69 protein-coding genes and 1 pseudogene (1 of these 70 running past the window's edge) are annotated in these 115,343 nt (G+C 31.5%); 48 read left to right on the top strand and 22 right to left on the bottom strand.

Annotated features, from left to right (window positions below):
* From H526_RS32615 to H526_RS0108795, 20 genes and pseudogenes are all read left to right on the top strand, one after another.
* Positions 1-620: pseudogene (locus tag H526_RS32615) on the top strand (amino acid adenylation domain-containing protein) (its annotated part extends 724 nt beyond the left edge of the window); the annotation flags it as partial.
* Entirely contained in the window at positions 600-4,076 is a 3,477-nt protein-coding gene (locus tag H526_RS32610; protein ID WP_425387469.1) for an amino acid adenylation domain-containing protein, read from the top strand. The pseudogene H526_RS32615 and the gene H526_RS32610, both read left to right, overlap by 21 nt.
* A 182-nt stretch (positions 4,077-4,258) precedes the next feature.
* Complete coding sequence (locus H526_RS0108885) at positions 4,259-8,902, top strand: non-ribosomal peptide synthetase (protein WP_027392683.1); 4,644 nt, start codon at positions 4,259-4,261, stop codon at positions 8,900-8,902.
* 180 nt (positions 8,903-9,082) lie between these two features.
* On the top strand, positions 9,083-13,555 hold the full coding sequence (locus H526_RS0108880; protein WP_027392682.1) for a non-ribosomal peptide synthetase: 4,473 nt from the start codon (positions 9,083-9,085) through the stop codon (positions 13,553-13,555).
* Positions 13,556-13,558: 3 nt separating this feature from the next.
* On the top strand, positions 13,559-14,305 hold the full coding sequence (locus H526_RS0108875; protein WP_027392681.1) for an aspartate/glutamate racemase family protein: 747 nt from the start codon (positions 13,559-13,561) through the stop codon (positions 14,303-14,305).
* Positions 14,298-19,376 (top strand): non-ribosomal peptide synthetase, encoded by a 5,079-nt coding sequence (locus tag H526_RS0108870; RefSeq protein WP_027392680.1) that lies wholly within the window; start codon positions 14,298-14,300, stop codon positions 19,374-19,376. Before H526_RS0108875 ends, H526_RS0108870 begins: the two co-directional genes overlap by 8 nt.
* A complete protein-coding gene (locus tag H526_RS0108865; protein WP_027392679.1) occupies positions 19,373-24,100 on the top strand; it encodes a non-ribosomal peptide synthetase in 4,728 nt (1,575 codons plus the stop codon). The genes H526_RS0108870 and H526_RS0108865 overlap by 4 nt, the downstream gene beginning before the upstream one ends.
* A 23-nt stretch (positions 24,101-24,123) precedes the next feature.
* On the top strand, positions 24,124-25,116 hold the full coding sequence (locus H526_RS0108860; RefSeq protein WP_027392678.1) for a TauD/TfdA family dioxygenase: 993 nt from the start codon (positions 24,124-24,126) through the stop codon (positions 25,114-25,116).
* A 378-nt stretch (positions 25,117-25,494) separates the two neighbouring features.
* On the top strand, positions 25,495-31,737 hold the full coding sequence (locus tag H526_RS28715) for a non-ribosomal peptide synthetase (protein WP_027392677.1): 6,243 nt from the start codon (positions 25,495-25,497) through the stop codon (positions 31,735-31,737).
* Positions 31,738-31,770: 33 nt separating this feature from the next.
* Complete coding sequence (locus H526_RS0108850; protein WP_027392676.1) at positions 31,771-33,375, top strand: MBL fold metallo-hydrolase; 1,605 nt, start codon at positions 31,771-31,773, stop codon at positions 33,373-33,375.
* A gap of 34 nt (positions 33,376-33,409) precedes the next feature.
* On the top strand, positions 33,410-42,586 hold the full coding sequence (locus H526_RS0108845; RefSeq protein WP_027392675.1) for a non-ribosomal peptide synthetase: 9,177 nt from the start codon (positions 33,410-33,412) through the stop codon (positions 42,584-42,586).
* Positions 42,587-42,812: 226 nt separating this feature from the next.
* Entirely contained in the window at positions 42,813-45,197 is a 2,385-nt protein-coding gene (locus H526_RS0108840) for a TonB-dependent receptor (protein ID WP_027392674.1), read from the top strand.
* 100 nt (positions 45,198-45,297) lie between these two features.
* On the top strand, positions 45,298-46,014 hold the full coding sequence (locus H526_RS0108835) for a thioesterase II family protein (protein WP_027392673.1): 717 nt from the start codon (positions 45,298-45,300) through the stop codon (positions 46,012-46,014).
* Between the two features lie 186 nt (positions 46,015-46,200).
* Positions 46,201-47,865, top strand: coding sequence for a cyclic peptide export ABC transporter (locus tag H526_RS0108830; RefSeq protein ID WP_027392672.1), 1,665 nt, complete (start codon positions 46,201-46,203; stop codon positions 47,863-47,865).
* A 174-nt stretch (positions 47,866-48,039) separates the two neighbouring features.
* Positions 48,040-50,397 carry a penicillin acylase family protein gene (locus H526_RS0108825; protein WP_035084957.1) on the top strand — a complete coding sequence of 786 codons (2,358 nt, stop codon included), beginning with the start codon at positions 48,040-48,042 and terminating at the stop codon, positions 50,395-50,397.
* Positions 50,397-50,762: a hypothetical protein gene (locus H526_RS32075; RefSeq protein ID WP_027392670.1), complete on the top strand. Its 366-nt coding sequence runs from the start codon at positions 50,397-50,399 to the stop codon at positions 50,760-50,762. Before H526_RS0108825 ends, H526_RS32075 begins: the two co-directional genes overlap by 1 nt.
* Before the next feature lie 587 nt (positions 50,763-51,349).
* The gene (locus tag H526_RS0108810) at positions 51,350-51,781 is read left to right on the top strand and encodes a hypothetical protein (protein WP_027392669.1); all 432 of its coding nucleotides are present in this window, start codon (positions 51,350-51,352) and stop codon (positions 51,779-51,781) included.
* A gap of 210 nt (positions 51,782-51,991) precedes the next feature.
* Positions 51,992-52,708, top strand: a complete 717-nt coding sequence (locus tag H526_RS0108805; RefSeq protein ID WP_027392668.1) for a 4'-phosphopantetheinyl transferase family protein — start codon at positions 51,992-51,994, stop codon at positions 52,706-52,708.
* A 378-nt stretch (positions 52,709-53,086) separates the two neighbouring features.
* Positions 53,087-53,920 carry a mechanosensitive ion channel family protein gene (locus H526_RS0108800; protein ID WP_027392667.1) on the top strand — a complete coding sequence of 278 codons (834 nt, stop codon included), beginning with the start codon at positions 53,087-53,089 and terminating at the stop codon, positions 53,918-53,920.
* A 138-nt stretch (positions 53,921-54,058) separates the two neighbouring features.
* On the top strand, positions 54,059-55,135 hold the full coding sequence (locus H526_RS0108795; RefSeq protein ID WP_027392666.1) for a DUF2652 domain-containing protein: 1,077 nt from the start codon (positions 54,059-54,061) through the stop codon (positions 55,133-55,135).
* A gap of 15 nt (positions 55,136-55,150) precedes the next feature.
* Here H526_RS0108795 and H526_RS0108790 read toward each other — a convergent pair whose 3' ends face one another.
* Positions 55,151-56,431, bottom strand: coding sequence for a UDP-N-acetylmuramoyl-tripeptide--D-alanyl-D-alanine ligase (locus tag H526_RS0108790; RefSeq protein WP_027392665.1), 1,281 nt, complete (start codon positions 56,429-56,431; stop codon positions 55,151-55,153).
* A 74-nt stretch (positions 56,432-56,505) separates the two neighbouring features.
* Entirely contained in the window at positions 56,506-58,179 is a 1,674-nt protein-coding gene (gldJ, locus tag H526_RS0108785; RefSeq protein WP_027392664.1) for a gliding motility lipoprotein GldJ, read from the bottom strand.
* A gap of 213 nt (positions 58,180-58,392) precedes the next feature.
* On the opposite strand from gldJ, the gene porU reads away from it, so the two are divergent.
* The 9 genes from porU (at position 58,393) to H526_RS0108740 (ending at position 71,748) form a co-directional block, all read left to right on the top strand.
* Positions 58,393-62,229 carry a type IX secretion system sortase PorU gene (gene porU / locus H526_RS0108780; RefSeq protein WP_245591196.1) on the top strand — a complete coding sequence of 1,279 codons (3,837 nt, stop codon included), beginning with the start codon at positions 58,393-58,395 and terminating at the stop codon, positions 62,227-62,229.
* A 39-nt stretch (positions 62,230-62,268) separates the two neighbouring features.
* On the top strand, positions 62,269-63,429 hold the full coding sequence (gene porV / locus H526_RS0108775) for a type IX secretion system outer membrane channel protein PorV (RefSeq protein ID WP_027392662.1): 1,161 nt from the start codon (positions 62,269-62,271) through the stop codon (positions 63,427-63,429).
* Between the two features lie 128 nt (positions 63,430-63,557).
* Complete coding sequence (locus tag H526_RS0108770) at positions 63,558-64,040, top strand: cytidine deaminase (RefSeq protein ID WP_027392661.1); 483 nt, start codon at positions 63,558-63,560, stop codon at positions 64,038-64,040.
* A gap of 158 nt (positions 64,041-64,198) precedes the next feature.
* Positions 64,199-65,200 carry a pyruvate dehydrogenase (acetyl-transferring) E1 component subunit alpha gene (gene pdhA, locus H526_RS0108765; RefSeq protein ID WP_027392660.1) on the top strand — a complete coding sequence of 334 codons (1,002 nt, stop codon included), beginning with the start codon at positions 64,199-64,201 and terminating at the stop codon, positions 65,198-65,200.
* Positions 65,201-65,203: 3 nt separating this feature from the next.
* Positions 65,204-66,808, top strand: a complete 1,605-nt coding sequence (locus H526_RS0108760; protein WP_027392659.1) for a pyruvate dehydrogenase complex dihydrolipoamide acetyltransferase — start codon at positions 65,204-65,206, stop codon at positions 66,806-66,808.
* A gap of 71 nt (positions 66,809-66,879) precedes the next feature.
* Positions 66,880-67,467 carry an NUDIX domain-containing protein gene (locus H526_RS0108755; protein ID WP_027392658.1) on the top strand — a complete coding sequence of 196 codons (588 nt, stop codon included), beginning with the start codon at positions 66,880-66,882 and terminating at the stop codon, positions 67,465-67,467.
* Positions 67,468-67,540: 73 nt separating this feature from the next.
* Positions 67,541-68,485: a M28 family metallopeptidase gene (locus tag H526_RS0108750; RefSeq protein WP_027392657.1), complete on the top strand. Its 945-nt coding sequence runs from the start codon at positions 67,541-67,543 to the stop codon at positions 68,483-68,485.
* A gap of 54 nt (positions 68,486-68,539) precedes the next feature.
* Positions 68,540-69,220, top strand: a complete 681-nt coding sequence (locus H526_RS0108745) for an SDR family NAD(P)-dependent oxidoreductase (RefSeq protein ID WP_027392656.1) — start codon at positions 68,540-68,542, stop codon at positions 69,218-69,220.
* Positions 69,221-69,246: 26 nt separating this feature from the next.
* Entirely contained in the window at positions 69,247-71,748 is a 2,502-nt protein-coding gene (locus tag H526_RS0108740; RefSeq protein WP_027392655.1) for a beta-mannosidase, read from the top strand.
* On the opposite strand, the gene H526_RS0108735 is transcribed toward H526_RS0108740, so the two are convergent.
* Genes H526_RS0108735 through H526_RS0108725 form a run of 3 tightly spaced genes read right to left on the bottom strand, consistent with a single transcriptional unit; the run spans position 71,745 to position 76,995 of the window.
* Entirely contained in the window at positions 71,745-73,052 is a 1,308-nt protein-coding gene (locus tag H526_RS0108735) for a sugar MFS transporter (RefSeq protein ID WP_027392654.1), read from the bottom strand. The two genes, H526_RS0108740 and H526_RS0108735, sit on opposite strands and share 4 nt — an antisense overlap.
* 11 nt (positions 73,053-73,063) lie before the next feature.
* On the bottom strand, positions 73,064-74,071 hold the full coding sequence (locus H526_RS0108730) for an isoaspartyl peptidase/L-asparaginase family protein (RefSeq protein WP_027392653.1): 1,008 nt from the start codon (positions 74,069-74,071) through the stop codon (positions 73,064-73,066).
* Positions 74,072-74,073: 2 nt separating this feature from the next.
* Positions 74,074-76,995 (bottom strand): GH92 family glycosyl hydrolase, encoded by a 2,922-nt coding sequence (locus tag H526_RS0108725; protein WP_027392652.1) that lies wholly within the window; start codon positions 76,993-76,995, stop codon positions 74,074-74,076.
* A gap of 42 nt (positions 76,996-77,037) precedes the next feature.
* Here H526_RS0108725 and H526_RS0108720 point away from each other — a divergent pair, with 42 nt between their 5' ends.
* Together H526_RS0108720 and H526_RS0108715 are read left to right on the top strand one after the other, a co-directional pair.
* Positions 77,038-79,362 (top strand): glycoside hydrolase family 20 protein, encoded by a 2,325-nt coding sequence (locus tag H526_RS0108720; RefSeq protein ID WP_051336066.1) that lies wholly within the window; start codon positions 77,038-77,040, stop codon positions 79,360-79,362.
* Positions 79,359-80,078, top strand: coding sequence for a copper homeostasis protein CutC (locus H526_RS0108715; protein WP_027392650.1), 720 nt, complete (start codon positions 79,359-79,361; stop codon positions 80,076-80,078). The genes H526_RS0108720 and H526_RS0108715 overlap by 4 nt, the downstream gene beginning before the upstream one ends.
* 16 nt (positions 80,079-80,094) lie before the next feature.
* Here H526_RS0108715 and H526_RS0108710 read toward each other — a convergent pair whose 3' ends face one another.
* The 3 genes from H526_RS0108710 to H526_RS0108700 all read right to left on the bottom strand — a co-directional run bounded on the left by H526_RS0108710 (position 80,095) and on the right by H526_RS0108700 (position 81,946).
* On the bottom strand, positions 80,095-80,496 hold the full coding sequence (locus H526_RS0108710; RefSeq protein WP_027392649.1) for a hypothetical protein: 402 nt from the start codon (positions 80,494-80,496) through the stop codon (positions 80,095-80,097).
* A gap of 200 nt (positions 80,497-80,696) precedes the next feature.
* Positions 80,697-81,164, bottom strand: a complete 468-nt coding sequence (locus H526_RS0108705) for a hypothetical protein (RefSeq protein ID WP_035084952.1) — start codon at positions 81,162-81,164, stop codon at positions 80,697-80,699.
* A complete protein-coding gene (locus tag H526_RS0108700; protein WP_027392647.1) occupies positions 81,161-81,946 on the bottom strand; it encodes a hypothetical protein in 786 nt (261 codons plus the stop codon). Before H526_RS0108700 ends, H526_RS0108705 begins: the two co-directional genes overlap by 4 nt.
* Before the next feature lie 254 nt (positions 81,947-82,200).
* On the opposite strand from H526_RS0108700, the gene H526_RS0108695 reads away from it, so the two are divergent.
* From H526_RS0108695 to H526_RS0108670, 6 genes are all read left to right on the top strand, one after another.
* Positions 82,201-83,061 (top strand): DUF4349 domain-containing protein, encoded by an 861-nt coding sequence (locus tag H526_RS0108695; RefSeq protein ID WP_027392646.1) that lies wholly within the window; start codon positions 82,201-82,203, stop codon positions 83,059-83,061.
* Positions 83,062-83,208: 147 nt separating this feature from the next.
* Positions 83,209-84,921, top strand: a complete 1,713-nt coding sequence (locus H526_RS28710; protein ID WP_245591195.1) for a vWA domain-containing protein — start codon at positions 83,209-83,211, stop codon at positions 84,919-84,921.
* Between the two features lie 67 nt (positions 84,922-84,988).
* A complete protein-coding gene (locus tag H526_RS0108685; protein WP_027392645.1) occupies positions 84,989-85,585 on the top strand; it encodes a SprT-like domain-containing protein in 597 nt (198 codons plus the stop codon).
* A 2-nt stretch (positions 85,586-85,587) separates the two neighbouring features.
* Entirely contained in the window at positions 85,588-86,664 is a 1,077-nt protein-coding gene (locus tag H526_RS0108680) for a mannose-1-phosphate guanylyltransferase (RefSeq protein ID WP_027392644.1), read from the top strand.
* 5 nt (positions 86,665-86,669) lie between these two features.
* Positions 86,670-88,130: a DUF389 domain-containing protein gene (locus tag H526_RS0108675; RefSeq protein ID WP_027392643.1), complete on the top strand. Its 1,461-nt coding sequence runs from the start codon at positions 86,670-86,672 to the stop codon at positions 88,128-88,130.
* 61 nt (positions 88,131-88,191) lie between these two features.
* Entirely contained in the window at positions 88,192-88,908 is a 717-nt protein-coding gene (locus H526_RS0108670) for a Tim44 domain-containing protein (RefSeq protein ID WP_027392642.1), read from the top strand.
* Between the two features lie 40 nt (positions 88,909-88,948).
* On the opposite strand, the gene H526_RS0108665 is transcribed toward H526_RS0108670, so the two are convergent.
* A complete protein-coding gene (locus H526_RS0108665) occupies positions 88,949-89,713 on the bottom strand; it encodes an ABC transporter ATP-binding protein (protein WP_027392641.1) in 765 nt (254 codons plus the stop codon).
* Positions 89,713-90,450 carry an MlaE family ABC transporter permease gene (locus H526_RS0108660; RefSeq protein ID WP_027392640.1) on the bottom strand — a complete coding sequence of 246 codons (738 nt, stop codon included), beginning with the start codon at positions 90,448-90,450 and terminating at the stop codon, positions 89,713-89,715. The genes H526_RS0108665 and H526_RS0108660 overlap by 1 nt, the downstream gene beginning before the upstream one ends.
* Before the next feature lie 116 nt (positions 90,451-90,566).
* Between H526_RS0108660 and pafA the strand changes: the two genes are divergently transcribed.
* Positions 90,567-92,231: an alkaline phosphatase PafA gene (gene pafA / locus H526_RS0108655; RefSeq protein ID WP_035084950.1), complete on the top strand. Its 1,665-nt coding sequence runs from the start codon at positions 90,567-90,569 to the stop codon at positions 92,229-92,231.
* On the opposite strand, the gene H526_RS0108650 is transcribed toward pafA, so the two are convergent.
* The 10 genes from H526_RS0108650 to H526_RS28700 all read right to left on the bottom strand — a co-directional run bounded on the left by H526_RS0108650 (position 92,232) and on the right by H526_RS28700 (position 101,117).
* Complete coding sequence (locus H526_RS0108650; RefSeq protein WP_027392638.1) at positions 92,232-93,287, bottom strand: flavin monoamine oxidase family protein; 1,056 nt, start codon at positions 93,285-93,287, stop codon at positions 92,232-92,234.
* A gap of 67 nt (positions 93,288-93,354) precedes the next feature.
* Positions 93,355-93,651, bottom strand: a complete 297-nt coding sequence (locus H526_RS0108645; protein WP_245591194.1) for a carboxymuconolactone decarboxylase family protein — start codon at positions 93,649-93,651, stop codon at positions 93,355-93,357.
* Between the two features lie 25 nt (positions 93,652-93,676).
* Positions 93,677-94,423, bottom strand: a complete 747-nt coding sequence (locus tag H526_RS0108640; protein WP_027392636.1) for an SDR family NAD(P)-dependent oxidoreductase — start codon at positions 94,421-94,423, stop codon at positions 93,677-93,679.
* A 63-nt stretch (positions 94,424-94,486) separates the two neighbouring features.
* Positions 94,487-95,050, bottom strand: a complete 564-nt coding sequence (locus H526_RS0108635; RefSeq protein WP_027392635.1) for a TetR/AcrR family transcriptional regulator — start codon at positions 95,048-95,050, stop codon at positions 94,487-94,489.
* 76 nt (positions 95,051-95,126) lie between these two features.
* Complete coding sequence (locus H526_RS28705) at positions 95,127-97,430, bottom strand: chondroitinase-B domain-containing protein (protein WP_051336065.1); 2,304 nt, start codon at positions 97,428-97,430, stop codon at positions 95,127-95,129.
* Between the two features lie 315 nt (positions 97,431-97,745).
* A complete protein-coding gene (locus H526_RS0108625; protein WP_035084947.1) occupies positions 97,746-98,600 on the bottom strand; it encodes a glycosyltransferase family 2 protein in 855 nt (284 codons plus the stop codon).
* A gap of 21 nt (positions 98,601-98,621) precedes the next feature.
* A complete protein-coding gene (locus tag H526_RS0108620) occupies positions 98,622-99,143 on the bottom strand; it encodes a class I SAM-dependent methyltransferase (protein WP_027392633.1) in 522 nt (173 codons plus the stop codon).
* Positions 99,144-99,235: 92 nt separating this feature from the next.
* Positions 99,236-100,294, bottom strand: coding sequence for a 3-oxoacyl-ACP synthase III family protein (locus tag H526_RS0108615; RefSeq protein ID WP_027392632.1), 1,059 nt, complete (start codon positions 100,292-100,294; stop codon positions 99,236-99,238).
* Positions 100,295-100,398: 104 nt separating this feature from the next.
* Positions 100,399-100,779: a group III truncated hemoglobin gene (locus H526_RS0108610; RefSeq protein WP_035084944.1), complete on the bottom strand. Its 381-nt coding sequence runs from the start codon at positions 100,777-100,779 to the stop codon at positions 100,399-100,401.
* A 71-nt stretch (positions 100,780-100,850) separates the two neighbouring features.
* Positions 100,851-101,117, bottom strand: a complete 267-nt coding sequence (locus H526_RS28700) for a hypothetical protein (protein WP_027392630.1) — start codon at positions 101,115-101,117, stop codon at positions 100,851-100,853.
* 111 nt (positions 101,118-101,228) lie between these two features.
* On the opposite strand from H526_RS28700, the gene H526_RS30740 reads away from it, so the two are divergent.
* Positions 101,229-101,579, top strand: coding sequence for a hypothetical protein (locus H526_RS30740; RefSeq protein ID WP_051336064.1), 351 nt, complete (start codon positions 101,229-101,231; stop codon positions 101,577-101,579).
* A gap of 42 nt (positions 101,580-101,621) precedes the next feature.
* Here the strand turns inward: H526_RS30740 and H526_RS0108595 are convergent, their stop codons facing one another.
* Positions 101,622-101,975, bottom strand: coding sequence for a hypothetical protein (locus H526_RS0108595; protein ID WP_035084939.1), 354 nt, complete (start codon positions 101,973-101,975; stop codon positions 101,622-101,624).
* A gap of 149 nt (positions 101,976-102,124) precedes the next feature.
* Between H526_RS0108595 and H526_RS0108590 the strand changes: the two genes are divergently transcribed.
* The 8 genes from H526_RS0108590 (at position 102,125) to H526_RS0108555 (ending at position 111,264) form a co-directional block, all read left to right on the top strand.
* A complete protein-coding gene (locus tag H526_RS0108590; protein ID WP_027392628.1) occupies positions 102,125-102,811 on the top strand; it encodes a TetR/AcrR family transcriptional regulator in 687 nt (228 codons plus the stop codon).
* Positions 102,804-104,471: a peptidase domain-containing ABC transporter gene (locus H526_RS0108585; RefSeq protein ID WP_027392627.1), complete on the top strand. Its 1,668-nt coding sequence runs from the start codon at positions 102,804-102,806 to the stop codon at positions 104,469-104,471. The genes H526_RS0108590 and H526_RS0108585 overlap by 8 nt, the downstream gene beginning before the upstream one ends.
* A gap of 6 nt (positions 104,472-104,477) precedes the next feature.
* Positions 104,478-105,830, top strand: a complete 1,353-nt coding sequence (locus H526_RS0108580; protein ID WP_027392626.1) for an HlyD family secretion protein — start codon at positions 104,478-104,480, stop codon at positions 105,828-105,830.
* A 3-nt stretch (positions 105,831-105,833) separates the two neighbouring features.
* Entirely contained in the window at positions 105,834-107,237 is a 1,404-nt protein-coding gene (locus tag H526_RS0108575) for a TolC family protein (RefSeq protein WP_027392625.1), read from the top strand.
* Between the two features lie 321 nt (positions 107,238-107,558).
* On the top strand, positions 107,559-107,960 hold the full coding sequence (locus H526_RS0108570) for a hypothetical protein (RefSeq protein WP_035084936.1): 402 nt from the start codon (positions 107,559-107,561) through the stop codon (positions 107,958-107,960).
* Between the two features lie 144 nt (positions 107,961-108,104).
* Positions 108,105-109,373: an alpha/beta hydrolase-fold protein gene (locus H526_RS0108565; protein WP_081415578.1), complete on the top strand. Its 1,269-nt coding sequence runs from the start codon at positions 108,105-108,107 to the stop codon at positions 109,371-109,373.
* An 82-nt stretch (positions 109,374-109,455) separates the two neighbouring features.
* The gene (locus H526_RS0108560) at positions 109,456-110,211 is read left to right on the top strand and encodes an isocitrate lyase/PEP mutase family protein (RefSeq protein WP_027392622.1); all 756 of its coding nucleotides are present in this window, start codon (positions 109,456-109,458) and stop codon (positions 110,209-110,211) included.
* A 3-nt stretch (positions 110,212-110,214) separates the two neighbouring features.
* Complete coding sequence (locus H526_RS0108555) at positions 110,215-111,264, top strand: bifunctional transcriptional activator/DNA repair enzyme AdaA (RefSeq protein WP_027392621.1); 1,050 nt, start codon at positions 110,215-110,217, stop codon at positions 111,262-111,264.
* A gap of 88 nt (positions 111,265-111,352) precedes the next feature.
* Here the strand turns inward: H526_RS0108555 and H526_RS30735 are convergent, their stop codons facing one another.
* Positions 111,353-114,583 (bottom strand): chondroitinase-B domain-containing protein, encoded by a 3,231-nt coding sequence (locus H526_RS30735; RefSeq protein ID WP_051336063.1) that lies wholly within the window; start codon positions 114,581-114,583, stop codon positions 111,353-111,355.
* A gap of 334 nt (positions 114,584-114,917) precedes the next feature.
* Here H526_RS30735 and H526_RS30730 point away from each other — a divergent pair, with 334 nt between their 5' ends.
* Positions 114,918-115,328, top strand: coding sequence for a DUF3010 family protein (locus H526_RS30730; RefSeq protein ID WP_051336062.1), 411 nt, complete (start codon positions 114,918-114,920; stop codon positions 115,326-115,328).
* Positions 115,329-115,343: the final 15 nt, after the last annotated feature.

Raw genomic sequence — 115,343 nt, 5'->3', positions numbered from 1 at the left:
GAGAGGCTCTTAAGCTACCGGAAAATAGTAATAGTCTTAGGATTTACAATAACTATGGTCCTTCTGAAAACACGGTGGTTACTACTAGTTTTGACCTTAATGATCGAATAGGAGAAAATATACCTATTGGCCGTCCAATAGCTAATACTCAGGTGTATATTCTATCAGAAAATCTAGAGTTACAACCTATTTCGGTTGTTGGAGAAATTTGTATCTCAGGGGATGGGTTATCTCGAGGGTATTTAAACCGTCCAGAACTAACAGAAGAGATGTTTGTAACACATCCTTTTGATAAAGAAAGGCGCTTATATAGAACAGGGGATTTGGGTAGATGGTTGCCAGACGGTACGGTTGAGTTTTTAGGAAGAAAAGATGATCAGATAAAAATAAGAGGATATCGTATTGAATTAGGTGAAATAGAAAATGTTATTTTATCGCAAACTAAAATGAAACAAGTGGTTGTCTTAGCCAAAGAAATTGCAGGAGATACCATATTGGCCGCTTATTATGTTAATGAAGAAGAAGTTGATAAACAAGAATTAAGAACTGCAATAGGTAAAGAATTACCGGAATATATGATACCTAGTTATTTTGTTTCATTGAAGGAACTTCCATTAACTTCTAATGGTAAAATTGATAAAAAAGCATTACCAGAAGTAGCTGAAGAGTATATTGTTAGAAATGAATTTGTAGCGGCTAAAACAGAAGATGAAAAACAACTAGTTTCTATATGGCAAGAAGTCTTAGATATAGAAAAGATTGGAGTTACTGATAATTTCTTTGAACTAGGAGGGCATAGTCTAAAAGCAACTATTCTTATAAACAAGATAAAAAAAGGCTTGGGGTTAGAGGTGTCAATCAAGGACCTATTTCTTCATCCAACCATTGTAGGGATGTTATCCAATGCAATTGAAAACAAGTATGATGCTATCCCATTAGTTGAAAATAAAGACGATTATGCATTAACTTCTTCTCAACGGCGTTTATGGGTTTTGAGTCAGTTTAAGGAAGGAAATATTGCCTATAATATTTCTGGGGTTACAGAGATAAAGGGAATATTAGATGTAGATCAACTTACCAAAGCTTTTCTACATCTTATTTCCAGACATGAAAGTTTACGTACCGTTTTTAAGAGGAATGATAATGAAGAGGTTCGTCAAAATATTATGGATATTAATACGATTGATTTTAGTATTGATACGTTTGATCTTTGTACCTATAAAAACCAGGATTTGTCAATAAAAACTATTATTGATAAAAATCACCAACATCAGTTTGATTTAGAAAAAGGACTTTTGGTAAAACTAGAAGTAATTAAGATTTCTTTAGATAGACATTTATTATTATTCAATATGCATCATATTATAAGTGATGGTTGGTCTATGGAAATCTTACAAAAAGAATTGATGCTAACCTATAATAGTTTAGTTCATAATACGGATATTCAATTATCAGAATTATCTATTCAATATAAGGATTATGCGGCTTGGTTATCATCAGCAGAGCAACAAAATAAATTAAATACCTCTAAAGAATATTGGTTAGAGCAGTTTAAAGGAGAATTACCGGTAATGGAATTACCAACCAACAAAAAGAGGCCAAAAATAAAAACCTATAACGGAGATAGTATCATACACAATCTTTCTAAAGATATTAGTGAACAATTACAGTTGTTTTCAGAACAAAATGAAGTAAGTTTATTCATGGTGTTGATGGCAGGTATTAATGGATTGCTATCCCGATATACAAATAGTAATGATATCATTTTAGGAACACCAGTTGCCGGAAGAGATCATTTAGAGCTAGAAAATCAAATAGGGTTATATCTTAATACCCTACCAATCCGAACACAATTTGATAACACAATTTGTTTTAATGATTTGGTAAACCTTCAGAAAGGGGTTTTATTAGATGCTTATTCTCATCAGCAGTATCCGTTAGATGTTTTAGTAGATGATTTGGATGTACAACGGGATACAAGTCGTTCTGCATTATTCGATATCTTAGTAATATTGCAGAATCAGCAAGATTTATTTTCTTCGGAATCCTTAAAAGTTGATGGACTAGAAATAAGACCTTATTTAGAGCATCGTAGAAATGTGAGTCAGTTTGATATGAGTTTTATTTTTTCAGAAAAAGAAGGGCAATTGTCGTTACAACTGGAATATAACACAGATGTTTATGACGCTAATTTTGTAGAAAATTTGATTTTTCATTTAGATAATTTTATAACGAACTGTATTTATAATTCCAATAAACCAATTTCCAAAATCAATTATGTAAGTGATGCAGAACAGCAAAAGTTATTATATGATTTTAATGCAACTACAGTAGAGACCGTAAAGGATAGGACTATTGTTGATTTATTTACGGAACAGGCGCTAAAGACTCCGGACGATATTGCTATAGTTAGTGAAGATCAAGAGCTCACTTATGAGGATGTGGATGAATTGTCAAATCAACTAGCTAATTTCTTAATATCCAAATATGATATTAAAGAGGAGGATTTGATAGGTGTGAAACTACATAGAGACGAGTGGTTAGTAGTATCATTACTTGCTGTCTTAAAAACTGGCGGAGCATATGTTCCTATAGATCCGGAATATCCGCAACAAAGAATAGACTATATAGAGAACGATAGTAAATGTAGAGTAACTGTTGATAAGGAATTGATTGCATTATTTGGAGAAGAAGATATTATTTCCAAAAAACTTCCTAAGATAAATATAAAACCTGCAAATTTAGCGTATGTAATCTATACGTCTGGTTCTACAGGTGCTCCAAAAGGAGTTATGCTCACTCATAATAATGCGGTGACGATGTTGAATTGGTCAAAGAGAGAATTTGAAACTACTGGATTTGATATGATGTATGCAGTAACCTCTCATTGTTTTGATTTATCTGTTTATGAAATATTTTATCCGTTAAGTATTGGTAAAAAGATTCGAATTTTATCTAACGGTTTAGAAATTGAGAAACATTTAGATAAAGATAAAAATGTGTTGATTAATACCGTGCCTTCAGTTTTGCAAACTTTGTTGGATACCGAAGCTTCCTTCTCTAATGTTGTAGGTATTAATTTGGCAGGAGAACCATTCCCTGTATCATTTACCAATAAATTTTTATCCTCAGATATAGAAGTTCGCAATTTATACGGGCCATCAGAAGATACTACCTATAGTAGTTGTCAAAAAATTGAAAGGTACTATGAACGATCTACGCCGATTGGAGCTCCCATAGATAACACGCAGTTTTATATTTTATCTGATGATCTTACATTGCAACCGATAGGAGTAATTGGTGAATTGTGTATTTCTGGAGATGGATTGTCGAAAGGATATCTAAATAAACCTGAATTAACAAAAGAGAAGTTTATTGATCATCCTTTCATAAACGGGAAAAAATTATACAAAACAGGAGATTTAGGTAGATGGTTGTCGGATGGCACTATAGAATTTATAGGTCGTAAAGATGATCAAGTGAAAATTAGAGGATATCGAATTGAATTAGGTGAAATCGAAAATGTATTAGTACAACAAGAAGACATTCAGCAAGCACTAGTTGTCGTAAAAGAAATTCAGGGAGATAATGTTTTGGTATCTTATATAATTGGATCAACAGAGATAAATAAACAAGAACTAAAATCTAATTTGAGGACGTATTTGCCAGATTATATGATTCCTGATTATTTTCAAGTATTAGATGTGTTTCCATTAACCCCCAATGGTAAAATTGATAAGAAAGCCCTTCCAGAAGTACTAGGGAAAGATATATTTAGAAATGAATATGTTGCTCCTAGTACTGCAATAGAAAAGAAATTAGTAGTAATTTGGGAAGAGGTTTTAAAAGTGAATGGAGTTGGTGTTACCGATAACTTTTTTGAATTAGGAGGAAACAGTTTAAAAGCAACAGTTCTAATTAATAAGATTAATAAAAATTTCAACACATTATTTTCTATTCAGGACTTGTATGAGACTCAGGATATAGTTGGAGTGTCAACTAAATTAAAATTCATTGTTTTTCAGAATCAATTAGAATTAACTAATGCTGATAACCTTGAAGAGGTAACTATATAAATTTCCTTTTTTCTATAAAAATAGATAGAACCCTAGATTAGAATTTCAATCAAAGGATTTACCCTTATTCTATATTCATTCATAAAAATGCATAAAATCTATAGGTAATTGATCATCAAACGATGATGATACCTTGTTGGAATTTGTAATTACATTCCAGATTAACTTGAAAACCAAATATTGTGATAGATAATTTAATAAATACATTAGAGTCATTAAATGTTGGCCTTAAAGTAGACAACGGAAATATTAAAATTAATGCGCCCAAAGGTACATTGTCTGCGGAAATTATTGAGGATATTAAAGCTCATAAAGATCAGTTAATCAAACTGCTTTCTTCATCTGAAGCTATACCTGTATCAGAAAAGAAAGAGTTTTATGAATTAACTTCTTCTCAGAGACGTCTATGGGCTTTGAGTCAACTGGAAGATGGTAATATCGCCTATAATATTTTTGATGCTTTTAAATTTTCAGGAATAGTAGATATTGATAAATTATCTGTTGCATTTTTAAAGCTAATAGAACGTCATGAAAGCTTGCGAACGATTTTTAAAGAAGACGTGAATGGAGAATTAGGACAATATATAATTCCTGTAGAACAATATTTAGGTCGGTTAAAATTTTTAGATGTAAGCAATACTGGTTCCGAAGAGCTTCTAAAAAAACACTCAAAAACAGTTAAAGAACACGTTTTTAATCTAGAGAAAGGACCATTGTTTATCGGAGAGGTGGTTAAGATATCTGATCAAGAACATATCTTAATGCTCAATATGCATCACATTATTGGTGATGGATGGTCAATGGTAGTGTTAAGTAGAGAGTTTATATCGATTTATAACAGCTTAGTTTCAGGGAAAACAATAACGTTACAACCACTGTCTATTCAATATAAGGATTATGCAGAATGGGAAAATAGCACTTCTAAACAGTTAGAATTGGAAAGATCTAAATCTTTTTGGTTAGATAAGTTTAAAGGAGATTTACCCATTTTAGAACTTCCAACTAGCAAAATAAGACCTAAGATAAAAACCTATAATGGTTCTGATATTACCTATTCATTTTCTAAGGAAACCACATCTCGGTTAAACCAATATGCACAGCAAAATGAAGTAACCTTATTTATGGTGTTAATGGCTGGAGTTAATGGATTGTTTTCCAGATATACCAACACTGGAGATATCATTTTAGGGACACCAGTCGCAGGAAGGGAACATGCTGATTTGGAAAATCAGGTAGGGTTGTATTTAAATACGTTGGCAATTCGGACAGAGTTTGAACGTACATCTAGTTTTAAAGATTTAGTATCCATACAGAAAAATACTTTATTAGATGCGTATTCACATCAAGAGTATCCTTTTGATAATTTGCTTGACGATTTGACAATTACAAGGGATATTAGTCGTTCGGCTCTGTTTGATGTTATGGTGGTATTACAAAACCAACAAGAATTATTTGCATCAGATAATTTACATTTAAACGGTATTGAGATATCGCGTTATCGAAATACGCAGGCCTCATTTAGCAAATTTGATATCAGTTTTATTTTTTCGGAAAAAAAAGGTAGATTATCTGTAAACATAGAATATAACACAGATGTGTATGAGGTAGATTTTATACAGAGATTATGTGTTCATTTAGATAATTTCCTAACTGAGGGGATAAATAATCCGAATCAAGAAGTAGCCACACTCAATTACTTAGAAGCCTCAGAAGAAGCCCTATTGTTTTATGACTTTAATGATACCTCTTTTAATATTCCAGATACTTCTATTGTTGATTTATTTGTAACGCAGGCAGCAAAAACTCCAGAGTCTATTGCTGTTGTACATGAGAGTAAAGAATTTACGTATAGGGAGTTGGATGAGGTTTCTAATGAGTTGGCTCATTATTTACTAGATCAATATGATCTGAAAATCGAAGAGTTAGTGGGAGTTAAGTTGGATCGTAGTGAATGGTTAATAGTTTCATTATTAGCAGTATTAAAGGCAGGTGCAGCTTATGTGCCTATCGACCCTTCTTATCCTACACAGCGTATATCTTATATAGAAGAAGATAGTAAGTGTAAAGTTACTATTGATGAAAATTTATTAGAAGAGTTTAATAAGCAAGAAGAGATATTAAAAACGCTTCCGAATATAAGAATAAAACCATCAAATTTGGCCTATGTTATCTATACATCTGGGTCAACAGGTAAACCAAAAGGGGTGATGATTGAACATAGAAGTTTATCCAATTTGTGTTCTTGGCATATTTCCGAATATAATTTAGATGCATCAAGTAGAGGTAGTTTATACGCGGGTATCGGGTTTGATGCTTCTGTATGGGAGATTTACCCATATTTAGTGTCTGGCGGATCGTTATTTCCTATTTCTAATCAGGAGGTGCGATATGATATAAATTTATTAATAGAGTTTTTAAGAGATCATAAAATAACACATACATATTTACCAACTAAAATTTGTGAAGAGATTGTAATTCAGGGGTTTGTATTAGGGGATGTCAAAATTTTAACTGGAGGAGAAGCTCTTAAATTACCAGAAAATAGTTATGATCTCAAGATTTATAATAATTATGGACCTTCAGAAAACACAGTAGTCACTACTAGTTTTGATCTTACAGATCGAAGCGGAGAAAGTATCCCTATTGGCCGTCCTATAGCGAACACTAAGATTTACATTCTATCAGAAAATTTAGAATTACAACCTATTGGTGTTGCAGGGGAAATTTGTATTTCTGGAAAAGGATTATCTAGAGGGTATTTAAATCGACCAGAATTAACCGAAGAAAAATTTATTGATAACCCTTTTATTAAAGAGACTCGATTATATAAAACAGGTGATTTAGGAAGTTGGTCGCCAGATGGTACAATAGAATTTATTGGTAGAATAGATAACCAAGTAAAGATAAGAGGTTACAGAATTGAACTTGGAGAAATTGAACAGGTATTGTTAGGGATAAGATCAGTACATCAAGCAGTAATTGTTGATTGTGAAGTCGAAAAAGAAAAGGTTTTAGTAGCTTATGTTGTTGGAAACGAAGATATAGATAAGCAGGCATTGCGTGTAGGATTAAGTAATGAATTGCCAGAATATATGGTGCCAAACTATTATGTTGAAATAGACGAACTTCCATTAACTTCTAATGGAAAGGTTGATAAAAAAGCACTGCCAGAAATAACAAATCAAGATCTTGTTAAAGAGGAATATGTAGCACCTGTCTCAGAAGAAGAAAAGGAATTAGTCCGTATTTGGCAAGAAGTATTAGGTATAGAAAATATAGGGGTTACAGATAATTTTTTTGGATTAGGAGGGCACAGTCTTAAAATGATGATATTGATTAATAAAATTAATCAAAAATTCAATATAGAAATTACCGCAGGAGAATTATATAGTAATATGACAATACTTCGATTAAGTAAACTACTTAAATCGAAAAAACCGATTGATTTTAATGAAATAACTCCTATTCAATCCCAAAAGGATGGATATATGATGTCCAATGAACAATTAAGAATGTGGTTAGCATCACGAACAGGTTCAGGGTCTAAGGCATATAATATTGAAACTGTTTACAAAATTGAAGGAAAGTTTGATGTAGAGATATTCAAAAAATCGGTTCAATATCTGTTGGATAGACACGAAGCACTTAGAACTTCTTTTGCAACAAATAAAAAAGGAGATGTGGTACAATATATCAGTGATTATATGGATGTTAATTCTGTTATAACTTATATTTCTCAAGATCAATTAATAACAGGAAGTGATATAGATGAATTCCTAAAATCATTTAGTCATTTTGTATTTGATTTAGATAAGTCACCACTTTTTAGAGTACTGCTAATTCAGAAAAACAAAGAAGAATATATATTGTCGTATATGATGCATCATATAATTGGTGATTTTAGTTCGGATGCAATTTTAAATAAAGAGTTAGCATATGTGTACGATCAGATTCATAATGGAAAAGATATTGAACTTCCTAAACTCCAAGTTCAATACAAAGACTATGTGAAATGGATCAAAAACCGAATAAATAATAATGAATTTAAAGCCCAAAGTGAGTTTTGGAAAGCACATCTTCAGAACGTTAAACAAGAAAAAAAATGGCATAAAGAAGTAGCTATTGATGATTTTCGAGGAGCCCACTTCACAGAGACCTTTGATAAAAAAATAATAGATAATATTGAAGAGTATTGTAAAAGTAATGATAGAGGTTTAATGAGTTTGATAGCTTCTGCATTGGGAGTTCTAATTCATAAGACTAGTGGACAGAAGGATATATTAATTAGTGTCCCGATAAGTTTAAGAAATCACCCTGATTTAATGAACCAAGTTGGATTATATCTTAATTTGATGCCCTATAATGTACATATTAATCCTTTTGATAAAATTGAAGAGTTATTACAAAAATCATCTGATAATCAAATAAATATGATTGATTCATCATTTTATCCTTTTGATGCTATTTTAGATGATTTTCAATCACTTAATGGATTCAATTTGGTGGATAGAATAGATGTTTGCTTGAATGTTATTAATCAAAATCAAGAATCAAGTAACGGAGGAGGTTTTGAAAAATTTAAATTTAAAGTTCAATCTCAAGAACTGAAAAAAAGCAAATTTCCAATCTGTTTTTATATATATCAAGAAGAGAATAAGATATCATACACTATAGAATATCAAACTGCTGTATTTGACCATAAAGAAGTGTCAATATTAGCTAAACGTTTTTGCAAATGCGTTGAGTTTTTATTGAAAAATTCAGAAAAAGAGATCAATACAATAAATCTTATAGATAAGAAAACAATTCCTGTTTTCGGAATTTAGTATAGATTTTTTCCTAATAACATTCCATATTCAAAAAACAAGAACCAGTTTTTAATAAAGTAGGTCTTGATAAATGTTTTTATAATTTTTGATGTAAAAAGTCAAAAATAAATATGAGGATGTTGTTTTATAAATTTTTTACATATCAAGTTCACAAAAATAGCATTTAATCTAAAAAGAATGAAAAATCTAAGTTCATATCATCAACAAAGGTTGTGGTTTATTGACCACTTTGAGAAAAATGACCTATACGTAGGAGGACCAATTTATCATAATATTCCTTTGTTTTTCAAGGTGAGTAAAAAAATTGAAAAGAAGTCAATAGAGGCGGCAATTCTTCAATTGACTAAAAACCATACTATACTAAGAACAGGGTTTTTAAAAGAGGGAGATCATATTTTTCAAAAAGTTTCTGAAATTGAAGATTTCCATAGTGGAACGATCTGTATTGAAGAGCAAGAAATAAAAAATAGAGAGGAAGAACTACGTCAAAAACCGTTTGATTTTGATTCAGAATATTTATTTAAGGTCTATTTTGATAGTAAAGAGGATAGTACAGATTTTTTGTTCATATTTCATCACGCAATTATAGATCGTAAAAGTTTAAAACTTGTAAAGAAAGAATTTTTAACAGCTATTGATGATACAGCTATTGGTCTTGATAAAAGTTTGCAATATTTAGATTTTTCTAATTGGCAAAATGGGTTAACTAATGACGATTTAGAATCACTTACTTTTTACTGGAAATCAAAATTAAAAGATTTACAGGTATTATACTTTCCTACAGATAAAGAACGAGAACAAGTTCATGTATATAGAGCTAACAAGAAAAAATTTACATTACGACGGGATCAAATAGATTCATTTTGTAGAAAATCAAATATTAGTCCACGTAGCTTATTTCTGGCAGCTTATAAAATGGCTCTTGTTAGATTAACGGGATTGTCAGATATTGTTATAGGAACATTGATGGATTTGCGTTCCGAAAGCACCAAAAATATAATAGGTCCTATAGAAAATTTGGTAGTGTTGCGAACTTTCTTACAGACTGATAAAGAGCTTAGAGAACTATGCAAGACTGTTGATCAGACGTTTATAGAATCAGAAGAATACAAGACTATGCCGTTTGATAGGTTGGTTCGTGAGATCAACCCTAAAAAGGATATGAGTCGTACGGCATTATTTGATATTTTATATGTCTATGATGATAATGATCTAAATAATAACGCTAACTCATATGATGTAAATGATACTAATCAAGGATGGGGTAAATATGATTTTAATTTATTAGTAAGTAAAAATAGAAAAGATTATGATTTCGTTTTGACATACAATGAGTTGTATTTTAATTCAGGTACCGTCGAGTCACTTTTGAATTTAATACAAAGGCTATTGTTTTCTTTAGTCAAAGAAGATGAAGTGAAACTAAAAGATATTCCATTACTATCTAAAGATGAAGAATTAAATCTTATACATAAAACCATCTCAGGTTTTGAAAAAGAAGATAGTACAATTGTAAATGGTTTTTCGCAAAAGGTTGAAAGGTGTAAAGATAAAACAGCATTGAGTTGGTCAGGAGGAAGCATGAGTTATTTGGATTTACATGTTCGTTCTAATCAAATGGCTAATATGCTTATAGATCACTTTGATGTGAAGGTACAAGATGCTATAGCCGTTGTTTTACCAAAATCAGAAGAACTTATAGTTGTATTACTTGCCGTTCTTAAATGTGGAGCTACATATGTTCCTATAAACCCAGATTATCCAGAAGAAAGAAAATCATTTATTCTTTCAGATACTTCTAGTAAATTAGTAATAGATGGAGATTTTTTAAACAAATTTTCTTCGACTATTAGGGATACAGATACCAATGCTCCTGAAGTAGATGTTACGCCTAGTGATTTAGCATATATTATATATACTTCAGGTACGACGGGACAGCCTAAAGGAGTTATGATAGAACATCGTAATGCAATGAGTTTATTTAAATCTTGTAATGAGAAATTTAATTTTTCTGCTGATGATTCTTGGACATTTTTCCATTCCTATTGTTTTGATTTTTCTGTTTGGGAGATCTTTGGATGTCTTCTAAGTGGAGGTAATCTTGTTGTAATTAATGATCAAGAAGCAAGAGACCCAGAATCTCTTGTTAGATTAATGAATGATAATAAGGTTACAATATTTAGTCAGACACCATCCGCATTTTATAATTTTATGGAGCATAAACTAGAGATTCCTTCTTTACGATATGTCATATTTGGAGGAGAATCATTGAATCCTTTAAAATTAAAAGAATGGAGTGAAAAGCATCCCGAAGTTAACTTAATAAACATGTATGGGATTACTGAAACTACTGTGCATGTTACCTTTAAGGAATTAACACAAGAATCATTGATGTTGCCAGTCAGTACTATTGGAAAACCTTTATCGTTTGCACAATGTTATATTTTAGATAAAGAACAGTATTTACTTCCATACGGTAGACCAGGAGAGTTATACGTTGCAGGAGAAGGAGTAGCACGTGGATACTTAAATAGAGAAGAATTAGATGCAGAAAAATTTATAAGAAATCCATTTGAAAAAAATGGAAAAATGTATCGTACTGGTGATTTAGTCCGTTTTCTTGATAATGGCGAAATGGAGTATTTAGGAAGGATAGATGATCAGGTAAAAATTAGAGGATATCGTATAGAATTAGATGAAATAAAAAAACAGCTTGATACACTAACGGAGATTACTCAAAGTGTTATAAAGTTAATTGAAATGCCCGATGGTGATAAAAGTATAGTGGCATATGTTTCAGTTTCCAGTAATCTATTGGTAAGCGATATAAAATCACATATTGCGAGTAAAGTACCTGAATATATGGTGCCAACTTTTATCGTAATTATGGAACAAATTCCTATGAATTCTAATGGTAAAATTGATAAATCAGGCTTACCATCTCCATTAGAGAATTTGTCAGAAAATCTCATAGAAAATATTGCACCTTCAAATCAAATAGAAAGTACATTGTTTGATATTTGGGTAGAATTACTGAACACTGATAATTTTGGAGTCCACCACAACTTTTTTGAACTTGGAGGACACAGTTTAAAAGCTACACGACTTATAGGAAACATTCATAAAACCTTTCAGGTAAAACTAGAACTAAAGCAATTATTTTCAAATCCAACTCTTAGGGAGCAAGCTAGACTTATAGAATCGTGTGATAAAAAAACTTTTTCTAGTATCAAAAAAGCAGCAATAGCAGATAGTTATCCTTTGTCCGATGCGCAAAGAAGATTGTTGATTTTGAGCCAAGTGGAGGAGAACTCTGTAGCTTATAATATGCCATCTTATATGGTTTTGAACGATGATCATGATATTGAAAACTTTAAAAAAGCTATAAAGGCAGTAATAAGTAGACATGAAATTCTCAGAACTGTCTTTAAAGAGGATGATTTAGGGGATTTTAGACAATATATTTTGTCTAAAGAAGAGTTAGATTTTCAAATAGATATTGTTGATTTTAGCCAAGAAATAAATAAAGATGAATGTGTAAGAATGTATACAAGAGAAGATTCATATAAACCATTTGATTTAGTGAATGGACCTCTTATCCGAGTAAGTGTACTAAAACTCTCGAATGATCAATATGTCTTTTATTATAACATGCATCATATTATTAGTGATGGTTGGTCAATAGAAGTCCTAGCAAAGGATGTCCTTGCATATTATGAATATTATAGAAACGGTAAAAAGCTTGAGTTACCAAAACTAAATATTCAATATAAAGATTATGCTATTTGGCAACAAAATCAGGTTAAAGGAGATAGTTTTCAGAATCATAGAAAATATTGGTTAAAGCAATTTAGTGGAGAGATTCCAAAATTAAATTTGAACATTGCTAAGAAACGTCCTCTTGTTAAAACAAATAATGGAGGAGTAATAAGCCACCAATTATCCATTGAAACTTCTGCTGGTTTATTAGAATTAGCTCAAAATACAGGTACTACGTTATATATGAATGTATTGAGTGTAGTTTATATGTTATTATATCGATATTCATATCAAAAGGATATCATAGTTGGTAGCCCATTAGCCGGAAGAGAAAATCCTGAATTGAAGGATCAAATAGGTTTCTATTTAAATACAATCGCATTAAGACAAGATTTAAATCATAAGGGCACTTATACTGATTTACTCGAAAATGTGAAAAATATAGTGTTAGAAGGGTTTGAACATCAAGAGTATCCATTTGATACTTTAATAGAAGATGTAGGACAAGCTAAGGATTTATCTAGAAGTCCTTTGTTTGACGTACTACTGGTTCTTAATGAAGAAGTAATAGAGCAAAAACAATTTACAACGGAAAAGAAAGAGTTAAAATCAAGTGAAGAATTAAACGTTCGTAGCAAGTTTGATATTACTTTTTATTTTACAGTTTCTGATTCAGAGATACGTTATGACCTAATATATAATAAAGATCTATTTGATGATTCAACAATCAATAAATTATCAATTGATTTTGTTTCTCTTTTTGAACAGATAGTGCAGGATTCTTCAAATCACATAGAAGATTATTGTAAAGGTATTTTAGACGACGTTGAAAATGACGAACAAGAAAGCTTTACTGAAGAATTGATTATGTCTATTGACGAAAATTTTTAGGTCATGAGTCATAAAAAATTAGGGATAATATCTGGTATGGGTACTAAAGCAGGATTGCTTTTTATCAATAAACTTACCCAAAATATACAAGCGTTAAAAGATCAAGATTTTCCAGAATTTATAGTTCATAACAATAGCCAAGTGCCAGATAGAACTTTAGCAATTGTTTATGGTCAAGAGTCGCCTAATAATCAACTTTTAAGGTCTTTGGATATAATGAGAAAGTGTAATGTTGATTATATCGTCTCCACCTGTATCACTTCATATTTTTTTTTAAATCAATTAGAAAATGAATTGAGACAGAATATTTTAAATCCAATCGATTTGGTAGCTGATACTATAATGAATGATTATATAGGTGTTCAAAGAGTTGGCTTGTTGGCAACCACGGGGACTATAAAATCAAGACTATTTCATAATAGGTTTGAGAATTTGCCTTTTGAGCTGATCACTTTGGACGATATTGATCAGGAAGAAAAATTTATGAAATCAGTCTATATGCAAGGAGGATTGAAATCTGCACAAATATCTCAAGAAGCTTATGCTCTTTTTCAAGAAGCTGTTAATAGATTAAAACATAAAAATATTGATTTAATAATAGGTGGTTGTACGGAGGTTCAGATTGGTTATAGTAAAACAGAGGAAACGATTCCTTACCTGGATGCAGTAGATGTTTTAGTGGATACAGTAATAAATAAATTGAATTTAAAAAGTAGAGTACTACGTAAAAAAATGGTTTACCATGGATAAAAAAGTAATACATAACGTTTTTGAGAAAGTTGTTTCAGAAAAAGGTAATGCTACTGCAATAGAATACGATAATAAAACAATTAGCTATGACAGTTTAAACTCCTATGCAAATAGAGTTGCAAATCTATTGAATTTGCGTCTGGTTCAAAAGGAAGATGTTGTAGCAACTCTTTTTAATAATGATCTAATACAAATTTTTTCCTTGTTAGGTATTTTTAAATCTGGAGGTATTTATATTCCATTAGATAAAAATTACAAAATAAACCATTGGTCAGTATTATACAATAAAATTAAACCAAAAACAGCTATAGTTTCTCCCTCAGAGTTATCTGTTATCGAACACTATAATACGTTATATGACTATACAATTCCAGAAGTTATCGTACTAGATATAAATTCTAATGGCGAATTAAATTATGTTGTTTATCGATATTATAATGATGCATATATAGAAGAATTTTTCGAAGCAGATCTTTTAGAAACGAATGTAAATGTAACAGTATCAGGTGATGACTCAAGTTATATATATTTTACTTCAGGTTCAAGTGGGAAACCCAAAGCTGTTTTAGGAAACCATAAAAGCTTAAGCCATTTTATTCATTGGGAATCTAAGGAGTTAGGTGTTACTGATAAAGAAAAAGTTAGTCAGTTAATATCATTAGCTTTTGATGCCTCTCTAAGAGATATTTTCTTGCCATTGATAAATGGAGCTATACTTTGTTTAGTTCCTAAAGACATAAAGCAAGAACCAACAAAATTATCCGATTGGATAAAGTCAAAAGAGATTACTTTATTACATACGGTACCTACAATGTTTAGGCTATTATCTTCATCAAGTTGTATTGAAAGAGGCGTACGATGTAATAAGTATCCTAAACTTAGAAATTTATTGTTAGCAGGAGAAAAATTATATAATAGAGATATTATAAATTGGAGAGAAGTGTATGGAAACAATACAACGATCATTAACTTGTATGGAACTACAGAAGCAACGTTGGTTAAATCATTTTACAGGGTAGAGAAAGATCTTAAAGGTGCTTCTTCGGATGTGTTATGTGTGGGAAAACCAATATCAAACACTGTTTTACTGATTTTAAATTCTGATAACGAGTTATGCCGAATTAATGAAGTTGGAGAAATTTATATAAAAACACCTTTTTTATCAAAAGGTTATTTAGGAGACGAAGAGCAAACAAAGGAGAAATTTATTCAAAACCCATTAAATAATGACACAGATATTATTTATAAAACTGGTGATTACGGAAAATATGATTCAGATCGTAATATAATTGTACAGGGAAGAAAAGATGGTATTGTAAAATTAAACGGTGTACGCAGTGATCTTAATTCGATAGAAAGTACGATTTTGAATTTGCCGCAAATTAATATGGTAAAATGCATGCTTGATGAAGAAACTAATTCAGATTCACGCCTTGCTTGTTTTTATACGGCTAAATTAGATATTGATTGCAAGGAAGAAATTAGAACACATTGTTTAAAATATTTATCTCTTTACGAAATACCATCAATCTTTATTCATCTAGAATCTTTTCCTATTAACGCTAATGGGAAAATAGATTCAATAGCATTAAAAGAAAACTTAAAAAATATAACGATAAATGAGAATTATCAGAGCGCGACTAACGAAAAAGAAAAAGAGCTAATTAGAATCTGGGAAGAGGTTCTTGCTATAAAAAAGATTGGTAAGAAAGATAATTTTTTGTTTTTAGGAGGTAATAGTATAAAGTTAATACGTTTGAAATCAAGGATTAATAAGGTTTTTGATGTATCCTTAAGTATACAGGATCTCTTTACACATTGCGTGTTAGAATCTCAGGCAGAATTGATAATCTCATCAACCAAAGCTACGTACAAAGAAATAAAAAAAGTAACTGAATCAGAAAGCTACCCGATATCAGACTCTCAAAGGAGATTATGGATATTAAGCCAATTTGAAGATACTTCTAAAGCTTATAACATGCCATATTCGTTATCGTTAAAAGGAAACTATAATGTTGATCATTTTAAGAAGGCTGTAAGTGCTACTATAGAAAGGCATGAGATACTTAGAACAATATTTAAGGAAGATACCTCGGGAGAAGTAAAACAATGGATATTAGATTCGAAAGAGTTAGATTTTCAAATAGATTATAAAGATCTAAGGGAAGAAGAAGATGCCTTGTTAACTGCAAAAAAATATATTAGTAAAGATTCTTATCAGGCATTTGATTTGTCTGAAGGACCTTTACTAAGAGCAAGTTTACTTAGGGTTTCTAATGAGCTTTATATATTTTATTTTAATATGCATCATATCATCAGTGATGGTTGGTCTATTGGACAATTGATTAAAGATGTAATGCACTGTTATAAGGCTTATGAAAAAGATATTCAACCAAATCTAGATGAATTAAAAATTCAGTATAAAGATTATGCAAACTGGCAACAATTACAACTAAATACAGATCAATTAAAAAAGCATAAAGAATATTGGATAGAGAATTTATCGGGAGATTTACCACAACTAAACTTGCCTGGACAAAAATTAAGACCTAGGATTAAAACGCATAATGGTCGAAGATTATCAACTTTTTTATCTACTAATATTACCACAGAGTTAAAAGAATATTGTCGTCAGCAGGAAGGTAGCTTGTTTATTGGGCTATTAGCTGTCTGGAATGTACTCTGCTACAAGTATACTTCACAAAAAGAAACTATAGTTGGCGTACCTATTGCTGGGAGAGATCATAAAGATTTAGAGAATCAGATTGGTTTCTATGTTAATTCCTTGGCATTGCGTAATAAGATGGATGCTCAAGAAAGTTTTACTGCATTTTTTAAAAAAGTAAAAGAAAATACACTTGCCGCATATGATCATCAACTATATCCTTTTGATAGACTTATTGAAGATCTTAATATAAAAAGAGATACCAGTCGTAGCCCAATTTTTGATTCCATGTTGGTATTGCATAATGTAGAAGATAATTATGAAATACCCTTAGATAAGGAATACTCTCGTAATGATATTACTGATGAGGGAGCCGTAGCGTCAAAACTGGATATTAATATTCATTTTCAGGAAATTGGAAATGCATTAATTTTTACTATAAATTATAATACAGATTTGTATGATAAGAAATCCATAGAAAACTTAATAAATCATTACAAAGAACTATTAAATAGTATTCTAAGCGATCCTGAGCTAACAATAGAAGAATTAGGTTACCTGAAACAAGAAGAAATTAATGAAATATTAAATAATTTTAATTCGACCAAAGTAGCATATCCAAATGAAAAGACTATTATAGATGTTTTTGAAGAACAGGTAAAAATAGCTCCAAATAAAACAGCTTGTGTTTATGGAAAAGAAAAGCTTTCATATACAGAACTTAACGAGTTGTCGAACAAAATAGCTTCTTATTTATCTCTTGAGAAAAAGATTAAACCAGAAGATGTTGTTGCAATAGAATTAGATAGGGGAGACTTTACATTAGCTATAATGTTAGGAGTGTTAAAATGTGGTGGGACGTATTTATTATTAGATCCTGAATTACCTAAAGATAGAATTCAATTTATTATAGAGGATAGTTCTTGTAAGACCTTCTTACAGGTGGATGAGGTAGTAAAATCAATTAATCAATCGAATGTATATAATCATAATGCTCCACAAATAAATTATTCATCGTCTAATTTGGCATATTTGATTTATACCTCTGGCACTACAGGTAAGCCAAAAGGTGTTAAGATCCAACATAAGTCTATTGTTAATTACATCAATTGGTTCAAGAATGCGAATCAAATAACTTCTAACGATAGTAGTATTGTTACATCAAGTATGGCTTTTGATTTAATCTATACAAGTGTTTTTGGATGTATTTTAAATGGAGGCGCTATTCATTTTTTGGATAAATTAGTTATTAAAAATCCTGTTGAAGTTTCTAGATATATTGAAGAAAATAAGATTACATTCTTAAAAATCACACCTACTTATTTAAACGTTTTATTAAATCAGGTTGATACTTCAAATCTTATTAATAGTAAAGATTTGAGGTTGATTCTGACTGGGGGGGAGAGTCAAAATCTAACTGATGTTCAGAAAATTATATCCGAGACTAATATAAAATTGATAAATCATTATGGACCATCAGAAGGGACAATCGGCGTATGTACTTTTGAAATAACAAAAGATAATCTTCAACGCTTTATGAAGAATCCGGTAATTGGGCACCCTATTTTTAATAATAAAATATTCATATTAGGAAAGAATCTTCAATTACAACCTGTAGGCGTTATAGGAGAGATTTGTATTGGTGGTGAAGGCTTAGCGAAAGGATATTTGAACAGGACAGAGTTAACCAAAGAAAAGTTTATTCAAAACCCGTTTCAGAAAGAAGAATACATATATAAAACAGGAGATTTAGGTCGATGGTTATCTAACGGAACTATTGAATTTTTAGGAAGAAAAGATGACCAAGTAAAGATTAGAGGATATAGAGTAGAACTTAATGAAATCGAATCTCAATTACAATCTAAGGAAGATGTAGTTGAGGCAGTTACTAAAATTACGACAGACGTATTCGGACAAAAGGAAGTAACTGCATATGTGGTCTCACAGAAGAAACTAAGCACTAAATATTTACGAAATTATCTGTTAGATAAACTACCAGAATATATGATGCCTAGTCATTTTGTACAATTAGATAGTATACCTCAGACTAAAAATGGGAAAGTAGATAAAGAATCTTTGCCAGACCCCAAACATATAGAAATTTTACATCAAGAAGAGTATATAAAACCCACCAATAAAATAGAAGAAAGAGTACATCTGTTTTGGCAAGAAGTATTAGCTACGGAGAGAATAAGTATAAAAGATAACTTTTTTGACCTAGGAGGAAATAGCATCAAAGCCATTAAAATATTATATAAAATTAATAAAGAATTTAAGGTAAATATCAATGTCATTAGTTTATTCAATTATCCAACTATAGAATATTTAGCTTCTCAAATAAAAATCACTACAAAGCAAAAAGCAATTCAAAATACTAATAAGCAGTTAAAAGAGATAGAATTATGATCAAGTTTTTGGAAAAAATTTCGGAAGAAAACATTTTACTAGATGTAGTTGACGGACGATTAAAACTCTTTTCAGATAATGAAGAAATAGACCTAAAACTGTTGGAAGAAATTAAAGATAGAAAAGAAGAAATTTTATCTTATTTACAAGAATATGGGAGTTTTCAATCTCAAAATAAGGAATACAAAAAGATTCCTAATATTGAGGCAAGTGAAGATTATGTAATGTCTGATGCTCAAAAACGATTATGGACATTGAGCCAGATAGAAGATAGTTCTATAGCCTATAATATGCCTTCTTGCGTAAAATTGACTAAGGATTATAATATTGAAAATTTCAAGAAAGCTATTTCGACAGTTATAAAAAGACATGAAATCTTACGAACCGTTTTCAAAGAAAATCAACCTGGAGAAATAAGACAATGGGTATTGCCATATGAAAAACTTGATTTTGATGTAGATTATCAGGATTTCAGAAAAGAATCTAACAAAGAAGTTTTAGTTAAAAATTATGTTGATAAAGATTCATACACGTCTTTTGATTTAGAAACAGGTCCTCTGTTAAGAGCAGCAATTCTGCATACTGCTGATAAAGAATATATCTTTTACTATAATATGCATCACATTATAAGTGATGGTTGGTCTAGAGAAATATTAATTAAAGATGCTTTAGAGTATTATCAGGCTTTTGAGAAAGGAATAGTACCTGAATTATCAGAATTAAAAATTCAATATAAAGATTATGCAGCTTGGCAATTAGGAGAATCAGAGAATCAAAACTATAAAGATGATGAATCATATTGGCTGAATAAATTGTCTGGAGAGTTACCTTCGTTAGAGTTGCCAAGTCAGAAAAAACGCCCTAAATTCAAAACATACAAGGGACATAGATTAGAAACCAGTTTATCATCAGAAGTTACTAGTAAACTAAAGGATTTTTCGCAAAAAAATGGAGGCACCTTATTTATTAATTTACTCGCTACTTGGAATTTGCTACTTTATAAATACACATCGTTACAAGACATTGTAATAGGTACTCCTGTTGCAGGAAGAGAGCATGCGGATCTTGAAAATCAAATAGGGTTTTATGTAAACACTTTAGCATTGAGAAACAATATTGATGCGAACGATAACTTTATAGAGTTCTATGAAAAAATAAAAGAATCTACCCTGCAATCTTTTAGTCATCAGACGTATCCCTTTGACAAATTAGTTGATAAACTAGATCTCACTATTGATCCAAGCAGAAATCCCTTATTTGATGTGATGTTAATATTACAGAATACCGGTAAGGTAATGGATATAATTGATAATGAAAATCAGATTATAGATTCATATAAAGATCTTGGACCCGGAATATCAAAATTTGATATCGAGATTAACTTTAAGGAAGTTGGAGACTATCTGTCGTTTTATGTTAATTACAATACTGATATATATGAGTATTCGATGATAAAAAACTTAATACAACATTACAAAAATCTAATAGGTAGTATTTTAGAAGGTCCAGAACAGAAAATAGGTGATATTGATTACCTTTTAGAGCAAGACAGATATAAACTCTTAGAGGAATTTAATGACACAAAAAAATCATATCCGGACTATAGTACTATAATTGATTTATATAAAGTTGAAGTAGAAAAACAACCTAATAAAATTGCCCTCATTTTTGAAGAAAAAGAGTTCACATATAAACAATTAGATGAGTTATCGAATCAATTTGCAAATTATCTATTAAAAAATCATTCTATAGAAATTGAAGATTTAATAGGCGTTAAATTAGATCGAAGTGAGTGGTTGATAATTTCACTATTAGCAATTTTAAAGACAGGAGGAGCATATGTTCCAATAGATCCAAAATATCCCCAACAAAGAATAGATCATATAGAAAAGGATAGCAACTGTAAGTTTACAATAGATGAAAATACAGTAAAATCCTTTAAGAAAGAAGCACGTCACTCTGATACAAGTTGCCCAAAAGTAAAAGTTACATCAAAAAATTTAGCGTATGTAATGTATACATCAGGATCAACAGGAAACCCAAAAGGAGTAATGATAGAACAAAAAAATGTAATTAGATTGGTGAAATCATCTAATTATTATCGTTTCTCTAGTAAAGATACATTGTTAGCAACAGGTTCATTTTCATTCGATGCTACTACTTTCGAATATTGGGGTACACTATTAAATGGATCTCGATTAATATTATGTTCGAACGATACCCTACTAGATAATGAACTTTTGGCATATGAGATAGAGAAAAGAGATGTAAATGTAATGTGGTTCACAGCAGGTTGGTTAAATCAACTAGTAGAGTCTAACCTTGACATATTTAGAAATTTAAAAACTATAATATCTGGTGGTGATAAATTATCTTCTATACATATACATAAGTTACGAGAAACTTATAAAAATCTTGAAATAATCAATGGTTATGGTCCCACAGAAAATACAACTTTTTCTATAACATATAATATAGGGAAAGTGTCAGAAAATATTCCTATCGGACAACCAATTAGTAATAGTAAAGTTTATATACTGGATACTAATAATTCTTTAATTCCTGTTGGAGTTAAAGGAGAGATTTGTTTAGGAGGTGATGGTTTGGCAAGAGGATACTTGAATTCACCACAATTAACAGAAGAAAAATTTATATCGAATCCATTTATTAAAGGAGATATAATATACAAAACAGGAGATCTAGGACGATGGTTACCTGATGGAACTGTAGAGTTTATTGGAAGAAAAGATGATCAGGTCAAGATTAGAGGTTATAGAATAGAATTAGGAGAGATAGCATATCAATTATTAACCAAAGAAGATGTCAAAGAATCAATCGTTTTGGCAAAAGAAACAAATTCAGGAAGTAAAGAGTTGGTGGCTTATTTAGTTTCAGAAGAAATATTAGATATTTCTAGCTTAAGGGAGTATTTGTCAAAAAGGCTTCCTACCTATATGATTCCTGCTCATTTTATTCAATTAGAAAAACTTCCGTTGACTACTAATGGTAAAGTAGCTAAAAAATTACTTCCCAATCCAGATGAAGTAGAATTTTTAGGTGGAGTTGAATATGTACCTCCATCAAATGAAAGAGAAAAAGAGTTAATCAAGATATGGAAAGATGTATTGAATAATGAGAATATCGGAATGAATGATGACTTCTTTGAGTTAGGGGGGCATAGTTTAAAGGCAACTAGATTAATTAATGAATATCATAAATCCTTTGGGATAAAACTTGGTTTAAAAGATTTGTATAATAGTTCTACAGTTCATTCTCATACTATATTATTAGAAACATCTAATGAGAATGATAGTTATAAAGATATAGGAATAGTAGAAACTTTAAAATCATACCCTTTATCTGATGCTCAAAAACGCCTATGGATATTAAGTCAATTTCCAGAAGGTTCATCAGCATATAACATTTCTTTTCAAACAGAATTACGAGGAGATTACAATGTAGAAAGTTTAGAAAAGGCGTTAAATGATACTATAGATAGACACGAAATATTGAGAACAATATTTCAAGAAGATGAATCTGGAGAAATAAGACAATGGATTTTAACAAAAGAAACACTTGGTTTTAAAATTAAGTATATGGATGTTAGAAGTCGAGAAGATAAACAACAAAGTGTTAATAATTATATTTCAGAAGAATCTTACAGACCATATGATTTAGAAAAAGGACCTCTTTTAAGGGCTAGTTTAATTAGAATGGCTGATGAGAGTTTTATTTTTCATTTTAATATGCATCATATTATTAGTGATGGATGGTCGATGAATATATTAGCTAATGATGTACTTAAATACTATGAAGCTAATAAAAATGGAGTTGAGGTGGATTTAGCAAAACTAAGAATCCAATATAAGGATTATGCTTTTTGGCAAATAGACCAAACGAATAATGAAAAATTTAAGAACGATAAAAATTATTGGTTAGAGATATTATCCGGTCAATTACCTATACTAGATTTACCAGGCCAAAACGCTCGTCCTAAATCCAAAAAATATCTTGGATATAAACTTGCAACTTATATTTCTTCAGAAAGCACCGCACAGTTAAAAGACTTTTGTAATGAAAATTCTGGAAGTTTATTTATGGGGGTCCTAACCGTTTGGAATATTTTGTTTCATAAATATACACAAGGTCAGGATTTTATAATTGGAACACCTGTTGCGGGTAGAGATCATCTCGATTTAAAAAATCAAATTGGATGTTATATAAATACTTTAGTGGTAAGAAATCAAATAGATCCAGACGAAAGTTTTATAGATACTTTTAAAAGAGTCAAAAAGTTAATGCTCAAAAATTACGATCATCAGTCATATCCTTTTGATAGATTAATAAATGACATGAAATTGGTGAGAGATCCGCTTAGAAATCCATTATTTGATGTGATGTTATCTTTTCATAATATTATTGAAGACAACAAGGATGTAGCAATAGAATACAATGAGGGTGAAATTATAGATCAAGGAGAAGCGAAATCAAAATTAGATATGATCATGAATTTTATGGAAAGAGGGGAACATATTTACTTTAATATAAATTATGATAGTGATTTATATGAAAAACCATTAATTAAAAAAATGATGCGAGACTATAAAATTCTTCTAAAACAATTAATAAACAAGCCAAGTAAAAAAATTAAGGATGTTGATTATCAAATGGAATCAATTCGAAATTCTAGGAAAAAAAATCTTCAAAAATTAAAGAGTTATTAAAATATCACTAAAACATCACTAAAATGAAAAACACATTAGAAAAATTCAGAAATATAAAAGTAAAGAAAATAAGCGATGGCGAAGAGGTTAGAAATTCATTTTTGAACAATATAGACCAATTTCCTCTTGTTGTAGAACCAGTTAATTCGGGTTTTAATTTAGAAAATTGGATAATTGACAATAAAAACTTATTTACTTCTAATTTAAAAAAATACGGAGCAATTTTATTAAGAGGGTTTAACGTTAATAGTGTAGAGAAATTTCAAAATTTGATGAGTAAATTTCCAAATGAACTTTTAGAATATAAAATGAGATCATCTCCTCGTTTTGAGATCGATAATAATGTTTATGTATCTACAACCTACCCAAATGATCAAATAATAAACATGCATAGTGAAAGCTCATACGCTCCTAATCACCCTAAAAGAATTGTGTTTTGTTGTGTGCAACCAGCGATAAAAAAAGGAGAAACACCAATAGCAGATAATAGAAAGATAGTAACTTTTCTAAGCGAGAGTTTAAAAAATAAATTTTTAGAAAAAGGAGTGCTTTATAGAAGAAATCTTAACGGATTATTGGGTTTATCTTGGCAAGAAGTTTTTCAAACTAAGGATAGAAAAGTAGTTGAGGACGAATGTAAGAAATCAGGAATGCTATTTGATTGGCAAGATGAGGACACGCTAATTCTTAAATGGACTAAAAAAGCAATATGGGAACACCCAGAAACAAAAGAAATGGTGTGGTTTAATCATAGTTTGTTTTTTAATAAACACATGCTGAATGATGATATCCTTAAATCTGTTGAATCTGATAATGATTTACCAAATAATACATTTTTCGGAGACGGTACTGAAATATCAAAAGAAGAAATTTCTGAAATAAAACATGCTTATGAAAAATCCACAATACAATTTCCTTGGCAAAAAGGAGATGTTTTATTTTTGGATAACATGCTAATGTCACACGGAAGAAACTCTTACGAAGGAGATCGAAAAATTATTGTATCAATATCATAAACAAGTCTTTATATTTTCTTTTTTAATAGTATTTTATACAGTTTTTATAAAGAAATACAAATAAAACAGTTTGATCAAAGAAAATCGTTTCATAGCAAGTAACAGGATCAATTATTTTAATGATCAAGTATTACAGGTAAAACTCATTAGTTTGAAAATACAATTTGCTAGAGTTTCTTATGGTTCCAATTTCGGTAGCATTCCAAAAAAATAATTTGCATCACCAATTTCATAAACTTACTTAAAATATCTTCTGGTAAGTATTACGTCTATCGAAATTCTATAGTCAATTTATTGCTTTTTTTCAATATACATACAACTAACTGTATGTATGAATACTCACGCTTTAAATAATAATTCAAGTTTCAAAAATACGTTATGAATTCAAATACTTTAACAAATATTGATGGTTATGAATTTTCCATTAATCAGAAAAATTTATGGAAAATTCAAGAGGATAACTCTAATGTTTTGTACAATCAGATAGAATTGCGAATGTATAAGGATGTTCCATTAGATCAATTGTTGCCCGCGATTGAATCAGTAGTGCAAAGACATCAAGTACTTTCATCAAAAATTTACTCTAATAAGAATTACAATTACCCTGTTCAATTTTCTTCTGAAGAATCAGAAATTGATTACAAAAAAATTGATAGTTGTTCAGAAAATCTTGAAGATGATATTAATAGTCAACTTAGTAAACCTTATAGTCCATACTTAAACTCACCAATTAGATTCTGTTTTGTTACAGAGAATGAGAATATAAAGTCTGTTTATATTAGATTATATGCATTGTGGGGAGATGTATATAGCATTTCGTTTTTCTGTCAAGAGCTTTCTTTGGCACTTTTGGATCGTGAAAAATATAAAGAAGAAATAGAGAAAATTGATTATGTGAATTATGCTGCTTGGCAAAATGAATTAATTAATAACCCAGAGCCTGACGCAACAATTTTTTGGGACACTTATGATCCTCAAATAGAAAATCGATTGGAACCTTTTTCAGGTGAACGAAAATCTCTATTTAATCCTATAAAGAAGAACATTCATGTTATAGAAAAAGAAAAGTATGTAGAACTTTTTCAGTTAAGTAAAGATGAAAATTGTGATGTTAGTGATATTCTATTTTCTCAATTAGTTGAATACCTATCCTTATTTGAAAAAAATGAGTTAACTATTGGTTACATTCCTTTTAAGAGAAACTATGAAGAGTTAAATCATACACTAGGGGTTATAAATAAAGCAATACCCGTTAAAATAGATACTTCACAAAAGATAAATGATTTTACAAGAATAGAGCAGGTTCGATCACAGGTTGAAAACGTACAAAACTGGTCAGATTATTTTTCTTTAGATAGAGAAAATAGTTCTAATCGATCCAAAGACAAGAACTTTAACTACTGTTTTCAATTTATAGAGGATTTCAGTTCTCAGGAGACAGAAGGTGTATTTAAGGTGAGTGATATATATTCTGTGAATGATCTGTTTAAACTTAAAGTATGTTGTGTTGATTATGGAGATAAAATTGCCGTAGAATTATACTATGATCAAGAACAGTTTGGAGAGAAAGAAATAAATCTTATTGAGAAACAGTTACTATCCTTTTTTAAATTAGAACCGAATAATAAAAGTTTAGAGTTATGCCAATTTGAGAAAGCAATTATTGAAGAATCAAATAACACTAAAAAAGAGTTTGAAACAAACAAATCAATTATCAAGCTTTTTGAAGATCAGGTAATAGAGAACCCTGATAGCATTGCTTTAATCGATGAAGGTAATGAGATTTCTTATTTAGAACTTAGTAGAAGAGCCAATCAACTTTCAAATTATTTAATTAATCAATGTAATATTAAAAAAGGAGATTCTGTTGCTATTTTACAAGGGCGTTCAAGTTGGTTTGTAGTTAGTATACTTGGGGTTTTAAAAGCTGGAGCATATTATGTGCCTATTGATCAAGAATATCCAGAAGAAAGAATACAATTTATTTTAAGAGATAGTAAAGCAAAAACTTTAATTAGTGATTCCGACTTGCTTAACATCTATGATTTTTCTAACGTAGAGATAGTAGTACCATCAGATAAGAAGATTTATGAATCATCGACAGATGATTGTAAGGTAAGAATTGCACCAGACGATATCGCCTACTGTATTTATACTTCAGGATCAACAGGTAACCCAAAAGGATGTTTGATTAGTCAAAATAACCTTATGAATTACATTCAATGGGCAAATGATTACTACTTCCATAATCTAAATATTGGAAATTGGGGATTAATAACCTCGGTCTCTTTTGACCTTACAGTAACTTCATTATTCACAAGCTTGACAAGAGGAAAAAAGATATGGATTGGAAGTGAAAAATTAGATATATCCGAATTATTAAAAGAGAGTTTTATTAATCCAGATATTGATATTCTGAAGTTAACTCCTGCTCATATTTCTTTAGTGGGGCAATTAAATATAGAAGAGACAAATATTAAAATAGTAATCTGTGGTGGAGAACAGCTATCTAAGGAACAAATAGCCACCTTAATATCCTTGAATAAGGATATAAAAATATATAACGAATATGGACCTACTGAGGCTACAGTAGGATGTATAACTAAAGAAATCCATAATGAAGAGGGAAAAATTCTAATAGGAAAACCTATCTCGAATGTAAAAATCAATTTAATTGATTATGAAAATAGACCCTGTAAAATAGGTGTTATAGGAGAAATCGTAATAGAAGGAGATAGTGTTGCTGTAGGTTATCTTAATCGACCAGAATTAACAAAAGAGAAGTTTGTTAAAAACCTTCTCGGAAAGACAGGAAACTTATATAAAACTGGTGATTTGGCTAGATGGTTACCTGATGGGAACATAGAGTATATTGGCAGGAAAGATGATCAGGTAAAAATCAGAGGGCATAGAATAGAATTAGGAGAAATAGAAAAACAATTACTTACTAAAAATGACATTAATCAAGCACTGGTTTTAGTCACTTTAAATGAAAACTCTGAAAAAGAGCTTGTGGCGTATGTTCTGGGAGATAATGATTTTAAGGCAGTAGAATTAAGAAGTTATCTGGTTGGAAAATTACCAGAATATATGTTGCCTACATATTTTATTCAGATGGATACATTGCCGTTAACAGTTAATGGAAAGGTAGATAAGGAATATTTGATCGGTCTTAAAAATAAAGAAATTGCTACCGGTATCGAATATGTAGAACCAAGAAATCAAGTAGAGCAAAATTTAGCTTTAATTTGGGAAGAAGTTTTACAAAAGAACAAAATTGGAGCAAAAGATGATTTTTTCCTCTTAGGTGGGCATAGTCTAAAAGCAACACAGTTGATTAACGAATATCATAAGACATTTGATGTTAAATTGACTCTTAAGGAATTGTTCGATAATTTAACTTTAGAATCTCATGCAAATTTAATTTCCAATTCAAATAAATCTAACTTTATAAGTATTGAGAAAGTAGAAGTTTCGGAAAGCTATCCAGTATCTGATGCGCAAAGAAGACTATGGGTTCTAAGTCAATCACGAGAAGGTTCAATAGCTTACAATATGCCATCTTATATAGAACTTAAAGGAAGATATGATATAGAAAATTTCAGAAAAGCTATTAATGCTACTATAGATAGACATGAGATTCTCAGAACAATTTTTAGAGAAGAGACATCCGGTGAAGTTAGACAATGGGTAGTTGCTAAAGAAGATATCTGTTTTACAATGGGATATCAGGATCTAAGAGATTCTAAAAACAAAGAAGAAACTGCGCAGGCTTATATTGATAATGACTCTTTTGTGCCATTTTCATTAGATAATGGTCCGTTACTAAGAGCGACTTTGATTCATCTTTCTGAAGATCATTATGTGTTTTACTTTAATATGCATCATATTATTAGTGACGCTTGGTCAAATAAGGTGTTGTTTAATGATGTTCTTTATTATTATGAGTGCTATGAGGAAATGAGTGTTCCTAGCTTACCAGAACTTAGTATTCAATATAAAGATTATTCATTTTGGCAGTTAAATCAAATTGAAAATAGCGAATATCAGTTTCATAAAGAATATTGGTTAGATAATTTGTCAGGAGAGCTACCGGTTTTAAATCTTCCAACAGAGAAAAGACGTCCAAAAGTTAAAACATTCAATGGTGATAAGCTTCAAACGACCATCTCAGAAAAGGAAACACAGCGATTGAAAAACTTTTGTCAAGAACAAGGAGGTAGTCTTTTTATAGGTTTATTGTCATGCTGGAATACTATGTTTTATCATTATACTTCCGATAAGGATATAATTTTAGGAACTCCAATAGCTGGCAGAAATCATAAAAGCCTTGAAGATCAAATAGGTTTTTATATTAATACACTTGCATTACGAAACAAAATAAATCCAGATAATAGTTTTCGAGAACTATTTAATGATGTTAAAGAAAATACATTATCAGCGTATAGACATCAATCTTATCCTTTTGATCGTTTGGTAGATGATTTAGAATTGAAGAGAGATATAAGTAGAAGTCCCTTATTTGATGTGATGCTAATTCTTCAAAATGCGGGAGAAAAAAAGGAGCATATCCAAGCTGACAAAAATTATATTGAAGATATTGTTCATACTAAATCAACGCTATCAAAATTTGATCTGGAAATTAATTTTCAGGAGGTTGGAGATTCTCTTTCTTTTGGAATAAAGTATAATACGGATATCTATGATCAGCAATTCATAAAAAACCTGATAAATCATTTCAGAAAACTAGTATCAATAATATTAGATAATGTTGATCAAAAGATAGGGTTGATTGATTATTTATCGGAGAAAGATAAATATCAATTGCTCCATGATTTTAACAATTCTATAGAAGAGTATCCAAAGGATAAGACAATAACAGAACTTTTTGCAGAGCAAGTTGATGAGAGTCCTAATAAAATAGCTCTTGTATTTGAAAAAAAGGAGTACACATATAGAGAATTAGATGATCTATCAAATCAATTGGCAAATCACCTTCTAAAAGATTATGCTATTCAACATGGAGAATTTGTTGGAATTAAATTAGAAAGAAGTGAATGGTGGATTATTGCAGAGTTAGCAGTGCTAAAATCTGGAGGATGTTATGTTCCTTTGGATCCTAGCTATCCAGAGGATAGGATAAGTTATATGGAAGAAGATTGCTCATGTAAACTTACAATTGATGATTACTTATTAGAATCATTTAAAAGTGAGATAATAAACTATTCTAAAGATTTGCCGAAAAATAAGACACTATCTACAGATTTAGCGTATGTGATGTATACTTCAGGTTCTACGGGTAAGCCAAAAGGAGTTATGATAGAGCAACGTAGCATAATTCGTTTAGTTAAGTCTACTAACTACTACAATATTACTGAAAAAGATACTTTGTTAGCAACTGGGGCTTGTTCATTTGATGCTACTACTTTTGAATTCTGGGGTCCTTTATTAAATGGAGCCAAATTAATTTTATGCTCTAATGCAGTATTACTAGATACAAATAAACTATCGGGAGAGATACAAAGAAATGAAGTGAATGTAATGTGGTTCACATCTGGGTGGTTTAATCAACTAGTTGAATTAGAGATTAAAATATTTGAAACTTTGACAACAATATTAGTTGGAGGAGATAAATTATCTCCAACTCATATTCAAAAATTAAAAAGCGAGTATGATAATGTAGAAATTATAAATGCTTATGGACCTACAGAAAATACTACTTTTTCATTAACCCATAGTATTAAAGAAATATCTCAGGATATTTCTATTGGTAGACCAATAAATAATAGCCAAGCGTATATTTTAAGTGAATATAATTTGTTGAAGCCTATTGGAGTTGTTGGTGAGATTTGTCTTAGTGGTGATGGTTTAGCCAGAGGGTATCTTAATAATGAAAAAGCTACATCTGAAAAATTTATAAAAAATAAATTTAATGAAAATCAACGATTATACCAGACCGGAGATCTAGGTAAGTGGTTGCCAAATGGTGAAATTCAGTTTGTAGGCAGAAAAGATGACCAAATCAAGATTCGTGGTTATCGTATAGAATTGGGAGAAATAGAATACCATCTATTAGCTAACAAACGTATTAATGATGCGATTGTATTATTGAAAACAGATGGTTCTGGAAATAAAGAATTAGTCGCTTATGTAACTACAAAGGAAGAAATCAAACCTGTTGATTTGAAAAAATATCTTCTAAAGAAAATTCCAGATCACATGGTTCCATCAATGTATATGATTTTAGAAGATTTTCCTTTAACTGCAAATGGAAAAGTAAATAAAAACTTGCTTCCAGATCCAATTGATGGAGTTTTTGCCATTGATTCTAATTATATGGCACCAAGAAATGAAAAGGAAAAACAATTAGTAGCAATCTGGGAAGAAGTACTGGAAAGAAAAAATATAGGGATCGAAGATGATTTCTTCGCATTAGGAGGTCACAGTTTAAAAGCAGCACGAGTAATCACAAAAGTTAGAGAAGAATTTGATGTTCGCGTCGATATGACAACCCTATTTCACGATTCAACAATTATAGCCTTATCAGATGAAATAGAAAATCAATCATGGCAAAAAACAAGTATTAACACAAGTAGAATTGTATCTAAAGCAGTCATTTAATTCTAATACTTTTTATTTAAAAATATATCAAAAATGAGTAAAACAGAAAACTTACAATATTTAAAATTCAATGTCGCAATAGAAGGACTTATAGATAAATGGTATGCTTGGTCCCATTTGGTATCACCTGCTACGGCAGCAATGAATATTAAAGACAGGCACTTAAAGATTATGGAGTCTTATATCAAAAATCCAAAAATTCACGCTGCTGCAGTTAAAAAACCTGAAATGCTAGGAGGTCCTTTTATTGATTATCAAGGAGGACGAGTAGAAGAGATCAAAGATTTAATGAATAAAACAGTCGATCAAAGAGCTAATATGTTAGAATTGAGAGACGCAATACATGAATTAAATGAGTTACTTCAGAAAGAAGCGGTGGGATATTCTATGGAACCATTGTATGCAAAAATACCAGAACCATTAAAAGGATTTGTTGAGTTGTACTATGACCTAAATGATCAGCCAAATTATAGATTTTTTGAATCATTATTATACCAAAGCAAATACTACGATGAAACTTCTCAGTCAATTTCATTGCAATTGGTAGAAGCTGATGATGATCGTCCCTTTGTTTTAAGTACTCCAAGATTAGAGGATGAAAACCTTATACATCTAGATGTCGCTTTTAAAAATCAGGTAATTGATCAATTGTTTAGAATGAAACGTGAGCCTGGAGATTATAATGAGATAAAAAACCTACTTCAGATTAAGCCTGAACAGGAAGAACTATTCAAAAGCTTTTTTACTAAAGAACCACCTAAAAAATATGAAGAATATGAAGGGGCGGGGATACGAACGAGGTATTTTGGACATGCTTGTGTATTAGTAGAAACTAGTGAGATGTCAATTTTAGTTGATCCTGTAATTAGCTATGATGGGTACGAAACAGAAATTAATCGATTTACGGTAAATGACTTACCTAAAGAAATAGATTATGTTTTGATTACTCATAATCATCAGGATCACGTACTGTTAGAGACACTTTTACAGCTTAGGCATATGATCAAGAATATTGTTGTTCCTGGTTGTAGTAGAGGGAATCTTCAGGATCCGAGTTTAAAATTAATGCTAAATAATATTGGCTTCGAGAATGTTATCGAGTTAGGAGATATGGAATCTATCAAAATGGATAAATGTATTATAACAGGGCTTCCGTTTATAGGAGAACATTCGGATTTAGATGTTAGAAGCAAACTTTGTTTTCATGTTTCTCTTCATAATAAACTTAAACTATTATTTGCTGCAGATTCTTGTAATGTTCAACCAGAAGTTTATCAGAGAGTACAGTCAGTCATTGGAGACATCGACGTGCTTTTTTTGGGAATGGAATGTGACGGTGCTCCATTATCGTGGCTTTACGGCCCTCTGTTATCAAAAAAAATGGACAGGGACAAAGATCAATCTCGCCGTCTTGCGGGATGTAATTATGATCAAGGTAGGAGCTTAATGAAAATCTTTAATCCTAGAAATGTATTTGTTTATGCAATGGGGTTAGAACCTTGGTTAGAGTTTATTAGTTCTATAAAGTATACTGATGAATCAAGACCAATTGTTGAATCTAATAAACTGGTAGAGGAATGTCTTGGAAGAAATATTGATGCTGAGCGGTTATTTGGAGAAAAAACAATAGAATATTAACAAAAATCTAAATTAAAAAGAAAATTATTTAATAATGGAAAATACAGCTAAAGAGTTAACCACTAGATTAAGGGAAGAGAATATTAGACTTGTATTGAATGACAATAATATAGAGGTAGTATCGTACGAGAAAGAATTGTCTAATGATTTAATTCAAGAAATTAAATTAAATAAACAAGATCTAATAAAATACCTACAGTCTATAGAGCACAGTGAAGGAACTTCACCGATAATACCTGTAATTAATCTTTCGACAAATTATTCACTATCGGATGCTCAAAAAAGGTTATGGGTTTTAAGTCAATATGAAGGAACTTCTTTAGCGTATAACATGCCTTCATCAGTAAGGTTAAAAGGAGGGTATGATATAGAAAAATTAAAAAGGGCTATATTCTCTACTGTTAATCGGCACGAAATCTTGAGAACTATTTTTAAAGAAGATAGTAATGGAGAGATAAGGCAATGGATTTTACCATTAGAAGAATTAAATCTTAAAATAGATTTTAAGGATTATCGAGAACAGGATACTAATACAAACATTGTAGATACCTATATAAAAGAAGATTCACAACGTCCTTTTGATTTAGAAAAGGGTCCCTTGTTAAGAGTTGCTATTCTTCAAATATCAGATACAGAATATGTTTTTTATTATAATATGCACCATATCATAAGTGATGGATGGTCAATGGACGTATTATCCAAAGATGTACTAACATATTATGAAGCATTTGTTAAAGGAATTACACCTAATTTACCTGAATTAAGAATTCAATATAAAGACTATAGTTCTTGGCAATTATCCCAATTAGACACAAAAATGTTTAATGAAGATAAAAAATACTGGCTAGAAAATTTATCTGGAGAGTTATCCTTGTTAAATCTACCGACCGATAAACAACGCCCAAGAATCAAAACATATAACGGTAGATCTTTAAGAACATTTATTTCTTCTACAATAACCGATAAACTAAAATCTTTTACACAGGATAGAGGAGGAAGTTTGTTTATGGGAGCATTATCTGCATTAAACATACTTTTGAATAAATATACTTCGGAAGAAGATGTTATTATAGGTACTCCAATTGCAGGAAGAGATCAATTAGATTTAGAAAATCAAATAGGTTTTTATCTTAATGTTTTGGCATTAAGAAATCAAGTATCTGGAGAAGATACTTTTGAGGAGTTTTTTGATAAAGTAAAGAAATCAACACTTTCGGCTTATGAACATCAAATGTATTCCTTCGATAGACTTGTAGAAGATCTTGACTTGAAATATGATATGACTAGAAGCCCCATTTTCGATATTTCTGTATCCTTTCATAATATAACGGATAATACCCAATTAGGAACTTTGGACAAAGAAGACGTTAGTGTTGTTAAAGATTTAGGAATTACCAAATGTAAGAATGATATAGAAGTTCATTTTCAGGAAGTTGAAGGAAAACTATCATTTGTCTTAAAATATAATGAGGATGTTTATGAAAAGTCAATGATAGAATGTTTCATGAATCATTATAAACAGTTGCTTATTTCGCTTTTAAATAATACTCAGGATAAAATAGGGTCTATTAATTATTTGAGTAACAATGAAATAAGTGAACAAATAAGTGAATTTAATCAAACTGAATTACCTTATCCAAAGAAAAACACATTAGTAAGTCTTTTTAAAAAACAAGTAAACTTAAATCCAAATAAGACGGCAGTCTCTTTTAATGGAAAAACACTAAGCTATTCAGAATTAGATAAAATTTCTAATCAGCTGTCTAAATGTTTAATCACTGATTACGGAATAGAAAAAGGAGATTTTATTGGTGTTCAGTTAGATAGGAGTGAATCTTATATTATCTCTATTCTGGGTATCTTAAAATCGGGAGCAGCTTTTATTCCTATTGATCCGGCCTTACCAGAACTTAGAAAAACTCATATAGTCGATGATACTAATCTAAAGTTGTTGATAACAGAAACATCTTTTATGTTTGATATGGACTATTATGAAGGAGAATTATTTGCGATAGATGTAGAATTTGAACCTTCAAATTACGATGAAACCAAACTTGAAAATGTAGTTATTCCTACAGATCTTGCATATGTAATTTATACCTCTGGATCTACAGGGAAACCAAAAGGGGTAATGATTGAGCATAAGGGAATTGTGAATACGATGCTTTCTCAAATTGATCAATTTGAGTTAGATTCAAGTTATAACGGCCTTCAATTTGCATCATTTTCTTTTGATGCTTCCATCTGGGAAATTTTCTTAATACTTCTATCAGGAGGGAATTTATTTATGATAGATCAAGAAAAAAGAAAGGATCCAAAATCTTTAGAAGAATATATAAACAATAACAATATCAATATCGCTACAATTCCTCCTTCATATTTCAAAATGATGAATATGAAATCTTTGTCAGGAATAAAAACACTTATTACCGCTGGCGAGTCACCAGTATTTGATAAAGTAATGGAGTATGCAGAATTAGGAACATATTACAATGCGTATGGCCCAACAGAGACTAGTATTTGTGGTTCTGTGTTTAAGATGGAAACAAAAGACGTATTGGTAGGAGAGAATATTCCAATAGGAAAACCAATCACAAATGCTAAGATTTATGTATTGGATAAAAGTAATAGATTACAACCTAAAGGGGTTCTTGGAGAAATATGTATTGGAGGAGAAGGTGTAGCTAGAGGTTATTTAAACCTTCCGGAATTAACAAAAGAAAAATTTATAAAAAACCCTTTCGTTAAAGGAGAACGACTTTATAAAACTGGAGATTTAGGAGCATGGCTTCCAAATGGTGACTTGATATTTCATGGACGAAAAGATGATCAAATAAAGATTAATGGTTTTAGGATAGAATTAGGTGAAATAGAACATTTGTTGTTGGCAAAAGAAAACATCAGAGAAGCTATTGTTCTAGTTAATGAAGATGCTAATAGAAATAAAGAATTAGTAGCTTATATAGTTTCTGATCAAGCGGAGAATACAATTGATTTACGAGGTTTCTTATCGCAAAACCTTCCAGATTATATGCTGCCTAATCATTTTGTTCAACTTGATAATATGCCATTAACGTCTAATGGAAAAGTAGATAAAAAAAGATTGCCAGTAATTGAAGTGGAAAATGTATCAACAGGTACAGAGTATGTCGCTGCTGAAACTAAAGAAGAAAAAGTCTTGGTGTCAGTTTGGGAAGATGTTTTAAAAAGAGAATCAATTAGTGTTAAAGATAGTTTTTACAATTTAGGCGGAGACTCAATAAAATCAATCCAGGTCGTGTCACGTCTAAAACAAAAGGGATATACTATTAAGGTAGAGCAGTTATTGCGTAAACCAGTTTTGGAAGATGTGGCAAAACTGATGGAGATTAATGATAATATTATTGATCAATCAGAGGTGAAAGGAGATGTAGAATTAACCCCAATTCAGCATTACTTTTTTGAAGCTTCAACTATTAAAATACCACATCATTATAATCAATCCGTAGCGTTAAAAATAAACGAGCAAATTGATCCAGATATTTTAGAAAAGTGTTTGGGTAAATTAGTTGAGCATCATGACGTTTTACGAATGACGTATAGTAATGATAATGGTATTCAAAAACAATGTAATAAGGGGATTGATAGTAAGCATTATTCTGTTGATTTTTATGACCTTCAGGATAAAGAGGACGCTTTAGAAATTATGGCTCAAGTATCAGAGACAATTCAATCTAGTATTGATCTAGAAAAAGGACCTCTGTTAAAAATAGGTCATTTTAGATTGTGTGATGGTGACCGATTGGCTCTAATTCTTCATCATTTGGTAGTAGACGGAGTGTCTTGGCGAATACTTTTAGAAGATTTATCGACAACGTACAATCAGTGTTTAAAAAATGAAAAGTTGTGCTTGCCATTAAAAACAGATTCTTTTCAGAAATGGGCTCATTTACAAAAAGAATATGCTCATGAGCTATACAATACATCAGAGAAGACGTACTGGGAAGAAATTTGTAAAAAATCAATTCCAAATTTGCCAACAGACAGAGAAAGAACAGTCAATTTTATAGAACATAATGGACGTGCATCGTTTATTTTAGATGAGGCAACCACAGAGCTTTTACAAACTAAAGTCCATGGAGTTTACAATACAGAGATTAATGATGTACTACTTACGTCATTAGGACTTGCAATTAAAGAGGTTTTTCAGTTAGATAAGAGTGTAATAAAAATGGAAGGTCATGGCCGGGAGGAAATTATTAATAATATAGATATAAGTAGAACCGTAGGATGGTTTACCTCAGTTTATCCTTTTGTGTTGGACTTATCTAATGTTGATTCTAATAAAAACGGACTTATAAAAGTAAAAGAAGACCTAAGAAGAATTCCTAATAAAGGAATAGGATATGGGATGTTAAAATATCTAACTAGTGGCTTAAAATCAGGTATTACACCTTCTATTATATTTAATTATTTAGGCGATTTTGGGAGTAAGGCAGGAAACTCTAATGACTCATTGTTTGATTATGCAAATGAAGATATAGGTAGAAGTGTAGATGCTAAAAACGGAACAGATGTCTTATTAGACGTTTCAGGAATGATGGTTACTAATCAGCTTACCATGTCGATAAGGTTTCCTAAAGCTATTTACCATCAAGAAACGATTGATTTATTAATCGAAGCATATAAAAAACAACTGGTAAGTTTAATTGAAGGTTTGTCAATTGATGATTCTAAGAATATCACACCTTCAGATTTAACTGTTAAAGGTTTAGGTTTTAACGAATTGAAAACCATTCAATTAAAAGGTGATGTAGAAGATGTTTACGAATTATCACCATTACAACAAGGGATGTATTACCATTGGTTGACTGAAAAATCTACTAGCATGTACTTTGAGCAAGTTTCATATGGAATTAAGTACAATGCATTAGATGTGACATCTATTAGACAAGCCTATGATGGATTAGTAAATAGGCATGGAATTCTGAGAACAAGTTTTACGAATGATTTTGCTGGGAAGCCTTTACAAATAGTTTGGAAAAATACAGAGAGTACTTTTAGCTATGAGAAAGTTGCACGTCAATTTACAGATGAAAATGAAAGAACGGAATACATAGATTCTATAAAATCTGAGGATAGGTTAGAAGGTTTTGATCTTGAACAACCTTGCCAAATGAGGCTAAAAGTATTGGATTTTGGTAATGGGTCTTATGAGTTTATTTGGAGTCATCATCATATTTTGATGGATGGATGGTGTATAAGTATATTAATCAATGATTTTTATAAAATACAGTCGAGTTTAGCAAAAGATGAATCCTTTACTCTTGGATCACCAGTTAATTACTCAAAGTATATTGAATGGTTAAATAAAATAAACAAAAAAGAATCATTAGACTATTGGAATACATATTTATCAGGTTATTCAAACTCAACAATAATACCATTCCGAAAAGAGATTAAAAATTTATATTCTTACAAGCAGACAAAAACCAGTTTTAAAGTAGAAGATGAGTTGTATCAAAAATTGAATGTAGTTTGTCAGAACTCATCCATAACAGAAAATACTTTTGTACAAGGAGTATGGGGATACTTACTTTCTAGATATAATAATGTAAAAGATGTAGTTTTTGGATCTGTAGTTTCGGGTAGACCAGCAGAATTAACTGGTGTAGAAGATATGATTGGACTTTTCATTAATACAATTCCAGTGCGAGTCGAGTATAGCAATACTCAAACACCTATTGACTTGTTAAGTGATTTACAACAAAAAGCTACATCAAGTAATTCACATCATTATTTAAATCTATCAGAAGTTCAATCACAAAGTGAATTAGGAATGGATTTGATGGATCATATTGTAGTGTTCGAAAACTACCCTGTTCAAGAAACTATTCAAGATGATTTTGAGGATCTTCAAGATTACGAAAGTGATACTTTAAAATTAGAATCATTAGATGTATATGAACAAACAAATTATGATTTTCGAATCGTCATAGCTCCTTCTCAAACTGCACTTTCTATAGAATTTAGATTTAATGAAAATGTATACTCTATTGAGGATATGAACACTATTAAAGAACATTTCTATAACTTAATTGAACAGTTTGTTATAAGTTCGAATCAACCCTTGAATACATTGACATATTTTTCCCAAAAGGAAAATAGCTTATTTTCAAAAATTAACAAAACGAATGTCAGTTATGAAGCAGATAAAACAATTGTAGACCTATTTCAAGAACAAGTAGAAGTAACACCAGAGAATATAGCAATAGTGTCTGGAAGCAAAGAAATCACTTATAAAGTATTGAATGAATATTCAAATAGTGTAGCTTCATACCTTATTGATAAAAGAAAAGGAGATGATTTTACAATAGGGGTTGAACTTAGCGATGAACCTTATTTAACATTGATAGGTATTCTGGGTGTTATGAAATCAGGAGGGGCCTATACAATTATTGATTCAAAATTGCCCCCTAGTAGAGTGGATTTTATACTAGAAGATAGCAAGTGTTCAGAATTTGTTAAATCTAAAGAGATACTAAGCCTAATTCAGGAGTCGAATAAGTATAATAAAAGAAATCTTAATCTTGATTATGATTCTTCAAATTTAGCTTACTTGATATATACGTCTGGAACAACAGGAGTGCCAAAAGGATCTCAAATTGAGCATAAATCAATAGTGAATTATAATAATTGGTTTACAAAAGAATATAAAATAACTTCTAAGGATAGCAGTATTGTATCATCTAGTATGTCATTTGATGTTATTTACACAAGTCTATATGGTACTATTCTTAATGGAGGAACATTACACTTTTTGGATGAATTGATACAGAAAGACCCAGAAAAGGTTTCAAAGTACATATTAAACAAAAAAATAACATTTTTGAAATTTACACCAACGTACTTAAATCTTTTACTAAATAATTCCGGAGAATATAACATCAAAAATAGCTTAGATTTAAGATTGATATTAACCGGAGGTGAACGTCAAAATTTGAAAGATGTAAAAGAAATTGTTGAAAATACAAATATACAGTTAGTGAATTCATATGGTCCATCAGAAACTACAGTAGCTGTTTGTACTTTCCAAATAACAAAAGACAATCTTAAAGAGTATTTAGTGTCTCCTGTAATTGGAGACCCAATTTATAATAATGAGATATTTATTTTGGATAGTTTTATGATCCCTCAGCCTGCAGGTGTCATTGGAGAAATATGTATTGGCGGGGTTGGTCTGTCTAGGGGATATCTTAACCACCTGGAGTTAACATCAGAAAAATTTGTTAATAACCAATATTTAAAAGGAAAGAGAATATATCGAACAGGTGATTTAGGTAGAAGGCTTAAAAATGGCACTATAGAGTTTATCGGTAGAGCTGATGATCAAATCAAAATAAGAGGATATAGAATTGAATTAGGAGAAATTGAAAAATGTTTATTATCTAATGAAAATATACGGGAAGTAAAGGTAGTATCAAAAACAACTAAATCTGGAAATAAAGAATTGATTGCATATTTGGTGAGCGAAAAAGAATTTAATAGAAAAGATTTACGTGAGTTTTTATTAGATAAATTACCAGAGTATATGATTCCAAGTAATTTTGTTGAGTTGGATAAGATGCCATATACTAAAAATGGAAAAGTAGACAAGAAAATATTACTTGAGCAGTATACTACTAATATTTCAAGTGGAGCAAAATATGTAAAGCCTGAAACAAAAGAAGAGCAAGAACTGATTGAGGTTTGGAAAGAAGTTCTAAATTGTGATATTATAGGTATAAAAGATGATTTTTATACCTTAGGAGGTAATTCTATTAAGTCTGTAGAATTAATAGCTCGTTTGAAACAGAAAGGATATGTTCTTAAACTAGGAGATCTACTTAATACACCAATGGTAATTGACTTAGCAAAGAAAATCAAATTTGTTGGAAGTTTAAGTAATGAAGGAATAGCTGTAAGTCCAAGAAAATGGGTAATAGGAGATGAAATTAATCTATCAAAAAACCAGTTTCGTTTTTTTAGGTCTAAATATAGTCAAGTTAGGTTAAGTACTTTTATTAAGGATTTTGATAAAAATACTTTTGAAAACCAGTTTAGAAAATACCTATCAATGTTCCCTTCATTATGTATTAAGTATAAGAAAGAAAAAGGGGAAATTGTACAAAGCTATATCTCTTCTGATATGGTTCCTTTAAAAATTAAAGTAAAAAGAGCTTCTTTATTTAGTGATAGCAAGCTTACTTCTTTTTTTCTAGAGCCATTTAATTTATTAGAAGGAGAGTTAATTAGGGTACTTATTTTGTCTAATTATAATAAGTATGGAGATGCTAAAGTACTATTAGGAATCCATCACTCCCTATTAGATGATTATACTGCAAATAAAGTTCAGGAAGGATTAAAACAATTTTTTGAAAATTTAAACTTTAATACACAAAAGTTAGATACTTCTAATTTTGATTTCGTAACCTGGCAAAATAAGTTTTTGAAGTCAGAAGAAGGATATATTCAAAGAGAATATTGGAAAAAATCCATGCGGAGGTTACAAGATGTTGAAAAAACAATTAAAAGTGAGAGGGGGCTACTAAGCTATGTAACTCAAAAAATAACTATTACTGATTCAAAACTAGAATCAATTAAGCAGATATCAGAAAAATATAGATTACCAATAAGTATATTATTTTTATCATCCTATCAAAGGCTATTAGACGAATTATCTTTAAATGATAAATATTTAATAGGAGTTAATGTTAATGGTCGAGAACAAAAAATAAAAGGATTAGAAGTCTCAGATTTAATGGGAGTAGTAGATAATTTATTGCCATTACATTATAGGAAATCAACAAAAGATTTCAACAAATTATATCTAGAGGATGTATATGAAAAATATGTTAGCGCTAGATTAAATCAAAAAGTGCCTTTTGAAATAATTAGAGAAGATTACTTACAAGCTTATCAGAAAGATATAGAAGATTATATGGTAGGTAGATTTAATTTCAAAGAAAGAGCACAAATAAAGCGTTTTGATAATCAAGATAATAAAATAATTGTTGACCAACAGAAAGGTGATTGGTTAGATACAGTTAATATAGCTTGTACAGTTTATTCCAATGCAATAGAGGTATCATTAATATGCTCTAAGGAAATTCACAAGAACAAAAGTGATTCTCTAAGACTTAAAGACTTGATAGATGTTGTTTTAGGTTTGAATCAATTAATTTGTGAGTAACTCTGTCTTTGGATAAGTTCTAATAATAAGTAATCGTTTTTAAAACCTATCCAAAGCATTTATTAATGTCTAATATTTTCAAAATATTCTTTTTCTATAGGTAAATCATCAAAATTATAAGTAATAATATAAATTAAATGATGAAAGAAGGAGTATTGAAATAGACATAGAATTGGTAGCCATAAAAAAAGTAACAATACAAAAAGTAATAATAAAAAAAGTAACAATGAAAAAAATAAGAATTTTACTAATCTTACTTGTGCCATTTATATCCGTTTCTCAAGTAGAATTAAAAGGTAAAGTATTTGATGAATCAAACCCTATTCCATTTGCCAATGTGATTTTGAAAGATACTTCAGATAAGATAGTAAATGGTGGAATCACAGATGATAATGGGAATTTTTTGATTACAGTAAAAACAGGTGTGTATAAACTTTCTGTTTCGTTCATAGGATATGAAAGTTTTTATAAAGAAGTTTCTATTATGGATAATACTGTCTTAGAGGATATTATTTTATCTGAAGAAAAAAATGAGCTTGATGAAATAGTTATTGTTTCCAAGAAGAAAATAGTTGAGAGGAAAGTAGATAGACTGGTTTTTAACGTAGAAAACAATATTGGAACTAGTGGAGGAGATGCTTTAGATGCACTTAGTGTAGCTCCTGGAATTGCCGTAGATGATGACCAAATAACGATGATAGGAAAAAGTGGAATGAGAGTGATGGTGGATGATCGGATTATCCAACTTTCGGGAGAAGAGTTGATTAGTTTTTTAAATTCGATTCCAGCTGGCGATATCAAAAAAATAGAGATAATAACCAATCCTCCAGCAAAGTATGAAGCGGGAGGAAATGCAGGCCTTATTAATATTGTATATAAAAAGGGATTAAGAGATGCTTGGAATAATTCTACATCTTTAACATATACACAGGCTTTATTTCCTGTACATGTTCTTAGAAATAACTTTACGTTTCAAAAAAACAAAACGAAATTCCTTTTCAGTTTAAATGCAAGTCTTGGAGATATTGATGTTGATCAGGAGGCTGAAATATTCTATACAGATGGTCCTTGGGTAATCAATACAAATCAAAAAAGACAATCAAAAGATTTATCGGGTAGATTAATGTTTGATTATGAGTTAACCGAAAATTCGACATTAGGATTTCAATACCTGGGTAAAGTAGGTGATCCGGATGTTTCAGATACTGCCAGCGCAGAGATTTTTAATAACCAGAATACTGTAGATTCACTTTTGATAAGTGATGGTTCTAATGACAGATCCTTATACAATCATTCTGCAAACATACACTATAGATCCAAATTAGATACTTTAGGTAGAAGCATTAGTGTGGATTTAGATTATTTCGAATATAATTCAGATAAGGATAGAACAATAGTAACTGAAAGTGTACTCCCAAATAACGAGCTTTTGGGGGTTAATTTCTCTGCGAATAATACAACTAATCAGAACATTAAAAATTATAGTGGAAAATTGGATATTGAACACCCTTTGCAAAAACTTAATTTGTCTTATGGAGGTAAGGTGAGTATACTTAATAGTAAGTATGATACTAGCTTTTTTAATACCATTACCGGAGAACCAATATTAGACCCTCAACAATCAGATAAATTTGAGTATGACGAAAATACACAAGCGGTATACGTAAACGCATCTAAAAAATTAGGTAAAAAATGGGAAGGTCAACTGGGATTAAGACTGGAAAGTACACAAACTGAAGGGTTTTCTAGGACTTTAAATCAAGTTAATAACAATGATTATGTCCAATTATTTCCAACCTTTTATATGTCTTATAAGATGAATCAAAGCAATTCTTTTTCTATGAATTATGGTAGAAGAATTAATCGGCCAAGTTACTCACAGTTAAATCCTGCACGTTTTTTTATTAACAGTAATACCTTTTCTGAAGGGAATCCATTTTTGCAACCATCGTTTACAGATAATTTTGAGTTAACTCATACCTATAAAGGAAAGTCATCTACAGGTCTGTTTTTTAGTGTTGAAAAAGATGGTATTGGAGTGATTCCATCTGTAGATAATGAAACGAATAATCAAGTTATCAATTATCAGAATTTTTTCACCAATTATAACTATGGATTATCACAGTTTTATACTTTTTCAGCATTTCAATGGTGGTCAAGTCAAAACACCCTTTATTTAATAAACTCAGAATCAGAATTCTTTAATGAAAATGTAAATGCACAAGTACAAAATGGATTTCGTTTTTATTTTGCAACCAATAATACTTTTTCTTTAAATAAATCAAAAACCATCAAAGCGCAATTGAATTATTGGTACAGTTCTCCTTTCAAGAAAAATCTATTTGATAATAGTGAAAGTTACAAATTAGATTTTATTCTAAAGTTTAGCTTACTACAAAAAAGCCTTCAAGTGTCGGCGGGAGTATATGATATTTTTGATACCAGTCCTCGTACAATGATTTCCGAAATAAACGGAATCAGACAGAATTATGTAAGTAGACCTAGCAATAGATATTTCAGAATGTCATTGGTATATAGTTTTGGAAATAAAAAAATAAAAGTAAGAAACAGAAAGTTTGGTAACGAGGATGAAAAAAGAAGAGTTAATTAAAGTGTTGTAATTATGTAAGATACATTGTTGTGCTACTCAGTTTTTTTGAGGTAGTTAATAATCATTAACATGAATAATATAAAATATTAAAAATAAAGTTATGCATAAACAAAGTAAACCTCAATTGTTTCTGTTGCATTTTGCAGGAGGGAGTTGCTATTCTTTTGATTTTTTGAAAAATCATCTCGATTCGGATTTTGATTTTATTCCTCTTGAACTACCAGGTAGAGGAAAAAGAAATAAGGAAAGCTTTCTATTAGAAAAAACAGCAACAATCAATGATTATTTTAAACAGATAATAAAGCGCAGAAATGATATGCCCTATTTGATTTATGGACATAGTATGGGAGCTACTTTAGGCTTATCAGTGACCAAAAAAATGGAAGAAATTGGTGATGCTCCAAATACACTAATAGTTTCTGGTAACGCTGGTCCAGGAATGTATAAAGATGCAGTGAATAGATATCTAATGGAAGATTTGAAGTTTAAAGAAGAATTAAAAAAATTAGGAGGGGTGCCTAATGAAATTTTAGATAATGATGAGCTTTATGATTTTTTTAGTCCAATTATGCGTGCTGATTTTGAAGTTTTAGAAAAAAATAGATATTCAGAAGAAGGACTCTTGTTAAGTACTAATATTAGTGCAATTATGGGTGAAGAAGAAGAAAATGTTTCACAAATAGAGAATTGGAGTACGTTTACAAAAGGACATTTTGATTATGAAATTTTGTCTGGAAATCACTTTTTTATTCACAATCACGAGACTAAATTATCTCAATTAATTAAACAGAGTTACAAGCAAGCTGTCTTTGCTTAATCTCACTTCTATATAGGCAGTAAAAAACACTAAGTATTTAGATATAATATTTCTTAGGGCTATCTATATGAAAATCAAAAATCTCTTGTAGCTGTTTATCTAATCAATTACAAGAGAATTAGGTGTAACCTGCTTACAACGATATAATAATCATTTAACTGGATAAATAACAGAATTATGTTAAAGATGAAAAATAAAAATTTAAAAAGTAATAATAGAAGATTGGTACCTATAAGGTTTATTGTAGGTTATTCTCTTTTAGCTATAGTATCCGGTTTATCAGGCTTCGCTTTTATAACAATTATTAATAAAGTAATTAGCGATTCCTTAAATGAAGGCTTAGTAAAAAATAATAACTATGAGTATATGTTTTTGGCAGCAATAGTTGTTTTTTTTGTAACAAGAAGGTTACTATCTGCAGGTGTTATTAATTTGTCACAAAAAATTTTTTGGCAGACAAGACAGGATATAATTAAATTAGTTCTTAAAGCTCCTTACTTAAAATTACAGCAATATAAAGATGAAGTATATTCTACATTAACAACAGATGTAAATAATATAACAAACGCTTCTGTAATAGTAATAACATTTTTCTCATCTGTTGTGTTGATTATTTCTTGTTTAGTTTACATGGCATATTTATCATTAAGCCTATTTGGTTTAAGTCTTGGAGTTATTTTAATTGGAATTTTTGTGTATATGATTAGATCTAAGAAAAGTAACTTACAATTAAAAACAGTTCGAGAGTTAGAACGAGGTTTTATAAATGTATTTAATAGTATATTAAATGGTTCCAAAGAAATAAATATCAATAAAGATAAAGGCAATGATATTTACAAAGGAAAGCTTGTTAAATTAATGAATACAGGAAAAAAGACATATGTAAAAGCCTTTATACAATATTTGAATAGCGAAATTATAAGTCAGTTATTATTTTATGGCCTAATTACATTTATCCTTTTGTACGCGAATAATATGTTAAATGTAACATTAGATGTAACAATTAGTTTTGTATTAGTTTTGTTATACCTCTTAGGCCCTTTAGTTACTGTAATGACGGTTATGCCATCTATAACTAGGGCACGGATTTCATTACAAAAAATGAATAAACTAAAAAAGGAACTACAAAATGTAAAGTTTGATTACCAAATTAAAGAAGAAGACAAAATAAAATATCGCAATTTTAATAAATTAGAACTTAAAGATTACTCTTTTTCCTATGGAGAAAATAAATTTTCAGTTGGCCCTATTAGTTTAAATATAAAAAGAAATGATGTTGTATTTATTCAGGGAGGAAATGGAGCTGGTAAAACTACATTTATTAATACCATCTTAAAATTGTATGATATAGATGAAGGAAGAGCTTATATAGATAATGAATTGATTCCTTTAGAAAGGATAGAAGAAATTAAAGAAATGTTCTCCCCCATTTTCAGTGACTTTTATTTATTTGATGAATTTTATGGGATTAATAATGTAGAGGAGAAGAAAGTTTGCTATTATCTTAAGATGTTTGAATTAGAAGATAAAGTCAGTTTAATAGATGGAAAATTTTCTACAATTGATTTGTCTACAGGTCAGCGTAAACGTTTAGCATTGATTAGCTCATTATTAGAAGATCGACCAATTATTGTGCTTGATGAATGGGCTGCAGATCAGGATCCGCATTTTAGACACAAGTTTTATACTGAAATTATTCCAGAACTCTCAAAAATACAAGACAAAACAATTATAGCTATTACGCATGATGATAAATACTTTAATTTGGCAGATCATTTATTAAAAATGGAGTTTGGTCGGTTAATTGAAATAAACAAAACGAAACTAGACCCTATTCTTCAAGAAATTTAAAATTAATTTAGTATTCAAATTAAAACCTTGGAAGAGCTTTAACGCCTGTATTTTCTTTAAATAATAAATTTTTAATTACGGATTTTTTATTTAATAGGTTTTATACGTAATCTTTTTATTCTAAGCCAAAACTGGTTTACAATCTTATTTCCTAACAACTTTTAATTTTTACAAATGAAACTAATCAAAACATCACTTATACTAGTGATATGTCTTGCATGGATATTTTTTACTAGCAGTAAGTTTAAGCCATTGAACTCAGTTGGAGAGCTTTTAACGTATAGAACAGGATTACTATCAGTTCCTCTAGATGAAAATGGAATTCAGAAACTTAAAGGTTATTATAAGCCCAAAATTTATGTTGATAGTATTGGTATTCCTCATATTTATGGAACTACTCAGAATGATGTTGCGTTTGGCTTAGGGTATATGCATGCCCAGAATCGATATCTTCAAATGGAAGTAATCACCAGAACAGTACAAGGAAGATTATCTGAGATAATGTCGGAACAAACTTTAAAAGTGGATACATTTTGGAAACCCTACGAGTTTGAACGTAAATCAGAAGAATTATTAGAAGATTATAGACGAAAATCTCCAGAATTTTATAAATATCTTCTAGCATATTCAAAGGGAGTGAATACGTATTTAGATAATAATGAAAATACAGACCCTTTTTATAAAGCAATTGGAGAAAAACCAAGAGAATGGAAACCTGAATATACTTTGCTAGCAACTTGGTATATGAGTTGGTCTTTAACGTATTTTGATCATCATATCGAGCAGCAGGAAGTCATTGCCGAACTTTCGGAGGATGTAAAGAACTATTTTTATCCTTTACAGCCTAAAGATTTAAAAACCATTTTACCTTCATTAAATAAAGATGTAAAAAAGAATGAGCTAAATATGTTGGAGGAGGCAATAGCCGAATCAAAACAAACTATCAGACAAAGTTCAAATATAAACTTAGGGGATCATTTAATAAATTCTAATAAGTTCCATACAGGAATAGGAAGTAATAACTGGGCGGTTAATAAGCATAAAACTAAAGAGAATACAACGTTAATAGCAAATGATCCTCACTTGTTTTTATCGTTGCCAGAGGCGTTCTATGAGACACACCTGATCTCCGAAAGTTTAAACGTTTATGGTTTTTCTATTCCAGGCGTACCGGTCATTGTAAGTGGACATAATGATTTAATATCTTGGGGTATTACAAATGGCGAATGGGATTTGGTAGATAGGTATAAATTGAAAGTTAAGAATGATAGTTTATACTATTATGAGAACAATTGGGTTCCTTTTGATGAAAAAGAATATGTTATAAAACTAAAAGGAGGGTATAAGCATATAATTACGGAAAAGAGTACGGTTCATGGCAAAGTATTAAAAGAAGAAACAGGGTATTATGCCCAGCGTTGGTATGCTTCTAATAAAAGTTATTCAGTAGAGGCAATGTATAAGATGATGAATGGTGAAAATTGGGATGATTTTAAAGGAGCTTTGAAGGATTATGGGTATCCGCCTCAAAACTTCATTTATAGCGATGTTAATGACAATATAGGAATAATATGTGCGGGAAAATTACCGCAAAGAGATAGCGGTTATCAAGGGGGAGTAATAGATGGATCATTGAAATATATTCCTAAAAAGAATCTTGATACACTCTGGTATAATTATAATCCAGATGAAAAATTCCTGTTTTCAGCAAATCAGCAACCCATACAAAGTGAAATATATTTCGGCCATCATGGTGTAAAAGACGATTATAGAGTGAAACGAATGTATAACTTATTAGAAGAAAATAATCAATGGGAACTGGAAAGTATTCAAAAAATGCAGTTAGATGATGTGGATTTCTCTTTTATTGAATTTAAAGAACTTCTAGATAAATATCGAATAGATGAAGATTATAAAGAGCTTGTCACATTTTTACAAGCTTGGGATGGTAAGATGAAACCAAATAGTACTGCGGCTATGGTGTATGAGACAATTAGATTGTTAACAGAAATCGAAGCTAAGAATTTTGCAATAGAACAGTTAAAAGTGAATAGAGCACCTGCATTTAAGTACTTTTTAAAGTATTTAAAAGATGATAAATACGTAATTGCGGGAAGTAGGAATAAAAACGAAATTTTGAATACTATTCTAAGAGAAAGCGATTCTGTTTTAAAATTACATTTTGAAGATAAGTGGAAAGAAAAGACATACAAGGACATTTCTTCTTTTAAAATTAAAAATATGCTACATATTCCTGGATTTGGACAAGAAATAAATAATGTAGGAGGTAATATTAATACAATCAACTTAAATACGAAAAAAATTCATCCAGTTTTTAGATCTGTGTACTCAATGAAAAAGGGAAATGTAAAATCATATACTATTCTTGCTGGAGGACAAAGTGGAAAAGTCAATTCTGTTCATTATAAAGATCAATTGAAATCCTGGAGAAAAGGAACGTATAAAGAAACGCAATTCGAAAATAATCCAAATAGATTAAAGAACATTAACAACATAATATCTTTTCAATAATGAAAAAAACACTCAATTACTTGCCATACGTGGTAGCTTTGATACCACAGTTTGTTTTTAATAACTATAATTTGATACTAATAAGTACTATTTTAATTGGTTTTATTGCTCAATTTGTAATCGATAGGAATAAAGTTTTTTTTAAAGTATTCATTTTAGAAATATTAGCTTTTTCAATAGTGTTTTTCCTGCTTAAAGAAAGGGTGTACTATTTAAATGAAGCTCTTAATAATTTAGGGTTTTCAGAAATATTAATAGTTATTCTTCTTCCAGTTTTTAATGCAATAAATATCTCCATTTTATTCTTTTTCGGGTATAAATTAAGTAATCTAATATTCCTTAAAATGCGAAGTAAAGAATTTTAAGTGCAATGGTTTTGTAAAGTGATTTAAAAGAAACTTAAAATCAACTTCGTATACAAATAAATTGAATTCAATTATAATGTACTGTCTTACGACTTTTCTCTATTTTTTTAATTTCATTATAGTTATGTTAAGATTAATAAAACGATGATTTCATGTGGTTCGAAACTTCATGAAATACATTAACTAGTTGTAAGTCCTGTATTTTAAAAATGGTGCCTAAAGCTTTAGTGATCAAAAAAAGATAAAAGACTTGATTGTTAAAATAGTTATTAGAAATAATAATTAAAACTAAAAAAATATCTGAAAAACATGAAAAAAGAAAATAGAATAGCGGAATCAAAAAATAAAATCATGGATAAATACAATTTGAAAGAAAGGAGAAAAGATGATAATTACTTTTTTGTAAAGTCAAATCTTTCTTTTTTGAGTGAACCAACATTAGATAATCACTAAAGAATAGCAAGGGTTAGAGTATATGGTTAATTAGAAAATTAATATAAGAGTATAATGATATATTCTTAAAATCGAATATATCAAGTGAAAAAATGAAAAAAAGTATAAACCGGTTTCTAAATCAAATAATAATAATGAATAACAATTTAGAACTCTCTTCCAACTACTTTTTAGAGGGACAAGTAACAGATACCTTACTAATAGATAAGGATGTAATAAATATATTAGGAAAAGAATTTTCGGTGTTGACTGATGATAAAGGTGATTTTATAAAAATAAAAAACATTGATTTAGATAAGTCAACATCTTCAAGGTTAACCTGTTTGATGTGGAGTTTAAATTTTCTCTACTTGAGTTTGCAAAAATCCAAAGATCAATTCGGCACAGCTGAGTTGCGGAAAAAAGTAATAAAACTTTTAAAGAGAATTCTAAACGGACTTATTAATAGCAATAGTTTACAAGACCTTGTTTCGATAACAAAAAGAATTGAAAAAGAGAGAGACTTTATAAAAGACGGTAAGATTGAAGGGAATTACCAATATATCGGTCCAAATCAATATTCCTAACTGAGTTAAATAGAATCAGAATCTAAATCTGTATATAAAAACAGGTTTAATCTCCACAAATTTCTGATATCAGTTAGTGCTATATCAAAACAGTATTTCGATGAAACTAAATATTAGAGCTATGTTTAATAGCTGTCAATAATACCTTTGTTTCATAACAAAAACGGTTGCATAAACCAGAACTATAATAGTGAACTAAAATAATAGAATATGGAAAATCATATTATTAGTGCGCAAAATTTGTCACAAACTATAATGTTTAGTGACCAGAACATGTATACTCCAACAAATATTGAGGTAGATGAATCCTATCTTTTATATCATACCTTTACTGAAAAATTTGATCCCGAAATTTGGAATTACTATCTGAATATTTTACCAAAAAAACTTCAGAATGAGGTGTTTAAGTTTAGAAGATGGCAAGATAGGTATAATTGTTTGCTAGGCAAGCTCTTGGTGTATCTTGGTCATTATCTATTCTGTGGAAGTCCTTTAGAATTCAGTAGATTTCTTAAGGACTCTTATGGGAAACCATACATAAAAGATAGCAATATACATTTTAATATTTCGCATAGCGGAAATACTGCTGTATGTGCTTTTAGTAAACAAAGTATAGGAGTTGACATTGAGGAGATAAATGATCTTGACGTAACAATGTTCGATACTGTTTTTAATCCCGATGAAATGCTAAGAATAAATGCAGATGGGACTTCTAAGTTTTATGAATTTTGGACCATTAAAGAAGCTGTATCCAAAGCAATCGGAAAAGGTTTAGGTATCCCGCTTTTAGACATTAAAATAAAAGATAAATATGTAATATATAATAATAATGAATGGCAAATTGAAAGCTATAAAATGGGAAATAAATATTGTACCGTAGCATCTGGAATCTGCAATAAAATAAGGATTAAGGAAATAGAATTTTAGCAGTTTGTTAGATTGAAAATAATATTTGATTAAAAACAAGTGGAGATAGATGGAGTTTGGTAATATGGTAGTTAAAATTTTTATATTTATTGTTTTTTAATCAAATGTTGAATCCAAGAAGGACGAAAAGATCATTTTTTGTAGGTAATTTAAAGTGTTATTTATGAGTTGGTTTTGTAGATTAGGTGAAAATTTGAAATTTAATTTTGACTTGATTAGGTCATTATCTTATACTAAAATGTTCAAAATTATTCTACGTTAAGCAATGTCTCAAATTAAAAAAAATCGTTAAATAGAGAAAAAAGTTATGAAAGTTATAAGCTAAACTTTAGTAAAGAACAATTATTTTTGAATAATAATAAATTACGTTAAAATAAAATGGAGAAATTAGGGCTTACGAAGGAAAATTGGGAGCAATTTGTAACTTGGATTTGGGATTTTTTACCAGGATTAATTTCGGCAATTATTATATTTCTGGTAGGGATTTGGATTATTAATATTTTTAGTAAAGCACTTCGTAAATTTTTTCAAAAGAAGGATTATGATGAAACATTAGAAAAGTTCTTATATGATCTGATAAATATAGGTCTCAAGATTTTGCTTATAGTATTAGTGGTAACACAATTAGGTGTTCAAACTTCTTCTCTTGTTGCAATATTAGGAGCGGCTGGATTAGCTATTGGTCTAGCATTGCAAGGATCTTTGTCTAATTTTGCGGGTGGAGTTCTTATTTTGTTCTTTAAACCTTTTAAGATTGGGGACTTTATAGAAGCACAAGGCATTTCGGGTACTGTTAAGGAAATTTCCATATTTACTACTAAGGTAAATACTTTTGGAAATCAATTGGCAGTAATACCAAATGGTAAGATATCTAACGGTAATATAATTAATTACTCGGCAGAGGATAAAAGAAGAGGTAAGATAGAGATAGGGGTTTCTTATGATAGTAATATCAAAGATGCAAAAGAAATTCTATTGGATTTAATCAATGGTCAGGAAAAGGTTATTAAAGATCCAGCTCCCGAGATATTTGTTTCTGAACTAGGAGATAGTGCTGTGACCTTATCTTTGCGTTTTTGGGCACTTAATGATGATTTTTGGACTGTTCATTTTTATACTATGGAGGAAGCTAAAAAAAGACTTGAATCTAATGATATCTCAATACCATTTCCGCAAAGAGATGTGCATTTATATTCTAAAGAATCTCAATAGTAAACCAGATATTTTTCTAAAGTTCCTTGTAAAACCTGATATTTCGTATTACTTTATTTTCCTAAATAATTTATAAAACCGCTACGCCTTAGAAGGAAATTATTAGATTTAGTAAATACTAGCATAAAACTATGTTTAATGGCTGAATCTTTATTATTTATACCAGATATATCTGGATATACAAAATTTGTTCAAAATACAGAAATAGAGCACAGTCAACATGTGATTGCAGAGTTGTTAGAGGTTTTGATTAAGGCTAATACTCAAAATTTAAAGTTAGCCGAAGTTGAAGGAGATGCACTTTTTTTTTATAAAGAGGGCGTGGTTCTTTCTCAGGAGAAGTTATTGGCGCAGATAGAAACAATGTTTACTTCTTTTTATAGTCATCTTAAGGTGTTAGAAAAAAATAGAATCTGCCCATGTAATGCGTGTGCAACAGCACCAGATCTTCAATTAAAAATTATTGCACATTCTGGAGAATTACAATTCATAACGGTTCAAGGTAAACGAAAGCCTTTTGGGCAGATAGTGATAGAGGCACATAGATTACTTAAGAATTCGATTTCTAGTAATAATTATGCTTTGTTAAGTGAAGACTTGTCTAAAGTGATTGGGATTTCTAATAAATATAAAAGCCAACTGTTTAATTTTTCGAAATATGAGGATGTTTATGATGAGAAAAACATTAAATATTTGTTTTCAGAGATAGATAAAGAAAATTTAAAGCTTACTTCATATGAAACCCCATATGAGGTACATTTTGATAAATCTCCAGTATTGGAGTTTCAAAAAGAATACCATGTTTCCGCAGAAGAATTGTTAGAGTACATTACTAATTATAGTTATCGACATCATTGGGTAAAAGGAGTTAATGAATTTGTTTACAATCCAGACGAAGTAACTCGTTTAGGTACAGAACATGTTTGTGTTATAGATGGGAAACGATTAAATTTTACTACCGTAACAAAAGCTGTAGAACCTGATAAATTGATTTACGGAGAGCATACTACTGATATTCCGATAATTGATGGGATGTATCAATTTTATATACTTGTTCCTACTTCTCAAAACTCTTGTAAATTACTTCTGGAATTGTATCCAGAAGCAAGGTCAGTTTTAAAAAAAATCATGTTGCATTTAGTTATGAAGAGATCGTTCCGAAAATCAATAAAAGAATCTCTAGATAATCTAGAAGTGTATGTGAATAACAAATAATATAACGTTATTCTTTTATTTGATTATATCAAGAATACGTTCGAGTTGCATTCCGCGGGATCCTTTGATTAAAATAGCATCTTTAATATCGGAAAAAGATTCATTTTCCTTTAATGTTTCAAAAGATCTGTATTTTCTTATCCGGACATCCTTTATAGATGTTTCGAAAAAGTTATTGCCGATTAAATAAATTGTGTCAAAAGATGTTTTAGTTGCTTTTTCCGCAATTTTTTCGTGTTCAGCAGCAGCAGAATCTCCAAGTTCAAACATGTCACCAAGAAATACAGTTTTGTTGTTGTAATCTAAGTTATGGAAATTGTCTATGGCAACACTCATACTTGATGGGTTGGCGTTATAGGCATCTAATATGATAGTTAATTCTTCTTTATTAATTATTTGAGATCTATTATTAGATGGAATGTAAGATTCAATTGCAGTTTTGATTTTTTCAGGATTGATTTTAAAATAAAAACCGATAGCGATGGCTGCTGAGATATTTGTAAAATTATACGCACCTATTAAATTACTGTGGATGTTTTGATTTTTGCATAATACATTAACCATCGGGTCAACGTTATCTAGTTGTATGGTGATATCACTTTCTTGTTTTTGAGAGAATGTGTATACTTTGATTCCTTCTGCTGCTTTAGAAAGCTTAGTGTCTTCTGTGTTGAGAAAAACAGTTTTATTATATTTTTTTAGATGTCGATAAAGCTCAGTTTTGCCTTTTAATACACCTTCTAAGCTTCCGAATCCTTCCAGATGTGCTTTTCCTATGTTTGTTATATAGCCGAAATCTGGTAGAGCAATATTGCATAAGAATTCAATTTCCTTTTGATGATTTGCGCCCATCTCTACAATTCCGATTTCGGTATTTTCGTTCATTGACAATAGAGTCAAAGGAACACCTATATGATTATTTAAATTTCCTAAAGTAGCAGTTGTTTGGTAGTTAGCGGATAGTACACAATTAATTAACTCTTTAGTCGTGGTTTTTCCATTGCTTCCTGTGAGTGCAATAATTGGAATTTTTAGATGTTTTCGATGATGTGTAGCTAGACTTTGTAGTGCTTTAAGCGTGTCTTTAACTAGTATATATTGATCTGATATAGCAAATTTTTCATCGTCAATTACAGCGTATAACGCACCCTTATCAATGGCTTGTTTGGCATAAGTGTTACCATCAAAATTGCCGCCTTTTAAAGCAAAAAAGATACTGTTGTTTTTGATTTTCCTAGTATCGGTGGAAATACCATCACTTTTTAAAAATAATTCATGTAGCCTTGTAATATCCATGTATTATAGTTGTATTAAAAAGCCCTGTACATATTGACAGGGCTTTATTTTATAACGAACTGATAAATTTTAATTTATCTTGGTGCTCTATGTTTTGGTGTCTTTTTGTTTTTAGCTTTTTCACCAACACGTGACATTGCGTTTCTAAATCCAATATAATCGGTAGCCATATCCTGAGGGAAGAATCTTCTCTGTGCAGGATCTAACCAATATGCTCTATCTTTCCAAGAACCACCTTTATATACTCTTACTTCTTCACTTACAATCGTAGTTCTCTTACTAGACTCATCATACCTCCTGTCTAGTTTCGTACTATCGGCTGCACTTGGCTCAACACTATGGATTGGAGAGTTATACATCCTTCTATTAGGAATGTTTTCGTCTTGGAAACCTTCATAGTATCTAGAAGAACTTTTGTCACCATCTCTAAAGTTACGGTTATCACTTTGAGTAAAGTTAGTTCTCAAATATGTTTCATTTTCGTCAACAGGAGTTTGTAAAATGCCGCCTGGTAATACTCTTGCTACAATTTTACCATTACTTAATGTATCATAGATAATAGAATCTGTAGTAACAATCTTAACAGTTCCGTCAGGATTGATAGCGTTTTTAGTATAAACGTTACCTCTATAGTAGTTAAAGTCATTATACTCATCATCCACAATTGGTCTGTATACATCAGCTACCCATTCTGCAACGTTACCCGCCATATCATAAAGACCATAATCATTAGGATCATAAGATGCTACCGGAGCAGTAATATCAGCACCATCATCACTCCATCCTGCGATACCACCATAATCACCATCACCTTGCTTAAAGTTAGCTAATTGATCTCCACGCGTTCTTCTTTTTCCAGAACGTGTGTATTGACCATCCCAAGGATATTTCTTTCTACCTCTGTAGATGTTGTAACTTCTAAGTTCAACTAAACCTAAAGCAGCATATTCCCACTCAGCTTCAGTTGGTAGTCTATATTTCGGTAAAAGTAATCCGTCTTTACGTTGGATATATAAACCTGTTGAGTCATTTCTTTTTTCGTAATCTTCCGATTTCTTTCCACCTCTTGTCGCTTCATCATTACCTCCATAGGTTTGTGAAGGAGCGTTTAAATAGGTGTCGGTGTTAAATGTACTTTCTGCAGAAACATCTTCGAAAGGTGCATTTTCTTTAATTACTCTTTCTTCTTCAAGAATTCTTTCATTCACACGGTCAGTTCTCCATTTACTGAACTCAACAGCTTGAATCCAGTTAACACCAACTACTGGATAATTGGCATATGCTGGGTGACGAAGATAATTATTAGTCATCATTTCGTTAAAACCTAGACGGTTTCTCCAAACCAATGTATCTGGTAATGCTCCGTGATAAATATTTTTATATTTTGGCTCGGTTGGAGGATAAACACCTTTCAACCAATCAAGATATTCTAGATACATAACATTGGTAACCTCAGTCTCATCCATATAAAAGGATTGTACGTGTTGTTGTGTCGGAGTATTATTCCAGTCATGCATCACATCATCCTGAACTCGTCCCATGGTGAAGGTTCCACCTTCAACAAAAACTAATCCTGGACCTGTTTCTTGTTCTTTATAATTAGTGTTTACTTGGAATCCACCATCCTTGGAGTTGTATTTCCAGCCAGTGGCTCTAGAACTGTTGCCATAATCTGTCTTGTTACAGCTGAACAGTAAGATACTAATGGTAAGGGCCATTAGCGACTTAAAAACTAACGCGTTTTTCATAATTTTAAGTTCGTTAAAGTAGAAATTAGGGCTTGCAATATAATAATTAACGTTAAATTTACCCTAATATTTTTAAAATAATATCAAATCGCGAAAAATTTATGTTTTTACGATTGACTTTGGTTTAACGTAATATTTTGGTGTTTATTATTATTTTTGAAGAAAAACCATAATTTGGAAAACACTAAAACTGTGTTAAACCCGTTATACGCTATGATGAAGAAAATTATATTTTTTTGCGCTTTACTTATTTCTGCATTTATTTCGGCGCAGAAGACAGTACATGTTGATATTGTCTGGAAAAATGTAGAGATGAATACTTCTAGTACTTCTTTCGCAGTTCCGGGGTTTGATGAAGAAAATTTTGAATTTCAAGACGATATTGGAGTCAGATATACCAAATTTTGGGAAGAATCGGCAGAAATTAATTCAAGAACTGCGAGAATTGAAAATGTTGTTTATAAAACTATTTCCAGAGCAGATCTAAAAGATCTTAGTGTTAATTTAATTCCTAACGAACTTACATATGATATTCAATCTATAAAAGCGAGAAATAAGAAAACCGGTTTTATTAGTCTTTTACCTATAGTTAAAAATGGCAATGCTTTTAAAAAAGTTGTTTCTTTTGATATTGTTTATCAAACCACAACTAGCCGAGCAAATGCTAAAAGAGCTCCAATAAGTAATTCTGTTTTAGCAACAGGAGATTGGTTTCGATTTTATGTTGATAAAACGGGAGTTTTTAAAGTTACACCTGCTTTCTTAAGTAGCTTAGGTATGGATGTTTCTTCGGTTAATCCAAATACGATAAAGATATATGGTAATGGAGGAAGAATGCTGCCTTTATTAAATGAAGAAAATACCGAGTTTGATTTAAGAGAGAATGCGATACAAATAATAGGAGGGGAAGATGGTAATTTTTCTGGGGATGATTATATTTTATTCTATGGTGAAAATACAGAAGGATATAGTGAGGAAAATATAACGAATCTAAATTTGTACGCTGATAAGTCATATTATTATGTAACATCAGGAGGCTCTAATAGTAGGCGTGTATCTAATTATAATGAACCTACCGCTGCGGCAGATATTCAGATTAATTCATTTACAGATTATCAATTTTATGAAATAGATGAATATAATATTGTAAAAGTTGGAAGGCGTTGGTTTGGTGATCGTTTTGATGTCCAAAATAATAGGGATTATAATTTTGACTTCCCAAATTTAATTTCGTCAGAACCTATTGAGTTAAGAGTTTATGGAGCAGCTACTTCTACTTCTGTGTCCAGTATGAATATAACTGTTAATGGTGGACAGGTTGGGATCTTAAGTTTTGGGCAAATTTCAGGGACATCTCTAGGTTCTCCGAGGAATATTACACAGGATGTTACTTCTGGTTCTGACCAAGTAACAGTTGGTTTAAGTTATAATAATAATGGTAATCCTTCTGCAATAGGTTATCTCGATTTTATAAGTCTTGAGGCTAACAGAGGGCTAATAGGTACTAATTCCCAAATGCCATTCTTCTATAAAGATGCGCCTACCTTAGCAGGAATTGGACAATATAATATTTCGAATGCGTCTAGTATTTCTCAAGTATGGGATGTAACGAACCCCGAATTAATAAGTAGTATTGTTAATGGTAATGCATCATCTACCTTAAGTTTTAAAGCCACAATGGGCGAAACAAGGCAATATGTGGCAATTGTGCCAACAAATTATTACGACCCGCTATCAGATCAAACTGCAAGAGTTGATAATCAGGATATAAAAGGAACTATATTTCTAAATAATCAAGGGCAGTTTGAAGATGTTGATTATTTAATAGTTTCAAATAATGATTTATTACAATCTGCAAATAGGTTAGCTGATCATCATAGAACTTTAAATAATTATAATGTTAAGGTAGTAACACTTGATCAGATCTATCATGAATTTGGAAGTGGTAAACAAGATATAGCGGCAATACGAAACTTAGTGAGATATGTATACGATAATGCTTCTGATGCAAATGAGCGGTTAAAATATCTTTGTCTTTTTGGAGATGCATCAGTTGATTATAAAGGTTTATTGTTAAGAGAAAATTGTGCGGATAGCAATATAGTTCCAACTTTTCAGAGTTTGAGTAGTTTTTCTTTAGTAAGTTCTTTTGCTACAGATGACTTTTTTGGATCTATGGATCCAGCAGAAGGACAAATGTTATCAAGTGATCAATTAGATATTGCAGTCGGCAGAGTATTGGCTGATTCACCACAATTGGCAGATGCTATGGTTACTAAAATTATTGACTATAATAATGAACAGTCCTTTGGACGATGGAGAAATTCGGTACTACTAATTGCAGATGATGTTGATGTTGATTGGGAAGAAACTATCCAGAGAAATTTAGATGAGCTTGGCGATGATTTGGTTCAAAGAAAACCCTATTTAAACCTTACTAAAATATACGCTGATGCTTTTGAACAAGAATCTTCAGCATCCGGAAGTAGGTATCCTAAAGTGAATGAAGCTATTTCTAATGCAATAGAAAAAGGAGCTGTAGCTATTGATTATTTTGGACATGGTGGAGAAGATGGATTGGCAAAAGAATTTATTTTTAATAAATCGGATGCTAGCGAATTAGCAAATACAAATAAGTATCCCGTTTTTATTACGGTTACTTGCGAGTTTACTAAGTTTGATAATCCTTGTAGAGATTCTGCTGGGGAGTTAACCTATTGGAATACCGGTGGTGGGGCAGTAGGTCTAATTAGTACGACAAGAGATGTAATTGTAACTTTCGGAATTTCGGTTAATGATAGATTGTCAGGATTTTTGTTTCCGGATACTTCTGATTACCCGACTATTGCGGAGGCTGTAAGGCAATTAAAAAATTCATATACTACCAATAGTAGAAGAGTAGTTTTCTTTTTTGGAGATCCTGCGATGAAAATGGCTATTCCTAAATCAAATATTCGTTTAACTAACATTAATGATGTTCCTATTACACAAGAAGTTGATACTCTTAAAGCACTAAGTAGAATAAAAATATCTGGAGAAGTAGTAAGTGAATCAGGAACTTTATTGTCTGACTATAATGGAGTGTTGTCTACTACAATATATGATAAAGAAGTAGATAGAGTTACGCTTGCTAATGATAATGTTAGAAATAGTGCTGGTGAGATAATTAAGTTAAATTATGAAACGTTAGGAGAGATTATATTTAGAGGGAAAGCATCTGTTACTAATGGTCTTTTTACTTTCGAGTTTATAGTGCCCAGAGATATAGGTATTCCAGTTGATACTGGAAGAATAAGTTTTTATGCTTCTAGAAATGGAGTTCTAGAGAATCAAACAGGAGTTGATCAAACAATTTTAGTAGGTGGTCTTAATGAAAATGCTCCCGAAGATAATGTAGGTCCTCAAATTCAGTTGTTTATGAATGATGAAAGTTTTGTTTCTGGTGGTGTAACTAATGATTCTCCGATACTTATTGCTAGATTACAAGATGAGAATGGTATAAATACTGCGAGTGGTATCGGTCACGATATTTCTGCTATATTAGATGGTGATGAAGCGAATCCATTTATTCTTAATGATTTTTATGAAACGGAAATAGATGATTTTACAAAGGGAATCGTTAATTTTAAATTTAGAGATTTAGAACCAGGATTGCATACGCTTACATTCAAAGGGTGGGATGTTTATAATAATTCTTCTACTCAAGAAATTCAATTTGTAGTGGCTGATGCTTCGGGTTTTACACTTAATAATGTTCTTAATTATCCAAACCCATTTGTAAGTCATACCGAATTTTGGTTTGAGCATTCTAGTGCTATTAATGATGTTTTAGAGGTTCAAATTCAGGTGTTTACTGTGTCCGGAAAAGTGATCTGGACAAACAATCAAACATTGTCCGGAAAAACAAGTTATAGAGAGGATATTCAATGGAACGGAAGAGATGATTTTGGGGATAAATTAGGAAAAGGAGTATATGTGTATAAGATATCTGTAAAATCAACGTTAACAAATCAACGGGTTGAGAAATTTGAAAAACTCGTAATATTATAATAACTAAATAACTATATATTTGTCAAAATCAATTTTCACATGAGAAAAATCATAATCCTTGGGTTTGTGTTTTTAACACTATCAAATTTTAAATTGAAGGCTCAAGACCAGAACCGAGCAATAACTACTGCTACACCATTTTTACTAATTGCTGCGGATGCAAGAGCAGCAGGTTTAGCTGATCAAGGAGTTGCAACTTCAGCGGATGCATTTTCACAACAATGGAATCCAGCTAAATATGCATTTGTTGCAAAACAACAAGGGGTAGGTATTAATTATACACCTTACTTAAGTAATCTAGTAGATGATATATTTTTAGGGAGTGTAAATTATTACAATCGTTTTGGACAGGATGGTAGAAGTGCTGTTGCTGCAAGTTTCAGATATTTCAGCCTAGGAGATATCGAATTTAGACAAGGTCCTAATGATGAGCCTAATGTTCAGAAACCTAATGAATTGACATTAGACGTTTCATATGCATTACAATTAAGTCCTACATTTTCTATGGGTATTGCAGGACGATATTTACGTTCTGATTTAAGATTGCAAGGTTTGGGAGCCGATGCAAGTGCTGCAGGAAGTTTTGGTGTAGATGTTGCTGCTTTTTATCGTAGTGAAGAGATTGCTTATAGCTCTTTTAATGGTAGATGGAGAGCTGGATTAAATATTTCTAATATTGGTCCTAAAATTAAATATGATGACGCAGGACAAGAAAACTTTATTCCTACTACATTTAGGTTAGGTGCAGGATTTGACTTCTTATTAGATGAGTACAATAGAATTACACCATCTTTAGAGTTTGCTAAATTATTAGTGCCTAGTCCACAGGATTTTGATGGAGATGGCGATATAGATGCAGAAGATAATGCAGAATATCAAGATATAAGTTCATTTGGAGCTATCTTTTCATCTTGGGGAGATGCTGATGGTGGTTTTAGCGAAGAATTAGAAGAATTTACCTGGTCTTTAGGAGCTGAGTACGTATATAAAGATGTGTTCTCTTTCAGAGGTGGGTATTTCAATGAAGCAGAAGAAAAAGGAGCGCGTAAGTTTGTATCTCTTGGACTTGGATTTAAATATACAATTGTAAATTTAGATGTTTCTTATTTATTCAATGCATCTTCTGTGCAGAGTCCGCTAGAAGGAACGCTTCGATTCGGTCTTTCATTTAATTTCGGAGAAGACTTTTACGATAGGTAATCGTAATGATATTCATACCTTAAAAAAGTATCAAGCTTTAATGTTTGATACTTTTTTTGTTTGTAGTACATTGTGAATACTTTATTAGAAGATAGTACTAGTATGTATACTATTGTAAATTTTTGATTGTGAAAGAAATAGAAATAAAATCGACATTGCAAGTGTATGATGCTCTAGAAGAGTTGCCTAAGGATGTTCAGGAATTGATGCAGCAGTCCTTTAAAATTAGAGATAAAGCATATGCTCCATATTCAGAGTTTTTAGTTGGAGCTGCTTTATTGTTAGAAAATGACGAAATTGTTTTGGGTAATAATCAAGAAAATGCTTGTTATCCATCTGGTTTATGTGCGGAGCGTGTAGCGATATTTTCGGCGGGAGCAAACTTTCCAGGAGTTCCAATTTTAAGAATGGCGCTTTCTGCAAAATCTTTAAAACATCAATTGATTACACCTACTCCTCCTTGTGGTGCTTGTAGACAAGCTATAGCAGAATATGAATTAAATCAGAAGAAGCCAATTGAGATATATTTTATGGGAGAAACAGGAAAAGTAGTTAAATCTTACTCTTTAGCTAATTTATTACCACTTATTTTTGATAATTCGTATTTATAACGTTTTCGTTGATTTTTATCTAAAAACTGCTTTCTCCTTAGTAATGAATATATTATTTTTGTTTTTCGCTTAATTGAAAAATAAGCATAAAAACTCTGTAATTGTTAGAGAGGTCGGCTATAAAGCTGACTTAATTTTGAAATATCATTACATTTTAGATGAAAAAAGTAACTAAAGAAGTTTACCTGAAGTGGTATGAGGATATGCTTTTCTGGAGAAAGTTTGAAGACAAACTTGCTCAAGTTTATATCCAACAGAAAGTAAGAGGGTTTTTGCATTTATATAATGGCCAAGAAGCTATTTTAGCTGGTGCCCTACATGCAATGGACCTTACTAAAGATAGAATGATTACCGCGTATCGTAATCATGTTCAGCCTATCGGAATGGGAGTTGATCCTAAGCGAGTAATGGCAGAGTTGTATGGTAAAGGAACAGGGACATCTCAAGGAATGGGAGGATCTATGCATATCTTTTCTAAAGAACATAGATTTTATGGAGGACATGGTATCGTTGGTGGACAAATTCCTTTAGGAGCTGGTTTAGCTTTTGCAGATAAATATCACAAAAGAGACGCAGTTACTTTAACCTTTATGGGTGATGGAGCTACTCGTCAAGGTTCCCTTCACGAAGCTTTTAATTTAGCAATGTTATGGAATTTGCCTGTTGTTTTTTGTGTAGAAAATAACGGGTATGCTATGGGAACTTCGGTAGAAAGAACCGCAAACCATACTGATATATGGAAACTTGGTTTAGGATATGAAATGCCTTGCGGACCTGTAGATGCTATGAATCCTATAAAAGTTGCTGAGGCAATGGATGAGGCTATTACTCGTGCAAGAACAGGAGGAGGTCCAACTTTCTTAGAATTAAAGACATATCGTTACAGAGGTCACTCTATGAGTGATGCGCAGAAATATCGTACAAAAGAAGAGGTGGCAGAATATCAAAAAATAGATCCGATTACTCAGATATTGGATATTATAAAAGATAAGAATTATGCTACGGATGAAGAAATAGCAGCTATTGACAAGGGAGTGAAAGCTAAGGTTGCGGAATGTCAGAAGTTTGCCGAAGAATCTCCATTTCCAGAAAAGAACTTGATGTACGATGTAGTATACGAGCAAGAAGATTATCCGTTTTTATCACACAAACCACAATAAATTATGGCTACAGTAATTAATATGCCGCGATTGAGCGATACTATGGAAGAGGGAGTAGTCGCGAAGTGGCTTGTTAAGAAAGGGGACAAAATTAGTGAAGGAGATATCCTTGCAGAAATTGAAACCGATAAAGCAACTATGGAATTTGAATCTTTTTATGAAGGAGTACTACTTCATATAGGGATTGAAGAGGGAGAAACAGCTCCAGTAGATCAACTTCTTGCGATTATAGGTGAAGAAGGAGAAGATATTTCGGGTTTATTAAAGGGTGATCAAGGATCACAAACAGAAACAGTAAAAGAAGATAAAGCTGAAGAAACGGCTCCAAGTGCTTCTGCAGCTCCTGCAATTCCAGAAGGAGTAGAAGTTATTACAATGCCTCGGCTTAGTGATACTATGGAAGAAGGTACTGTTGCTACTTGGCTTAAAAAAGTAGGAGATTCTGTAGAGGAAGGAGATATCCTTGCAGAAATTGAAACTGATAAAGCTACCATGGAGTTTGAATCTTTCTATAATGGTACCTTATTACATATAGGTATAGAAGAAGGACAAACTGCTCCTGTTGATCAATTATTAGCAATTATAGGTCCAGCTGGAACTGACGTTTCTGCTATAAAAGATGGAGGAGCTGTTGCGGCTTCTGCTTCAACAAAACCAGCGGATACTCCAACTCCTAAAAAAGAAGAAAAAGTAACTGTAGCTTCTTCATCAGGTAGCGAGTCATCTGGAGGAAGAATTTTTGCTTCTCCATTAGCTAAAAAAATAGCTGCAGATAAAGGAATTGATCTAGCGCAAGTAAAAGGTACTGGTGAGAATGGTAGAATTGTAAAGAAAGATGTAGAATCGTTTACACCTTCAGCTACAGAGAGTACTCCAGCTACTAGTGCTGCTGCTCCTGCAGTAAAAGCTTTTACTCCAGCAGGAGAAGAAAGTTTTGAAGAAGTTAAGAATTCTCAAATGCGAAAAGCAATTGCTAGAGGTCTTTCTGCTTCAAAATTTACTGCACCTCATTACTATCTTACTATAGAAGTTGATATGCAGAATGCAATGGCATCTAGAAAGCATATAAACGAATTACCAGATACTAAGGTGTCATTTAATGATATGGTAGTTAAGTCGTGTGCTATGGCGTTAAGAAAGCATCCACAAGTAAATACGCAATGGTCTGATGATGTAACTAAATATGCTAAGCATATAAGTATCGGAGTTGCTGTTGCTGTGCCAGATGGATTGGTAGTTCCTGTACTACCTTTTACAGATCAGATGTCTCTTACACAAATAGGAGCAAATGTAAAGGAATTAGCAGTAAAAGCTAGAAATAAAAAGCTTACCCCTCAAGAAATGAGCGGAAGTACATTCACAGTTTCTAACTTAGGGATGTTTGGTATTCAGGAATTTACTTCTATAATTAATCAGCCTAATTCTGCAATATTATCTGTAGGTACGATAGTAGAAAAACCTGTAGTAAGGAATGGTGAGATTGTTGTTGGTAATACAATGAAAGTTACTTTAGCTTGTGATCACAGAACAGTTGATGGAGCATCTGGGGCACAGTTTTTACAGACTTTAAAACAGTACTTAGAAAATCCTGTAACTATGCTAGCATAGTTTTAAAAAGGATTGTATATAATGTTTAAAATCCCACTTCTTTTGAAGCGGGATTTTTTTATATTTAAAAAATGAACAAGAGAGTTGAAAACCTACAATCAGCCACATTATCCGATAAAACATTTTTGTTAAAAGAATATACTTTTGAGTATAAGCATACGAGTGCTCACACTCCAGAAAAACACCTTCGAGAAGTTTATGATCACGGTGATGGGGCTTCTGTTTTATTATATAACCTTGTAAAAAAAACAGTTGTGCTAACCCAGCAATTTAGGTTGCCGACTTTTTTAAATGGTAATACATCTGGGATGAATATAGAAGTTTGTGCAGGATCTTTGGATGGGGATACTCCAGAAGTTTGTGCAAAAAAAGAAGCGCTTGAAGAAACGGGTTATGCTATTAATTCTGTTGAAAAAGTATTTTCGGTATATGCATCGCCAGCGACAATGACGGAAATTGCGCACTTGTTTATTGCTGAGTATACAGATGAAATGAAAGTGGAAAATGGAGGTGGATTAGACAATGAAGAAGAATATATTGATGTACTAGAAATAGAGTTTATAAGGGCATTCGATATGATGCAAACTGGAGAAATTAAGGATGCAAGAACGGTTATGTTATTACAATTCCTGAAAATAAAAGGTATAATGGAATCTTAATAGGAGATCTCAGAGGGTACTTTTTAAGTATCTTTATCAAAAAATATTCATTTATATCGGAAAACAAAAAAACATGAAACAGATATCACTTTTTATTATTACACTTTTATTTATAAACTGTAAAGAAGTAACTAGAGCACAATCATTAGCATCAAACGTTGCAGCTTCTGATGTGGAAAGTATTATGAATTTTTTAGCTAGTGATGAATTGGGAGGTAGAGATACTGGTTCTGAAGGGTTAGAAAAAGCGGCTAAATTTATAGAAGAGGAGTTCAAGAAATCTGGGATTGATCCATATTTTGATTCGTATTTAAATACGTTTGATGCTAAAGGGACCGAAACGTATAATGTGGTTGGTTATTTAAAAGGGACGGATCCTGATTTAGCAAAACAATTTGTAGTTATTGGGGCACATTTTGATCATATAGGAACAGGAAAAGAAGTAAATGGAGATGTAATTGCTAATGGAGCTAATGATAATGCTGCTGGAAGCACTGCTGTTATTTCACTAGCAAAACATTTTGCAAAAGCAAAAAGTAATAAACGTAGTATTTTATTTGTATTGTTTGGAGCAGAAGAAAGAGGTCTATTAGGTTCTAGTCATTTGGCAAAAGCTTTAAAAGAGAAAAATCTTGACCTTTATACTATGGTAAATTTTGAAATGATAGGAGTACCATTAAATGATAAAAGTTATAAGGCTTACATTACTGGATATGAAATTTCTAATATGGCTGATAAAATGAATGAGTATTCAGGAAAAGAACTAATAGGTTTCTTGCCAAAAGCTAAAGAATTTCAATTGTTTAGAAGAAGTGATAATTATCCTTTTTATGAAAAGTTCAAAGTGCCTTGTCAAACGATTTCTACTTTTGATTTTACAAATTATGAGTATTATCACCACGTAGATGACGAGGTTTCCGAAATGAATTTTGAGTTTATGGCAGAATTAATAAATGACTGTATACCTGCTATAACAAAGATTCTGAATACATCAACAAAAGAAATTAAGTTAAATTAAAAAATTCAATCCTTTCGAGTTTTCAACACTCGAAAGGATTTTTTTATAAAAAACATGAAAAACATTATAATTACTGGGGCGAGCAGAGGAATAGGGTATGAGATGGCTAAGTTGTTTGCAGATGAAGGACATCAAGTTTTGGCTTTATCTAGAAATGAGAAACCTATTACTGCTCTAAATCATAAAAACATCCATACTTTTTCTTTTGACTTATGTAACTCTTCGGATTTATATAAATTAAAAAATTACGTTACCGATTCTTGGAATCAGGTTGATATCTTGATTAATAATGCTGGTAAATTATTGAATAAACCTTTTGGTGAAATTTCTACTCAAGAATTTGAAGAAGTGTATAGAGTAAATGTTTTTGGTGTAGCAGAAATTACTAGACTTATGTTGCCTCATATGACAAAAGGAAGTCATGTGGTTACAGTAAGTAGTATGGGTGGAATTCAGGGAAGTATGAAATTTCCTGGTTTGGCGGCATATAGTTCTAGTAAAGGAGCTGTTATTACACTAAGTGAGCTATTGGCCGAAGAGTATAAGGAAAGTGGTATAGCATTTAATGTTTTGGCTTTGGGAGCAGTACAGACAGAAATGTTAGAAGAAGCATTTCCTGGATACCAAGCACCGATTACGGCTATTGAAATGGCAAATTACATTAAAGATTTTTCGCTTACCGCTAATAAATTCTATAATGGTAAAGTATTACAGGTGTCTAGTAGTACACCCTGATTTATAACAATTGTTTTTTCTTTGATATGTATAAAAATGCGGGAATACTATTTTTATTACTCATAACTTTTTCGTGTAGTGAAAAAAAGAAAAACTTATTTACTGAGATTGATAGTGAATGGCAATTCAGATCAGATAAAGATTCTTCTTGGCTAGTTGCGGATGTGCCTGGTACTGTACATACAGATCTATTAAAAAATAAAAAAATAAATGACCCTTTTGTAGGAGTTAACGAAGAAAAACTACAATGGATTACTTCTGAAGATTGGGAATACAAAACTATTTTAAAACTAGAGGAGGAGCAGTTAGAAAGAAAGCATCATCAGCTTAGTTTCGAAGGTGTTGATACTTATACAGAAATATTTCTGAATCATAGTTTACTCTTAAAAACGAATAATGCTTTTAGAATCTGGAATGTAGATGTAAGTGGAAAACTTCTTAAGGAAAACAAATTAAGAATCCTATTTAAAAGTCCTACGGAGATTGAAGCGATTGAAAAAGGAAAGTTGCCTTATGAACTGCCGGCAGGAAATCGTATTTTCTCTCGTAAAGCCCAATTTCATTATGGATGGGATTGGGGACCTACTTTTATTACAGCTGGTGTTTGGAAACCAATTACCCTTAGATCTTGGGATGATATACAGTTGCAAGATGTATACATCAAACAAAATTTTTTAGATAAAAAACAAGCCAAACTACAAGCTGAAGTTTTGTTAAATAGAACTCAAGAAGACTTAGATGAAGATGTGGTCATAAATGTATTGATTAATAAGGAAATAGTTGAAACCAAAATAATAAATCCAGAAAAAGGAAATAAAAAATATAGTATAGATTTTCTTATTGAAAACCCAAAATGGTGGTGGACGCATAATCTTGGAGAACCTTTTCTATATGACATCGATATTCAGATACAATATGGAGATGAGGTCGTGGCTTCAAGAGAAGTTAAAAAAGGGTTGCGGACAATTGAGTTAATTACTGATAAGGATGCAGAAGGAGAATCTTTTTATTTTAAACTTAATGGAATACCCGTTTTTATGAAAGGTGCTAATTACATCCCTCAAAATATCTTTCAACCAGAAGTAACAGATCAAGATTATAAAAAACTTTTCGAAGATGTAATTGATGCTAATATGAATATGTTACGAGTTTGGGGAGGAGGAATCTATGAAAATGATATTTTTTATGATTTAGCAGATGAAAAAGGCATCCTTGTATGGCAGGATTTTATGTTTGCCTGTGCGATGTATCCAGGTGATGCTACGTTTTTAGAAAATGTAAAACAAGAAGCGATAGATAATGTTACTCGTTTACGTAACCATGCAAGTATTGCACTTTGGTGTGGTAACAATGAAAACAATGAAGCTTGGCATAATTGGGGATGGCAAGCAAATAGAAGTGAGGAAGAGAAAGCAGAGATATGGGGCAATTATCAGAAATTATTTAATGATATTTTACCGAATACTGTTTCTGATCTTACAAACACTTCTTATTGGGAGAGTTCACCCAAATATGGAAGAGGAAATCCAAAATTCCAAACCGAAGGGAATGCCCATGATTGGGGAGTATGGCATGATGGATATCCATTCGAACGATTCGAAGAAAAGGTACCACGTTTTATGAGCGAATTTGGATTCCAATCATTTCCAAGTTATGAAGCCATTCAATATTTTACACAAAAAGGCAGCATTGATATTAATCATTCAAGTTTTGCGACACATCAAAAACATGATAGAGGATTCGCTCTCATAAAAGAGTATATGGAACGGGATTTTCCTGTTCCAGATAAGGACGAAGATTATGTATATGTTAGTCAATTATTACAAGCATATGGTATGACAAAGGGTATTGAAGCACATCGTCGATCTATGCCTTATAATATGGGAACACTTTATTGGCAATTAAATGATTGTTGGCCTGTAGTTTCCTGGTCAGGAATTGATGGATTGGGGAATTGGAAAGCATTACAATATAAAGTTAAAAAGAGTTTTGAAAATATACTTGTTTCCCCAAAAGTCGAAAATGATACATTGAATGTATATGTTGTTAATGACGAATTAAAAGAGCAGCATGGAACATTAGGTTTAAAAATTCAAGATTTTGAAGGTAAGGTCATTTGGAAATATGACGAACAAATTTCTGTAAAAGCAAATGCTTCTCAAGTAGTGTTTAACGTACCAATGAAAGCATTAGATATTTTAAAAGATGAAGTAGTATTGGTGTCAGATTTTAAAGAATCGAACGCTAATTTTTATTTTAGGAAACCAAAAGATTTAAAGCTACCACCACAAGATGTATCTAAAAAAATAACGAAAGTTGATACTGGTTATGAGATTACATTATCATCAACAACGTTACAAAAAGATGTATTCTTATATTCAGATAGCAAGGGTCACTTTAGTGATAATTTTTTCGATGTACTTCCTAATAAAGAAAAAGTAATTCTTTTCGAAACTTCTACAACTTCAGAGATTGATATTTTAATAAAAACGTTGAATTCATTAATTAATATAGAAACTGTTCGTTAAGCAAGTGTTTTTTTACTTTTTAACCATCCATAGAATAAAATATAAGCATAGCATACTATTACCAGTAATAGGGCCATTTTAAAACCAATATTATCAGTCAAGAAACCATAAAAAGGAGGTATTAATGCACCTCCCACAATCGCCATACATAATAACCCTGAAGCTTGCGGTTTTAAATCTCCTAATCCATCTAGTGCAAGTGTAAATATAGTCGGAAACATAATAGAGTTGAATAAACCAACAGCTAGTATAGACCACATAGCGATTAGCCCAGTAGTATTCATAGAAATTAGGAGCATAGTGATTGCTAAACCTGCAAAAATACTTAATACTTTTCCAGGAGACATAATTCTTGTGAGGTAAGCTCCGATGAATCGGCCAATCATTGCTCCAGACCAATAAAAGACAACAAAGGCTCCCACGATTGCTTTGCCATCCATAGCGTTTAAGTCGGAGTTTAAAATACGTTCACATAGGTTTTTCATAAAAGGAGTATCCTTAATTACGGATACTAAATTCATGTCCAAGAAATAATTAACCAGGTAGCTACCTATAGCAACCTCTGCTCCTACATATACAAATATTCCTAGTGCACCTAGAAGCATTATTTTGTTTCGTAAAAGTCTACCATACCCATCCTTTGGGCTTTCTTTCATAAGTGTGGGTACTTTGATAAATCTAAACAAGATTACAAGCAATAGTATAAAGCCTGCAATCATTATAAATGGAGTTTGCACAGTAGCCGCCTCAGCGGCATAATAGGTGTCTTTCTGAGTGTCTGTTAAAGTTTGGATTTCTTTAGAGGATTTTACAGAGTCACTTAATAAAAAGATAGCCCCAACAACTGGGGCAATAGCTGTTCCAAGAGAATTAAAAGCTTGAGATAAGTTAAGGCGACTAGCAGCTCCATCTTCACTACCCAATAATGCTACATATGGATTAGCCGCTACCTGTAGAATAGTGATGCCTCCTGCAAGCGTAAAATAACCTAATAAAAATACACTGAAAAAACGATAAGAAGATGCAGGATAAAAAAGCAAACATCCAACAGCCATTGTAGTTAGTCCTAATATAATTCCTTTTTTGTAACCTATTTTGGATAATATAAACCCTGCCGGAACAGATAATACAAAGAATGCTGTAAAAAAAGCAAATTGAACCAATCCTGCCTGAAAATAAGAGAGCTCAAATACGTCTCTTAACCTAGGAATTAAAGAGTCTACTAACACCGTGATAAATCCCCATAAAAAAAACAGTATGGTAATTATAATAAAAGCGCTTCGATAAGATTTTGATTGGTTCATTGTAAGATGATTTATGCTTTATTGTAAAAATTTGTTGGAATATTTTCATTATTCCCATCTTGATATTTCATCATAGTAAATCCCTCATGGATACAATAATGACCTACTTCTCCTGATTTGTTCATAGCGATATAGGCAATCTGAAAATCTTTGTATCGATCATTTTTAGTAACTATTCTTCGGATAGCTTCTTCACAAGCTTTTTGAGGACTCATTCCATTTCGCATGAGTTCTACGATTAGAAAACTTCCTACGGTTTTTAGAACCTCTTCACCCATTCCTGTAGCTACTGCACCACCAACTTCATTGTCGATAAATAATCCTGATCCTATAATTGGCGAATCTCCAACACGGCCTTTCATTTTATAGGATAATCCAGAGGTGGTACAAGCACCAGCAATATCTCCTTTACTATCCATAGCCAACATGCCTATAGTGTCATGGTTTTCAATATTGATGAGAGGTTTATATTCTGGAGATTTTTTCCATTCTTCCCAAGCTAATTTGGATGCATCCGTAAGTAGATTTTCTTTTTTGAAACCATTGCGATATCCAAATTCTTCTGCTCCTTCACCAGCTAATATAACATGTGGAGTATCTTCCATAACTTTTCTAGCTAATGCAGCAACATTGGTAATGTTTTCTACACAAACTACAGCACCACAATCACCGTCAGAATTCATAACACAAGCATCTAGCGTTACGTTACCTTCTCGATCTGGAGCTCCACCTTTTCCAACAGTCGTATTTTTTATACTTTCTTCTTCAATAGCAACACCTTCAATAACCGCATCTAGAGCAGGTTTTCCAGCTGCTAAAGCTTCACCAGCGGTAGCATTTGCTTTGGTAAAACGCCATGTGCAGATGGCAATAGGAGAATGATTAGGTGTATTCATAAGTGTGCTTTTTTCTTGTTCTATTGATTGATTTGGATTTTCTTTACAACCTATAATGGTGGATCCCACTGTGAGACCTACGCTGGTAAGCGCAGTGTTTTGAATAAATTGTCGTCTTTTCATGATTACTTTATAATTATTTCGTCAGCAAAAATCCATGCTTTTCCATCATGATTACTTCCTATATGCCACTCAGGAATGTTTCCGACAGTTTTGGCTTGGATTTTTACATAACGCACTTGTTGTTTTGTGAGTTTTTTTTCTACTATCTGGATACTAGCTGTTTCGTTACTAGTTGGTTCTTTTTCTATTTCATTTTTTGATATCAGCTTCCATTGTTTACCATTCTCCGAAATCCAAATTACCACCTTTTTAGGATAAAATATCCAACTTCGTTGGTCTTCAAGAAAACCTATAGAGACCTTATTGATTTCTTTAGTTTTTCCTAAGTCTATTGTAGCAATTAAATCACTGTTATGAAAACCTTGCCAAGATCCAGAGCGATAATCAGTGGTTCCTTTGATACCATTAATAAGTGCATTAGGACCACCACCATTATATCTATTTGCATATTCATTTTTCAATTCTATCGAAAGATCCGCATCTATCTTAAAAAATTCTGTAGAAATGATCGTGCTTTTTAATCCATCTAGTGATGCGTATGTTTTTAAAATTACTGGAGATGAAATTTCGATAGGCTCATTGTATCTTTTGAATACCGAATCATTCAGAGTATAATGAATAATTGCATTTTTATCTACGCTTTGTAATGTAATTGTTGTTTTTTCCTTGAAAGCAATTTCTCCTTCAGAAATAAAAGGAGGTGTGATAATAATATGTTCTTTAATTTCGGTACTAGGAATGTATTGATCATGTGTAGCCCATTCTGTAGGTATATTGGTCATTTCAAATACTAGAGTTCCTCCTTTTATAATATCTTCATGTTTTAGATAAGAAAAAGGATATTGCTCATCATTTAATTGAGTAGAAGCAATGTATTTGTTTTCAGGAGAAAGGTTGTTAGCTATAATGGTGAAATCCTTTCCGTTTTCAAGATGCATTGTAGCTTTGTCAAAAAGAGGAGTTCCGATGATATAATCATTAGATCCTGGAGTTACAGGATAAAAACCTAGGCTACTAAATATGTACCAAGCACTCATCTGTCCACAATCTTCATTTCCAGAGATTCCATCTGGAGTATTAGTATATAATTCCGTAAGAATTTGATAAACTTTTTCTTGAGTTTTATATGGTTTGTTTACATAATTATAAAGATAGGCCATATGGTGACTAGGTTCATTTCCATGAGCATATTGTCCGATAAGCCCAGTGATATCTACTTGATGCGATCCAGAAGTATTGCTATTTGCAGAAAACAAGGTATCTAATTGTTTCTCTAATGTTTTTTTACCTCCTAATAGTTTTATAAATCCATTAATATCTTGCGGGACATAAAAACTATACTGCCAAGAATTTGCTTCTGTATAATTAAAATTCACTTCATAAGGATCAAATGGAGCAAACCATGTGTTTCTATATCTGCCGCGCATGAATTTTGTAGAAGGATCAAATACATTTTTATAATTCTGCGCTCTTTTGGTAAACTTTACTAGATCTTCTGGTTTATTAAGTGCTTTCGCCATTTGTGCAATCGTCCAGTCGTCATAAGCATATTCTAAAGTTTTAGATACGGATTCGCTTTCTTTTTCTACTGGTATATACCCAAATTTTTTATAAGATTGTAGTCCTAATTTATTTCTTGTGGCACTATGTTTCATAGCTTCAAAAGCTTTTTCTGCATCGTAATCCGTAATTCCTTTTAGATATGCATCTGCAATTACAGGAACCGCATGATATCCAATCATACAATGGGTATAATTACCGGCTAAATCCCATATTGGCATAATACCACCTTCATCATATTTAGCAAGAAATGTATTAATAAAATCATTAGTGCGATTTTGTTCTATAATTGTATATAAAGGATGTGTAGCTCTATAGGTATCCCAAAGTGAGAATACTGAATAATAGTCAAAATCAGAATTTTGATGGATTTCTAAATCCATTCCTCGATACCTTCCATCTACATCTTGATACAGATTAGGAGCTAGCATGGAATGATATAACGAAGTATAGAAATTAGTTTTGTAATCATTGTTGGTACTTTCAATTACAATTTTGCGTAATTGCTTTTCCCAAATGTTCTGAGCATTATTTTTTATTTGATCAAAGGTTTTGAAACCTATTTCTTCTTCTAAATTTTTTAGAGCCCCTTGCTGGTCAACTGCTGAAATACCTATGGTAAGAAAGATTGGGTCGTTTGACGCATTGTCAAATTCAAAAGCCATTTTTTTTCCATCTTCCGTAGATTGTTTACTCTTAATAGGTTTAGAAAATTTGATGTGATAAAATAATAGTTGCTTCTCAGCCCAAGCTTTAGAGTGTCGATACCCATTAACCACTGTGTCAGAAATTATATTTATTTGATGATCTAATACTTCATCTCTATGTGCTAAATCAAGTATGATGATTTGCTTTTTGTCAGAAGGGAAGGTGTACTTATGTATTCCAGCTCTTTTAGTGACTGTTAGTGCTACATCGATATTAGTAGAATCTAGATATACCTCATAATATCCGGGAGAAGCTTTCTCATTATCATGTGAGAAATGGGCACGATATCCTTTTTTACCATTTGCTCCATTATTGAAGTTTACTTCATTTGTTGGCATTAATAGAATGTCTCCATAATCAGAAACTCCTGTACCACTTAGATGTGTGTGCGAAAAGCCATAGATATAAGAATCACTATAATGATATCCAGAACAACCATCCCATCCATCGAGCCGAGTATCTGGGCTCAATTGCATCATCCCAAATGGCATACTAGCACCTGGATATGTATGTCCATGACCTCCAGTTCCTATAAAAGGGTTTACGTATGAGGTAAGGGGAGTATTACTTTGTGCTATTTTTACTTTAATTTCTTTATTACAAGAATAGAATCCTATAATAATTAAAACTGTAAATACCGTGTAGAATGCTCTCATTTAAAAATAGATAGTTATTTTTAAGCTTCTAATGTAGTAAAAATGATACTCAAATTAAGTAATAATTTCATAAGGGTCTACGTAATATTATTGTCGCTTTTATGTTTAGGGTGTGAAAAAGATAAAATCTTACCTATCAATCCACAAATTATACCAGTACCTTTTCATCAAGAATTAGAAGAGGGTGTTTTTATATTAAATGAGGAAACAGTACTTCGATATGATCAAGATTTAAAAGAGACTGTAGGATATTTTAATGCATACCTGAAAAAAGGATTAGGTGTTTCTATGCAACTGAATAAGGAAACAGAAAAAAACAGTATTATTTTAGAAAAAGACACTACAATTATTAATAAAGAAGCCTATCGTCTTTTTATTTCGGAAAATAATATCAAAATACAATCAAGCACCAAAAAAGGGGCGTTTTATGCAATACAGACATTACGCCAATTATTGCCAGAATGTTTCGAAAATGGTTCTTGTATAGAGAAAGAGTTTGCGATTAAAGCACTGACAGTTATAGATGCCCCTAGATTTTCTTATCGTGGAATGCATCTAGATGTTGGAAGACATTTTTTTAGTGTTGAAGAAATTAAAAAATATATAGACATGCTTGCGATGCTGAAGATGAATACATTTCATTGGCATCTTACAGAAGATCAAGGTTGGCGTATTGAGATTAAGAAGTACCCGAGACTCACTGAAATTGGATCATATCGCGAAGAAACACTGATAGGACATTATAACGATCAACCACATCAATTTGATGGTAAACGTTATGGAGGGTTTTATACTCAAGAAGAAGTTAAAGAAATTGTAGCGTTCGCTACATCAAGAAATGTTACTATTATTCCAGAAATAGAGATGCCTGGACATTCGCAGGCGGCAATTGCAGCATATCCAGAATTAGGGTGTTCTGGTGAAGAAGTTAAAGTAGCTACTAAATGGGGCGTTTTTGAAGAGGTGTATTGTCCCAATCAAAAGACCTTTGTTTTTTTAGAGAATGTATTGGATGAGGTAGTTGATTTATTTCCTGGAAAATATATTCATATCGGTGGTGATGAAGCCCCTAAAACAAAATGGAAATCCTGTAATTATTGTCAACAATTGATAAAAGAGAAAGGGCTTAAAGATGAACGTGGTTTGCAAAGCTATTTTATAGCTAGAATCGAGAAATATATTAATAGCAAGGGAAGACAGATCATTGGTTGGGATGAAATACTGGAAGGAGGATTGGCTCTAAATGCTACTGTAATGTTTTGGAGAGGAACCGACGGAGCCGTTCAGGCGGCAAAAGATGGTCATGATTTGATACTTTCTCCGACCTCTAATTGTTATTTTGATTATTATCAAAGTGATAATGAAAATGAACCCTTAGCTATAGGTGGGTTTTTGCCACTCGAAAAAGTATACAATTTTAATCCAATTCCGGAAGGAATGAACCCTTCAGAAGAAAAACGGGTCTTAGGGGTGCAAGGTAATGTGTGGACAGAATATATGCCTACATATGATAAAGTAGAATACATGGCTTTTCCGAGGGCAATAGCTTTAAGTGAAGTAGTGTGGACAATTGATAAAAATAAAGATTACTCAGATTTTGTATCCAGGTTAGCAAATTTCCATATTCGATTAGATACTCTGGATGTGAATTATGCAAATCATCTCTATGAAGTTAATGGGAAATTAAAAAATGAAAATGAACAACTCTTATATAGTTTGGAGACTTTAATGAATGATAAAACTATTCGATATACATTGGATGGAAGTGATCCTGTAAACTCTTCTGGATTATATAATAAGCCTTTATTAGTAGATCAGAATATAACTGTTAAAGCAGCCGTATTTGATAATAATAAAATAGCAGGAAATGTGTTTAGCCAGAAACTGAATTATCACAATGCAGTTGGGGCAGAAGTTATGCTTAATGTAGCACCTCATAAAGCGTATAGTGCTGGTGGTAAAGAAGCATTGATTAATAGTGTGAACGGAAGCAATACTCGTTTTGGTGATAAAGAGTGGTTGGGTTTTTGGGGAGAAGATTTAGAAATCTTGATTGATCTAGGTGAAGAAATGGAAATACAAAAAGTATCAACTCGCTTTTTCGAAGCTAATGGTCAATGGATTTATAGACCTAACGGCGTTAAAATTTCGTTGTTAAACGATGGTAAGGAAGATCTTTTTGAAGGAGGAATAGAACAACTATTTCTAAAAGATACAAAGTTAACAACTCAGGTTACTCAGAATTATGGAGGAGAAAAAGCTAGGTATATCAAACTAGATATAAAAAAATATGGATTAATACCTGATGGATTACAAGGTTCCGGAAATCAAGCTTGGACATTCATAGATGAAATAGTTGTAGAATGAAAATAGAAGTTTGCGCAAACTCATATCAATCTGCGATAAATGCAGAAAGAGCGGGAGCGGATAGAATAGAATTATGTGTAGAATTAGCTGTTGGAGGAATTACACCATCTCACGGATTAATTGAAAAAGTAGTTCAAGAGTTAACCATACCAGTGTTTGTATTAATAAGACCCAGAAGCGGAAATTTCACATATACATCAGATGAGTTTGATGTGATGAAGAAAGATATTGATTTTTGCAAAAGTATAGGTTGTCAAGGTATTGTTTCTGGCATTTTAAAGGATGATAATACCATAGATATTATAAGAACAAAAGAATTGATAACATTTTCTAAACCAATGTCGTTTACTTTTCATCGTGCATTTGATTGGGTACCTGAGGCGTTAGAATCTTTAAAGCAACTAATAACTATTGGAGTAGATAGAGTACTTAGCTCAGGGCAAGAAATCACTGCAATAGAAGGAATTAATTTGCTCAAAAATGCTTTACATATATCAAAATTAAATTTAATTATAATGCCGGGCGGAGGAATTAACGCAGAGAACGCATTGAAATTTAAAGAAGCAGGTTTTAAAGAAATTCATTTTTCTGCTACTTCGTTACAACAAATTGTTCAAAATCAAAACATTCCTATGAATAACATTCATTTTTTTAATGATAAAATAATCGCAGTATCTGATTATAATAAGATTCTAAAAATTAAAAACCTTTTTTAGATTAGGAGTTTGTAGTTTAAATATCGGTTAACTTAAGATATTTGTAAAATTGATGTACCGTTAGCACTTTCTTAAACTCTTCATTTTGGAAGTACACAATATTACTTAGGTCCTTTGTTTTTTCTTTTTCAGAGGCGTTTGATTGAATTACTTTATTTGCTTGGATGGAGTATTTTATAATGACTCTTTTAATACGATTGCTTGTATAATTACTAAGATTAAGTTCTTGTTGTAATAAAATGGTTCTTTGTTCTGCAAGATCAGCGAATAGTTTTCTTTCAGCTTTCAGTTCCTCTTTTGTTGGTTCAACAACTTCCAGATGATTTTGATTTTCATCTTGGTTTTCGTCTTCAATTTGAGTTTGCGCAATATTAGACGCACTGATGAAAAAAATAATTAAAATTGTAAAAACTCTCATAATACTCACTTTTAAATTTTCTTTAAGAAATGTTAAAAATAGGATGTCAAAAATATTAATTATTGATTAACAACAAGTTAAATGTAGTAAAAACTCGATAAATGTTAGCGTTTTTTCGATCAAAAACCCAAAAAACAATGGTTTTGTTACTAAAACAAGGAGGAAAAACCGTAAATAAGAACTAAGGAATTGTCTGTATTTTAATTTTTTGATGTTGTAATTCTTTCAAAATTAGCTTTTGAAGTTTTAAATTGCATACCGTCAATTATTGTAGTTGAGGTTGTTATATATGAAATAATCGTATCTATCTTTTTATTTGTAAAGTGTATTTCAGTAATTATTTTAGTAATAGAATCAGAGAGTATTTCTGGTTGTTCTAGAAATTTTATTTGTTGTATTTCTGCTTGATTTTCTAACCCTAATAAGTATATAGTATCTTTCTTTATTTTAAATTCTGGATGATTCTTAATCAATGCTTGTTTATCGATATAATCCTGCAGTTTCTCTTTAACTAAAATAGTGTATGCATCTTCTAAAGAAGTGGATGTCGTTTCTTCTTCGGTATAAATATCTGTTTCCTCTACATTAACAGATTCCATGCTCTTATGGGAATTGTTAGCACAACTCGTAATCACAATTAACAATAGAATATATACAAACTGTTTCATGGTTTAACTCTGAATTTTAGTTTAACAATTTGCCCTTTTACCCTTTTGGATTCTATAATTTCAATATTTCTTAGACTTTTTGTTGGTGTTGTAAGTTTTGTGATAAATTCATTTTTTGAATATACTTCTATTCCTAAACCTGAAGGTAAAACCTGAAATATAATTGCGTTATCAGCAATCATTTTCGATAACTCATTTTTTCTGTTTTTCCAGTCTTCGAGTCTTCCATTAGCATAATAATGTAGCATTAATGCATAATCGTCCGTACTTACTTGGATGTTTTCGTTAGTAATCTTAGCTGTACTTCTAAAGATGGTATCCGTCTTATGATATGGTGATTTAATTACAAAACGAATAAAATCATCTTTTGTACTCCACCTAAAACACCCCAAACTATCACTTTTAGTATAGAAGGGTGATTGTTTGTTATTTAATACAATGATGTCAATAGGTGTTTTGATAATCGGTTTGTTTCTATCTTGATCAATGAAGCAAAAAGTAAACGTATGATTTCTTGGAATAAGGAAATAAGCGGAGGTGATAAATAACACTCCGAGTAATAAAAAAACAAGCCATTTTGGTTTTAGTTTTTTCTTTTCTAGAATTTTGTTTTGTGGAATTGAAGATTTAAAATGAACCCAATTTTTATAACCACAGTATTCAGATAACATATTAAGTACATCTACACGTGGTAATTTTTCGGTAGTGTTTTTAAAATAACTGTAGAAAGATTTTTCACTAATACTTCCTTTTACCTGTTTTCGTAAATCCTCCTGAAACAATATAATATCTTGCCCTTTCCATAGAGAGATATCATCGCTTGAGGCATTATTTTTCTTTAAAAACTGCTGAGTAGCTGCTTTTTTTAGATGAGAGAATGCTATGTGTTCTTCGCGAGTGATGAGTTTATTGTTTTGATTGTCAGGTTATTGTTTTTTGTAAAATAGTTTACAATTGTTTTACAAAGGTAATACAAGAATACTCTTTGGAGTGATACTATGTTTGTTTTCAGTTTAACAAGGTAAAAACAATAAATATGAAAACAAATATTTTAAAATTAATTAGAAATGTAATTGGGGTAGGTTGTTTGGTAATCAGTTTTTCCTGCTCGCAAGCAGAAAAAAGTTACTCAACAGCTACAGAAAATATCGTAATGGAAGATACTGGAGAGACACCGGCTTTAAATGCATTTGAAACAGAAGATGAAATCAAAATAAAAAATGAAACAGAAAACGCAAATAATAGACTTAAGATTATTAAAAATGCAAGTTGCCGTATTAAAGTGAGTAGCGTAGAAGAAGTAACTACGCTTTCTAAAAATATAGCAGCAAAATATAATGGGTATGTGTCTGATGAGCGTTTTACAAATACTAATTATTCTAAAGAAAATAGATTTACGATTAGAATTCCTCAGGATAAATTTGATGAAGTACTAGATAGTATTTGTGCTTTAGCGGAGTTTGTGGATCATAAAAATATATCTACTGTTGATGTTACTGAAGAGTATATAGATATAAACTCTAGGTTGAAAACCAAATTAGAGGTAAAGCAGCGTTATGAAACAATTCTTAGAACAAAAGCTAAAAATGTAGAAGATATTTTACTAACCGAAGATAAATTAAGGGAGCTTCAAGAAGAGATTGATGCGGCTAAAGGTAGATTGAAGTACATGTCTAATAAAGTATCATTTAGTACTATCCAATTAGATATGTATGAAACTGTGCTTCCTAAAGATGAACCAAAAAAATATGTAAAAAGCTTTGTAGATAGAGCAGAGGATGGATTGTCCTTTGGTTGGAATCTGTTACAACACCTTTTTTTAGTGCTTTTTTATGTTTGGCCACTATTGCTATTGGGAGTATTGATTCTAATCTATTACAAATGGATTAGAAAATAGCTTTTCGCTTTTTTAAAATAGTATAAATATCAATAACAGAACACTAAAGCATTCAGCAATAACAGCAATCGAGTAATATTATCATGTAACAAGTTCTATTGTGGTATTATGTTTGTTTCAGTATTCAGTGTAACAAAACTAAATAGTATGAAAACAATGAGTATTAAAAAAATCAGATTATGGATGGCAGGGTTATCCATATTATTGATCATTTCTTGTGATCCTAAAGCAAAAACTCCTTCCGCATTACCAGATATTATGGAGGAAACGGATGCAGTTGTCAAAGAAGATAATGCTCCGCCTATTTTGAAGGAGGAGGTTTTTGAAGAAGAGCTTGTGGTTGAAGATATAGAAGTTCCAGAAATTGAAGAAGCTGAGGAACCAGTGGCGTTTATGATGGAAGTTGAAAATGATGAGGTTATTATGGCAAATCCTAGTAGTTTTATTAAGGAAACCAATAATGAATCATATGCAGAGGTAGTGGAGAATACATTTAAAAGGACAAGTTTGGCTCCGTTGTCTACATTTTCCATTGATGTAGATAAAGCTTCTTATAGTAATATCCGTAGAATGATTAATAATGGCGAAAAAATCCCAGATGATGCGGTAAAACTAGAAGAAATGATAAATTATTTTAAGTATGATTATAGGCAGCCATCGGATCAGCATCCTTTTGGGATTCATACAGAATCAGGAAGTACTCCTTGGAATGAAAATACACAGTTGGTCAAAATTGGGTTAAAAGGTAAAGAAATACCTGCAGAAAATTTTCCAGCTTCTAATTTAGTCTTTTTAATAGATGTTTCAGGATCCATGAATGATGCTAATAAGCTTCCATTGCTTAAAAAAGCTTTTAAATTATTAGTAAATCAATTAAGAGAAAAAGATAAAGTTTCTATAGTAGTATATGCCGGTGCAGCTGGAGTTGTTTTAAAACCTACTTCTGGTAATAATAGTGAAAAAATACTGAGTGCATTGAACAACTTAGAAGCAGGAGGATCTACAGCAGGAGGAGAAGGTATTAAACTTGCCTATAGAATTGCCGAAAAACATTTTATAAAGAATGGGAACAATAGGGTGATTTTAGCAACTGATGGTGATTTTAATGTTGGGATACGAAGTGATAAAGAGATGAAGGAATTGATCGAGGAAAAGCGATCGTCTGGAGTATTCTTAACTTGTTTAGGGTTTGGAATGGGAAATTACAAGCATAGTAAATTAGAAACTTTAGCAGACACTGGTAATGGTAATCATGCATATATCGATTCTATGCAAGAAGCTCAAAGAGTATTAGGTACTGAGTTTGGAGGAACATTATATACGATCGCAAAAGATGTGAAAATTCAAGTAGAATTTAATCCCGGTAAAGTAAAAGCGTATCGCTTAATCGGTTATGAAAATAGATTGTTAAACGATGAAGATTTTATCGATGACACAAAAGATGCAGGAGAGTTAGGTAGTGGTCATACGGTGACTGCTTTGTATGAAATTATTCCCTCAGGAGTGAAAAGCAAATATCTTGGAGAAATTTCTGATTTAAAATATACTGGTAAAACAAATAATACAGAATTCGGGGATGAGTTATTAACTGTAAAGTTTAGATACAAAAAGCCAAAAGAAAGTCGAAGTGTAGAAATAGTCCATGTACATAAAGCAGAAAACAATGATTTAGTATCGGGTGATTTTAGATTTGCAGCTTCTGTAGCTTGGTACGGAATGATTTTGAAAAATTCAAAATATATACAGAATCAAAATGTTGAGGATGTGGTCTCTTTAGCAAGAAATAGTAGAGGGAATGATGAACAAGGATATCGAGCAGAGTTTATACGATTAATGAATAGTTATGATAAAGTAAATTAATGCTATTTGATAAGAATTCTTTAGTAAGCGCATCCTTCTGATGCGCTTATTTTTGTATTTTGCGACAATGAAGGAAATCTTGGCAAGATATATCCCTGAAAGAGCTATAGAACCCGCTTTCGATTTGATTGTTAGGTGTAATGTTCATCTTAAAATTGTTAATGAACGAGCATCGCGTCATGGGGATTACCGTAAAATGCCAGATGGTAGACATCTGATTACTGTAAATGCTTCTTTGAACACATATCGTTTTCTAATTACTTTAATTCACGAAATTGGACATTTAGTAGCTTTCGAGAAGTATGGGCGCAATATTAAACCTCATGGAATAGAATGGAAAAGAACTTTTCAGCAACTCATGTTACCATATATTAACCCTGATGTCTTTCCTTCTAAATTATTACCTGTTATTGCAAATCATTTTAAGAATCCAAGGGCAAGTAGCGATACTGACGAAAAATTATCACTTGCGTTAAAACAATATGACCCAGAGAATGATAAAAATTATATCTTTGAAATACCGTTAGGAAGTCGATTTAGGTTATATAATGGAAAGATTTTCCAAAGAGGAAATAAAAGAGTTAAACGTTACGAATGTGTCGAACTAAGCACAGGCAGGGTATACCTGTTTAACCCCAATGCAGAAGTCGAATTATTAAATTAATTATGGAAAAAAATTATTATGCTATTTTAATGGCTGGGGGAGTTGGGTCTAGATTTTGGCCTGTTAGTACAACAGAGTTTCCAAAGCAATTTCACGATATGCTGGGAACTGGAGAAACTCTGATCCAAAGAACATTTAGTAGACTATCAAAGATTATCCCAAAGGAGAACATTTTCATATTGACCAATGAAAGATATAATGATTTGGTTTTAGAACAATTACCTGAAGCAGCACAGCGACAAGTTGTAACAGAACCTGCGATGCGTAATACAGCTCCTTGTATATTATATGCGGCTTTAAAAATACAGAAAGAGAATTCTGATGCAGTTATGGTGGTTGCGCCTAGTGATCATTGGATTGAAGATGAAGATGCATTTGCACAAAATTTAAAGCAAAGTTTCGAGGCATGTTCGAAAGATGATATCTTAATGACCTTAGGTATACAACCTGCTTTTCCAAATACAGGCTATGGTTATATACAGTACAATGAAGAAACAACTGCAATAAAAAAAGTAGCTCAATTTACGGAAAAACCAAATTATGAAACGGCTAAAAAATTCTTGGATCAAGGGAACTATCTTTGGAATGCTGGGATCTTTATTTGGAGCGCAAAAAGTATCGTGAATGCATTTGCTAAGTTTCAAAAAGAAATGACAGCGTTATTCGAAAAAGGGATAGGAGTGTATAATACATCCGAAGAAAGTAGTTTTATAGAAAAAAACTATCCATTAGCCGAGAATATTTCTATTGACTATGCTATTTTAGAACATGCAGAAAATGTATATGTATTACCAGCTACTTTTGATTGGAATGATTTAGGTACTTGGGGGTCTCTATATGATAAATTGGATAAGACAGAAGCTAAGAATGCTGTTGTAAATGCCAGAGTTTTATCAGAAGATTCTTCAGGAAATATGATTAGAACTTCTGGGGATAAAATCGTCGTTGTCGATGGTTTAGAAGATTATATTATAGTGGATAAAGATGAAGTTTTATTGATTTATCCTAAGAAAAAAGAACAGGATATTAAACAAGTTCTTAAAAAAGTAAAAGATACATACGGAGAAAAATACGGATAATATTGATGGAAGAAAATACACAAAATCCTCAGGGGAAGTCTCAAGATGAAAAGGTAGAAGAACAAAAGCAAGCGGTAAAAAAAGATGCCAAAGGATTGTTTCGTAGTGGTTCTACTTTTTTGAAAGAGTTGTTAGATTTTCGTCATGATACTGATAGAGAGAGTACCATAGAATTGATAAAAGCAGATATACCTTTTAAAGGGGCTACTGCTTGGATTTTGATATGTTCTATATTTATTGCTTCTATTGGTTTAAATGCAAATTCAATTCCCGTAGTAATAGGAGCGATGTTAATATCACCGTTAATGGGGCCTATTTTAGGAATAGGAATGTCTATTGCTGTCAATGATATAGACACTTTAAGAAAGTCCTTGGTTAATTTCACCGTTATGGTGGTTCTTAGTATTCTTACGGCCTGGTTGTTTTTCTTTTTATTTCCATTAAAAGTCGAATCTTCAGAATTATTAGCTAGAACTAAACCTGATATAAGGGATGTATTGATAGCCTTCTTTGGGGGATTAGCGTTGATTATTGCTAGAACAAAAAAAGGAACTATTGCTAGTGTGATATTTGGTGTAGCAATTGCCACAGCTTTAATGCCACCGTTATGTACTGTTGGTTTTGGACTGGCGATAGGTAAATATGAATATGCTTTGGGAGCAATGTTTTTATTTACTATTAATACTATTTTTATAGCATTGGCAACATTTATTGTTCTAAAACTATTAAGGTTTCCAATGCTTCGATATGCGAATTCTGCAAAACGTAAACTGATTGCTAGATTAGTTTCTTTTACGGCAGTGTTAGTTATGATACCAGCTATCTATACTTTTGTTATTACACTAAATCAAAGTAAGATGGAAGGAGATTATGATCGTTTTATATCAGAAGAAATTGATGAAAATCCAGATTTATATCTGAGAAAACCAATACCTGATTATGATAAAAAGACAATCAAACTTTTCTTTGATGGTGAGATAACTGAAGCTACCAAAAGTGATCTCGAAAATGAAATTCTTAAGTATGAAAATATAAGTGATTTTGAACTAATAATAAGAGGTAATAAAGCTAGAGGAATAGATCAAATTTCTAAGGCAAATGATCGGTATATTGTAGAGTTAAATCGATTAGAAACTGAAAATGAGGCGCTATTAGATAAAGTTGAAGATCTAAAGATTCGATTGGCACTAATGGAAACTCAATTAGCCGAAGCTCAAAAAGTTATTCCTGTAGATATATTGCCTTATAATAATATTGCAAAAGACGCTAAAATTCGTTTCCCTGATTTGTTACAATTAGGATATGGTGAAGTTTTACAGTCTAATTTCTTAAAAGTGGATACGGTAAAGGTAATTTTTCCACAGTGGAAATTCCAGGTGTCCGACAGTCTTCACGAGGTTAGGAATAAAGATTTAAGAGAGTGGATAACTGGAGAGTTAAAAGCCGATACGTTGTTGGTAAAGTAATTTTATTAATTTGATTTTGATCGTGTGTTATGAATTTTAGTAAAGTAAGCGAAATGAAGTTATGAAAAAGTCTGAAATTATATTATTTATACTATTTATAACTTTTCTTTTTTTTATTGATCCTCTATATGCAGGACCTGGAGGGGCTATAGCTAAAGGTCTATTTAAAACTTGGTGGGGTAAAATTTTACTATTAGTTGTTACTATTGTTTTATTACCATTTATTATTTACATAAAGTCGGTTGAGTTTTTTAAGGTAAAAAAAACAAAGAAACAGTTAATGCATATTGGCTTAAAGAATAGAGATTTTTCTTGGTTAAATTTAGAAAAGAATTTTTCAAATATAATTACCCGTGTTTATGATGCTTGGGGAGATGAAGATATGAGTAAAGTTAAAGAACACGTAAATCATTGGTATTGGCAAAATCAGCAATCTACCCATCTAGATAAATGGAAATCTAATAATTTACAAAATATTTGTAATCTTCAGAAGATTCATAAAATAAGACCGTTGTATTTGGAATTAACAAATGAGAATGATTTGGAAGGTTCAAAAATTGTGATTAGTATATCCGGGACAATTGAAGACTATCTAATAAATAGGGATACTCAAAAAATTATAGAAGGAAATAGAGGGTATCAAAATGAAAGCCATATCTGGGTTATGGAATATACTGATGGTAAATGGTTACTTGATGATATTAAAGACAGCGATTTAAGTTTAGCGTTTGCTAAGATGGAAAATATGATTCCAGAAAATGTTTTAATGGCAAAATAGAAATACATCTTAAAATTATAACACTAGCAGTAAGAACTGTTTACAATCCCTTTAACTGCGCATCGCGTACTTTTTTAAATAAGTTAGAGGAATAAACAAACTCCGTAACGGCTTCATTATCAGTTTTGAAAATTTGTGTTTTATCTCCTTCCCATTCTAGGTTACCAAATTTTAAGAAAACGATTTTTTCACCAATTTCCATAACAGAATTCATATCATGGGTATTGATGATGGTGGTAATATCATATTCTTCAGTAATTTCTTTAATCAAATTATCAATTACGATGGCCGTTCTTGGATCTAATCCAGAGTTAGGTTCATCACAAAAAAGATATTTAGGCCTAGTTACAATTGCTCTTGCTATGGCCACACGTTTTTGCATTCCACCACTTATTTCTGAAGGAAGTTTGTTGTTAGAATTCTCTAGATTAACGCGAGCTAATACTTCATTTACTCGTACCAGCATTTCTTCTTTTTTCTGTTTTGTAAACATCATTAGAGGAAACATTACATTTTCTTCTACAGTCATAGAATCAAATAATGCACTTCCCTGAAATACCATGCCCATTTGTTCTCTTAAGTCACGTTGTTCTTCTGTAGAAAGGTCAGAGTAGGTAGCTCCATCATAACAAATAGAGCCTTCCTCTGGAGTAAATAAACCCAGCATGCATTTAAGAAAAACGGTCTTACCACTACCACTGGTTCCAATGATTAAATTTGTTTTTCCTCGTTCGAATGTAGTAGTTATTCCCTTAAGAATTTGTTCGCCATTAAAACCTTTATGTATATCTTTTACTTCTATCATTAGCTTAACAATAATTGAGTTAATATATAATTAGAAGTTACTATAACCACTGTTGTCCATACAAAGGCAGAGGTACTCGCTTTACCAACTCCTAAGGCACCTCCGGTCATGTAATATCCATGAAAAGATGGAATTGTTGCCAATAGAAAGGCAAAAATGAACGTTTTGATAAACGCATATGTTAAGTGATACGGTATGAATTCTTCTCGCAAGCCTGTTAAAAACTCCGAACCCGAAACAAATCCTCCATAAACGCCAGCAATATAAGCTCCAAATACACCTACGAACATTGCAATAGCTATTACAAATGGATACATTAACATCGCTATGATTTTAGGAAATACAAGATAATTTAATGAATTTATTCCCATTACTTCCAAGGCATCAATTTGTTCAGTAACTCTCATCGTTCCGATACTAGATGTAATAAAGGATCCTACTTTTCCAGCCATAATAACAGAAAGGAAAGTGGGAGCAAATTCGAGAATCATAGATTGTCTAGAGGCAAACCCAATTAATTGTTTAGGAATTAATGGATTTGTTAGGTTTAAAGCTGTTTGAATCGCGATTACAGCTCCAATAAAGAAAGCAAGAAATACGGTAATTCCTAAAGAACCAATAATAAGATCATCTATTTCTTTAAATATCAGGCTTCTAAGCACAGAGCCTTTAGTCATTCGACTAAAAACTTTTTTCAGCATTAAAAAATAGCGACCAATATCGTCGAGATAAAACATATGTTCTACATTAGAAGGGCTAAAATAGAAAAAAAAATAGGGACAGCATTTAACCTTCTATTAAAGTTTTACATTTGCATAAAAGGTATTTTAGCCTTTTAAAATGTAAACAGATAATGATAAAGAAGATATTTTTAGCAATTATTTTAATAATAACAGTTACTCAGTGTGCAACCAAAGATTCATCATCAATAAAGATAAACTCTGAAGAAACAATTTCTGTCCGACCAAAATTAGTTGTAGGGATAGTAGTAGATCAGATGCGGTATGATTATTTAACTAGATTTTATGATCGTTTTGGTCAAGGAGGGTTTAAAAGAATGATTAATGAAGGTTTTAATTGTAAAAACAATCATTTTAATTATATACCAACATATACAGGACCAGGACACGCTTCGGTATTTACAGGGACAACACCTCAAAATCATGGAATTATTTCTAATAATTGGTATGATAAATTTGGGAAAGATATGGTGTATTGTGCTAGTGATTCTTTAGTACGTGCTGTTGGTTCTGATAGTGAATTAGAAAGAATGTCTCCTCGACGTATGAAAACAACAACTTTTGCCGATCAAAACAGATTGCATACGCAATTAAAAGGAAAGAGTATTGGTATTGCAATAAAGGATAGGGGAGCAATATTACCAGCTGGCCATGCAGCTAATGGAGCTTATTGGTTTAGAGGAAAAGATGAAGGTAATTGGATTACTAGTACGTATTATAGAAATGAATTACCGGATTGGGTGCAAAAATTTAATGAATCTGATAAAGCAGCTTCTTATTTTAAAGAGTGGAATACTTTATATGATATTACTACTTATGGAGAGAGTGGCGCTGATGAGAACAATTTCGAGCGTGGTTTTAAAGGAAAAGAAAAGGCGACTTTTCCTTATGATTTAGCTGCATTAAAAGATCAAAATGCAGGGTATGATATTATTAAGGGATCTGCATATGGAAATAGTTTAACTGCCGATTTTGCAATAGCTTCCATAGATGGGGAGTCATTAGGAGCGGATGATATTACAGATGTTCTTACTGTGAGTTTTTCTAGTACGGATTATGTTGGTCATAATTTCGGAGTTAATTCTAAAGAAATAGAGGATACGTATTTAAGGCTAGATAAGGATCTTGAGCGCTTTTTTGGAGTATTAGATACTAAGGTTGGGAAAGGTAATTATACAGTTTTTTTAACTGCGGATCATGGAGCTGTTCAAGTGCCGTCGTATCTGAAAAAAGTAAAAATACCTTCAGGTTATTTTGATATGGTAGAGCTCACCGTGAGTGTAATGGATTTTGCAAAACGAACCTTTAAAGTTAACGGACTAATCGAAAAAGTAGCTAATGATCAGGTGTTCTTTGCTTACGACGTATTGGAAAAAAATAAGATAAACCCACAAGAATTACAGAAAGCTATAGCACATCATATATTACAATATGATCAAATAGATAAGGTTTTTACTAGAGAACAATTACAAATGGGAACCTTTACAGAAGGAATTGGTGCACTTATTCAAAAAGGATATAACCAAAAAAGAAGTGGTGATTTGGTATATGTATTAGATCCTGCCACTATAGCATATTCTCGTACTGGATCTACGCACGGTAGTGGTTTAAATTATGACACACATGCTCCGTTATTATTTATGGGTAAAGGAATTAAACAAGGTAGCACCACTACTAAGACAACAATTCCAGATATTGCTCCAACTATTTCGGCATTATTAGGAATTACATTTCCTAATGGAGCTACTGGTGATGTGTTGTCTTTTGTTTTAGAGTAATCATTTATCTGATAATTTTTGATATATGGATTGTGCGCTAAGTATAGCCCCTTCCATATATCCTCCATGCATAGGGGATGTTTCTGTACCTCCTATAAAAAACTTGTCGTCGAAGTATCCTTGTTGATATATTTTATGACCATTATTTTGATGAGGGAATATAAAATCATTAGAAGGTAAAGAAGTAAAGGGTTCTCGTTTCCAGACTAATTCCTCATAGGATAAATATTCTAATGCGTCCTCTCCAAATAATTTATGGAGTTGATGAATTACTTTTGATTTTCTTTCATCCTTAGTATATGAGGCCATACCATTTTGTAAAAAACCTTTAAGGGAAAAATGAGTGTTTTCCGCATTAGAGTGATCGTATAATTCAGTTAAGGGACCGACATTGCTAAAAACGGTTCCTGAGTAATTATTATTTTTCCAAAAAGGAGTTTCATAGGATACACCAAATTTAATAGAATCTCCCATCCATGTATGGGTTTTGTTGGCGATTTCAATAACTTTATTTGATAGAGAAGGATAGAATTGTATAGAGTTTGCTAAAAGTGAAGGGGGAATAGTAGAAACAACTTTATCCGTATAATATATATTGTTGGAAGAAGTAACTTTAAAACTATTGTTTGCGTAATCAATTTGTTCTATTTTTTCGTTTAGAATCAATTCTTTTTCATCCAGAACGTTAGCAAGTTTGTGTATAATAGCGATAGTTCCATGTTGTATTCGATAACTTGGTTGTTGATTTGTTGGTAATTGAATTTGTTGTGGAGGAGCAGTTGATAATGGTTCAAAAAGTGCTATTCCTTGCATATATTGTTCAAAAACAGGAAGCTCTAATTCTCTTAATAATCCTAGCAATTCTTGATGCTGAAAACTTAACCAAGTAGCTCCCATTTCAATAGGGGTTTCTTTCGCAGATTTAAGGGTGTGGATTCTTCCACCAATCCTATTCCTAGCTTCAATAATTTTTACAGATTTTCCATGTTTCTTTAATCTGTAGGCTAGTAGTAAACCGGTTAGACCGGCTCCAATAATAAGTACTTCTGATTTCATATACTTAGTAAATATAAAAAGTAAAACTCCTATATAAAGGAGCTTTACTTTATTAAGTTAAGAAAACTTAATCATTCATTAAATGCGCACCATGCACAACAGCAGCACCTGCTCTAAGTGCAGCAGATACAAATGTAGCCTCTGCTAATTCCTCTTGTGTAGCACCTGCTTTTATAGCATTTTTCTTATGAATTTCTAAACAGTATGGGCATTGAGTTGTCAATGCAACCGCAACAGCCATTAATTCTTTATACTTTACAGGAATAACTCCTTCTTGTAAAGCAATACTATCAAAAGCCTGAAAAGCTTTCATAGCTTCAGAAGCATTTTTACCAAGTGTACCTAATTTTTTTAGGTGATTCATATCATACATATTCAATCTTTTTATGTTAATTTCTTCCTGCGATTACACCTCCATCAGTATCCCAAATAGCTCCCGTTACCCACGATGCTTGATCAGATAATAAAAAAGTAATACTATTAGCTACATCTTGAGCTGTTCCATTTCTTCCTATTGGATGAAAATTATTAAACCCAACAAGTGCTTTTTTTGCCTGATCAGCACCTCCAAAAACACCATCATATACTGGAGTTTCAACTACAGCAGGTGATACTGCGTTTACTCTAATGCCATGATCTGCCAATTCCATAGCCAGATGTTGAGTTAAGGAGTGTAATCCAGCTTTTTGCATAGAATAGGCAGAAGATGGAGTTGCTTTTACAGCTTGTTTAGCCCACATAGAACCAACATTAACAATAGCTCCGGTGTTGTTTTCTTTCATTTTTTTAGCTGCAGATTGCGTAATAAAAAAGAAACCTCTATTTAGATCTTGATATGAGTCATAATCTTCTAGAGTATGATCAAGAAAAGGTTTTGGACCAAAAATCCCTGATGCGTTTACTAAATAATCTAAACTGTTTAAGTTAGCGATTGTATTACGTAGTTGATCTACACTATTTTTATCAGTGATGTCAACTTGATGTTTAATAATGTTTTCGCCATCTTCAATTTTAGATGTATTTCTTCCTACAACATGAACTGTAGCACCTCCGTTAATTAAAGATGTTACTGTTGCTTTACCAATTCCACTGGTTCCTCCTATAACTAGGGCCGTTTTGTTTTTAAACTGTGTCATTATTTTTATGTTTAATTAATTAATAAAAGACAGACAAGTCTGTCTTTGTTGAGATAAATTTTTTTATTCTAAAATCCTTTCGCAAAGAGATAACGCAGCCTCAATGGGCCAAGTATTCTGGTGTAATTTGCTTTCAGAAATTGCTCCTTCATATAATAGGTAAATTTTTCTTGCCAGCATTTTGTTAGCATCATTAGAGTTTTGATTATAATTTTCTATAACTACTTCCTCTATAAAATTTATGAAATCATGTTTTTGCTGTTGGATTTCATAGCGTACAGTTTCATTTTCTTTAGGCATTTCGGCGTATGTATTTAAACACCAACATCCATTAAAGTCTTTTTGATCAAAGAATAATTTTAGAAAATTAAACAAAGCGTATATCCGTTTTTTACCTTTAGGCGCTTTATATACATATTCTCTAATATCTTTAGTAAAAGTGTTGTTCTTAAATTGTAGGTAAGCAATACAAATATCTTCTTTAGAAGGAAAATGATTGTATAGTGTTGCTTTTGCTATTCCAGCTTCTTTAATAATCTCATTGATTCCTGTTAGATTATAACCCTTATGATAGAATAGAGTAGATGCGGTTTGTACAATATGAGCTCTTGTCTTAGAGTGTTTCATATGACAAACATATAAAAAAAATATTCAAAAACAGACAAGTCTGTCTATTTTTGAATATTTTTAACAAAATCAACATTTATTTTACGGGTCTATAGCCACTATATTGAGCGGGATATTTAGTAGGATTTTGAGTATTTATAATTTGAATATTCTTACCTGTGCGTTCTCCAAAGGACTCTATTCGTCCAGAGTTGATTAAACTAATATGGTCTATTCTGCTAATTGCCCATCCTGGATCTTCATATTTTAATGCACGTCCTCCTTTACCGGAATTGATAAATAATAAATTGTCAACATTTAGCTTTTGAACACCCCATAGTAGGACTACACTTCCTAAATCTTTATTATTTACATCTATAAAAGTAGAGTTTTTTAATTCTAAGTAAGGTCCAGTAGTACTTTCGTCATTTCCCATTCTTAAAAGGGCTACAGCGTTACCCATTACTTTACTAAAATGACAATTATCTATTTTTATATATTCTGCATTGTAACGTCCTCTGTTTTCATTTTCTCCATCAAGACTGATAGCATTTCCAGAAATATTATGAAAGGTTGAGTTTTTGAAAACAATCGTATCGGCATATGTGTTTTTATAAGCTCTAAAAGCTGTTTTACGACTTGCATCGAAATTTTTAAATTCACAAGACATAACTTTTAACTTATAATGTGCTATCATTGGTTTCGATGAGGTAGCTATAGCAGATTGTGCAATTCCATTTTCTGAAGCGCCATCAAACTGAACACCTTGAATAGAAAGGCTTCCTCCATTCTCTATAACTACTAACGGCTTTTGTGATTCATTTTGATCATATTTGAAAATGATAGGTTTATCATTTTTCGATGTAGTAAGTGTTAATGTTTTATTTATAATCAAAGGTTTGGTAAAAGTATATGTTCCCGGTTTTAATAAAATGGTATCACCAGAAACTGCACTCTTTATGGTATTGAATAATGCGTCATTTTCATTTCCGGATACTTGTGTTGCATTCGAGTTCTTATTTGTGATCTCAAAATATTTTTGCTGAGGAGTATACCAATTTGGTCCTACATCACTTTTAATAAAGGGAAGTTTAGGTTGGTAATTTTCATTCTTTAATAAACCATCCTTCGGATCTTTTATAAAGGAAATATTTGTTGTTTCGAATCCATTATGGTTGAATTTTGAGTCGGCAGAGACCACTTGATTTTCAGAAAATGAAAAAGTACTATAATCCGAAATTGCTTCAAAAACCTGTGCTCTTTCGGGGTGATAAAATAGGTTCTTAGTAAATCGTATATTCTGAGGAGGATCTGTTCGCTCATTATCTGCTCCAACACCAAACTGAATGTGATCACATTTTAAAAACATGTTTTCAGTAATATCTGTGTTTTCAGCTCTGTGATATCGGTTAATAAGCGAATTAGGAACTCCGTTCATTACAGGAAGAGCTCCAAAAAAACGTTTCCCTTTTAATTCCTGAAAATGATTATTTTTAATGGTATGTCCCTCATTGATTACCCTAACACCACCAGTTCCTGGTTTGTTGTTTCCGATAAAAAAATTGTTCTCGATTAAGTTTCTATTTCCGTGTCTTAACGCTAGAACTCCAGCAGACTCATAAAAAATATTGTTACGAACGATGTTGTCACTCGATTTTAATGATACAATTTCTACTTCGCCATCACACTGCTCAAAGTAGTTGTTTTCTATTAAAGTTCTTGATGGGCTTAGAGAATATGTAGAAACTCCTACTCTTAATGTTTCTCCACCATTGGATCCAAGGTTTGGTCTATAACCAAAATGGTTATGGTCAATTCTATGATGGTTTTCTAGACTATTTTTGTTATTTAATCTTACGACTAAAGTTACACCTGCATTAAGCTTTCCTCCAAAGTAATTGTGATCTACTCGATTGTTTTTTCCGTGTAAATGAATCCATTCAGATTTATCAAATCTATTACTTGGATTAAAGTGATCAATAGCAATTTCTGTAATTCTGCAGTTTTTAGCTAGTTTTCCGTCGTCAGTTTTGAAAATAATTAATGCATTTTCTTCAGTAAAACCATTGGTGAAAACAAAACCTTTTATAATTAAGTGTTGACCTCCAATTTTTAGAGAAGTATTACCAGAAAAAATAACTTTCCCTTTTTCTTCAGCTTTTATAGTAATTGGCTTTTCTTCTGTTCCTATAGCATCAATTACCAATTGAGCATCTTGCCAGATTCCATTACCCAGTATAATTTCATCTCCAGGTTTTGCATTGCTAATAGCATCTTGAAATTCTTGAGGATTGTTAACAAGATCGTTGTTATCCGATTGTTTTGTTTTACTTGCTTCTGAGCAAGAACTTACAGTAAATAGCGTAGCTATTAGGTAGCTAAAGAGCCTACTTTTCTTCATTAGTTTCTTTTGAAATATTTGTATTAAACATTTCCCATTAAACTACTAAATCGTCTAATGCTTCAATAGAAGTGAATACCCATAAGTTGTGTGTGGGACCAATTTAGGCCTATTTTTTATAATAACCAAGTATATAGCATCTCATAAAAATAAATTATGGATGAATTGAAAAGATGTAGTTTTTAAGGACAATAACTTTTATAATAATTTGTCGAAAAGTACCTATTATAAACAGATGTTCTAATACAAGTTAAATTAAGTGCAGATATTTATGATAACTACATGAACAACTATATATAGATTATTCTCGTTTTTTTACGGTTTAGAGAATTTTTGGAGGATTTTTTTCCATCGTAGTTTGCGAATAAAATCACCTTCGACTTTAGAAACTAAATATGGTTGTTTTGATTTTTTAGCTTTAAAAAAACCTATTAAGTAGTCAAGCAATAATTTAGGTTGTTTTTTTAGGATAGCAAGCTTCATAGATGCAATTAATGTGATCATTAAACCGTACCGCATTGTATAGAAAGCTTCTCCTTGCTTGTATTTAGCTTTGGGGTTGTATGTATTCCCTGTTGGTTTCAGGTGTTTTACTTTTAGAGATTGATCTGTTTTGATTTTCCAGTTATGATATTGTGCTAATAACTCATCTATAGTATCCCAACCCATTGCTGGTTTTAATCCCCTAATGTCTTGAAAACAGGATTTTCTATATGCTTTTAGAGCTCCACGAATATGATCCTTATTAGTTAGGTTTTCTAAAATCCAGTTGTTGTCTTTTTGGATATAACAAAAGCCACCAAACATTCCGATTTTTTGATTTTCTTTGAAATTTTTCACTAGAGTTGCTAGATAATTTTTTGGAAAAATAAGGTCTGCATCAAACTTGCAAATCACATCATATTGGTCATCTAACGAAGTATATCCTTTATAGAACGCATTAATAACTTTGCTTCCTGGCATATGATCCTTAGAAGAACTGGTGTTAACTAATGAAATGTATGAGTGTTTGTTTATAAAATCGAGAACTACAGTCTTTGTATTATCGGTAGAATTATCGTTAACTACCACTATTTTTTTTGGAAGAAATGTCTGAGATACTAAAGATTTTAGAGTTTTAGCAATCAATAGTTCTTCATTATGAGCCGGTATGACAATATAAATGTTCAAAAGGGAGGTGATTGATGTAAACTATTTTCTTTCGGCATATACAATATAGTATCTAGGAGTAAAGTATCTAAGTAAAGGTCTAAATCCAATTTTATTAATTGGATGCGTCCATTTTTTTGTTGCTTTTATTTTCCATCCAGCTTTTTCTAATAACCAATCGAATTGCCAATCTTCAAATTCGTGATAATGACGATCCCAAGGGTCAGTCTTGCTTTTATAAGCAGGAGAGAACCAAAGTTTTAATGGAACAGAAGTCACTAATTTTGTTGCTTTGATATCACGTAAAACATTGAATGGTGCAATTAGATGTTCAAAAATCTCGAAGGCTGTAACAACCTCGTCTTTACTTAATTTTACAGCGTCGGTTTGCAGATCAAGATCTTCTCCAGATGTATTTGTTACCGTGTAACCTTCCTTTTCCATAAAGTCTACAAATGGGTTATGGACACCGAGATCTAATATGGTTGCTGGAGCAGCAATGTGCTCTCTTAAGAATTCTAACGTTTCTTTATACCTCTTATGAGGAAAAGTTCCTTCGTACATCTGGGAATAATTACTGTCTAACTAATAAGTTGTAAAAATAGACAATTACAGAGATTACTATGCGTTCCTATTGTAGAATTTTCTATAGGTGATTAGAACTGATACAGAAATGCATTGATATTCATACCGGCACCTACACTAGCAAATAATAGAATATCACCAGAATGAAAAAAATGATCGGAGATTTTACCTTTTAGAATCAAATCATATAATGTTGGAATAGTAGCTACACTGCTGTTTCCAAGTTTTTGTATGCTCATAGGCATAATGTTGTCAGGGACTTCTTGATTATGAAGTTCATAAAACCGTTTTATAATAGCCTCATCCATTTTTTCATTAGCCTGATGAATAAGTATTTTCTTTACTGCGGAGATGTTTATATCTGTTTTGTCTAAACATTTCTTCATTGCCATAGGTACGTGAGTCAAAGCAAATTCATAAATCTTACGGCCGTACATTTTAATATACTTGGTTTGATCATTTGTGGTAGTATTGTAGGTATCTCCAAAAAATAAGAAATTGGATTCTTCAAGAGTGTGTGAGGCGCTAATAGAAGATAGTATTCCGCCAGTATTTTCTGTGATTTCTAATATAGTTGCACCAGATCCATCAGAATAAATCATAGAATCTCTATCGTACTCATCAATAACACGGGACAATGTTTCGGCTCCAATAACCAAACATTTTTTTGCCATACCACTTTTCATAAAAGAAACTGCTTGTATTACACCTTCTATCCAACCTGGACATCCAAATAAAACATCATAGGCTACGCAATATGGGTTTTCTATTTTTAAAAGGTGTTTTACTCTAGCCGCTAAACTGGGAACAGTGTCTGCTTGAGATGAATTTTTATCAACGTCTCCAAAGTTATGAGCAACAATTATATAATCTAAAGTTTCTTTGTCTACATCAGCATCTTCAATTGCCTTTTTTGCCGAAAGAAAAGCAATATCCGAAGTGTTTAATGTTGAGGAAGCGTATCTACGCTCTTCAATACCCGTAATTTTTCGAAATTTATCAATAATAACAGTATTAGAGTTGTTGATTTGTACGCCATCTGAATTAAAGAACTGATGATTTTCAAAATCTTCATTTTGTATGATCTCTGTAGGAATATAGCTTCCTGCACCTGTTATTTTAATACGCATTTTTCTTTTTTTAGCTTGTGTATATAGAAGATAGGTATTAATTGGTTATTTATTATGCTTGCATAATAAAATTTACGATGCCTACGGTATTTGAATAGGATATATTATTGTGTTTTTAGCTGAATTACCGTGGCAATTGACAAAGCTCGTGTTTTCATAAGTTCAGCTTTTTCTCCTTTAAAATTGTCGTCTATAATTGTTTTAAATAATGCCAGCCAAGTGTCAAAATGGATTTTCTTCATTGCCTTTCTTAGATGTAAATCTTTATGAATTTGTAGTACATTTTTTTTGTAATTTCCAGTGTAAAACAATTGTTGTTCCCAGAAGCTTGAAATATGAGGCATATGGGTTTCTAGGTTAATTTTTGCTATTTCGGTGAAGAATATACCAATGTTAGAATCTTTCAATACTTTTTCGTAAAAAAACCATAAAATTTGCTCGATATCTTCTCTATTCTGTATATCTCTTAAATTATCCTTGTCCAAAATACCTTGATTTGCTATATAAGTGTAAACACAAAATTAAAAGGTATCTGGACAAGTACGCTGGTTTTGGGTTATAATTTTTGTTTCGAAACAATCAGATCTCTTAATTCTTGTTGTTTTTCTTTTTCTATCATTTTTTGATGTGCATAGGCAAAGATGGCATTCTCTACAATTTCATTTTCTCTTTCTCCAGAAAGAATATAGGATATACTTGTTTTTGAATAAGGTTTTTTTGGGGAGCTATAAATCTTGTTTTGGTTTAGGTAAGCTTGTATTTTTTTTACGTGCTTGCTTCCAATGACCTTTAAGATCGCAATACGTTCTTCAGGTGTAATCATAAATAAGTTGGCTAATGTTATAGGTATAAGTATCTTTGTGAATATAATGTTATCGTTTTGGTATACAATATTATATAAAATATTAGATATACGCAAATAATAGTCAATATTTTGGATAAAAAAGATAAAATTTTAGATAGAGTTATTTTATTTGCAGCTCATTTGGGAATAAGCCTTAGGAGTTTTAGCCTTTCTATAGGAGCAAGTGCGGGCTATTTACATAGATTGCAGTCTGCAAATAGTAATATTGGAGGTGATTTTATTGAAAAGATTATACAATTGTATACAGAAATTAATCCTACTTGGCTTGTTACTGGAGAAGGAAATATGCTAAAAGAAGACCATATCGTTCAAGAATCCGAAGTAACATATGGTAAGAAGGATTATTTTAAACAAGTTTTATTGCAATATTTAGATGATAAGGATATTAGAGATAAACTTATGGAAATTGCTAATAAATGATAATGTAATTATCAATCCGTATATAGCTATTTTTCTTATTTACTAAAAAATTTCTTTTGCTTCCAAGGCAGCTTTAAGATTTACTTTTACTATCCGAATACTGTTCAGAAATTGTTTTTGATCATTTCTTTTGATAGAGATAATCGTTTTTCCTTCTTTGGTTTCTTTGTTAGTAATAATTACTCTTAAACCACTTAATTTCTTGTAGTTTGTGGTTCCTCCTTTTTTAATAATAAAATTAGTTTTTGGAAATAGAATATGCTTATATGTTTTTCCAGATGGTTTTCCTAAAGTCATAATATCTCCAATATTTACACTATCAGGAGATGTAAATTTTTGCTCTTGTGCATGTATCGAGAGTATCGATATAAATGCGATAAATAACAGTTTTTTCATGTGTATTGTATTGAGTTGATTGAGAGAGATGTCTACAATAAATATAGCATTATTTACTTAACATTAAAACATAAAATTTGGTTAAATAATAGTTAATGTATTAAATCATAATAGTAATACTATTATTTTTGAACAAAATAGTTTTAGTTATGAAATATATACTCCAAGACTTAAAGGTTAATATCAATAATAATATATATTTAAAGGATCCAGAATCTTCTACTTTAGGAAAGAAAATTGTAGAATATAGTATTCTTTTAATCGATGAAATCGGTTTTGATAGTTTTACTTTTAAAAAATTAGGCGTTAAGATAGGATCTAATGAAAGTTCGATATATCGCTATTTTGAAAACAAGCATAAGCTCTTGTTATATCTAACTTCTTGGTATTGGGGTTGGCTAGAGTATCAATTAGTGTTTACCACTAATAGTATTTCTGATGCTAAAGAAAAATTAACCAAAGCTATCGAAATTGTAACTCGGACTACAAAAGAAGATTCTTCCTTCTCCCACATTAACGAGGTTTTATTAAACAAGATTGTAATTAATGAATATTCTAAATCATATCTGACTAAGGAGGTTGATAACGAGAATAAAGATGGATACTTTTCTATTTACAAAAGACTAGTGAACAGGATTAAAGATATGATTATACAAGTGGACGAAACATATTATTATCCTGCTAGTTTGGCCAGTACCATTACTGAGGGTACATTGCATCAACATTTCTTAAGAGATCATTTTTCTTCGTTAACGGATTGTGATGAGAAAATTACTCCTACAAAATATTTTATTGATTTAGTATTTAATTCTTTAAATAACCACAAGAATGGCTAAAAATATATTGACCGCTTGGCAGCGTTTGATGGGGCTCTTAAAACTTGATAAAAGAGATATCCTGCAAGTATTCTATTATGCAATTTTCGCTGGATTGGTAAGTTTATCCCTTCCTTTAGGAATACAAGCTATTATAAATTTATTACAAGGAGCGCAGGTTAGTACTTCCTGGATAATCCTAGTAATTTTAGTTACGGCTGGAGTTCTATTTGTAGGGATATTACAGTTTATGCAAATTAGGATTATAGAAAATGTACAACAAAAGATCTTTACTAGAGCATCTTTTGAATTCACATATAGGTTTCCTAAAATCAAGATGAGTGAGTTACGTAATTATTATCCGCCAGAATTAGCAAATAGATTCTTTGATACTTTGACTATACAAAAAGGATTGTCAAAGATATTAGTAGATTTTCCGACAGCTTTGGTGCAAATAATCTTTGGGCTTCTATTACTGTCATTTTATCATCCATTTTTTATTATTTATGGTTTGCTTTTATTGGTTTTAATCTATATCGTATTTAAATATACAGCAACCAAAGGTTTAGAAACTAGTCTTAGTGAGTCTAAAAGTAAGTATAAAGTTGCCCATTGGATCCAGGAAGTTGCGAGGTCAATAGTAAGTTTTAAATTATCAGGAAGAACAAGCTTGGCACTTAATAAGAACGATGCTTTAGTAGCGGATTACTTAGATTCTAGAGAAAGCCATTTTAGAATACTCGTATTGCAATTTATTCAGATGATTGGTTTTAAGGTATTAGTTACTGCTGGCCTTCTATTAATAGGTGGTGTTTTAGTTTTAAATCAGAAGATGAATATAGGACAGTTCGTAGCAGCTGAGATCATTATTTTATTAGTGATTACCTCTGTAGAAAAACTAATTGTAGGTTTAGAATCTTTCTATGATGTATTGACTTCTTTGGAAAAAATAGGTCAGGTAGTTGATAAACAATTAGAACCTCAGGAAGGGGAAAAACCTTTTAAAGAAGATGAGGGGTTTGTGATAGAGTTGGACCAGGTTTCTTATGCCGTTCCGGATAGAGATAAAAGAATTATCGATGATGTTTCTCTTAATATTTCAGAGAGTTGTACCATATTGATACAGGGACCTAATGGTTCTGGTAAATCAACTCTTCTTAGATTAATTGCAGGTTTATTAGAACCCGATACAGGTAGTATATATATCAATAATGTCTCGCTAAAGGGAGTGAATTTAAATTATTATAGAGGGTATATTGGGCAGTCATTGACAGAGGAATCTCCGTTTGAAGGAACTATTTTAGAGAATATCACTTTTGGAGATGAAAGTATTACCAGTGAACAAGTTTATTGGGCTTTAGAAAAAGTAGGATTGCTTCAATTTGTAAAAGAACAACCTAAAGGTTTATTAACGATGTTGTATCCGGAAGGTAAGCAGATACCATATACGATTTCTAAAAAAATAGTATTAGCTAGAGGAATTGTTACAAAACCGAAATTGTTAATTCTAAAGGATCCTTTAGATCAATTTAATGAAACTGAAGCTGCCAGAATTATGGACTTTCTGGTGGAGCCAGAAAATCCTTGGGCGTTAGTTGTAGTTAGTGAAAATGCTAAATGGACATCGCGTTGTGGTAGAATTATTACCGTAGATAATGGTAAAATAATAAGTGAAAAATAGAAAGGTATGCTAAATATTTCAAATAATAAGTTGAATAGAACTGTAGATATTTTAGGGTATAAAGCATCTCAGAAAGTATTTGGTAAAGATCATTATAAGTATTTTAATCGTTTTTTATTAGTATTTACTATTATCCTTTTTATCATTTTATTCTTTCCTTGGACTCAAAACATTTCTGGGACTGGATTTGTTACGACACTAACACCTGATCAACGACCACAAACAATACAATCGCCTATACCTGGAAGAATAGAACAGTGGTATGTACGAGAAGGAGATTTTGTAAAAAAAGGTGATACTATTTTACGTATTTCAGAGGTTAAAAATGAATATTTTGATCCCAATCTTGTCGCTAGAACTGGACAACAGATAAAAGCAAAATCTATGGCTGTTACTTCATATGAAGAAAAAGTAAAAGCGTTAGGTAATCAAGCAGATGCATTGGTTAGAGAACGCTCTTTAAAATTAAAACAGGCAGATAATAAGTTATTACAATCTAACCTAAAGGTAAAAAGTGATAGTATTGATCTAGAAGCGGCAAAGACCAATATAGCTATAGCCGAAAGACAATTTAAGCGAACCGAGCAGCTAGAAAGTGAAGGACTGAAGTCATTAACAGATGTAGAAACTAAACGTTTAAAATTACAAGAGACTCAAGCTAAGTTAATTTCGCAAGAAAACAAGTTACTAGCTAGTAAAAATGATGTTATCAATGCGCAGATAGAAATGAATCGGATCAAAGCAGAATATGCAGAGAAGATATCCAAGTCTCAGAGTGATCGATTTACTGCACAGTCAAGTCAATTTGATGCAGAAGCACAGGTTACCAAATTAGAAAATCAGTATACCAATTATGAAATAAGAAATGGCTTGTATTTTATCACTGCACCGCAAAATGGGTATATCAATAAAGCGATACAATCCGGAATAGGAGAGACATTTAAAGAAGGGGATCGGTTAGTTGGTATTATGCCATCAGAATATGATCTGGCGGTAGAAACATTTGTGAAACCCATTGATTTACCATTAGTGCATATTGGAGAAGAAGTAAGAGTACAATTTGATGGTTGGCCTGCGATTATTTTTAGTGGATGGCCCAATGTATCGTACGGAACATATGGAGGTAAAATAGTTGCAGTAGAAACATTTATTAGCCCTAATGGGAAATACAGAATATTAATTTCACCCGATGAAAAAGATCATCCCTGGCCAGATGGAGTGCGTGTAGGATCAGGAGCCAATACCATTGCATTGTTAGAAGATGTACCAATTTGGTTCGAATTATGGAGACAGTTAAATGGTTTTCCTCCTAATTATTACCAACCCGAGGATAAAATAGCAACTACCAAAAAGAAATAATCTATGAACAAACTTTTGTTGTACAGTTTTCTTTTTTTGACAACTGCAACCTATGCGCAGGAACAAGACTCGATAAAACTTAATTTTAGAGAATATCTAGGGTTTGTGAAAAAACATCACCCCATCGCAAAGCAAGCTGAGTTAAATATAAGTGTAGGAGAAGCTAATCTACTGAAATCTAGAGGAGGTTTTGATCCTAAAATTGAAGTAGATTATGATAGAAAAAAGTTCAAAGGTTCTGAATACTATGATTTATTAAATGCGACGTTTAAAGTACCTACTTGGTATGGGATAGAATTAAAGGCTAATTTTGAGCAGAATGAAGGGATATTTTTAAACCCAGAAAGAACTGTACCCAATGAAGGCTTATATAGCGCAGGTATATCGGTTCCAATTGCGCAAGGATTGTTAATTAATGATCGAATGGCTGCACTTAAAAAAGCAAAATTATTTAGAGAACAAACCAAAGTAGATAGAGATATTTTAGTGAATGAAATTTTGTATAATGCATCGTTGGCTTATTTTAATTGGTTAGAAGCATATAATGAAAAAGAAATTTATCAGAACTTTTTGATTAACGCAAGGGCCCGTTTTGGTGGAGTAAAGAAGAGTGCATTAGCCGGAGATAAGGCAATTATAGATACTGTAGAAGCGCAGATCACAGTACAGAATCGTCAATTAAGTTTAGAACAAGCTAAAGTAAAATTGATGAAATCAAGTTTGGAGCTATCTAATTATTTATGGATCGGAAATAATATTCCCGTAGAGATACAACCTAATGTGATTCCAGACAATGAAGTAGATATTGTTATTGACCAGACATTGCAGATACAACAGGCATTGTTTACAGAAGTAGATTTAGCAAATCATCCTAAACTAAGATCTTTGAATTATAAAATAGAAGGTCTAGAAGTGGATCGTAAATTAAAAGCAAATAAGTTACTGCCTAAAATTAATTTGGAATATAATTTTTTAACTCCTTCGCCAGAAATTGCGAATTCATTTAATACTGCGGATTATAAAGGAGGGGTAGCATTTCAGTTTCCATTGTTTTTACGAAAAGAAAGAGGTGCGGTTAAATTGGCTAAGTATAAAATCCAAGATAGTCAATATGAGTTAGCAAGTGTACAATTACAAATTGAAAATAAAGTAAATGCAATCAATAATGAGCTAGATTCTTTCAAAACTCAAAACAAACTGATTACTGATATTGTAACAGATTATACTACATTACTAAGAGCCGAAGAACGAAAATTTAGTTTTGGAGAAAGTTCTTTATTTTTGATTAATTCTAGAGAAAGTAAACTAATTGATGCCCAATTGAAACAGAATAAATTACAAAATAAGTATTTCGATACTAAAGCAAAACTGTTTAAAAATTTAGCTGTAAATCCAGAAAATTTGTAGCCATTAGATTTGTGCATTTTTTTTAATTACTGTAAGATACTATTAGTAATAAATAGCTATTTATATCCACTATTCTCTTTAATTAACTATCGAATAAGTTGTTATACTTTATTCCTAAATAGTCATTAGATTTTGATAATCTAATGTATAAGAAATCAAAATTAATTTACCTCTTTTATTTTTATTAGAAAAGGGAAAATTCCCTATTATTGTATGATTTAAAAACGGGGGATTTTACCCGTTTTTTGTTAGGGTATACTTGTATAGTTTTGGAACTATATAACAATCTAATAACCAGCAGTCTTTAAAAGAGCTATTAAAATGTCAACCACTTTTTCTTTTATGGTTAAGCAAATCATCAGTGAAGGCAGTAAGGATGCGATTCCTAATCCTGCGCAATCAGGGTATTTGTGCATGCCAAGAGAATTTTTATCAGAATTAATACGTCTAGCATCAATGATGCAGGTAATGAAAATTGGTGTCGGTAGTGAAATTGCTGATATAAAGAACAAACTAGAAATAGCAAATCAGTCTCCGGTTATAACCAAATCAGATGATCGATTGTATAATTTGATGGAAGGCGCTATACATCGTATCACACGCGTATGTCGATTAGAAGGAGAGCTAGCACAAAGTCGAGGAGAAAGAGAGTTGTCTGAAACATATGCTTGGACAATAGCAGGTTGTAAGTTGTTTTTAGAATATACTGAGTCAATCGAATGATTATATTATGATACGGTGTTTCATTGCTTTAGGTTTTTATAGATAATCAGTTTAATTAAAATTACCATATTTTTAATAGTATCATAATTGATGTTTCTTATTTTGCAACGCAAAGATTATTCTACCTGATTTTAAATCATTTTTATGAAACATTTCCTCCTCTTATTGGTATTAGTTATAACGTTTAATACTTTTGGTCAGGTTGTAGATAATGCGTTGATTCCTGTGGAACGAAACTCTCTTAATTCTAGTATTTTAGGAGAGAAAAGAAGTTTTCAAGTGTATTTGCCACCTAGTTATTTTTATAGCGATCAAGGGAACTTTCCAGTTATCTATTTAATGGATGGAGACTATAATTTTTATCATGATTCTGGATTGGTAGAATTTCTGTCAAGTGTAGCAGATAAAATACCGGAAATGATTTTGGTCGCGATTTCTGACAAAGGAAGTGCAAAGTATCGAGAATATTGTCGTCCCAACGCAGAAGGCTCAGAAGGTGGAAGTGCAAATAAGTTTATGTCATTTTTGGAACAAGAATTAAAACCTTTAGTGAATAAGAAATACAGGACATCTTCTTATGATATATTAGTAGGACATTCTATGGGAGGTTTATTTGTTGTAAACCATTATCTAGAAAAGCAAACTGCATTTGATAGTTTTATTGCGATTGATCCTTCTTTATGGTGGAATGATTATATACTTAATAAAACAGCAGATACGGTTTTTGAAAATCAAAAAGAATTAAGTGCTAACTTATTTTTGTCTTTAGCCAATACGCAGGGTATGGGTGTGAGAGGTTTTGTAGGGGTATTAGATAAATACTTTCCTTATGATACTAATTGGAGTTTTACATATTATAAGGATGAGAATCACGGATCCGTTCATATGATTGCATTGAAAGAGGCATTAATTCAATTATTTAAAGATTGGGAGGTTAGTAGAGATAAATTTTACTCATTTTCATCTGCGAAAGATCTAATAAATTATTATAAAAAATTAAATACAGAATTCGATACTAAGTTTTCGTTACCAGCTTATAATTTTGGTAATATGATGAATTATTATTATCGCAAAAATTTAAGAGAGGATATAGCAATTTTGGAATCAGAGATAGAAATTCATTTCCCAAATTCATTAGATACTTTTTATAGTGTGTTAGGAGGGTATCAGTTAGAAGATAAGAAATATAATGAAGCGGAAGTAACTTTTAAAAAGAGTCTGGAAAGCCACCCTAACTCGTTCCGTGCTTATGATGGTTTGTCAAAAATATATACTGCTAGAAAAAAAATAAAAGAAGCTGAACAGGCGAGTCGTCAGTCTATTTTACTAGCCACAAAAGCCAACGCAAGGCAATGGCAATTAAATGAATTACGATCTAATTTAGATTTGATTCTTAAGCTTTCCAAAAAATAAATTCTTCGGAATAAAAATACTTGTCAAGTTTTCGGTTGCTGAATAAATATCGTCATCGGTACTTTGTGAAAAACAAAAAACGATGAATTTTAAAGAATTACATAATCAAGAAACACCATTGCTTTTAGGAAATGTATGGGATGTTCCTAGTAGTAAAATGGCAGAAAAAATAGGTTTCCAAGCGATAGGAACATCGAGTTCCGCCATTGCTGCTCTATTAGGATATGAAGATGGCGAACAAATGGCATTTTCTGAATTAAGATATTTTGTCGAACGAATTAAAGTAAATTCTAATTTACCTTTATCTGTAGATTTGGAGGCTGGGTATAGCAGAAACCCTATAATTATTACGGAGCATATAAGAAAAATGGCTGATTTAGGTGTTTCGGGAATTAATATAGAGGATAGTATTGTTGATGATAAAAGAATATTGTTACCAGCGAAAGAATTTGCTAATAAGTTGGAAAGAATAATGAATGCAGTATCAAAAGAAAATTTGGATATTTTTATAAATGTAAGAACAGATACTTTTTTGTTAGAACATCCTAATGTGCTTGAGGAAACTAAAAAACGAATACAATTGTATGAAAAAGCAGGTGCGGATGGAATTTTCATTCCCTGTATTAAAAAAGAGTTAGAAATTAAGGAAATTGTAGATTATACTCAATTACCTGTCAATGTAATGTGCGTCCCTGATTTATCAGATTTTGATACTTTGAAAAAATTAGGAGTACGAAGAATTAGTATCGGTAATTTTTTGTTTGATAAAATGTATAGTCAATTGGGTAGCACTACCAAAAGGATACTAGATCAACGATCATTTCAATCCATTTTTTGAGATATGTTAGTAACGGAAAATGATAAAATAGAATTATATTATAAAGCTTTATTGGAACGAAAAGAAAGCTTTGTGGGTATCTTTTTTGTAGGAGTAAAAACAACTTCCATTTTTTGTATAGCGACTTGTAGAGCTAGAAAACCTAAATTAGAAAATGTAGAGTTTTATACATCGATTAAAGATGCTTTGGATAATGGATACAGACCTTGTAAAATTTGCAAACCAACAGAGAATGCCAATATGGCTCCTGATCATGTAGAAAGAGCAATAGCTTTAGTGCGACAAAATCCAAAAGAGAAAATTACTGATAATCAATTGCGAAAATTGGCAATTAGCCCAGAGATTGTAAGAAGATGGTTTAAGAAAAGCTACGGAATGACATTTCATAGTTATCAAAGAATGTATCGAATTAATAATGCTTTTCAAGAAATAAAAAAAGGTAAAAACGCCACACATACAGCCTTTGATATGGGCTATGAGTCTTTAAGTGGTTTTGGGTACACTTTTAAAAAGATGATAGGAGATTCTCCAAAAAAAAGCAGTGATAAAAAAATAATTTTAATTGATAGATTAACAACACCGTTAGGTCCAATGTTTATTTGTGCTACCGAACAGGGAGTTTGTCTTTTAGAATTTGTAGATAGACAATTACTAGAAACAGAATTTGAAGATTTGCAGAAGCGATTGAATGCTTCGATACTGGCAGGAAATAATAAACATATTAAACAAGCTAAAAGAGAGGTGGCTGAATATTTTGACGGAAAACGAAAGGTTTTTGATGTTCTTCTTGAAACACCAGGAACTGAGTTTCAAAATATAGTTTGGGATGGCATAAAAGAAATTAAATATGGAGAAACAATAACATATCAGCAACAAGCAGAAAGGATATGTAAACCAAAAGCGATTAGAGCCGTAGCTTCTGCTAATGGATGTAATAGAATATCCATAATAATTCCTTGTCATAGAGTTATAGGAAAAAATGGAAATATGACAGGATATAGTGGAGGAATAGAACGCAAAAAATGGTTATTGTCACATGAAAAAGATAGTTAGTTTTTGGGAATATGTGATATAAAAACTATGGCTGAATAGTTAGTGTAACCTAAAAAATCAACCATAGTCTGAAAGGAATAAATATTTTTTAGTAATTATTACTAATTACTTTTTTCGTTTTAATTACTTTGTTTGCAGAGTTCAATAACCTCAGGAAATAAATACCCTTAGGTAAGTTTGTGACAAAACTAACGTTGTTAGATGAGGAGTTCGGTATAGATTTACCAGCAACTTCTCTACCAAATACATCTATTATTTGTGCTTTGGTAATTTCGGTATTGTTTTTTGGTAATTGAATCGTAAGGTTTGTTGTAAAAGGATTCGGATATATCAAAATTTCATTATTCTCTAAAGGTTCGCTTCTGTTTGATAAACTTTGACTACTACCAGAACAGATTACTTCAAATTCTTTAATAGATGACCAATTGCCAGAATATCCAGATGCACCTGTTATTGTAAGTTTGACATATCTAACTGATTGCTCCGAAAAATCCCTGTTAATTACTGAGCCGCCAGAGGTATTATTGGAAGCATTTGTTAAAATGGAAAAACCAGAAGTAGGGGAGTTGCTAGAACCTTCTACAATGAACTGATATGCTCTGTCATTATACGGATATAAGTTAATTTCGTTGATAGTATATTCTTCTCCTAAATCTATTACCGCGTTTTGCGGAAACCCTTCTGCAGACCATCTGTTATCGGTATTGTCATCCAAAATATTGCTTGCTGGATTTTCTGTTTGTTGGTTGCTGTAACTAGAAAGGTTTGCGTTTAATGATAGATTACTTCCTGCAATACAATTTGGAGTATCAATAGAAGAACCAAAAGCTCTAAACTCTAATATACTAATCCAAGGTCCTGAATAACCTGACGCTCCGGAAACAGCTACTTTAATGAAACGAGCATTAACAGGAGAGAATAGGTCGGTTACGGGAGCAGCAACGGTTCCAGGAGTTGAGTTATTGCTTCTGTCAATTATTTCCGTGTATGGCCCATTAGATTCTGTAGCTATCTCTATGGTATATTGATAGGCTCTATCTTGGTAAAAAACCAGCTCTGTTTTATTAATACTATAAATAGCTCCAAGGTCTACTGTAAAGGAATTAGGAAAGCCATTAACAGACCAACGTGACGTAGTAGAATTATCTACAAGATTGGAAGCAATATTATTGCTATCTGGTGTACCTGTAGCAGTGATTGGTTTATTTAAAGCTAGATTTGTTCCTGTTGTTGGGGTAATTACATTTATAGTAGTGGTGTCTGTGAATCCTCCGTCATCTGTTGTAACTGTTATAACGGCTTCTCCAACATTAGTGGCGCTAATCAATCCATTCGAATTAACTGTTACAACAGTTGGATTATTACTGGTGTAAGTAATATTTTGATTGGTTGCGTCCGATGGAGATATGGTGGCTGTTAACTGTAATGTATTTCCAATTTCAAGAGTGGTATCGTTGGGTGTAAGAACCACAGAATCTATCAAAATGTCTGATACAATACCTAATTGCGTAATTGTAATAGTTCTAGTTATTGAACCTCCAGCCACCGTTATTATCCCGGTTCTGGAGGTGTTTTGGGAATTAGCAGTGACCGTTATTGTAGCATCTCCATTATTTGTTCCAGATAAAGGGCTTACAGTAATCCAAGAACTATTATCAGATATTGTCCAGTTAACGTTGGATGTTATGGTGAGTGTTTTGCTTTGAGAACTAGCACTAAAATCATCAATGTTGGATACGGCTAATATATCAGTTGGTGGTGTGTTACTACAAGAACCAAGAGGATTTCCAATAGAATTAACAAAGCAAGCACCAACGTTAGATCCTACATCATTATTAGAGTAAGGAGATTGTGGTATGTTGGACCCTGCACTAGTGCCAGAAATATTAAAAATCTCACCATTACTACTAGCGGATAAATTTGCTGGAGAAAACCCATTAACAGATGCCCCTAAGCTTGTATTGTTATATACGTTTCCGGAATAAGTTACTGAAGAACCGATATCTGAAAAATCTCCAGGATCATCTTCGGTTATAACATCGGTAATATTTGATGAGTTATTAGAGAAGAAAACAACATTGTTAGAAACGTTACCGGTATTACTACTTGTACCCTTATCTCCATTAAAAAATAATGGTGCACTTGTATTTACTATAGTGTTGTTTGAAACAGTAATATCTTCTGATTTTTGATACCCATTAGAAACACTTGTGGAGTTGCAATTATCTTGAGAATTGGTGGAACCTCCCATAAATGTAATTCCATTATTCCATTTTGCTTGATCAATAACGGTAATACAATCCTGAATGTAATTGTTAATAATCGAATGATCACTATCAACGATTCGAATTCCTCCTGTTCCATCAACATTTTCTCCTAAAAAATAATTCCCTTCTACCGTAGCACCAGAACCATGACGTAGTGTTAGAGAACCTCTACATCTTCTAAAAGTGTTGTTTTGGTAAATGTTATTGTCACTTTTATTAGTAATAATTTCATTTTCTCCATCAGCTTCAACAAAATAGTTATTACTAACTGTTGTTCTACAATCTACATTTTGGAATTCGCTTGTACCCACGCGAATTGTTTCACTATCACCAGAATTTGATAGTGAAGGATCCATTTTTTCATATTTGTAAAAATAATTGTTGCTTATTGTATGACCGACAATGTCACATCGATTAGTTTCTGCATTGTACTCTAGTTCTACTAGCACTAAGGCACCAGCAGTAGATTTATTTAAAAAAGAACAATATAATACACTATTATTGTTTCCGTATAATACAATCCACCTATGTTTCACGATTGCCCCATCTTGTTCGGCTTCTGCTGCATCACCTGGTTCAACCCCTAAACCATCAATTACGCAATTTCGTATTGTAGAATTTTGTGCATATGTAGTTCCATTTCTGAATTGGATGAAATTACTAGCTCCGTAACCTCCTTTCCAATGAAACCCTTCGACTATTAAATAATTCCCAGCAATATCCATTTGTAGTCCATTATTAAAAACAACGCCACCTGGGGTTTCGGCTTTTAATGTAATTGGATTTGATGAGGTACCATTAGCTCTAAATACAAGTCGTTCATCATCATTATAGACTCCATCTTCCCAAATAACAACATCACCTGGAGATAAGCTTAAATTGTTGAAATCATCTATTGAACTAATTGTGTATTCAGTAGCAAAAATGTGAGACGAAAACAGAAAAGAAATTATAAATAATTCTTTCAGCCTTCTTTTTTTTAGTAACCCTGTATTGGGAAAAACGGCAAAATCATATTTTTTTTCAGACCAAAATGTGCGAAGATTTTTCATATAAAATGTGTTAAATAGTTTAGTTATAAAAATGAGCTAGCCTTCGAATTTTTGGTTTGATGTTTTAGGTTTTAAAAGCTAGTATTAATTTTGTGCTTTAAATTGGTTGACCAATTTAAAGTTTTTTTAATGATATGTCAATTTTGTTTTACTTTAAATGTGATAGACATATTAATTTCGTTAATTAATTGAATAAGTAAGAGTGGTTGCATTCCTGATGTATAAGAATAAATATTAAGAAAGCTTATATCACTCTAGGTTGGTTTTGTTAAATGAGATTTTCAAATAAATGTTAGAGGATATCTTTTAGAAATTATATACTAACTTTGATAAAATGAAAGTAATCGGAATCGAAATAAATAAAAAAAGAGCTATCTCTGTAGTGTTGTCTAAGGATGAACTGGGTAACTATATAAATCTGACAGGTAAGGATAAATATGTAGAAATTATCGATGATCAAAAAAACGAGGATGTTCAGACTTTCCTAAAGGAGATTCATAATTTTTTTGATACTGTTAAACCTGATCATATTGCTATTATTACTAGACAGACTAAGGGTAAATTTGCAGCGGTTGCGGTTTCTTTTAAATTAGAAGCATTGATTCAATGTTACTCAAAAGCAACAATGAGTTTTGTCTCTAAACAAACCTTGACTGCCTATTATAAAAAGAATGAACTTCCTGTTTCTTATGCGAATACATATCAGGAGAATGCGACTCGGTTAGCTGCTTATCTTCTTAGATAATAGTTAGTGTTTTAT

This window comes from Aquimarina latercula DSM 2041 (assembly GCF_000430645.1).
Taxonomy (GTDB): domain Bacteria; phylum Bacteroidota; class Bacteroidia; order Flavobacteriales; family Flavobacteriaceae; genus Aquimarina; species Aquimarina latercula.
Note: the sequence above shows the minus strand (reverse complement) of the source record. Positions and strands in the feature narration are given on the sequence as shown.

What these genes read in the sequence shown, in the direction of transcription:
- H526_RS0108590 (WP_027392628.1), top strand. Translation starts at nt 102,125, where the DNA reads ATGAAATATATACTCCAAGACTTAAAGGTTAATATCAATAATAATATA.
- H526_RS0108740 (WP_027392655.1), top strand. Translation starts at nt 69,247, where the DNA reads ATGTATAAAAATGCGGGAATACTATTTTTATTACTCATAACTTTTTCG.
- pdhA (WP_027392660.1), top strand. Translation starts at nt 64,199, where the DNA reads ATGAAAAAAGTAACTAAAGAAGTTTACCTGAAGTGGTATGAGGATATG.
- H526_RS0108680 (WP_027392644.1), top strand. Translation starts at nt 85,588, where the DNA reads ATGGAAAAAAATTATTATGCTATTTTAATGGCTGGGGGAGTTGGGTCT.
- H526_RS28715 (WP_027392677.1), top strand. Translation starts at nt 25,495, where the DNA reads ATGAATTCAAATACTTTAACAAATATTGATGGTTATGAATTTTCCATT.
- H526_RS28710 (WP_245591195.1), top strand. Translation starts at nt 83,209, where the DNA reads ATGAAAACAATGAGTATTAAAAAAATCAGATTATGGATGGCAGGGTTA.
- H526_RS0108715 (WP_027392650.1), top strand. Translation starts at nt 79,359, where the DNA reads ATGAAAATAGAAGTTTGCGCAAACTCATATCAATCTGCGATAAATGCA.
- H526_RS0108720 (WP_051336066.1), top strand. Translation starts at nt 77,038, where the DNA reads ATGATACTCAAATTAAGTAATAATTTCATAAGGGTCTACGTAATATTA.
- H526_RS0108675 (WP_027392643.1), top strand. Translation starts at nt 86,670, where the DNA reads ATGGAAGAAAATACACAAAATCCTCAGGGGAAGTCTCAAGATGAAAAG.
- H526_RS30735 (WP_051336063.1), bottom strand. Translation starts at nt 114,583, where the DNA reads ATGAAAAATCTTCGCACATTTTGGTCTGAAAAAAAATATGATTTTGCC.
- H526_RS0108585 (WP_027392627.1), top strand. Translation starts at nt 102,804, where the DNA reads ATGGCTAAAAATATATTGACCGCTTGGCAGCGTTTGATGGGGCTCTTA.
- H526_RS0108580 (WP_027392626.1), top strand. Translation starts at nt 104,478, where the DNA reads ATGCTAAATATTTCAAATAATAAGTTGAATAGAACTGTAGATATTTTA.
- H526_RS0108860 (WP_027392678.1), top strand. Translation starts at nt 24,124, where the DNA reads ATGAAAAACACATTAGAAAAATTCAGAAATATAAAAGTAAAGAAAATA.
- H526_RS0108685 (WP_027392645.1), top strand. Translation starts at nt 84,989, where the DNA reads ATGAAGGAAATCTTGGCAAGATATATCCCTGAAAGAGCTATAGAACCC.
- H526_RS0108595 (WP_035084939.1), bottom strand. Translation starts at nt 101,975, where the DNA reads ATGAAAAAACTGTTATTTATCGCATTTATATCGATACTCTCGATACAT.
- H526_RS0108800 (WP_027392667.1), top strand. Translation starts at nt 53,087, where the DNA reads ATGGAGAAATTAGGGCTTACGAAGGAAAATTGGGAGCAATTTGTAACT.
- H526_RS0108660 (WP_027392640.1), bottom strand. Translation starts at nt 90,450, where the DNA reads ATGTTTTATCTCGACGATATTGGTCGCTATTTTTTAATGCTGAAAAAA.
- H526_RS0108825 (WP_035084957.1), top strand. Translation starts at nt 48,040, where the DNA reads ATGAAACTAATCAAAACATCACTTATACTAGTGATATGTCTTGCATGG.
- H526_RS0108695 (WP_027392646.1), top strand. Translation starts at nt 82,201, where the DNA reads ATGAAAACAAATATTTTAAAATTAATTAGAAATGTAATTGGGGTAGGT.
- H526_RS32075 (WP_027392670.1), top strand. Translation starts at nt 50,397, where the DNA reads ATGAAAAAAACACTCAATTACTTGCCATACGTGGTAGCTTTGATACCA.
- H526_RS28700 (WP_027392630.1), bottom strand. Translation starts at nt 101,117, where the DNA reads ATGATTACACCTGAAGAACGTATTGCGATCTTAAAGGTCATTGGAAGC.
- H526_RS0108710 (WP_027392649.1), bottom strand. Translation starts at nt 80,496, where the DNA reads ATGAGAGTTTTTACAATTTTAATTATTTTTTTCATCAGTGCGTCTAAT.
- H526_RS0108870 (WP_027392680.1), top strand. Translation starts at nt 14,298, where the DNA reads ATGGATAAAAAAGTAATACATAACGTTTTTGAGAAAGTTGTTTCAGAA.
- H526_RS0108640 (WP_027392636.1), bottom strand. Translation starts at nt 94,423, where the DNA reads ATGACACAGTTTAAAAACAAAACGGCCCTAGTTATAGGAGGAACCAGT.
- porV (WP_027392662.1), top strand. Translation starts at nt 62,269, where the DNA reads ATGAGAAAAATCATAATCCTTGGGTTTGTGTTTTTAACACTATCAAAT.
- H526_RS0108850 (WP_027392676.1), top strand. Translation starts at nt 31,771, where the DNA reads ATGAGTAAAACAGAAAACTTACAATATTTAAAATTCAATGTCGCAATA.
- H526_RS0108745 (WP_027392656.1), top strand. Translation starts at nt 68,540, where the DNA reads ATGAAAAACATTATAATTACTGGGGCGAGCAGAGGAATAGGGTATGAG.
- H526_RS0108880 (WP_027392682.1), top strand. Translation starts at nt 9,083, where the DNA reads ATGAAAAATCTAAGTTCATATCATCAACAAAGGTTGTGGTTTATTGAC.
- H526_RS30730 (WP_051336062.1), top strand. Translation starts at nt 114,918, where the DNA reads ATGAAAGTAATCGGAATCGAAATAAATAAAAAAAGAGCTATCTCTGTA.
- H526_RS0108840 (WP_027392674.1), top strand. Translation starts at nt 42,813, where the DNA reads ATGAAAAAAATAAGAATTTTACTAATCTTACTTGTGCCATTTATATCC.
- H526_RS0108570 (WP_035084936.1), top strand. Translation starts at nt 107,559, where the DNA reads ATGTCAACCACTTTTTCTTTTATGGTTAAGCAAATCATCAGTGAAGGC.
- H526_RS0108615 (WP_027392632.1), bottom strand. Translation starts at nt 100,294, where the DNA reads ATGCGTATTAAAATAACAGGTGCAGGAAGCTATATTCCTACAGAGATC.
- H526_RS0108790 (WP_027392665.1), bottom strand. Translation starts at nt 56,431, where the DNA reads ATGGATATTACAAGGCTACATGAATTATTTTTAAAAAGTGATGGTATT.
- H526_RS0108560 (WP_027392622.1), top strand. Translation starts at nt 109,456, where the DNA reads ATGAATTTTAAAGAATTACATAATCAAGAAACACCATTGCTTTTAGGA.
- gldJ (WP_027392664.1), bottom strand. Translation starts at nt 58,179, where the DNA reads ATGAAAAACGCGTTAGTTTTTAAGTCGCTAATGGCCCTTACCATTAGT.
- H526_RS0108875 (WP_027392681.1), top strand. Translation starts at nt 13,559, where the DNA reads ATGAGTCATAAAAAATTAGGGATAATATCTGGTATGGGTACTAAAGCA.
- H526_RS0108795 (WP_027392666.1), top strand. Translation starts at nt 54,059, where the DNA reads ATGGCTGAATCTTTATTATTTATACCAGATATATCTGGATATACAAAA.
- H526_RS0108755 (WP_027392658.1), top strand. Translation starts at nt 66,880, where the DNA reads ATGAACAAGAGAGTTGAAAACCTACAATCAGCCACATTATCCGATAAA.
- H526_RS0108635 (WP_027392635.1), bottom strand. Translation starts at nt 95,050, where the DNA reads ATGAAACACTCTAAGACAAGAGCTCATATTGTACAAACCGCATCTACT.
- H526_RS0108670 (WP_027392642.1), top strand. Translation starts at nt 88,192, where the DNA reads ATGAAAAAGTCTGAAATTATATTATTTATACTATTTATAACTTTTCTT.
- H526_RS0108575 (WP_027392625.1), top strand. Translation starts at nt 105,834, where the DNA reads ATGAACAAACTTTTGTTGTACAGTTTTCTTTTTTTGACAACTGCAACC.
- H526_RS0108760 (WP_027392659.1), top strand. Translation starts at nt 65,204, where the DNA reads ATGGCTACAGTAATTAATATGCCGCGATTGAGCGATACTATGGAAGAG.
- H526_RS0108810 (WP_027392669.1), top strand. Translation starts at nt 51,350, where the DNA reads ATGAATAACAATTTAGAACTCTCTTCCAACTACTTTTTAGAGGGACAA.
- H526_RS0108735 (WP_027392654.1), bottom strand. Translation starts at nt 73,052, where the DNA reads ATGAACCAATCAAAATCTTATCGAAGCGCTTTTATTATAATTACCATA.
- H526_RS0108650 (WP_027392638.1), bottom strand. Translation starts at nt 93,287, where the DNA reads ATGAAATCAGAAGTACTTATTATTGGAGCCGGTCTAACCGGTTTACTA.
- H526_RS0108665 (WP_027392641.1), bottom strand. Translation starts at nt 89,713, where the DNA reads ATGATAGAAGTAAAAGATATACATAAAGGTTTTAATGGCGAACAAATT.
- H526_RS0108620 (WP_027392633.1), bottom strand. Translation starts at nt 99,143, where the DNA reads ATGTACGAAGGAACTTTTCCTCATAAGAGGTATAAAGAAACGTTAGAA.
- H526_RS0108845 (WP_027392675.1), top strand. Translation starts at nt 33,410, where the DNA reads ATGGAAAATACAGCTAAAGAGTTAACCACTAGATTAAGGGAAGAGAAT.
- H526_RS0108565 (WP_081415578.1), top strand. Translation starts at nt 108,105, where the DNA reads ATGAAACATTTCCTCCTCTTATTGGTATTAGTTATAACGTTTAATACT.
- H526_RS0108725 (WP_027392652.1), bottom strand. Translation starts at nt 76,995, where the DNA reads ATGAGAGCATTCTACACGGTATTTACAGTTTTAATTATTATAGGATTC.
- H526_RS0108805 (WP_027392668.1), top strand. Translation starts at nt 51,992, where the DNA reads ATGGAAAATCATATTATTAGTGCGCAAAATTTGTCACAAACTATAATG.
- H526_RS0108730 (WP_027392653.1), bottom strand. Translation starts at nt 74,071, where the DNA reads ATGAAAAGACGACAATTTATTCAAAACACTGCGCTTACCAGCGTAGGT.
- H526_RS0108705 (WP_035084952.1), bottom strand. Translation starts at nt 81,164, where the DNA reads ATGAAACAGTTTGTATATATTCTATTGTTAATTGTGATTACGAGTTGT.
- H526_RS0108555 (WP_027392621.1), top strand. Translation starts at nt 110,215, where the DNA reads ATGTTAGTAACGGAAAATGATAAAATAGAATTATATTATAAAGCTTTA.
- porU (WP_245591196.1), top strand. Translation starts at nt 58,393, where the DNA reads ATGATGAAGAAAATTATATTTTTTTGCGCTTTACTTATTTCTGCATTT.
- H526_RS28705 (WP_051336065.1), bottom strand. Translation starts at nt 97,430, where the DNA reads ATGAAGAAAAGTAGGCTCTTTAGCTACCTAATAGCTACGCTATTTACT.
- H526_RS0108830 (WP_027392672.1), top strand. Translation starts at nt 46,201, where the DNA reads ATGAAAAATAAAAATTTAAAAAGTAATAATAGAAGATTGGTACCTATA.
- H526_RS0108835 (WP_027392673.1), top strand. Translation starts at nt 45,298, where the DNA reads ATGCATAAACAAAGTAAACCTCAATTGTTTCTGTTGCATTTTGCAGGA.
- H526_RS0108750 (WP_027392657.1), top strand. Translation starts at nt 67,541, where the DNA reads ATGAAACAGATATCACTTTTTATTATTACACTTTTATTTATAAACTGT.
- H526_RS0108865 (WP_027392679.1), top strand. Translation starts at nt 19,373, where the DNA reads ATGATCAAGTTTTTGGAAAAAATTTCGGAAGAAAACATTTTACTAGAT.
- H526_RS0108645 (WP_245591194.1), bottom strand. Translation starts at nt 93,651, where the DNA reads ATGAATCACCTAAAAAAATTAGGTACACTTGGTAAAAATGCTTCTGAA.
- pafA (WP_035084950.1), top strand. Translation starts at nt 90,567, where the DNA reads ATGATAAAGAAGATATTTTTAGCAATTATTTTAATAATAACAGTTACT.